The organism is Comamonas sp. Tr-654 (genome assembly GCF_011752915.1).
Lineage (GTDB): Bacteria > Pseudomonadota > Gammaproteobacteria > Burkholderiales > Burkholderiaceae_C > Comamonas.
The window spans coordinates 1-115343 of sequence record NZ_VWWQ01000007.1 but is presented as its reverse complement, the minus strand read 5'-3'; the positions used below and the strand labels follow the sequence as shown (position 1 = coordinate 115343).

The following is a 115343-nucleotide window of genomic DNA, read 5'->3' as shown; positions in this document are numbered from 1 at the left end:
GCCGTACTCCGGCCCTGCCTGTGCGTGTGGGCGGCTTTGGTGGCGTGCAGGGGGTGGTCGATTATTTGCGTACTCAGCGCATCACCCATGTGATTGATGCCACCCACCCCTTCGCGGCACAGATGAGTGCCAATGCCATTGCGGCCTGCGCCCAGCTGGATCTGCCCTTGCTGTCCATGGAGCGGCCAGCCTGGCAGGCGCAGCCCGGCGATCAATGGCAGCATGTGCCGGATATGGCGGCTGCCGCCAAGATCCTGAGCCCCATGCTCGAGCGGGTGTTTCTGGCCATAGGGCGCAAGCAGCTGGCGGCGTTTGCGGGCCTGGCCGGCGAGCACCAGTTTGTGCTGCGCGTCATCGACCAGGAGGGCGGCGCCTTGCCGTTGCCGGCATCCAGCTATGAGCTGATCGTGGCGCGCGGTCCGTTTCAGCTCGCCGATGAGCTGGCGCTGCTCAGGCAGTACCGCGTCGACTGCATCGTCAGCAAGAATGCCGGTGGCGCAGATACCTATGCCAAGGTCGAGGCCGCGCGGCAGCTGGGCATTCCGGTCATCATGGTCGACAGACCGGTGCTGGCGCCGCGTGCCCAGTGCCAAAGCCCGCAACAGGCCATGGAGTGGCTGCACCGGCGGCGCTGCTGAGCACTTTTGCCCGGCAGGACCTTGCGCGTACTCAGGCATGGTCTGTCACGGCAGAGGTAGCGCAGCTTCCGGCCTCATAGCTGCGCGGGGTGTAGACATGCTTGCCTACCTGGCGGGTCTGGCTGTTGCCCACGATCACCACAGTGCGCATATCGGCCATATCGGCCCGTGCATCCAGCAGCTTCACGACCTGCAGCGTCTCATCGGGGCGGCTGACGTTGCGGGCAAAGCAGATCAGGCGCTCGGGCTCGCATTCCTGCTGCAGCACCTGCAGGGCGCGCGAGAAGCCTTCGGGGCGCGAGCGCGAGCAGGGGTTGTAGAAGGCCATGGCGAAATCGGCCTGGGCGGCCAGACGGATGCGGCGCTCGATGATGCTGGCGGGTTTGAGGTTGTCGGACAGGTTGATGGTGCAGAAGTCATGTCCCAAGGGGGCGCCCAGGCGGGCTGCTGCTGCCAGCATGGCGGTGATACCCGGCTGCACCTGCACATCCACGCTCTGCCAGCGGGCATGCTCCTCAGGGCTGGCCTGCTCCAGTGTCTCGAACACGGCACTGGCCATGGCGAACACGCCCGGGTCGCCCGACGAGAGCATCAGCACCTTGCGGCCCTGGGCTGCAAGATTCAAGGCGTTGCGTGCGCGATCGAGTTCCTCGCGGTTGTCGCTGGCATGCAGTTGCAGGTGCTCCAGGCCCTGCAGCCGCGCCACATAGGGAAAGTAGCCGAATGCATCGCTGGCGCTGGCAATGCTGTCGCGTACCTGCTGCGTCAGCAAGGCATCATCGCCCGGGCCCAGGCCCAGCACCAGGAGTTGTGAAGGCATTGAGGTCTTGCTCATGGCGGCGCGATCACATGTCATTGGCCGGGCGGCGGCCCTGGCCGTGCACGACGATGATGGCGAAGTAAGGGCAGCGCTCGGGCGCATCGCGCAGCGGCATGACCTGCTGATCGCTCATGGTGCCGTTGATGACCAGCCAGGCACGGTCCAGCTTGCCTTGCTCGTCCAGCAGCCCACGGATGCGGCCCAGATGCCTTCCCACCTTCATGATGACCAGCGCGTCCGAGCGCGCCATATGCTCGCGCAGCGGCGTATCGGGCAGGGTTGCGGGCAGCACGCTCATCACATCGTCGCCCCAGGTCATTGGAATGCCGGTGGCATGCCAGCAGCCCACCATGCCCGGTATGCCGGGCAGCACTTCCACGGTCACCTGTTCCGCCTGGCGCAGACGCACATAGAGGTGCATGAAGGAGCCGTAGAAGAACGGATCGCCTTCGCAGAGCACGATCACATCCTCGCTGCGCGTGAGCTGCGTCAGCCGGGCCTGCCAGTCCTGATAGAAACTGGACAGCTGGGCGATGTAGCGCGGGTCGTCATGCGGAATTTCCGTGGTCAGCGGGTACTCCATCGGGTACTCCGTCACCTCGGCATGCAGCAGGCCGTTGACAAGTTGCCGTGCCTTGCCCGGGTGACCGCGCTTGCGGAAGTAGGCCACATGACGGGCATTTCTCAGCAGGCGGTCGGCCTTCACGCTCATCATGTCGGGATCGCCGGGACCCAGTCCCACGCAGAAGATTTTTCCGTGATTCATGGTGACTCTTCCTACTCCACCGTGGTTGCCAGCGCGTTGATGGCGGCAACCGTGATGGCGGAGCCGCCGAGGCGCCCTTGCACGATGGCAAACGGAATCTGTCCCCATTCGCGCAGCGCGTCCTTGGACTCAGCAGCTCCCACAAATCCGACCGGGCAGCCGACGATGGCGGCCGGGCGCGGGCAGTCCGGGTCCTGCAGCATATGGAGCAGATGAAACAGGGCCGTCGGCGCATTGCCGATGGCGACCACGGCGCCGTCCAGATGCTCGCGCCACAGCTCCAGTGCTGCGGCGCTGCGGGTGTTGCCCATGCCGGCGGCCAGCGCTGGCACACGCGGGTCCTGCAGGGTGCAGATGATGGGGTTCTGGGCCGACAGGCGCTTGCGCGTGATGCCCTCGCTGACCATGCGTGCATCGCAGAGCACCGGTGCTCCGCGCTGCAGCGCGGCTTCTGCGGCTTCGGCAAAGGTCGGGGAAAAATGGATATGCGAGGCCAGCTCCACCATGCCGGCTGCGTGAATCATGCGGCAGGCGACCCGCTCTTCCACGGGGTTGAAGCGCTTGAGATCGGCCTCGCGGCGGATGATGCTGAACGATTGCCGGTAAATCTCTTCACCGCACTTTTCATAGTTGTAGGTCATTGAGTTGTTGCTGTATATCGTGTGGACCGGAGTCCAGAGGCCGATAGGGAATGGAGGCCCGGGCCGATGGCTGTGCTTCGGCGGGGCTGGCGTGCAGCCATATCTGGCCCGCCGCGTCCTGGCTGGCAAACACCACATTTGTCGCATCGGCAGGCAGGGCGCAGAGCTTGGCGCAGCCGCTGATATGAAGATGCCGGTCCGCCGCCTGTGAGCTGGCGAACCGCAGGGCCATGGACTGGGCCGGGATATGGGCCTGAGGGCAGTTGGGGGCGCCGGTGCAGGCCGAGACCCGCAGGCGCACATCGGTGGACTGGCGGATCCAGTCCCAGGAGTCGAGCCGGGCAGGCAGTGAATCCAGATGCTTGTTCGGAAGCAGCAAGGATTTCCAGGGCGTGACCCGGATCTCCGCCTGTTCGGGCATTGGAGCCGCCAGCTTCTGTATGGCCCATGCGTCCAGGCGCCCCAGCGGGGCGCCCAGCAGCAGGCCGTGAGGGTTGAGTGCTCCGGGCCGCAACGGCTTGGCAGTGGTCTTGTCCTGAGTGCGGGGCTCAAGGTGATGACTGGCCCTGGCGAGTCCGCAGGCCTGAAGGTCGATGGGCTTTGCAAGGGCGCGCAACCGGCCTGCCGCCTGCGCGCTGCGCTCACTGGCAAACCACAGTGCAATCCGTATGGCGGCCTGGACGGTTGCCGGTGCGCTCTCAAAACCGTACCAGTCTGCCGACTGGCCCAGTGCAAGCCCATAGCGTCCATCGGCGCAGGCCCATAGCTGAAGGTCGGAGCTCAGGCTTTGGAGATGGCGCTGCGGATCGTCGACCAGCATGTCGAATTTGCCGGGCAGGGCCGGAATGTCCTGCTGTTGCAGGGCCAGGGGAGTCAGATCACGCGCCGCAGCCACGGAAAGCGCCAGAGCCAGCGCATGGGTGCGATCTCCTCTGGCATAGAACGGCGTGCAATGCACGGCAGGCGCCAGATCGGTCTGTTCATCGGCCGGTGCCAGTCTGGAGGCAACGAGCGCCGCGCGCAGGGCAGGCAGGGCCGATTCGCGCACGCCGCGCAATTGCAGATTGCCGAGGCGCGTCAGCTCGATCTGGCCCGAGGCATGGGTTCGTGCGAGCTCGGCCAGTACCAGCCACTGAGCGGCGCTCAGAGACGCGCAGCGAGGGCGCACGCGCACGATCCAGCCGTCCTGTGCCTGCATGGGCTTCCAGGTGCTGGGGCACCAGCCGCGAATCTGAACGGTCTCAGTGCTGGACAAGCGCTGCTCCAGGCGACGAGGCCAGGGCACGGCCGGCCCGCTGGGACAAATCTGACTGGAAAATTCCATGCAACATAGGTCATCCAAGGTCGGTTTGGCCGATACCCGGGCCAGACAAACAAAATGTGCAGAGGGAAATGAAGAGGTGATGAGCCGCACGCAGGCGCTGGCATATCACAAGCCACATGCAATCCCGCTGCGCTTTGTACACATCAGGCCGGTCTCCGGACTTACAGTGCCCACCTGAGGGTGGCATGTCGATGCGCCTTCCCGCTTTCGCAGTGGCGGCCATGGCCGTGGGCCAGAGCGTGCATCGCCATATCTCTGATTACCGTTGCGGGTGCAGTGCAGGATTGATGGAGATTCCATTGACCTGCTTCTCGTTTCACCTCCGCGCGCAGAGCACGCCTTGAGGCACCTGTGGTGGCGCGATCTTACGCGATAACCTGGTGCATACGGCCCAATTCATCGGCCCGGCAGCCGCTTTCCTGCCGCCTGTGCGGCGACCGGATATCGATAGGGCGAGCAGGGGGCAGTGTGATGCCCTGTTAGATGGTTATCAAAATAGATAGCTGCTAGCGCTTGCCTGTTAAGCGGTAGAGGCGATTTTTAGTCGAATTTCAGCGGCAGTCGCAGAGTATCCGGCCAGGCCTTTGTCAGCCGCTCGGCACCGCCAAACCGGCGCCTGCTCTGGCCCGCAGCGCTTTCACAGTCCACCAGAATCTGTGCCAAGGCAGGTACGGGGCCGCGCTCCAGCTGCAGCACATCGGGGCTGCGGAAGTCGCTGATCAGCCACAGGCAGGATGGTTGCAGGGAGTATCTGGCCGCCATCTGCCAACCTGACTCCAGGGCCTGGGCCAGCGGCGTGCCGCCACCGCCGCGCAGCGGCTCGATCAGGTCGGCATTCCAGCGTGGCGCCCGCGTGGGCTCCAGCATCCAGTGCAGGCGGCCTGCGCCGAAGCAGAGCAGGGCCACGACTTCGCGCTGCAGATAGGCCCGGCGCAGCCACTGCAGCAGCAGGCCCTTGGCCTGGGCGAACGCGCCGCTTTCGACCATCGAAGCCGAGCAGTCCAGCAGGAACAGGTGTTGCCTGCGCACCTCTCCCTCGGGCTGGTGCCAGCGCAGATGGGCGGGTGCCAGTGGCAGCCCCTGGCGCTGGCGCAGGGTGGCAATCCAGTCAATCGATGCCCCTGGCATCTTATGGACGCTGGATACGGCATGGCTGGCCGGAGCCAGACCTTGGTTGGCGGAGCCGACTTGCCCCCGGCCAGCGCTCAGCGCAGCAGACCGGAGGCCCTGGCTTTTTTTGCGGACAGGGCCTCCAGTGCTGCCTGCGCCATGGCGTCGGCCTGGCCAGCCTCGAAGGCGACGCTGCTCACGGCTTGAGCCTGACCCCAGCCGGCAGGCGGCTGTTCGAGGCCCGGGCCGGCGTCTTGAGGCAAGGAGCTGGTGGCGCCGGGCTCGCGGGAGGCCGTTGAAGGGGATGCTGATGCCTGGATATCAGGCACTGTGAGGTCTTTGCTGTCCTTGCCGGATTGCGCTGCGGGCGCGGCTGGAGGTGTGCTGGCCGGTGTCTGTCGGGGTTGACTGGCGCTGCCGGGGTCTGGCTTGGCCGCGCGATGCTGCAGTACCAGTGGCGCGACCTCGGACACATGGGCTGGCGTGATGCTGTGACTACCTTGCCAGGCTGCCAGGGCGCGTGCAGCGCGCAGCATGACCAGGTCGGCACGCAGTCCGTCCACCTGGGCGGCAATGCACTGCAGGGCCACGGCCTCGTGGACGGCATCGCTCCAGGCCAGCTCCGACGCATTGCGGCAACGGCTGCGGGCCTGCGCCAGCCTTTGGCGAATCTCCTGCTGCCCGGCTGCATGAGATAGGGCAAAGCCCTGGGGATCCTGATCAAAGCGCAGCCTGGCCTTGACGATGCTGCTGCGCAGCTGCGGGTCCTGCGCATTGTCCAATTGCACACAAAGGCCCAGGCGGTCCAGCAACTGCGGTCGCAGCATGCCTTCCTCGGGATTCATGGTGCCGACCAGCACAAAGCGCGCGGCATGGCTGTGCGAGATCCCGTCGCGCTCTATGCGATTGATGCCGGAGGCTGCCACATCAAGCAGCACATCGACGATGGCATCGGGCAGCAGATTGATCTCATCGACATAGAGAACCCCTTCGTGCGCCTTGGCGATCAGGCCTGGCGCAAAAGCCACTTCATGGCCCGCCAGAGCTTTGGACAGGTCCAGGCTGCCGGTCACATGCTCGATGGAGGCACCTAGCGGCAGGGTGACGAAAGGAGCAGGTGCCAGCAGATCCGCCAGCGCACGTGCTGCCGTGGACTTTGCCGTGCCACGCGGGCCCCGGATGAGCACGCCGCCCAGCTGCGGCTCGATTGCGGCCAGCAGCAGAGCCTGCACGAGGGCGGGCTGTCCCTGTATGGCAGAGAGAGGGAATACGGGTACCGGATCGTGGTTGGGGCTCATTGGGAAACCTGTCCTTCCATGAATTCTTCGTGCTCCAGCATCTGGGCCAGCAGGCTCTGGCGATGCTCGCCGGGCTGCTCCCACATGCCGCGGTCTATGGCTTCCAGCAGGCGCGAGACGATATCGCCCAGCGCCTGTGGATTGTGCTGGCGCAGAAACTGGCGCACGCTCTCGTTTTCGACATAGGCCTGAGTGACCATGGCGTAATGCTGGTCCGAGACCAGCGCGGTGGTGGCATCGAAGCCGAACAGATAGTCCACCGTGGCCGCCATCTCGAAGCCGCCCTTGTAGCCGTGGCGCATGGCGCCCGCAATCCATTTGGGATTGGTGACGCGGGCGCGCACCACGCGGCCGATCTCCTCGGCCAGGGAGCGAATCCTGGCAGACTGAGGATTGCCATGGTCGCCATGATAGACGGCAGGGTCGCTGCCGCCCAGGTGCCGCACGGCCGCCACCATGCCGCCCTGATGCTGGTAGTATTCGCTGGAGTCCAGCAGGTCATGCTCGCGGCTGTCCTGGTTCTGAAGCACCACGTCCAACGCCTGCAGACGCCGCTCCAGCGCGGCGCGGGCCGGCACGCCATCGGCCTGCTGGCCGTAGGCATAGGCACCCCAGTGCAGGTAGTGGCGTGCAAAGTCACCTGCGTCGGTCCACTGGCCGCTACGCAGCATCTCGTGCATGCTGGCGCCATAGCTGCCGGTGGGCGCACCGAAAACGCGCCACAGCGCTTGTTCGCGGGCCGCGTCGGCGCTCAGGCCCTGGTCCATTGCGGTTTGCGTGTCCCGCAGCATGCGGGCGCGGATAGGGTTGTCCTCGGCGTCCTCATCCAGCTCGGCCACGGCACGCACCGCGGCATCGAACATCTGCACGACGTTGGGAAAGGCATCGCGGAAGAAGCCGCTGATGCGCAGCGTCACGTCAACGCGCGGGCGACGCAGCCCGACGGCTGGAATGACTTCGAAGTCGGTCACGCGCTGGCTGCCGGCCGCCCATTTGGGGCGTACCCCGATCAGGGCAAAGGCCTGGGCGATATCGTCACCGCCGGTACGCATGGTGGCTGTTCCCCAGACGGAAAGACCGATGGCCTGTGGATATTCGCCATGCTCCTGCAGATATCGCTCCAGCAGGCGCTGCGCGGACTGCTGCCCCAGCGCCCAGGCGGTCTGGGTGGGGATGGCACGGGTGTCCACGGTGTAGAAGTTGCGACCTGTGGGCAAGGTGTCGCAGCGCCCGCGCGAGGGCGAGCCGCTGGGGCCCGGCGGAACAAAGCGTCCTTGCAGTGCGCGCGAGAACTGCAGTAGCTCCTGGGGGCCGCAGGCGTCCAGTGAAGGTGCAATCTGCTGCTCTATGCGCGTCAGCACTCGTAGTGTGTGCGGCCAGTCGCGAGCCAGCTCGGGCCGGGCAATGACCTGCAGGGCCAGCAGCTCGAGCCGCTCGCGCGTGTCGCCGCCATGGCGCCAGGCACCGGCATCCTGCTGCTGCAGCGCGGCCGGACGCGGGCCGTTCCAGGGCGCGGCTGCATCCATGTCCAGCGGGTTCCAGTCCATGGCCGGCAGCAGGTCGGCGGTCAGCGCGTTGAGCAGGCCCTGCTCGTTGCAGCCACTGCCCGGATAGCGCGCCAGAGAGAGCAGGGTGGATTCGCGCAGCTGGCCCTGGGGCGAGCGGCCGAAGATATGCAGTCCATCGCGGATCTGGGTTTCCTTGAGTTCGCACAGATAGGCATCGATGCGTTCCAGCAGTTGCTCGTCGGCATCGGGCTGCGCGTCCGCCGCTTCGAGGCCGAGTTCGCGCAGAAGATCCTGCTGCCTGGCGCAGTCCAGAATCTGCTTGCGCAGCATCCCGGAGCGGCGCAGATCGACCAGCAGGGCTTCGTAGTATTCGTCCACCAGGCGCTCCAGCTCCTGCATGGGGCCGTGGTTTTCGGCGCGCGTAAGCGGCGGCATCAGATGGTCGATGATGACGGCCTGGCTGCGGCGCTTGGCCTGAGCCCCTTCGCCCGGGTCGTTGACGATGAAGGGGTAGACATGAGGCAGCGGGCCGAGAATGGCATCGGGCCAGCATTGCTGCGACAGCGCCAGACTCTTGCCCGGCAGCCATTCCAGATTGCCATGCTTGCCCACATGGACCATGGCGTCCACACCGAACACATCGCGCAGCCAGAAGTAGAACGCCAGATAGTGATGAGGAGGAACCAGCTCGGCGTCGTGATAGCTTGCGTAGTCATTGCGTCCATCGAGAGCGCGCGCGGGCTGTATGCCGACAAAGACATGGCCCAGCTGCAGGCCTGCAATCATGAACCAGCCGTCGCGCAGCATGGGGTCTTGCTCGGGTGCACCCCAGCGCTCGGCTATGGCCTGGGCCATATCGCCGGGCAGCTTTGCCAGGCGCCGTTGATAGGCCTGCAGCGAATAGCCCTGGCTCGCGGGACGCAGAGGCCATTTTTTCGGGTCATTGGCGATGCCCTGCTGCAGCAGGGCCATCAGAGCCAGACCGGAGTCGGGCCGCGCAGCAGCATCGCCCAGCTGCCAGCCGTCACTTGCCAGCTGATCCAGCAGCGCAATCACGGATTCCGGCGTATCGAGGCCCACGCCACTGCCCATCCGTGCTTCGCTGCCCGGATAGTTGGCCAGTATCAGCGCGGCTTTCTTCTGCGCGTCAGGCTTGCTGCGCAGCTGGCACCAGCGCCAGGCCAGCTCGGCAATCCAGGCAATGCGGTCAGGCTCGGCCTGGTAGCTGATCACATCGGCTTGCGTCAGCTCGCAGCGATGGGCCAGACCCTTGAAGCTCATGGCGCGAGTCATGATGCGGCCGTCCATCTCGGGCAGCACCACCTGCATGGCAATGTCGCGCGGGCGCAGGCCTTGGCTGTCGGTCAGCCAGTCTTCGCGATTGCTGCCGCTGGCAATCACCTGCAGCACCGGGATGTCGCCCGCCAGCGCATCGGCCGCCTTGCCGGTGCGCGCATGTTCTCCAAGGGCCGCAAACGCCGTGGTGTTGAGAATGATCTGCACCTGGTGGGTGAGGCACAGGGAGCGCAGCGTCTGCAGGCATAGTCCGTCCTTGAGCGACTCCAGGGCCAGCGGCAGCGGGTTCAGGCCGCGTGCGAGCAGGGCGTCGGCCATGGCATCGAAGGCCTCGGTATTGGCCGCCAGCAGATGCGAGCGGTAGAACACCAGCATCGCCACGGGAGCGCCTGGGGTCCAGCGCGCCTGCAAGTCGTCCAGGCCCGGAAGATGCCCGGCATCGTCTGCCAGCCAGCTTTGTGGCACATGCACGGCCACCGGGGGCAGCACCCGCACGGGCGCGCCCTCGCGGCCCTGGTTCAGGCCCCAGGCTGCCGCCATGCGCAGGAACTCGCGCGCATTGCCAAGGCCGCCGGCGCGCAGATATTGCCACAGCGCACGGCTTTGCGCGGGCTCAAGCGTGCCCTTGGCCAGCAGCTCCGGATCCTCTTGGTTGTCACCAGAGAACATGGCCAGCTTCTGGCCCTTGCGGCGCGCCAGCTTTTGCAGCTGCTCGATGCCGTAGGGCCAGGTGGATTCGGCCCCCAGATGGTCGACGATGACCAGCTTGGCATGCTGCAGCACCTCGTCGATATACAGATCGAGCGAGGCGCTCTGGCGCAGATGCAGCAGATTGGCGAGCCGCAGCGTGGGGACATCGGTTTCGGCTTGCTGCCACATTCGGTAGGCATCGGCCAGCAGCGACAGCGTGGTGTCGGCAGAGCTCAGCACCACCATGTCGGCAGGCGTCTGGTCCAGACGGGTGATGATGCTGTCGTCTTCGACAAAGCCGCCGGGGCGGGAGCTGAGCAGGTGCATGATTCAAAAAGATAGCTTTATTCGCTTGCCAGTAAAGCGATTGAGGCTGATTTTGCTTGGATTTATGCCTGTGCACCCAGCAAGGCCTGGCGCAGCACGGCGGCGTCCAGCTGCTTGCCGATGAACACCAGGCGCGTGGCTGCAGCTTCGTCCTCGGCCCAGGCTCGGTCGAAATAGGCATCGAAGCGGCGGCCCACGCCCTGCACCAGCAGACGCATCTTCTTGCCCGGCAGCGCGGCAAAGCCCTTGACGCGCAGTACGCCATGCTGCTCCACGATGGACTGCAGGGCCTGCATCAGGCGCTCACGGTCCACGGCACCCAGGTCCAGGTGCAGGGAGTCGAAGGCATCGTGGTCATGGTCTTCGTCATGGTCGTGGTGGCTGTGCTTATCGTCGATCGACAGCTCGGCGGCGCGATGCTGGCCCAGAAGCACGTTCAGCGGCACCTGGCCCTGCACGGCTTCGATCATCTTCACGCTGGCCGGTACTTCTTCGGCCACCAGAGCACGCACCTGGCCGAGTTGCTCTGCCGTGACCAGATCGGCCTTGGACAGCACCACCAGGTCGGCGGCGGAAAGCTGGTCTTCGAACAGCTCATGCAGGCTGGCGTCATGGTCCAGATTGGGGTCGGCCTGGCGCTGCTCGTCGACGGCATGCGGGTCATGGGCAAACTGGCCGGCGGCCGCAGCGGGCGTGTCGACCACGGTGACCACGGAATCAACGGTGAAGACATTGGCAATATCGGGCCACTGGAAGGCCTGGACCAGGGGCTTGGGCAAGGCCAGGCCGCTGGTTTCGATCAGCAGCACATCGATATCTGCACGGCGCTCGGCCAGGGCCTTCATTACGGGGAAAAACTCTTCCTGCACGGTGCAGCACATGCAGCCGTTGGCCAGCTCGTAGATCTGGCCCGACTGCGTATCCGCGCCGCCTTCCTCCTGGCAGCCTATGGCACAGGTCTTGAGGATTTCGCCGTCAATGCCCAATTCGCCGAACTCGTTGACGATGACGGCCACGCGCAGCCCCTTGGCCTGTTCGAGGATATGGCGCATCAGCGTGGTCTTGCCGCTGCCGAGAAAGCCGGTGACGATGGTAGCGGGGATCTTGGTGGTTTGCATGGATCTATCTCCGGTGGAGGAAAGCAAGAGAAATCAGGAGCGTTCGAGGACAGCCGGTCCGTGGACATGGCATTGCGGGTTGACGTGCGCATCAAGCACATGGCCTGTGAGCGTGGACGCCAGATTGTCGGCATCCATGGGGCCGTACCAGACGCCGTCGGGGTAGACGATCATCAACGGGCCATGGTTGCAGGGGTACTGGCAGCCGGTCTGCAGCGGCTGCAGCCGGTTTTTCAGCCCCGGGGTTTCACGTATCGTTTGCGTCAGTGTGGGCCATAGCTGCAGCGCTCCCTTGGCCGCGCAGCGCGGGCCCACGCACCACAGCACATGCTGGCGGTGCTCGGGCACCAGCGACCAGCCCTTGGGGTCATGCTCCCATGGATCGTCGCCCAGCACCTCGGGCACATCGGGCTGGCGCAGTGCATCTTCCACGGACAGGGCCAGCAACTCGGTCAGTCCGGGTAGCTGCAGCAGTGGTTGACCAAATACCAGACGCGGAGAGGGCTGTGAGGAATCACGTGCTGCACGCCAGCGCATGATGAGCTTGTGCAGCCAGCGGCGTAGCGAGGCTTCGTCAGGCACCATCACGGGCAGGATCAGAATGCTGCGGGCCTCGGCACACAGGTCCAGCGCCTCGCCCAGCGTGGGCTGGGCGCGGTCCACGTAGGCCGTGGTCACCTGCTGCACAGGCTGGCCTGAGGCCCTCATGGCGGCCTCCAGCCGCGCTGCCAAATCGCTGAGCTCCGTCAGGCCTGCGGTATAGGCGCCGCCCCGGCTGAGCAGGATGACGGCCAGCGGAGGCGCTGCGGCCTGCTTGAGGTCGGCCGGCTGGGAGGTGGGGAGATGCTTGTTCACGGCAGTTCTCCGGCAGCGAATTCGACGGGCTGAACGCTGATCTTGCGCTCGGGGTGCAAGGCGGCTGCCAGGCGTTGTGCGGCTTCGATATTTCGCGGGCCGGGTGTGGCTTCGGCATAGCTCATCACGAAGAACCGGCGATTGCGAATGGCGGAAACCGCCTCAAGTTCCTTTTTTTGCAGCAGGAAGTCGATCTTGCCCTGAGCATCGGGCTGGCCGTAGTCAATGATCACGATCCACTCGGGGTCGCGCTCGATCACGTCTTCCCAGTTGCCGCGCTGCCAATTCTGGCTCAGGTCTGCAAAGATATTGCTGGCACCGGCTTCGTCCAGCATGGCCTGCGGCATGCCGAAGTGACCGACGGTGACGGGAATCTCCTGGCCGCTGTCGTATACAAAGACGCGCGGCAGCGTGCGATTGCTTTGCATCTGCTGGCGCAACTGGGCCTGGGAGGCCCGCAGTTTGTCTATGCGTGGCAGGGTCTGCGGGAGGACGCCAAAGATGCGGCTGATGTTCTCCATGTCCAGCAATGCATCGTCCAGTGCGATACGCTCGCGCTTTTGCACGCGGATGCAGGATTCGGACAGCACATAGGAGGCGATCCCATGGCTGGCCAGGCGCTCAGGTGTAATTCCGCCCGGGCGAAAGCCGTAGCCCCACCCGCCAAAGACAAAGTCAGCCTCGGTGCCAAGCAAGACTTCCAGATTCAGGCCCTGATTGGACAGGTCGGGCAGACGCTGCAGCCAGGGGCGCAGCTGCGGGCTGATTTCCTTGTGCGAAGGAATGCCCGAGTAGCCCACCAGGCGCGGTCCCAGACCCAGATAGAGAAACATCTCTGTGATGTTGACGTCATGGGTCACGGCATGCTGCGGCACCTTGTCATAGCGTTCGGTCTGGCCGCAGACAGACAGCTCCAGCGGCGGCTGGTGCTGCTGCATTGCCTGGGGCTTGGCCATGGTGACGGACGCATTGCGCTCATCACCGCAGCTAGCGACCAGGAATGTGGTCGCAAGCAGCCATACTGCACCGCCGCGTTTCAAGCTGAAGGCTTGCATGGCTGGGTGTGCCTTAGAAGCGCATTTGCGCGATCAGCTCCACGCTGCGGCGTGGACCCAGGAACCACTGGGTGTTGTAGGCCGAGCTGGCATACATGCGGTTGGTCAGATTGCGGCCAATCAGGCTCAGCGTGGTCTTGGGGTTCACATTCCAGCTCACCACGGCATCCATCACCGTGTAGCCAGGCATGCGTTCGGTATTGGTCTCATCCGTAAAGCGGTCGCCCACGTAACGAAGGCCCAGCGAGGCGCGCCAGTTATTGATGCTGTAGTGGCCCCAGACATTGGCTGTCACGCGTGGCACGTTGCCTGGACGGTTACCAGCGCGGTTTTCGGTGCCGCGCATCAGTTCGTCAAACTTGGCGTCGGTATAAGCGGCGTTGGCTTCAAGGCGGAAGGCCTTGTTGACATTGAATGCCCCAGTCAGCTCCAGGCCGCGCGACGACTGCTTGCCACCCTGAATGGTTTGCGATGGGTTTGCGGGGTCGCTGGTGATGATGTCTTTCTTGGCAATATGGAACAGCGCCGCCGTCCATTCGCCACGGCCATCGGGCAGTTGCTGCTTGAAGCCGACTTCCTCCTGGCGGCCCTTGCTCAGGCTGTAGTTGGAGCTGGACTTGTTCAGGGACAGCAGGCTGGTGACAGGGTCATGACCGGTGCTGACCTGTGCATAGACGCTGCTTAGTTCGGTGAGTTTGCGGGTCAGACCCAGGCGCCAGGAAGTGCCATTCAGGCTTTTATCAAGCGCTGCGCTGGTGCTATAGGTTAGACGCGAGAAGTCATACCAGTCGCGGCGAATACCGCCCATCAGCAGCCATTGCTCGTTGATCTTCCAGGCGTCCTCGATGAACAAGGCATTTTGTTTGACAGTAGATTGGTAGCTGGGCAGATATGGAACCGAGCTGCTCCAGTAGCCATTTTCTGGATTGACGGCGGAGACTTGAGTCTGGAGATCTCCATCGTAGCTGCTAGACGAGCGGAAATTGGCATGAGAGAAATCCCAGCCTACGGCGATTTTGTGATCGGCTGGCTTGAAGTCCATTGCCATGCGGTTGCCGTTTTGCTGCACGGCATGGCCGATTTCCAGATAGTCATAGCGGTTGATCGTGCCATCTTCTGGAGTGTAGTAATAGCCCTCGATATTCTTCCAGTGACGCTTGGAGCTCAGGTGGTAGAGCTCGTTGCGCAGCGTGATGGCTTCGTTGACGCGCCATTCGGCCTTAGCCTTGAAGCGTTGATCTCGATAGTGAATATCGGCGTCGTTGATGTTGTAGTTCTTGTCGCGCAGGGCGCTGACAACGCGGCCATCCACAGTTGGCGTACCGTAATAGCGCGAAGGCGCCTGATTGCTGATGTCGGCTGTCAGATCGAAGGTCAGATCGCCGCGCGGTGTCCAGCGCAGCGCGCTCATCAGCTTGCCGCTTCTGGCATCGTCCAGATGACGTTCGCCATCGGTGCGCTCACCGTAGGCATCGATACGATAGCTCAATGTGTCACTGATGGCACCAGTGCTGCCTACACCTGCGCGTACAGTGCCGTGGCTGCCTGCGCTGAGCAGCAATTCGGTGGATGACTCGCGGCTGGGCTGCTTGCGCACGGCGTTGATGGTGGCACCCATGGTGCCGCTGCCATACATCAGTGATGCTGGGCCGCGCATCACGTCCAGACGCTCATAGCCCCAACTGCTGTTGGGATAGTTAATGGTGCCTGCTGCAACGCCAAGCACGATGCCGTCTTCCGCGACACCGACAGAACTAAAGCCGCGGCTGGAGAAAGACAATCCTCCATTGCCGGGTTCGCTCGACGAACTCAGGCCCACGGAGCGGGTGACGGCTTCTACAACGCCATAGTCGGCGCGTTCTTGCATTTGTTCGGATGAGACGCCGCTGACGCTGGCGGGCAGATCCAGCGCACGCACGTCAACGTGCGAGGCTGAGGTGGCAAGGCGCTCTGTTTCAAGGCGGCTGTCTGCCTGACGAGTTTCCTGGACGGTGACCTCAGGCAGAGCTTGTTGGGCCATTGAAACAGCAGGCCAAAGCAGTGCCAGCTGTACTGCACGGAGTGCAAAAGGAGGGTTCTTGCGCGAAGCGTTGGATGCGAAGAAACGGTTTGTAGTGGTGCGCATTTCGACAAAAGGCTGGAACTGCCTGATGGGAAAGCTGCGCGCGCAAAGTTCAAAGGTCCGGTTCTGGAGAGCTGAAACCATTGCAGTCTGGCAGCCATCCGCACCCCGCAGACAGTTGTGGCTAAGCCCGCTGAATGGCGAGCGTGGTTATCGGCAGGCCGGTCTCCGGGCTCGCAGGCCATTCATGTCTGAATGCACATCTCGCCTTCCCGAAAAACTCGAAACATCGCGTAGCGAGGGCCGAATCATCTCCAGTGGCTGCAAGTGCTGCTGCGACTTGCGTGAGTGTGTTGACCTGCTTACCGTTGCGGGGGCAGCCAAGGCTTCCTGATCTTTGATCAGACCTTGTTCCCGTTTCACTCGCTCTTAAAGCAAGCACCTTCCGAAACGAAGCGCCATCAAGGCGCGCAGAGATTCTATCAGCCCCTGATGGGGCAATCGATTTCGGCTCAGAGCGTTTCATCCGGCATGAACTCGATCAGCGGTCTGCCGCTGCGCTCGCTCAGACGTACCTGGGCATGCACGCCGTAGACCTCGGCAATGGTCTGCGCGGTCAGCACCTGGGCCGGTGTGCCCTGCGCCACCAGTTCTCCTGCCTTGAGCAGGTACAGTCGGTCGCAGTAGTGGGCGGCCAGTGGCAGCTCGTGCAGCGCGGCCAGCGTGGTCAGACCCAGGCTGCGGATCAGGTTCATCAGCTCGAATTGGTGGCGTACGTCCAGGTGGTTGGTGGGCTCGTCCAGCACCAGCAGCCTGGTCTGCTGGGCCAGTGCCCTGGCCATGAGCACGCGCTGCTTCTCGCCCCCTGACAGGGTCGAAAACATGCGCTGCGCCAGCGACTGTGCACCGACCTGGGCCAGGGACTGGGCGACGATGCGGAAGTCCTGCTCGCTGTCCCGGGCGAAAGAGCTCTGGTGCGGCGTGCGACCCATGAGCACCACATCGCAGACGCGCAGATCGAACTCGCTGCCGTTTTCCTGGGTCAGTACCGCCATGGAGCGGGCATTGTCGCGAGCGCTGCGCTGCCAGACGTCCTGTCCATCTATGCAGACCGCACCGCTGGCAGGCCTGAGCATGCGGTAGATCATGCGCAGCAGGGTGGACTTGCCGCTGCCGTTGGGGCCGAGCAGGCCGACCAGTTCGCCATGCCGGATATGCAGGCTGATGTCCTTGACAATGGAGGCGGCCGCCGTCTGCCAATGCAGGCGGCTGGCCTCCAGCAGGCAGGAAGAGCTGGGTGCGGAACTCACGGATTGCCCTTTTCACGCACGCTCTTGCGGCACAGCATCCAGACAAAGAAGGGGCCGCCCAGCAGCGAGGTGATGACCCCCACGGGTACTTCGGCGGGGGCAAAGCTGATGCGCGAGAACACATCGACCCAGATCAGGAAGATGGCACCTGTGAGAGCAGCCACAGGCAGCACGCGCCGGTGCTCGGAGCCGACCAGCATGCGGGCGACATGGGGCACGATGAGACCGACAAAGCCGATCGGACCCGTCAGCGCCACCAGCACGCCCGTCACCATCGAGACCAGAACGAATAGCCAGCGCCTGGTGCGGGTGGTGTCCACCCCCAGCGTGGCGGCGGTCTCTTCGCCTGCCAGCAGCGCATTGAGTGAGCGGGCCTGTGCCAGCAGCAGGGCCACGCCCGCCGCCAGCAGGGCAGCCGGCAGGCCCAGCTCCTGCCAGCGGGTTCCTGCCAGGCTGCCCAGGGTCCAGGTGAGCACGGAATTGGCCAGCTCGCGCTGATCTGCCGTCAGCACAATCAGGCTGGTGACGCCGCCCAGGCAGTAGGCAATGGCCACGCCGCCCAGGAGGAGTCGCGATGCCTGCAATCGTCCATTGGCATGGGCCAGGAAGTACACGGCCACACAGGCCAGCAGCGCACCGCTGAAAGCGCCCAGCGGCAAGGCCAGCTCGCCAGCGAATGCCAGTGCACCGAAGGCCAGCACGCTTACCGCCCCGACCGACGCACCGGATGAAACGCCCAGCAGATAGGGGTCGGCCAGCGGATTGCGCACCGTGGCCTGCATGGCCACGCCCACCAGCGCAAGACCTGCGCCGGTCAGGGCTGCCAGCAATACGCGCGGCAGGCGCACGCGCCAGACAATCTGGTACTGGGCGCTGCTCCAGCTGCCTGAAGGCCAGTCCAGGCCCAGGCGCTGACCCAGCTCATAAGCCGTGATCTGCCAGGCTTGCCCGGGGGCAATCCGTACCGGACCCAAGGTGATGGCCAGAGTCAGAGACAGCAGCAGCACTGCCGCCAACATGACCAGCCATAGCTTTAGCTGATGGCGTTGCTGGACGAACATCTGTGTCAACGGCTGGGTCATGGCTGCAGCCGGGCGGTGGCCCGGGTGGGCATGACGCCAGGGGGCCCGAGGCGCGAGGCAAAAGCCTGTGCAAGGTGTCTCATTGTCATTAGCCAGGGCAGACGGTCTGCATGCTGGTGACGAGATCGGGCGGAGGGCGGGCCTCGCAGCCTGTAGCCGTCACGCTGCTCCCCGCAGACGTTCGTTGCACATGCCGACTGCCGGAACTGGGTCCGGATGGTCAGCGCTCAACAGGCCGGTATCCGGGCTGGCAGATTGCGCGAGGCATGTCACTTCGCCTTCCCGGCGTTGCCGCGCACCTCGTCGAAGAGGCCACGTAGAACACCAGTGACAGACTCCTGCAAGCGCAAAAGCCATGAAGTGGTTTGATCTGCTTACCGTTGCGGGGGCAGCCAAGGCTTTGAACCTTGTTCCCGTTTAACCCGATGAAGCACCGGGCACCTGTCGCATGGAAAAAAGCCTGCGGCACGGCCGTGCCGAGACTTGTTTCAACGAAAAATTATATAGCAGCGCATCCAGACATCGTCTTGGAGATCAGGGCGATTCCTTTGGGGCAGCGAGGCACGGCACAAGGTAGGCATCGCGTTCAGCGAGGCGCTGGTGCAAGTTCAGGCACTGTGGCGGCGCTGCCCGTGATCGATATCCGATGTCCAAACAGGCTGCAGTCGCCTGAAATGTCGGTGGCGGCCATTTTTGAGTGGCAGCAGTCAAAACTGAGCTGACATTTGTGCACAAAATAGAGGCTGAGAAAGCCCCCGATTCTGAGGACATCATGAAGAGCGGTGTTGAAAACGTTACTTGCTAGCCCGGGAGTCTTCTGGATGCGCCTGGTTGCCCTCGGTATTGGCTATATTTGTGAGCCCGCGACGACTGCTGGTAAAACTTTGCCTGGAACATAGTTGTCCCCTGATAACTCAGTCTGGTGGCGTTTCATGGGGAGTGTGCTGTCGCATGTCTCCGGGCTAAATCTGGATGTCCTTTCCCGTGAAGGTGTGCGCTTTTATTTATTTGCTACGTTATGGATGTATCTCGAGCTGATGCGGATGACTGGACGGAATTGCCTCGGTCTTGCTACAGACTTTGTGAAATTTGTCACCAACCCTGGCGGGCCATATCTGGTCCATTTTTTTGCGCATAAGACGCTGCTCATGCGCGCGTAGTCTGGTTTTACGTCGGACAAGGACTAAGCCGCTAAGGACATGACTGAGTCCGGTGAAAGTCAAACTAGATAGAGCGTATTACTCGGCTCTGAACTGGCCGCTTTCGATGGCGGTCCGGATCAGTTCTGTGTCTCGTGTGAGCATTTTCTGCAGATTGTCGCTTGTGCCGCCTACCGGGGTCAGGCCCAGTGATTCGAGCTTGCTGGCCACATCTTTGCTCTTGATTGCTGCATCGAAGTCGCGCACCAGCTTGGCCTGGATCGCAGGCGGTGTTCGCGCAGAAATGAAGAAGCCATTCCACTGCGAAGCAGAGAAGCCGCTGATGCCAAGTTCTTCAAAGGTGGGAGTTTCGGGAGCGAAAGAGGGTCTGGTCAGCCCTGTGGCGGCGAGGATGCGCATCCGTCCACTGCCCAGGTGCGCAGCGATTGCACTGTAAGGCAGAAATGACGAGGACACTTGTCCGTTAAGTAGCTGGATGATGACATCGCTGTTGCCTTTGAAAGGCACGTGCGTGATGTCCACAGAAGCGTTGCGCCTGAGAGCCAGCAGCAACAGGTGTCCTGTGGAGCCGTTGCCGAAAGAACCAAATGATGTCGTTCCAGGCTTTTGCTTGGCTCTCTGGAGGAACTGTGCCAAGTTCTTTGGCTGGAAATCTCCAGTCTGACTTGCCACGAAGAACATGGGAGTCTCGGTTGCAGCAATCAAGGGCTTGAGTTCCTTGAAAGTGTCGAAAGGCAGCTTTTTGGTAAACGTGTTCTGCACAATCAATGAGATGTTCGACAGAATCGTGTAGCCGTCCGGTGCTGCCCGGGCCACTTCGGAGGTGGCGATCACCGTATCGGCCCCAGGCTTGTTGTCAACGAGGACCGGATGTCCCCATGTCTGGGTCAGGCGATTCGCAATCGCTCGGGAGATGATGTCCGAGTTGCCACCTGCGGGGAAGGGCACCACGATGCGCACTGTCCTGTTGGGAAAGCCACCGAGTGCATCGGACTGGGCCATCAGGGGCGTGGCACCCAGTGATGCGGCCATGGGAAGGGCGGAGGCGCAAAAAAGTCGGCGGGAGATGGTCATGTTGGGCCTCAGCTTTCGTTTCCGGGGATCAATGGCAGGAGCAAGAAGGCGTCTTCGGGTGAGTCGAAATGCAGCGTGACCTGCGTATCAAAGATCGATGCGGGGCGATCGTCCGGGTCATCGTGGACAAACGGGCCGCAGCCACGCATTGGATTTTTCATATTGGAGAGCGAGGCGGCGGGGCCGTCATATTCGTAGTCCTTGCCGCGCACAGTCAGTCCCAGCGAGTAGCCGGCAGGAACAATGATGCTGGTTGGCCAGATTTCCACATCCACTGCAACGGGTTGGTTGGGGACCAGCGCCTGCTTTTCGTCGTGCGTGTGCCAAGGGCGCCAGGGCTGGCTGCGATCTGGGTCCAATTTACGATGAGATGCTCGCAGCCAGCCTTGTGCTAGAGGCGTGTGCGGGTCGAGCGCACCGTTGAAGACCACTTCCTTGCCTTGGGGGTCGAACAGGCGCAGAACGAGGAAGAGGTCGGCATCGCTGGTGGCGCTCGACAGTTTGAGCCGTGCTGCAGCGGGGCCGGTGATCTCGGTCTGGGATGCGAATGGCGCGGTCATGAATGTCAGACCGTCTCCCATGGAGGCATAGCGCAGCGTACCCGATGTGTCTGGAACGTCGGCTGACAGGGTCGATAGCGCACTCAGATAGAACTTGGTCCACTGCGTATCCTTCAGCGGCCAGCTCGACTCTGCACGTTGCTCGAAGGTGCCGTCTGCGCGGCGCACCTGGAGCTGCACGGCCGGTTGCCGGGACCAGCCGGTGTCCACGCCCTTGAGAAAGTAGTCGAAGAAGCGTCGTTGAAGCTCCACGCCGTAGTCGGTGTAGAAGCCGGCCCAGTGGGAGCCGCCATGCACTTCCAGCCACTTCTGCGGGCTGCCAGCGCGCATATAGCCTTCGAAGTTGCCTCGCGTGTGCAGCCCCTGTCCGCCCCAGTTGGCAGCCGACAGCAGTGGAACCTCAATGTTCTCGAGTTCAGGGGTACGCTCCAGGTAGTAGTCATCGACAAGTTCACGGCGCTGAAGCTCGCCCCACATATCGGTGCGCAGAGCGGCAAGCTCTTCGCCGGTCAGTGTCTCCGGACCGCAGACCAAGGCCCCGGTTACCGGGTTTCTTGGTCCTTGTTCGCCACGTCCATGCTGGACGGTCGCGACTTGCATCTGCTGCCAGTTGCGGCTGAAGGTGCAAAGAATGCCGCCATGCCGGGCGGACTCACGGTAACGATCGTTGTAGCCCTCCCAGACCGCGATTGCCGCCAACTTGGCAGGCTTGCGGGCAGCGACTCGCCACTGATTGCTGGCGTAGTAGGAAACACCGGCCAGACCAACCTTTGCGTTGGACCATGTTTGAGCACCCGCCCACTCTATGCACTCGTAGAGATCCTGTGTCTCGCGCGCGGAGTGGAGATTGAGCTCTCCGGGAGACCTTCCTGCCCCCCGGGAGTCGACGCGCACGCAGGCGTATCCATGCGGTACCCATTTCTCGGGGTCCACGACTTCCCAGTTTTGATAAAGGTTGCTGGTGCCGGCAGCGGTGTCCGGGTGGTCTCTCACCATGATCTCCCAGGCGGCAGGGTAGCCGTCCTGGAAGGCCAGCCCTTTCCCGTAAGGGCCATAGCTCAGGAGCACGGGTGAGCGGACATCCGGGCTGCCGGGTCTGAAGATGTCGGCACGCAGGACGGTGCCGTCGCTCATCGTGATGGGGACATCCCAATCGATGAGCATTGCGGCCGGGGTGACAGGGGGGGACTGGGTGGGCATTTTCAATGTCTCCGTGCTTGTAAAGAGGACCGGCGAATCGCTGTCACCGGCAGAGACATGAAGACTAGGATGTTCCTCGTTATAAGAAAAATATTAGATTAATATAGAATCAATCAAAGTTTGATATGGATGACTGCTTTGGACCTGGTTCAACTCCGATACTTCCTGCGCGTGGCCGAGCTGAGCAGCTTCACCAAGGCGGCGGCAGCTCTTCATATTGCGCAGCCTGCCGTGACTCGGCAGGTACGCCTATTGGAGGAAGAGCTGGGCGTGCAGTTGTTGCTTCGTCATAGCCGTGGTGCGGAATTGACCGCAGCCGGACATCGGATGGTGTCCGGAGCCCAGACGCTTTTTCGAGACCTCGCGCAAGTGCGATCAGAAGTCATTGCTACGAGCGAGGCGGTGGTGGGACATTTGCGCATCGGGTTTCCTCCGTCAGTAGGCAGCTTGCTGATTGGCAATGTGGTGGCTACCTTCCGTCAGCGATATCCTCAAGTCGCACTCAGTTTCAGGGAGGGCTATAGCCAAAGCTTGCGCGACGACCTCCTCGGGGATCGGCTTGATGCTGCACTACTCACCGGTGAGGAGAGCAATCCGCTGCTTTCCGTGCAAGCCCTGTTCGAGGAGCAGTTGTGGTTGCTGGAGGCTTCGGCGGGAGAAAACGCGCCGGCTCCGGCGCACTTTTCGCTCAGCGATGTGGCGCTGCGACCTCTCGTGCAACCCGATCGTTCCAACACCATGCGCTTGCTATTGGAGGAGCGGGCCCGCGATGCAGGGTTGACGCTCAATGTCGTGGTGGAGGCCGAGGCGTTGCAACTGATCAAAGCGCTGGTCAGTCGCGGAGTGGGGGCGCATGTATCTCCTTATTCCGCTGTCAGTCAGGATGCGGATCTGCTCGGCTGCATCGCTGGGCCCATCGACAATCTCACGATATGGCGCCAATGGGTTCGTCGCGTGGACCGGCCCGTCAGCGCCGCGCTTATGCATTTCCACGCCATCCTTGTCGAGGAACTCGCGCAGGTACAGAAGGCATCGAACGGCGCGATAAGAACCATCTGAGCATGCCAGGCCCGAACCTGCCGGCCGGGTGTGTGAGCACCATCCCTGGCGCGCGAAGAGCGGTTTAGGAGCTTCGGCTTTGCAGACGGCAGCAGCAGCTGTCGCTGCCAGTGTGCTCAGCCCGGCTGAAAAGCGACCGTGCGTCCGACGGATCGATGCGCACAGTCGCTGCTTCAGAGTCAGCAGCGCATGCCGAGGATGCGCCTTCTCAGTTCGCCGTGTACCCACCGTCGACGATGAGTTCGGAGCCATGCACGAACGAGGCCTCGTCCGAGACCAGGAAAAGCACCGCCTGGGAGACCTCCATCGGCTGGGCCGCACGACCCAGCAGCGTGGGGCCCAGAAGCGCACGTGCGCTCTGTGGGTCGTCCAAGATCTGCTGCGTCATGGGGGTCGCGATCACCCCCGGGTGGACCGAGTTGACCCGAATATTGAACGGTGCCAGGTCCACCGCGCAAGCCTTGGTAAACAAACGCACCGCGCCTTTGGAGGCCTCGTAGGCCGCAGCTCCCGGCGCACCCACCAGGCCGTAGATGGACGACACATTGACGATGCAGCCTTGATGGGCTTGTCGCATGGGCTCGATCACTGCGCGCGTGCCCAGGAACACGCTGCGGACATTGATTTCAAAGATGCGATCCCATTCCTCGTTGCTGGTGTCCTGAACGGGCTTGAGGGTCAGAATGCCGGCGTTGTTGACCAGCGCGTCCAGCCGGTCGGACTCGGCGAGGATGGTGTCCACGGCACCTGTCCAGTGATTCTCGTTGGTCACGTCCAGGTGCAGGAAGTGGGCCTTGCCACCTTGCCGACGGATGTCCGCTACGGCTTGGTGGCCCAGTTCCTCATTCATGTCGCTGAGGTAGACGGTGGCCCCCTCGCGGGCCAGCAAGGTGCAATGGGTCAGGCCCATTCCCATGGCGCCGCCAGTGACGAGAACCACTTTGTCATTTACACGTCCCATATGCTTGTCTCCAGGAGTTGCACAACAGAGTCTTAGCTGGCCAGCGAGAAGCCTGCATATCCTTTTTCAGCGCTTTCGTTGAATTTGGATATATAGGTTGGCAGCCCCAGCGGGAAGTTCAGGCTCTCGACTTTCTTGCCTGGGATGTTGGAGCCTTGGTACCAGGACTTTGCGCGGGGGAACAGCGAGCTGTCCCAGAAGTCTGCGATCAGCTTGCTCCATTCTTCCTGTGCCTCGGACTGGGCTTCGATGCGCGAGATATTGTTGACGCGCAGGTAGTTCATCAGCTGGATCAGCAGATCGCCCTGGTATTCGGCACTCGACGGACCGTTGCAGAAGCCAGCAGGCGATTGAGGTCCGTAGCCGAAGAGCAAGTTGGGAAAGCCTGCCGTGGCCACTCCCAGCTGGGTGCGGATTCCGTCAGACCACACATCCTTGAAGCTCTGGCCCTGGTTGTTGCGGAAGTCGATGCTGGTGAGTCCCCCGGTCACTGCGTCGAAGCCAGTCGCGAACACGATCAGGTCGAATTCGGTTTCGCCCTCAGCAGTCACGATGCCTTTCTCGGTGATGCGAAGCACTGGCGTTTCGTTGACATCCACCAGCTTGACGTTGTTCTGATTGAAGATCTCGTAGTACCACTGCTCCAGCGAAGGGCGCTTGGCTCCGTAAGGATGCGGCTTCTTCATGGGGGCGAGCTTCTCGGCCACTTTCGGGTCCTTGATGCGGGCGCGGACCTTGTCGCGCCAGAACTCGTAGACGTAATCGTTGGCCTTGTCATCGAACAGATAGTCCTGGAAATTGGCCAGCCAGTAGCGGAAGCCGCCGGCGTTCCACAGCTCTTCCAGGATCTCTGTGCGCTCCGTAGCGGACAGCTCGGTCGCGTTCTTGGCGATGAAGTCGAAGTCGAAGCCGGCGAAGCACTTGCCGCGCCTGTCGAACGCTGCGGGCAGCTCGGGCTTCATGCGCAGATTATCCTCGGCGCTGAGCTGCTTCTGATGCATGGGCAAGGCCAGGTTGGGCGTGCGCTGGTAGACCGTCACCTGTTTCGCATCAAGGGCTGCCTCCTGGGCCACCTGAACCCCGCTGGAGCCGGTGCCAATGATGGCCACGCGCTTGCCGGCCATGTCCACGCCTTCCTGGGGCCACAGGGCTGTGTGATACCACTGGCCCTTGAATGTCTCGATGCCATCGACATTGGGCGTGCTGGGGCTGGCACCGAAGCCAAGGTTGGCGATGACGAACCTGGCCTGTATGGGCTGGTGTCCGATCGAGCGTACCGTCCATTCGCGTGTGCCTTCGTCAAAGACGGCCGACTGCACACGGGTGTTGAAGCTGATGTCCTTGCTCAGGTCGAGCTTCTTGTCGGCAAAGTGGAAATACTCGCGCATTTGCGCCCAGTTAGGGAACAGCTCTTTCCAGTTGAACTCCTGCCACAACTCGGGAATGGAGTACTGGTAGATCTGGCAGTGGGTATCCACACGCGCTCCGGGGTAGCAGTTCCAATGCCAGATCCCGCCAATATCGGCACCGGCGTCGACGAGATGAACCTTATAGCCCAGCTTGCGCAGGTGATAGAGCTGGTAGAGACCGGTGAAGCCGGCGCCGATGAGCAAAACGTCAAGCTTGTCATTGACAGAGTTGTTCATGCCGAGTTGTTCGGTGGTCATGGTAGTCATATGGGTCTCCTAAATAATTGAAGTTCAGGAGCGAGTCGTCCACGCTCCCGGACTGAGATGCGTTGCATCAGTCACTCAGGAGTTATCAAGACTTGTGCCAGGTCTCTGGCTCGGGAAAACCGAGGGTTTCCATGTGCCCAAAGCATGCAACGTGCGCTGCAAAGGCCGCTGCGTGCCACGCGCCGGACACTTGTGTCTCGTGGTGTAGCGCAGCACTGTCCGATATACGAGAGCCTGCCTATCGCTGTCTGCGCAGCGATCGGTGGCCCAGGCCGACCCTGTGGAACTGGGTTTGAGCGGGACGGGACGACGATGCTCCCGACAGGAAAGAGCTCAGATCGCGCGCATGGTGGACAAGACCAGGTGGCTCAGGCAGGCTGTCCGTCACCAGCGACGTCCTGGGGCAGGGCGCTTGTTTTGAAGCACCAGCCCAGCTGGCCCTCATTGCAAGAAGTCCCGCGCCACTGCAACAGCGCGCTGCGAAAGCATTGCAAGGAGATCCTGGAACCTGGATTGGACTGGACTGGACTGGACGGGCTGGTGCTGCAGGCGCTTGCAGCCGACCAACAACACCGAGCGGCAGCCGATGTCGAGGATGGCTGCCTCTGGCGTTGCCCGCGTTCCGACGATGCTGCGCTGCCTCAAGCGCAGGGCGCAGCAGTGTCAATCGGACAGATCGTTGACATACTCGCGTTGGTCAATGCCCAAGTCCGCGAATTTCCGATAGAGGGTGGAGCGCGCGAGGCCCAGGGCCCGCGCAACATGATTGACCTTTCGGTACTTGCGCAGCAAACCCACGATGAGTTGCCGTTCATAGTCGTTGCCGGTGTCTGGAGGCATCTCGCTATTCGCTTCGGGCTCCCGGCTTTGCAGAGGATCTGTGGGGCTCTCAGATACTTCGGGGGGCAGGCTGGCGAGCGTGATTTCGCCATCGGAGCAGATCAGTGCAGCTTCCATCACATTGCGGATTTCGCGCGCATTGCCTGGCCACTGGTAGCGCTCCATGACTGCCATGGCCTCGGGGTGGATTTGCACGTTCGGGATCTGATGCTTTTGCGCCAGCGCAGACTTGAATTGCTCTGCCAGCAAGGCGATGTCACAGGTGCGTTCCCGTATCGGCTTGAGCCTTTTCTGAACGATCTTGAGACGGTAGTAGAGATCCTGGCGAAACTGGCCCTGTGCGATGAGTTCCTCCAGGTTGCGGTGCGTGGCCGCGATAATGCGGCACGAGGCGCGCTGCGGGGTCGATGAGCCCACACGCAGAAAGCTTCCGTCTTCCAGCACCCGCAACAATGCCGCTTGCATGGCCAAGGGCAGCTCGCCGATCTCGTCCAGAAACAAGGTGCCTTCGCCCACCGATTCAAAGTAGCCGGCGCGGCCCTTGGGATCGGCCCCGGAGAATGCTCCGCGCACATAGCCAAAAAAAGTGCTCTCCAGCAACTCCGAGCTGATTGCACCGCAGTTGATGGCAAGGTAGGGCGCATCGCGCCGGCGGCTCGCGACATGAATGTGGCGGGCAATCAGCTCTTTGCCCGTGCCCGTCTCTCCATGCAGCAAGACATTGACGTCGGCGCGCGCAATCCGCTCCAATGTCTCCAGGGTGTTGATGGTCTCTGGATCACAGGACAGGAACTGTCCGAAACGCATCATCCTGGGGGTGTGCTGGGCCGAGTCCGCCAGGCCGGACTGAAAAATTCTCTCGTAGCCCTGCGGCTTCAGCGGCGAAAAGCGCAGGATCTTGCCAATGTTCTCGCCGGTGACCGGCGATGTGATGTCGGTGGAGCGAGAGACGCGTTCGTGGCCGCGCTCGCCCGCCCACCAGCGTGCCGCTATCGCATGCCCGGCCTCGGTTTGCGAGTGACTGATGGGACGGCCTGCATGGTCCACGACCAGCATCTTTTCGTGTGGGCTGCGCCTGCTTTCCTCCTCGAAGATCGCCAGCAGACGATTGCGATCCTGCTCGCGCTGAAGCGCCAGACGTCCGCGCAGAGAATGTGCCAGGGAGACGGGCAACATCAAGGCATCACCCTTGAAGGTGGATTCTTCCGTCGTGAAATTGATGGTGCCGATGATGGTCTGGCCATCCACATCGAACACGGGGGCAGCAGAGCAGGACCAGCGCTGCAGGCCTTCGCAAAAATGCTCGGTGGCAAACACATGCACCGGCTGGCGCTTGGCCAGCACCGAGCCCATGCCATTGTTGCCCGCCTGTGACTCTTCCCAGCGGGACCCGATCACGATGCCCGAGTGAGCTGCAGCTTGGTCCAGAGCCTGCTCGGTGCCGGCCATGTGCAGGATGCACCCCGAGGCATCTGTCAGCATCATCATGCTGGAGTGCCCATCGAGAAACGGGTTGAGGCTCTCAATCAGGGGCAGATAGGTCTCCAGCATCAACTGGCTGGCACGCAGACGCTCCTGAACCTCATCGTCGCTGAGCCTGCGAGCCATGGTCATGGCCAGGTCGACCCCTAGGGCGGTGCAGCGTCGCCATTCCTGCAGCAGCATCCGGTAGTAGGGGCTGGAGGCCTCTTCGGGGCTCACCAGTCCTGCCTGAAACCGTTCCCACAGATTGCCGACACCGCGCACATCCTTGTCGTAACCCACATATGGATTGCTTGCACTCATCGCTGTCTCCATCCTCGTGAGCTGGCGCTGCTCGCCGCCAAAGCACGTGTATTTTTTCTTGATTATGGGTCAAGACTTGTGATCGGACAGGAGCTGTTTGGCCTGTGGACAGCCTGCCAGCGGGGCATAAAACACTTGTGTCCGACGATGGGACTGATCTGACTTCCCGTTGCTTCAAATCCGTGTTTTTTCACGGGGAAACCCTTTCGTTTTCTGTCTTGCAGAACTGGCATGGCTCTTGAAGGTAGGTGCTGGCCGAGGTTCTCGAGGCTGCTGCAGAGACCCCTCTGGCATCAAGTGAATTTCAACGAAGAAGGCGCCTCATCGATGCGCTATCCAAAGGAGACGAGAAAATGAAACAACGCGAAGTGGTTACCGTGGTCGACGGATTCACCTACCTGGAAGGCCCCCGCTGGTATCAGGGGGCACTGTGGTTCGTGGACTTCTATACCTGCGGCGTTTACCGGGTCACGCCGGGTGGCGGCGCCGAGAAGATCGTGCATGTCGAGCATCAGCCTTCGGGTCTGGGCTGGTTGCCTGATGGTCGCATGCTGGTGGTGTCCATGAAGGACCGCAAGGTGCTGCGCCAGGAGGCGGACGGGCGCCTGGTGGTTCATGCAGATCTATGGGATCTCTGCGAAGGCCACGCCAACGACATGGTGGTAGCGCCCAATGGCAACGCCTATGTCGGCAACTTCGGATTCGATCTGATGGGCGGTGCTCCCCATCGGAAAACCGGACTGGTTCTGGTCAGCCCCGATGGCAGTGCCAAGGTGGTCGCACAGGGCCTGCACTTTCCCAATGGCATGGTTGTCACGCCCGACGGCAGAACCCTGATCGTCAATGAACTCTTCGGTAATCGCATTTCCCAGTTCGACATCCTGGCCGATGGAGCCCTGGGTCCGCGCCGCGATTTCGCCAGCTTCGGCGACCTGGGCGATGAACCCGACCTGGGAATGCGCTTGGAGAAGGCCCGGATCTATCCCGATGGACTGACCCTGGATGCCAGTGGCGCAGTCTGGTTTGCGGACACGCTGAACAAGCGCGCCGTTCGCATCGCGGAGGGTGGCGAGATCCTGGATACCGTGGAAACAACTCCAGAGGGGGTGTTTGCCGTGGCCCTGGGTGGCGATGACGGCAAGACGCTGTTCATGTGTGCCGCCCCCGACTGGGATGAGGCGCAGCGCAAGGCAGCGCTCGAAGCCCGGATGCTTGCCACGCGCGTGAGCATCGGTCATGCCGGCACGCCCTGAGGTGGAGCCCCGCTGACAAGCGCTAGCCTGGGCGGTACTGCCTGGAGCGCGCCCCGGCCATTGAGCAAGTGCAGCCAGTCGATGTTGGCCAGCGGATGAGTCGCAAAGCTTTGTTGTCCCTGCGCCAGGCCATAAGCCATGAGAAGACGCGCCGAGCGAATGCTCCGCGGCATCGGCCGATCCGCATTGCAATTTCCAAGAACTTTCGCCCCCCCAGATGTCTGCAGGCGCTGCGACTGCACTGGTTCGCAGGCCGCTGCACACCTCAAACAATAGCCCTAGTTGGGAGACAAACAGTGAAAAAGTCCAAGACCCTGGCCGCAGCCATGGCCTGCGTGCTCTGCACGCCCGCTGCACACGCCATCGATATCGATGCAGGAGACTTCGAGGTCGCGCCTGCCGGCACCAATCTGATGTTGGTTTATTACCAGCATGCCGTGCGCAAAGATGCCTATGCCCATGGCGAGCGGGTGCCAGGCGAGCCGCGGCTGAGGTCGGATATCGGTATTCTGCGCGCCGTTCACTATATGAAGCTCGGTCCTTACATTGTGGCGCCCCAGGTCTTGCTGCCCTTTGGCAAACTCGATGCCGGTGCAGACATTGCCGCCCTGGGCAGCCAGAGCGGAGTGGGGGACCTGATTCTGGCCGCACCTGTCTGGTTCAATCAGCCAGGCGCCAAAGGCCAGTTCAGCATTGCGCCTTACCTGATCGCTCCCACGGGCCAGTATGGCAACAGCAAGCCGCTGAGTCTCGGCGAGAACCGCTGGAAATTCGTGCTCCAGGCCGGCTACGTCCAGAGTCTCACAGACAAGCTCAGCCTGGATCTGGTCGCCGATGTGCAGTGGAACGGAAGAAACGACGATTACGGGGTTGCGAGCCAGGTGCGCAAGCAAAGCGCGCTCTACAACCTGCAATCCCTGCTTCGCTACAAGTTTGCCCCTGGCGCTGACCTGAGGATCGGCTTGCAGCGCATCAGCGGCGGAGAGAACCGAGTCGACGGCAGCCGCCAACTGGATCGCCAATCCACGACCAGGCTGCAACTGGGCGGCTCGTACTTCTTCAGCCCGACACAGCAAGTCACCGTGACTTACGGCAGAGATCTGTCGGTCGAGAACGGCTTCAAGGAGGCCCATCGCGTGAACCTGCGCTTTCTTCAAGTGTTCTGACTGCCGAACGGCGTCGATTTTTCACCTCTGTGCACAGGCAGAGGCATTGTCTTGAGCCGGCCCGGCCGGCCACCTCATCCGGAGTTCCATCATGAATCCTTTCCATTTCGAAACCACGCCGCGCATCATCTGTCACACCGGTGCCATTACCAAGCTGGGGGAAGTGGCGCGCAATCTGGGCATTCGCCATGCCTTCTTCGTGACCGATAAAGGCCTGCACCAGGCAGGTTTGACAAGCGCTGCCATGGACTCGCTCAAGGCTGCGGATATTGCCGTGACGGTATTCAGCGAAGTGCAGGCTGATCCGCCCGAGTCCGTCATCGTGCAAGCTGCCGCTGCAGCAAGCGAGGCCGGTGCAGACGGAGTCATCGGATTCGGCGGCGGCAGTTCAATGGACACCGCCAAGCTGGTCGCACTGCTGGTCAGATCTCCGCAGGAGCTGTCCGCTATCTACGGCGCAGGCTTGGCGCGAGGTCCGCGCTTGCCACTGATCCAGATCCCCACGACGGCGGGCACCGGCTCCGAGGTCACGCCCATTTCCGTCGTCACCACGCCGACCGAAGAGAAAAAGGCCGTTTTCTCCTCCTTGCTCTTACCCGACATCGCATTGCTGGATGCGCAGTTGACGATTGCATTGCCGCCAGCCGTCACCGGCGCAACCGGAGTCGATGCCTTGGTGCATGCCATCGAATCCTTGTCCACCCGTCTCAAACGCAATCCCTTGTCCGATTTGCTAGCTATCAAGGCAGTGCAGATGATCTGCGATAACCTTCCAAAGGCGGTCAAGGAGGGCGGCAATCTGGAAGTGCGTGAGCAGATGCTGCTGGCCTCGCTGTTTGCCGGCATGGCATTCGCCAATGCCTCGGTGGGGGCGGTCCACGCATTCGCCTACCCGCTTGGCGTGCGCTTTCACGTCCCGCATGGTCTATCGAATTCATTGATGCTGCCGCATATCCTGCGATTCAACCTGCGGGCTGCAGAGTCTACCTACGCCATGCTCGGTCGCAGCATTCGTCCTGAACTGGAGACTGCCTCCGACGCCGCAGCCTCCGAGGCATTCGTCGATGCAATGTCGGAGTTGGTGGCCCAGATGCCGTATGCCCAGAGTTTGCGTGAACTCGGTGTCGCCCGGGATGATCTGGCGCTGCTGGCCCAGGAGGTCATGGGAATTCAACGGCTGTTGGTCCACAACCCGCGTCCCATTACACACGAGGATGCGATGAACCTTTACGCCCAAGCCTTCTGAGCGAACCATCACCTTTGCGCGAGCTTTCCATGAATTCCTCTCTTCATTACAACTACGTCGGCGGTGACTGGGTCAACGGTGTCACCGAAAGGCACAACCTCAACCCCTCCGATCTGTCCGATTCGATCGGTATCTACGTGGGTGCCAACGAAGCACAGACACAAGCTGCAATCGATGCCGCCTTCGATGCCCGTACCGCATGGGCCGGCTGGACTGCGGAACAACGGGCAGATGCCCTGGATCGCATAGGCTCCTCCATTTTGGCGAGCGCCAAGGAGCTCGGTCACTTGCTGTCACGCGAGGAGGGCAAGACGCTGGCCGAAGGCATCGGCGAAGCGACCCGGGCCGGGCGCATCTTCAAGTACTTTGCGGCCGAAGCCCTTCGCTGCGGCGGCGATCTACTCCCCGCCATCCGTCCGGGTGTGTCGGTGGAGGTGACACGCGAGCCAGAGGGCGTGGTCGGGATCATTACGCCGTGGAATTTTCCGCTGGCCATTCCGGCCTGGAAGATTGCTCCTGCGCTGGCCTACGGTAACACCGTGGTGTTCAAGCCTGCAGACCTGGTGCCCGGCAGTGCCTGGGCTCTCACTGAAATCATTGACCGCGTGGGAGGCTTGCCGCCTGGCGTATTCAATCTGGTCATGGGGCCTGGCTCCAAGGTGGGCAACACGCTGGCGAACGCCCCCAAGGTTCGGGCTCTAAGCTTTACCGGCTCGGCGACGACCGGCAGACAGGTCGGACTTGCCTGTATGGAGCGCGGTGCCAAGGTGCAGATGGAAATGGGAGGCAAGAACCCGTTGGTGGTGCTCGACGATGCAGACCTGCAAACGGCAGTCTCGGTGGCCATCCAAGGCTCGTTTTATTCGACGGGGCAGCGCTGCACCGGCTCCAGTCGCCTGATTGTGGAGGCGGGTATTCACGATGCCTTTGTGGAGGCCATGCGGCAGCAGATGTCTGCCCTGAGCATAGGCCATGCCTTGAAGCAAGGCACGGACATCGGCCCTGTGGCCAGCGAGGATCAGCTGCAGCAGGACCTGGAGTACATCCGAATCGGCGTGGCGGAAGGTGGCCGTCTCTACTGCGGCGGCAGCTTGCTGGAGCGTGACACGCGGGGTTTCTATCTCAGCCCGGCATTGCTGACGGAGACAGATAGCTCGATGCGGATCAACCGCGATGAGATTTTCGGTCCCGTGGCGTCTGTCATCCGAGTGGAAAACTACGAGGAGGCGCTTCACACTGCCAACGACACCGTGTTCGGATTGTCCTCCGGGATCTGCACCACATCGCTGAAGTACGCCAGCGACTTCAAGCGCCGATCCGCTGCCGGCATGGTGATGGTCAATGTGCCGACTGCCGGCGTGGACTATCACGCACCATTCGGCGGCCGCAAGGGTTCCAGCTACGGTGCGCGCGAGCAGGGCTCCTATGCGCGTGAGTTCTATACCGCCATCAAGACGGCCTATACGGCGGCCGGTTGAGGCCGGCTGGGCGCGCTGGCGCGGCGAGGCCAGCGGCTCACACATCAAGGCCTCACGGGTTGATGCTCGGAAACAGAGGCAGAACATGCTCAGCCAGCTCTTGCAGCACCTCTCGGGCGGGTCGGCGGCTGGCCTTGAGGTTCATTGCGACATGATTGACGCCCAGAGCCTGGGCATGGCGCAGGAACGCAATGTAAGAGTTTCGTCCGCCGCGCAGCAAGGGACCCATGCTCATCAAGGGCTCATTGGGGTTGGCTGTCAGGTCGAAGAAGAATCCTTGGGCATAGGGTTTGAACGCCTCGGCACCCGCAGCTAGCTGCACTGCACCGTTCCACTCCTTGAGCAGGTCTCCCAGGTGTTCGAGGCGCACGTTGTAGAACAGCCAGCCATCGGCATTTTCGGCGATCCAGGGCAGATCCTGTCGACTGCGGCCGGTGACCAGCATGGGAAGCCTGCCATGGACTGGTTTGGGAAGCATGTCCACATGGCCGCTCATGCTGCCAAAGCGGCTGCTGGCATGTTCAACGAAACTGCCCTCCGTGACAGCGCGGATGGTAGAGAAGGCTTCGCGGAAGCGCTCGCCACGGCACTCGAACTCGTGTTCCAGGCCGAAGGCCGGGTATTCCACCGGTCGGTCGCCGGATGCGACGCCCAGCACCACACGGCCGTTGGACAGAAAGTCTACCGATGACGCTTCCTTGGCGGTATGGATAGGATGGCGCAAGGTGAGCACCGTGCTGGCCGTACCGAGAGCGATCTTGCGCGTCTGGCCCGCCAGGTAGCCCAGGTAGACATAGGGGTCGAGCATCTGGCCAGCATCGCCGAAGCTGGGGTCGAGCAGAGGCACATCGCGTGCCCACAAAGCCGCAAAGCCCAGCTCTTCGGCAAGACGAGTCATCTCCAGATGGTCGGCCAGTGTCGGCGTGGCAGCGTTCGGGTAGCCTTCAACAGGCAGGATGAATCCCATGGTCAATCGGTTCTTGCCGAATACCCGGCTGAATCCTGGGTGGTTCGCCAGGGCGCTATGCATACCGTCGGTCATTGCAGTCTTTCAAGTAGTTGGGAGGGGAGGCTGGGCGGTTCAAGGAGCAGGGGTTTCGGTGACCCAGCCTTCGTGGTAGTCCATGTCGTGCAAAAGCCAGTCGCCGCTGGCGGATTGCACCAATTCGAGTTGGTAGTGCGCGCCATAGAGTCGGCGGCCATCCTCCAGGCGCATGCGACCAGGAATCAGACGGCCAAGCACCATACGTGCGTGAGCACTTCCTGGCGTGTGCTCGATTTCGATGGGGGTGCCTGCATGCAGCATCCATGGCCAGGGCATGCGGAAGGCCTTGAGTGTGGACACCAGCATGCGCCGGCCTTTCAAGGTCCCCATGGGGGGGAGGACGGCTCTCGCGTCCTGCGTGAAACTGCGGGCCAGCAAGCCATGGTCGGCCTGGTCCAGGCCCCATGCATAACGGAACCAGGCTTGGGCCATCTGCTCTTCGTCGCTGAGCACCAGGGTGTTGTCGGGGACGCGGTGCCAGGGGGCATCGAGTTCGCTGGACACCACGGCCGGCGCGTCGCCCGGTTTCCACTGACGATAGGCCACGGGCAGTGTCCAGTCGGCCAGCGTTCCTGCCGCGCCTTCCACCGAGTTCAGCTGAAGCCGCAGTTCGGTGACGAGCGCGCTGCCGTCTATGGCGGCCAGATGGAGCACCAAGACGCCCACGAACTGCATTGGATGGCCGTCGTTGATGGAGCTACCCACGATATAGGCGCTGGCGCTAGCTTGATGGGCGTCACCCAGCGTGACCATATTCGTCACCTCTATGTCGAAGGTCGGCAGCAGGCTTCCGCGCAAAGCCAGGTGTGCGTCGCGTCGGCCTTGGTGGGTGCCGCGATGGCTGGTGGAGAGCTGCAGTTCGTCGGCGAAGAGTCCTGCGGGCAGGTCCTGTGCTTCACCTTTAAAGATGGCTGCGACCGAATCAATGGCACGCAGCAGTTGATCGCGTGTGGCGATAGATGTTCTTGGCATGGGCTTGCTTTCTCAGGCCGGCGCGTCTGCGCTGGAGTTGTCTGCCTCTTGGGCAGGCTTGTAGAACGGGTAGTCGGTGTAGCCGGCCGAGCCGCCGCCATACACGGTGGTGTCGGATGCAAGACTCAGGGGCCAGCGGTGGCGCATGCGCTCGACCAGGTCGGGATTGGAAATAAAGGGGCGGCCCATCACGACGAGATCGGCCAGGCCTTGCTCCAACATGGCATTGGCGGCGGCTGCATCCGGGTGGCAGGGCCGCATCAAGGTCCCGCGCAAGGCCTGTCTGAATTGCAGGGCAAACGAGGCATCTACGTCACCAAAAGCCGCGTGCACATAGGCGAGGCTGCCCAACAAGGGCTCGTTCGCAAACGCCAGCCAAGTCTGCGTCTCTCCCTCATAGGAGGGCATGTCGGCCAGGCGACTGAATGGAGTGACCTTGACGCCCACGTGATCAGGTCCGATGGCAGAGGCCACGGCGTCCAGTGTTTCGAGCAGAAAGCGCAGGCGATGCGCTGCCGGGGCGCCACCATAAAGGCCCTGCCGGTCATTGAGTGCACCGTTGATGAATTGCTCGAACAGAAAGCCGTTGCCTGCGTGGATTTCGACTCCGTCAAAGCCTGCCTGCATGGCCAGCCTGGCGGCGCGCACAAAGTCCGAGCGAATGCCCGCCAGCTCTTGTTCGGTCAGGCATTGCGGCATCGAGGTTTGCAGCGGGGCTGTGTGTCCTGCAGCGTTGATGCCGAAAACGGTCGTGTTCAGTGCGTGCTTGGACGTGCTGCTGACCGGCGCAGCGCCTTCGGGCTGGAGCGAGATGTGCGACACCCTGCCCGCATGAGCGAGCTGGAGAAAGATGCGTCCACCGGCTGTGTGCACGGCTTGCGTGGTCAGGCGCCAGCCCGCCACATGCTCGGGCAGGTAAATGCCTGCCGTTCCCATGGTTCCGCAGGCCTGGGGCGACACGTTCGCGCCCTCCGCAATGATGAGACCCGCGCCCGCCCGCTGGCCGTAGTACAGGGCCGTACCGGCATCAGGTGTCGAGTCCACGATGCGCGCCCGCGACATCGGCGCCATCACGACTCGGTTCTTGAGTTCCAGTCCCTTCAGCTCGAAGGGATCGAACACCTTTTCCATAAGAAATCCTCCATCGATGCGGCACATCAGCACCGCGATGACGAAGTGTCATTGATTCCAATCAATGGAAAAAGTAGATTTAAAGAACATGCTTGGTTCCTTGTGGGAACCAATTGAATGGGGTTTAGGAGCTGCTTGGGGTCAGTTCGCGAAGGCCGGCCATTGTTGGCGGCCATTCCGCCTGCTGCGACCGGTCACGCTTGAGCGGGCTAGCGGCCGCAGGCTGCTGTAATTGCTTTGTCCGGTGATGTCTGCTTTGCAGCGTGAGCGGTCTATCGCAAGATGGCAGACTTGATGGGGCAGCGCGACAAACCTGAAGCACCCATCAGCAGTCGTTCGCTTCAGCCTGCAATCGACCCGTAGCTGTCGTTCGCCCCTCGCTGCCCAATGACTGCTGCCAACGGTTGCAGCCAGTGGTCAGTACATCCATGCCGGTCATCTCATATCGGATGGTGGTTGGATAACACAAGCGCACGCAGCTTGAAAGCAGACGTCAGCAGTTCAATGCCAAGAATGAGATAGCCAGCAACCTATACGCATAGAGGGCCCGGAAATACCAAGCGGAAGCAAGCGCCCTTGGGCTTCCGGGGCGCCAGCTCTACCCGACCGCCATGCAAATGCATCACCTTTTGCACTAGGTCCAACCCCAGTCCCACACCTCTACCGTCCTGCTTGAGCCGATGGAAGGCCTCGAAGACCTGCTCCCGGTCAGCCTCCGGTATCCCGGGGCCTTCGTCACAGACCTCGACCCAGCCCATGGATGCCACCCGCACCAGAATCGTCCCTTCGCGGCCTCCGTAGTTGATGGCGTTCTGGACAATGTTGGTTATCGCGCGCTCGATGGCGACCGCATCCCCAAGGACGAAGACCAATTCTGCCTCTGGCTCAAACGACAGCTCGTATCCCGCTCCGAAAGCTAGTGGCGCAAGATCCATGACAACCCGCTCTGCCAGTTCCACAAGATCGACATCCTGGAATGCCACTTTTTGCTGCTCCATACGCTGCAGATCAAGCAACTGCCCTGCGATGGCGGTAAGGCGCGTAGAGTCCTCCAGCAATCGACTTTTAAGTGGGCTCTGCGGAAGCGCAGCCAGTCGGGTCGTGAGGATAGCAATGGGGGTACGCATTTCATGGGCTGCATCGGCCAGGAAGCGTTTATGGCCTTCGTAGCCCTTGTCCAGGCGCACCAGCGCGTCATTCACTGCTTTCACGAAAGGTGTGATCTCTAGGGGCACGTCCCGCGTGCTCAATCGCGTTCCCATCTGCTCGATGTCAATCTGCTCGGTTTGCTCCGCAATAGAGTCCAGCCCCCGAAATGCGCGTCGTACGACAAAAGGAGTAGCCAATAGCACGGCGATCACGGCAATGAACCCCAGGTATAGGGTTAACGCCACAATCGAGCTACTGGAGCGAAGAATTTGCTCGACGGTCACTCGCCCGCCCGCAGCACTCATCACCTTGATCTTGCCTAAACGTGAGTCCGCCCACTGGACGGTGGCTAAGGCTGGTGCCGACTTTTCGCCGTCTTGCCCAAGGTCGGCATATGCGATCAGGTCCATCAACGGAACAGCATCCGCCACCAGTGCAGGAGGTTGCCCTTCGGACAACTGGCGTCCTTCCATGTCCCTCGCCACAAACCAGAAGCCGGGCGTCGATGCCCGCAACGCCCGTAGCTCTTCTGTCTCCTCGAGACGAAGGTTACCGTCCTCATTCCTGTGAATGGCATTTGCGATGGCCTGGGGATGTGCCCAGTCGTACATCCCATTGTTCAGATAGCCTAGGTACCAGCCAATGCCATATGCAGCAAAGAAAAGCAGTTGTACTGCTACCAGAATCGCGGCCTGTGTAACGGTCAGTCGTAGGGTCAACTGCCAGCGCAATGATCTCGGATTGAGCATCGTCATGGCTCTTCACGCAGCAGATGTCCCACACCTCTGACGCTGTTGATGGTGAGCCCGGCACTGGCATCCGCCAGCTTCCTCCTCAAACGGGAAATATGTGTGTCTAGCGCGTTGGGCAACACCTCGTCGTCCATGGAGAACACTGACTCCATGAGGCTTGAGCGGGGCACCATACGGCCAAACCGACGCAACAACGCCTCCAGCACAAGGACTTCTCTTCGGGTTAAGTCCAATAGCACGGTGTTCACGCTGGCTTCGTGGTTCAGGAAGTCATATCGCAGGCGCCCAGCCTCGACAGACTCTTCCATCACGTTGGCAGGCCGGCGCATGAGAGCACGAAGGCGAGCGAGCAGTTCCTCGGCCGCGAATGGTTTCCCGAGGTAGTCGTCGGCCCCGTTGTTAAGGCCTTCTACACGGTCTGGCATATCACCTTTGGCTGTCAGCACCAAAATTGGAAGCGCGTTCCCCTGCGCACGCAGCTTTGGAATTAAGCCCAACCCCTCACCGTCCGGTAACTGGCGGTCCAAGATCATTACGTCGTAAGTCAGATCAGCTGCCATCGCCTCGGCGGCCGCCAGATTCTTTGCATGGTCCAGCAGAATGTTGTGCGCAGTCAGAGCATCACGCAGAGCAGAAGCCATCTCCGGCTCATCTTCGACCAAAAGCACTCGCATACCGAACCTCTTACTCTAAAAACTCTTCCAAATTTCACGCATTCATTCCTGAAATGCCGAGACTCATTCAGCGTGGCGAACGCCTGCGCCAGTTGCACTTCAGCGACGCTGTGCGGTATTCGATGAGGCTGCTTTCGCTTTGACGAAGAGTTTCACATCACACAGCTTCGCATGCAGGACCTGACGTTGGTGGCGACACCTCCGCGAGGGACTACAAGAGACGTCGTTTGCATTTCATCGAGGAGCTGTAGCTCCGCTTCAGACGGTATCTCCTGAGCGGCGACTTGTCCGTGGTGCACATCGATCCAGCATCCCCCTTACAGCTTGCAGGCAATGCCTGTCGTCTACATGTCGTCCCTCGGCCGGCCTTGCCTTCCATTGCAGGATCTGCTTCTGAGTGGTGAACTTATGTGGGTGGCGGAGCTTCCGACCGTTCCGTTTGGAGCGGTGCTTCGTCCACCGATTCACAGGAGTTCTAGATGAAAAAATTGTTTGCCCTCGCCCTCATTGCTGCTGCCGTCACGGGTTGTGCCTCCAACGCCCCCAGTGCCTCTATCAAGGATTCGTACTCTGTCTATCTCGCGCCGACCAACTCAAGCTTCGGTGCACCGAACGGCACGTTGAACAGGGGTGGCGTGTTCAACGTCATGTTCAACGGCGAGCGCTTCACAGGTCAGAACGCCAACAATGAGATCCTTGCAAAAGGGAACAAAGGCAGCACCATGACTTGCCGCTACACCATGCCTGATGCGATGGCGTCCGGTAGCTGCGCCATGTCGGGCGGCTCGACATTGAACATGAAGTTCGACTGACCGTCGACTGCCACGATCGTATTGGATGATGCATATCGCTGACGGCGGCGATATGCACCGCGCAAGGATGGCGGCAGTGCCCCGCGAAGTCCCGACCTTTAGTCTTGAGCGTTTGCTATGGGGCGGTTGACGGCCTTGGTGAATGACCGCTGATAAGCATCCCCGACCCAGCGCACATGTCGCGACGATGTTTTCGAGTACCGACCGACGGCTCCAAGCCTGAAGCGGGCGCTGGGTTCGAGACACTGAAGTTCCGCTTCTGGCCGAAAGTACCAGTTTGGCCCAGCGCCGCATTGCAGCCGTTGAAGACGGCCACCCGGCCGCAGTTTCCGGTGTGGCCGTCAGCGGCAACTTCAAATCTCCGTCTGTTCAGAGATCTCGAGGGCATCGTCGACCTCAATGCCCAAGTACCTCACTGTCGACTCCAGCTTAGAGTGGCCGAGCAGCAACTGCACAGCGCGCAGGTTCTTGGTGCGGCGGTAGATCAGTGTCGCCTTTGTCCTGCGCATCGAGTGTGTCCCGTACTCCATGCGGTCCAGGCCTAGCTCGTCAACCCAGTGACCGAGGATTCGGGCGTACTGCCGTGTCCCTAGATGTGGAGATTTGTGTAGTCTGCTCGGAAACAAGAAGTCCTCTGATTTCAGCCCAGCAAGCTTGATCCAGGCTTGCAAGGCGTCACGGGCAGCCTGCGTGATCTCGAACTGCACTGGACGCTGAGTCTTGCGCTGCATGACGACCGCGCGCGATGCCACCTGGTCGCCGTGGCATACATCCCGAACCTTAAGGGCGACGAGGTCGCATCCTCGCAGCTTGCTATCGATGCCTAAGTTGAAGAGAGCAAGCTCGCGCACCCGGCCTTCCATCTGGAGCCTTACGCGCAGCGCCCAGATGTCCTTGAGCTTGAACGGAACCTTCTGCCCGACGATCTTGCCCTTGTTCCACGGCTCGCGATAAGCGGTATTACCTGTAGATCCCATGATGGTCTCCCATCGAGTTGAGGGGTACACAGGATGCGTGGGCTTCGACTCGCCTGAGCGACTAGTGATGTTCGGCTGCCATAGCCTTATGACTGTCAGCTTCCTGGCATAGCCATGAACTCAACATCTCGGCCAGAAGCGGATAGTCCCTGCGAACCTCTCCACGGCAGCCTCTTGCTGGTTTGACTCGCTCACATTCAAAGTCTGAGCGGCAACAACCGTCAAAACTGGCCTTTGAGCGCAACCTGTCTTTAACAGCTTCGTCATCCTCGAAATCGGTCGCACGGCTACTGGATCAGGTGCGCACCACCCCATCGATTGCTACTGCGCGCAGTGACCGCTTCAAGTTGATCCATTGCAGCCCTTGCCGCCTCGACGAGAGCACATCGATTGCTATCGGTTGGCCCTTTTTTAGCATCTCGGACGTCATAGATCACAAAAGGGTAGTGATGGAAGTGCGAGTGTCGTGACGCGCTTGTCCAGACAGTGCCAAACATCGTCCTCACCTGCTTATTCGGGCTTACTCCCATGACTTGTCGACCGTCCACGAGTTTTTCAATATTCCAGTCCTCGGGCCTGCGCTTGCTGAGCCGGCTTGTGGCCGCCGTGTTGGGAGGGTATTTGCTGACCAGTGCCTGGGTTGTGTGGTGTGGCGCGTTAGGGCCAATGCTGGATATTTCCAGGGCTGAAGCCGTTTTAGCCGGCATTCAGCGGGGCTTTGTGCTGTACCCGGGGATCATCGTCGGAGTGTTTTCGCCAGTCTCTCTCCGAAACGCTTGGCTGGGAGTGCTCCTAGCAGCGTCGCTGTTCGCCGCTGGATCGGTGTTGCTTTTTGCTTGGGTAGGTTGAAATGACTCAACAGAAGGTGAACTTAGGTGCAGCACAAGGCAGTTTTCGGCAAGCGCAGGCCTGGCTACACACCTGGTGTGGGCTATGGGTGTCGTGGCTGTTATTTGCAATTTTGCTGACGGGAACGTTAGCAGTGTTCAAGGAGCCGATTACCCACTGGATGACACCTGAGCACCATGCTGAAGAAGCTGCCGAGGAGGAAAAGACTCCGCATATCCCCGCAGAGGGCGATAGGGCTCGGCGACTGGCATTTGGCCTGGCTTATATGGAGAAGCATCATCCTGGTGCCGAGATGTGGGAGCTGTGGCCGTCCAACGCGGAAGGTGCAGGTCATTTGATTGCCTATTGGTTCGATAGCAAGCGCGAGTACGCAGCAGCCCGTCTGGACCCATTAACAGGCGAGGTCGTTGCGCCGGTCAAACCAAGGGCACGCAGTACGCAAGGCGGGCACCATTTTGTGGAGTTTCATCACAACCTGCATGCAGGACAGCCGGGCTTGTGGGTCGTGGGTATGGCTGCTCTCGCCATGCTGGTGGCATTGGTTAGCGGTGTCATCACGCATCGGCGAATCTTCAAGGACTTTTTCACGCTCCGCATAGGAAAAGGTCAGCGCAGTTGGCTGGATGCGCACAACATCGCGGGGGTACTGACACTGCCCTTTCAGCTGATGATCGCCTATACCGGCATCATGATTTCGGCCGCGATTTTCATGCCCAGCGGGGTACTGACGTTCTTCGGGAAGGGATCTACAGGCGCCGTGGCTTTCGAGACCGCCGTGGATGATGCGGGAAAGCCTGCGCGCTCTGGTGTGTCGATGGCCGTCCCAGAGCTGGAGGCATTCGCTTCAAGAGGCCAACAGCTCATACGCCAACCCGTACGTGCCGTAGTGATTGATCATCCCGGGGATGCGGCAGCGCGCATTGGTGTGTATGGCTGGAATGCAGATGACGAATTGCTCGATCGGCTGAGTGCCACCACTGGCAGGGTCTTGTTTTCGGCGGCCACTGGCGAGGTTCTCAGTGTGCGACAACCTGGAGCCGTTGGAGGCGGCAGCGTAGCCCTTGCGCAGTCGGCCATGATCGGACTCCACAAGGTGAAGTTTGGCGGATTGATGCTGAAGTGGCTTTACTTCTTTTGCGGCCTGGCTGGCAGCGCGATGGTTGCAACCGGTGCCATATTGTTCACAGTCAAGCGTCGTACAAGGCACCTTGGAGAATTTGGTTCGGCCTCGACACGTCTGTACAGCTTGATTGAAGGCTTGAATACAACTGCTATTGCAGGCGTGCCTTTGGCTTGTGTGGGCTATCTATGGGGTAATCGTCTCATTCCCGTCGAGATAGCTCATCGTCGTGACTGGGAGCTGGCCATGTTCTTTGGCCTGTGGCTACTATCATTGATACATGCCGTGAGCAGAGATTCAAGCGCGGTTTGGAAAGAGCAGTTGGCCGCTCTGGCGACTCTGTGTTTTCTGCTGCCGCTATTGAACTGGCTCACTGTGGGCGACCATTTAGTGGCACAGATTCAGCGAGGAGATTGGGAAAGCGCCGGGGTGGAGCTATTCGTAATCCTCTTTGGAGTGGCCTCCACGATGGCCTGCCGAAGCTTATGCCGTCGTGCGTCAGGTGCAGCGAGGACCTCCGTGGCGGAGGCCAGCGTATGAGCATGTTGCACACGACCTTCTTGGCATTGGCACTAGCCTGGGCCGGTATGACAGCGCTGGCCTTGGCGATGGAGCGTCATTACGAACAACTCACAGGAGCTTTGGAGCTGCCACAACTCCATCGCCGCTTGTTGCGCGGTGCAGCAGTGCTGCTACTACCGACATCGCTTCTTCTTTGCCTTGCTTCCTGGGGATGTTCGGTAGGCGTAACGTCTTGGATTGGCCTGCTTTCAGTTGGGGCGTCAGGTACCGCCACCTTGCTCTGTATTCAGCCGCGTTGGGCCGGATGGATGGCCATTTCCTTGATTCTGGGGGCTGGGATGGTTTGTCTTATTTTTGAAATGGGCTAAGCGTGGCGTGCACGAACTATCTCGTGAGTCTGCCTAGAGGGTTGCCGAAACGGTCATGGCCGACGAATCATTTGCATGGCGCTGCGCAATCACTGTAGATCGATGTCAGCCAGTCCACTTCGAGGATGACTGCTACCTCAATGGCCGATCACTTGGGTTCACAAAAGCAGGCCGCAAAGAAATCATGTAAATGAGAATTGATCTCATAATAGCGCTCTTTGCCGATCCTTTGCCTGCTCTTGCATCATGCCCGCCTCGTCTACTCCCGTGTACCCAGAAGTCGCCGCTCTCTACACTGACCACCACGGCTGGTTACAGGGCTGGCTGCGTCGACGGTTGGGAAATGCTTGGGAGGCGGCAGATCTGGCGCAGGATACCTTCTTGCGGCTCATGGCTACGCCCGCAGGGCAGTCCGGGGTTACGGCAGAGCCGCTAAATGCGCCGCGCGCCTACCTCGTCACGGTGGCGCGGCGGCTGTTGATCAATCACCTGCGTCGTCAGTCACTGGAGCAGGCCTATCTGCTTGCCTTGGCCGCTTTACCAGAACCCCAGGCACCTTCGCCTGAACAGCAACTTGTCATCTTGCAAAGCCTGCAGGAGCTGGATGCCATGCTCGACGGTCTGTCACCCAAAGTGAGGGCAGTGTTTGTGCTGTCCCAAGTAGAGGGGCTGACCTATGCTGCTATTGCCGAGGAGTTAGGCATAGGTCTGCGCTCCGTCAAACGTTATATGGCTCAGGCGATGGCCGAATGCATTTTGCTGACACCATGAATAGCACCGCAGCTTCCGCTGCAGCCCCTCTATCACGCGAGGTCGCTTTGCAGGCTGCGGAATGGTTTGTGCAGTTGCAAGAGAAGGACGCCACGGCAGCCGAGCATCAGGCTTGCGCAGCCTGGCGTGCCCAAGCTCCTGCGCACGAGCAAGCTTGGCAGCGTGCCCTGGCGGTGAGTCAGCGCGCAGCTGGTGTTCCCTCTCCGTTGGGTACTAGCCTACGCCGGGACCAGCGCCTGGCACGTCGCGATGCTGCACGCGCCTTGGCGGTGTTGATGGTGGCGGCCCCTGCCGGCTGGTTGGCATGGCACACCGAACCCTGGCAGCGCTGGTCGGCCAGTCACGCCACAGCCACGGGCGAATGGCGCAGTTGGACGCTGGACGATGGCAGTCGCATGACGCTGGACACCGCAACAGTGGTGCAAATTGAATTTGATAGCAGTCAACGAAAAGTACACCTTCGTTCAGGTGCTGTATTTCTGGAAACGGCCCCCGACCCTAACCCCGTATATCGGCCACTGGTGGTGCTGACTGCGCAGGGCCAGGTTCGCGCCATCGGTACCCGTTTTACCGTTAGCACTGATAGTGATCGCAGCCAGGTGGCGGTGCTGCAAGGGGCTGTGGAGGTGCAGCCACGAGATGCTGCAACTGGGCTGCGCCTGCGGGCGGGCGAGCAGACAGCATTCGACCGTAACCAGGTCGCGCCTATAGAGCTTGTCGATAGCGGCGCAGGCCAATGGGCGCGTGGTGTGCTGGCCGTCGATGATGTACGACTGGGTGACTTTGTGGCTGAGCTGGGCCGTTACCGCCACGGGTTGCTGCGCTGCGATCCGGCCGTGGCCGAGTTGCGGCTCACAGGGGTGTTTCAGTTGGCCGACACCGATGCCGTGCTGCAGAACCTGGTGCACCTGCTGCCCGTACAAGTGCTCTACCGCACGCGTTACTGGGTCACCCTGTTGCCTGCAAGCTGAGTTTTTCAGTGGATTGCGTCCAATCTGGCACCTTTTGAAACACCGGTGTGTCCTGTTCGATGGAGCAGCTTTTCTGCATTGCACTTTCCATCGCACTTTCCCCAAGGAACACTTATGGTTTCACTGTCTTGCGCCCATGCGGCTTGCGTAACGAAGCCGGTTTCGGCTACTTTTCCGATACTGCGTCGCACTACTGTCGCCCATGCTGCGCTCGTTACCCTCGCCTTAGCAGCTGGCAGCTTTATGCCTCAAGACGTTCTGGCTCAGGCCACTGCCGCCACAGCACCTACACCAGAAGCAGCCAATGTCAGATATTTCCAGATACCTGCGGGACCGCTGAGTGCTGCTCTGACCTCATTCGCGACAGACGTTGGTGTCAGCATTAGCGCACCACCCGCACTAGTTCAGAACCGATCCACGTCAGGTCTTAATGGTCGCTACTCCGTGAGCGAAGCGCTGGGACAACTGCTGGCCGATGCCAATCTGCAGGCCCTGCCTGCCGGACCGGGCAGCTATGTGCTGCGTGCCATGCCCGTCGTGATACCAGGCGCTGCTGCAGGACAAGATGCCACATTGGGCGAAGTACGGGTGACGGCGCAGGTCGAGCGGGAAACTGCCACCAGCCCTGTAGTTGGCTGGACTGCCAGGCGGACTGCTACCAGCACCAAGACTGACACGGACCTGCGCGAGACTCCGCAGGCTGTGTCCATAGTCACTCGTGATCAAATGGACGAGCAAGGTATTCAGACCCTCTCCGAGGCCTTGCGCTACACCTCGGGTGTGCGTTCGGACGCAGGCGGTGCTCAGACAAGCGCCAATACTCTGTTCATGCGAGGCTTCCTCGCGGAAGGTAAAACTTACCTGGATGGTTTGCGCATTCGTCCAGACGGCTATTTTGGCTACTTCGCGGAAGAACCTTTTGCGTTGGAACGTGTCGAGGTGCTGAAAGGCCCGGCGTCGGTGCTCTATGGCCAGGCCTCCATACCCGGCGGCATCGTGTCCCTGGTCTCCAAACGTCCAACGGAAGACAAGCGTGGTGAGCTGGAACTGTCCACAGGCACAAACAATCGTCTTCAGGGAGCCGTCGATGTCAGTGGTCCCTTGAATGCAGATGCCAGCGTACTGTACCGACTCGTGGCGCTGGCGCGCGATGCCGACGCGACCATTGACCACCTCAAAGACAAGCGTGTCTACATCGCCCCCAGCCTGACCTGGAAGGCCGGCCCCCGCACGCGGCTGACCATACTTCCTTCCTACCAGAAGAACTGGGCCATGTACACGACCAACATCCCGTATGCGGCCGTAGACGGCTCCAGCCCATATGGACGGGTGCCAATGAGTCGTCTGGTAGGCGAGCCCAGCTTCGACAGAGAGACCACCGAAGTCACCTCATTGGGCTACGAGTTTTCGCACGAGTTCAGCGATAACTGGCGCTTCCAGCAGAACTTCCGCAGCTCGTACATCGACAACCGCGAGCAATATCTGGCCCGCGCCAGCGGACTGCTCAACGGCAACATGCTGAATCGCAGCTATTCGATGCGCCACGCCTACGGCAACAACACCGTAGTGGACACCCGTGTGGAAGGTCGATTTGGCACAGGGCCGGTCTCGCACACAGTCTTGCTGGGCTTGGACCATGCTCGCAGCAGCGCCAAGCGTGTCGAACAAACCGGGGTGGCATCGCCCATCAACATCTTTAACCCCGTGTATGGCGCACCCATCGATACCTCGATCTACACCGCCTCTTTCAACACTAACCAGGAAAGCCGTCAGACTGGCCTGTACGTGCAGGACCAGCTACGCTGGAAACAATGGGTGGCCACCGTCGGTGCACGTCATGACCGTGTGTCTTCGCGCATCGAAAACCGCCTCAATGGAGCAGTGACCTCGGACCGCGACTGGTCCGCCTCCACCAAACGCGTCGGCTTGAACTACCTGTTCGACAACGGTTTCACGCCGTATGTGAGCTACTCAGAGTCCTTCAACCCGGTCACCGGCTTCAGCTCTCCTGCACGCGGCTCCACACCCTTCGATCCGGAGCGTGGTACGCAAAAAGAAGTCGGTCTGAAATACCAGTCACTGGATGGCAAGCTTTTGTCCACCCTTTCGCTCTTTGATCTGCGCCGCGAAAACGTCAGCACCGTCGATCCCGACAACATTGCCTACAACGTGCAAACCGGGGAGGTCCGCTCACGCGGTGCCGAGCTGGAAGTAATAGGCCAGGTAACTCGAAACCTCAAGGTATCGGCAGCCTACAGCTACACCGATATTGAAACGACCAAGGACAACACGGCTGCAAACGTGGGCAAACGGCCCAGCCGCGCCCCCACTCACATGGCTTCAGCCTGGGTGGACTACCAATTCCGGGAAGGCGTGTTCGATGGCCTGGGCATCGGCCTGGGAGCCCGTTACACGGGCGCTGCATGGGGAGACTTCGCCAATACCTTCCGTGTGCCTTCGTACACCTTGCTGGATCTGGCCATGCGCTACGACCTGGCAAAGCTATCGCCAAGTTGGAAAGGCTGGAGTGCCAGCGTCCACGTCCGTAACCTGACTGACAAGTACTACGTGGCCTCTTGCTTCGCCACGGTCGCCTGCAACCTGGGCGAAGGGCGCACTGGCATCGTCAAGCTGAACTACAAGTGGTAATCCCCAGAGCATCGCTGTATCAACAGAAATGAAGGATACCAGAAGCTTCGCCCATATGGGCGCTCCTGGCTCCTCCATGCAAGGGCGATTCAGTGCAATGACTACTTTGGGTAGCCGCGGTCATTGACCTAGTCGAGTTGACCCGCAGCAATCAGCCTGAAGCCGCCTGCCGACAGGCTACTCAAAGTCGAGCTCGGACGCCCGCCTGCAGCCTACTAAGCCTTCAACGGCACTGGCTTGAATTCAAGCGCAACCAGGACTGGCTTCCCAAGGTGCGTGTTCGCCCCAGCGTTCGGCCAACAGGTCGATGAAAGAGCGCACCCGTGGCGAAAGGTGGCGTCGACTCGGGTACATCAGGCGAATGGGGTCTGGCGTGGCACGCCAGTCCCGTAGTACTTCCACCAGATGACCTTGTTGCAGGTCTTCACCCAGGATATAGGTCGGCAGGTTCACCAGACCAAATCCTGCGAGCGCTGCAGAGCGCATGGCCTCGGAGCTGTCGAGGTTCAGGCGTCCCGGGGCAGGGATGAGCAGGGGCGCGCCGCTGCCTTGAAATTGCCAGGGACGGGGCTTGTCGGCCGACAGGAACACGATGGCGTCGTGCTCCGCAATCTCTGCAGGCGTGTGTGGAGTGCCTCTGCGCTCCAGATAGGCTGGTGCCGCGCAGGTGACGAACTGCTGACAGGCGATGGTGCGTCCCATGAGCAGCGAGTTCTCGTCAGGTTCGCCAATGCGCACGGCAATGTCGTAGCCTTCTTCGATCAGATCCACAAACCGGTCAGAGAACGACACATGGGCCCGCACCTCTGGCCATTGCCGAAGATAGTCGTCCAGCACCGGCAGTATGTAGCGCTGACCAAAGGACAGTGGTGCAGTCAGTTTGAGCAGGCCTGTGGGTCGTCCCTTGCGCTGCGCCATGGTGGCATCGACTTCTTCCAGATCGTCGAGGATCTGCTGCCAGCGCTCGAAGGCAATGGCTCCTTCATCGGTGAGACTGAGCGTGCGTGTCGAGCGATTGAGCAAGCGCACATCGTGCCGTGCTTCAAGCCGCGCTACACTTTTGCTGACCGCCGAGCGCGTCGATCCCAGTTGGTCGGCGGCGGCCGTGAAGCTACCGGTACGCACTGCCAGAACAAATGCAGCGATGTCTGTGAGCCGATTGGTTTCCATGGATGCCAAAGATAGTCTGCCCGATTATGACGGGCAGTGAGTGCCTGAGCTCATTCCCTTGGCCAGCATGCATAAAGCACTGACAGTACGATTCGACAGTTTCGGTGTGAGGGCTTAGCTAAGCGACGCCTTCTTCAGAGCGCTATTCGTTCTTTCGCAGCAATCGGCCCATTGCATACGTGCTGATACATCACAACATACGCAAAAAATCAGATGGACAAGCTCTTGGCCCTTAAAGCCTTTGTTGATGTTGCGGAGACCCAGGGTTTCTCCAAGGCCGCCCGGCGAATGGGGGTGGCGACATCCTCTGTGACGCGCTTGATCGATGCACTGGAGGAGTCACTGGGGAGTGCCTTGCTCACGCGATCAACGCGGCTGGTTTCGCTCACCGATACCGGTGCCGTCTATCTGGAGCAGGTGCGCCGTGTGCTGTCCGAGCTTGAAGAAGCGGATGGCAGCATTGCAGATTCGGGTGCCGAAGCCGTAGGGCCGCTGCGTATTTCAATGCCTGTCACCTATGGTCGCCTGTATCTTGGGCCGCACATCGCAGCCTTCCTGAATGCAAATCCTCGTGTGTCCGTGGAGCTCGTGCTCTCGGATGCCTATGTCGATCTGCTCTCCGAGCGTATCGATGTCGCCATCCGCATCGGAACGCCGGCGAGTTCGCCCCAGCTGGTTGTTAAAAAGCTCGCCGAGCACCACCGGTTTGTGGTTGCTAGCCAGGAATACCTTGCATCGGCAGCGCCCATCGAATCTCCTGCCGACCTGACCCAGCACGAATGCCTGCGCTTTGCCTACCAGGCCGGCGTGCAGCGCTGGTCTTTCACCAAGCAAGATGTAACGCAGCATGTGGAGGTCGGAGGACGCCTCACGGCCAACAACTCCGAGGTGTTGCGTGAGGCGGTGCTCAGTGGATTCGGCGTCGCGCTATTGCCTGAATGGCTGGTCCATGACGACGTCCGTTCCGGTCGTGTGCGGCGCCTGTTCGAGGACTATGCGGTCAACCCCAGAGAACAGTCGGTCAGCGTTTACGCCGCCTACCTGCCTAACCGCCGCTTTTCGCGCAAGGTCCAGGCTCTCCTGAGTTTTTTGCAGGATCACGTCGCTCTGACGCCCTTGACCGGAGCCTAGAGCATATTCAATAGCGTCAGGCTCCGTCCCGGTTATGAGCCTTGGACAAGCTCGGCCAAGGTGTCTCGAAACAGCTCGGGCTTGCCAAGGAATTGCCCGAGGGGAAACAGCGTGAACTTGCCGTTCTGTTCCAGGGCCAGGGTAGGGTAGCCGCGTCCGCCCAGCATCTGAAGCAACTCGCCGCTTTGCTGGAAGTGCTTGCCGATGTCAGCCATTGCTTGCTCAAAGGCGGGATCGAAAGCCGCCAGATCCAAACCCAGCTCCTGGGCGATGCGCTGAATTACCTTGGTATCTGCAATCGCCTGCCCTTGCACATAGTAAGCCGTTTGAAGTCGTTTGAGCATGCTCAAGCCCTTTCCTGCCACTGCCTGTGCCGCCAGCATGGCTGCGGTCGGTGGAGCCGAGTCGAGCACGATGCTGTAGTCGAACTGTGCTTTCTCCTGGTAGGCCGAGCCGAACTTCTGCCCGCTCAATGCCGTGATGCGTTGCTCGTGCGGAATGACGAATTCGCGCCATTCTTCAGACATGAGCTTGGCTTCGGAGCCGGTCAGCATGCCACCGCTATGCAGCTTGATATCGAGCTTGTCCAATGTCGCTGCCGCAGAAATGAGAGGGGCTGCGCCGTAGCACCAGCCGCAAAAAGGGTCGTAGACGTAGTGCAGGGTGGTTTCAGTTGTCATGGTTCACTCCTTGAGGGTTGGCTTCGGTGGTGGTGTCAGGGCTGCCTGGGGAAGATTGCTGCGGTCGTTCTGGGAATGCCCATGATCCGATCGCCTGCGCGCATTCCCCATTCGGTCATTTGTCGTGCTGCCAAAAGCTGATCAAACTCCCAAGCCTGAAGGGCGGCATCGATGTCGTTCTCGCCCTGCGACAGTGCGTGTGCCAGAGACAAGGCGTTGGCGGCGGCTTTTGCAGTGCTGCCTGCGGTGTGAGGGCGAGGAATGGATGCTGCATCACCCACCACAAGGGCGCGCCCAAACACCATCTGGGGCACGCGCATGTCCAGGATCGCCTGTACAAACGGCTCTGCTGTAGCTTCCACCAAATCCTGAAAAGTCGGCGCAAGCAATTTCGACGCATGTCGCATCTCGGATAGATAGGCGTCCTGCACTGCACCTGGATAGAGTGAGGTCGTCTTTGCCTTGCCGTTGCGATCGGTCAGCAGGGATTGGAGATCTGCGCCGGGTGAGACCTTTCGGTACCACACCCAATTCCAGCGACGTTTGCCGACCTCGATGGATCCGTCTTCGCCGGGAACCATGTACTCGAGCATCATGGTTTCGCCATCGTGCTGAAATGCAAACGTGCCCTGCAGCATCTCTACAGCACGGGTGGACAGAGAGGTTTCGGGCACCAGTCCGCGCCACGCGACATACCCGGCATAGGTCGGCATGACGCCTGGCAACACCTGTGCTCGCAGAGAAGACTTGGGCCCATCTGCGCCAATCAGAAGGTCTGCCCGCTCGACTCTTCCGCTCTCGAAATAGGCGACAACCTCGTCGCCATGCTGCTCATAACGCATGAAACGTTCTGCGCGGCTGGTCAGCTCGGGCGGCAAGCTGCGGTTCATGGCGCTGTACAAGCTGTTCCAGGAGGTCTGGGTTTGCGGCATGTGCTGGCGGCTGAGGACAGCATCACCTGCGCCGAGATAGATGCGGTCGCCGGAAGGCACGCCATGGCTCTCGTCATAGTCGATTCCAGCGAAGCGAAAAGCAGCCAGAACATCAGCTTGCAGTACGACTCCGCCTCCGCGGCTGTCCAGATCATGGGCCGAGCGTTCGAAGATGTGCACGTCCCAGCCAATCGCTCGCAAGGTCGTGGCAGTGAATAGTCCGCCCAGCGAGCCTCCGATGATGAGTGCGCGGCGTTGTTTGGTCTGTGTCATAGGTTTCTCAAAATAATCAAGAGGTTTGCAGGGCGGGCAGTACGTCCCGGCCAATTTCTTCCACGATCTGCAGCGTGCTGCGATGCGTTGCGCCGAGGTTCAACAGCACATGTGCGACGCCCAGGGATTCAAGTCGCAGCAAATGGCTCACAAGCGCCTTGCGTCCCACTCGCAGCCCCAGCTCGATGGGCGTCGGCGGTACGTCCGGGTCGTCGGTCAGCTCCAGGTGCAAGGATTGGATGAAGGGTTTTGGCATCTCTGAGCGCTGTGCAAGCGCAGAACTCCACAAGCCAATGCGCCCCTGCTGTCTTGCGTCTTCTCTGTGATAGGTGGCCCATCCGTCGGAATTCGCTGCTATCCATTGCAAAGACTGCCGAGCCGTGCCAACCGCCAGCATGGGAATCCGGTGCGAGGGAGGGGTCACGATGTCAAACCCGCCGGTTGCTTGCAACAGCTCGGTGCGGGCATCGGCAGCTGGCGATAGTGCCGACCGCAGCAAGGCCCAGTGGTCTTGGAATACGAGATTTCGGCGCGCGGGATCCACACCGAAAGCCGCAAACTCGGCTTCCCTGTCGCCGGATCCCAACCCGAACAGAAAGCGCCCTCCAGAAAGGCGATCCAGGGAGAGTGCGGACTTGGCCAAATGCAGGGGATTGCGCAGCGGCAAGACCACCGCAGCAGTACCCAGGGCAATTTTGGTAGTCAGTGCGGACAGGTAGCCCAGCCACACGAGCGGGTCGTCAAGAGCGACGGCTTCTGACGCCGAGCCCTGGGGAACCATCAGCGGAACATCCCTGGCCCATAACGCAGCAAACCCCAGTGCGTCGGCACATTTGGCTGCTGCGGCTTCTGTGGCAATGTCTGCCATGTGGCCTGCAGAGCGTGCGAGCGGGCTCATCAGTCCCACGGTCATGCGCGGGGCCCGGAGTACGCGTTCATAAGCGAGGTTGTAGGCGAGCATGACGATGGCGCTTTCCTCATATTGATTGGCTGTCTAACTGTTTCTATGCACTCAGAACTGCGGCGAGTACATGGGCTGGCTGTGCCCCGCTGACTTGCGTGCCGTTGATGCGAAAAGTGGGTACCGAAGCGATCCCCTCGCTGTGGGCCTGCAGCTCACGCGCAATCAGCGCGTCCAATTCCTCTTCAGATTCCAGGAAGCTCCTTGCCACAGAGGAATCCAGGCCTGCCTGATGTGCCAAGCGAGTCAGTGTTTCGATCTGCCCGATGTCTTCACCCAGCGAGAAATATGCAAAGAAAATGGACTCGTAGAGCACATCCACCTGCTGCGCATCGCCGTGCTTCTGGGCGAATTGCATGAGGCGGTGTGCCTGACGGGTATTGGGGGTGATCAGGACGCGCTCATAGTGAAAATCGGCCCCCACGCTTTGCCCGACCTGGGCGACTTCGGCATCCATGGCTTGCGAGCGAGCCCAGCTACCAAACTTGGCAGTACGGTAGGCCTTGCGATCCAGACCTCCCTGGGGCATCTGCGGGTTGAGCTCGTATGGCTGGTAGACCAGGCGCGGTTGAACAGACAATTCAGAGTCCCTGATGGCCTGCTGCAGCTTGCGGTGCCCAATCCAGCACCATGGGCAGATAAAGTCTGAAGTCACCTGGACATCGATGGGTTTCATGCGTAGCTCCTACCGTGGTTGATGGGAGTACTTTATTCTTTGCAATTAATTTAATGAATACGGTAAATTTGCAATCTGTGGTTGCGATATTTGCAAAGATTGGTTTGCAAAAAGCGCCGCAAGCTGGGGCAACTTGCGGCGCTTGCCAGGGGAGTGCCAGGCTCAGTGCGGGGCCATAAAGGGCACGGCGGTTTCCTTCATCACCGCCTCGACGGTTCGGTATCGCTCCGCCATTTCCCTTTCTTTCGGGGTCAGGATTTGCGCTTGCATATAAGCCCCCAGATCGCGCGCATGGCCGACGACCTGACTTCCCAGTTGCATGCGAGCGCCTTCGTAGATGCGCAAGGCTGAGGCAATGTCGTCATTGGTGGCCAGAGCATCCGCGAGAGCGACGGCATCACCGGCGGCCTTGGTGACACCCATGCCGCAATGAGGTCGAGCGACAAAGGCCGCATCTCCCAAGAGCGCCACTCGACCGAAGGCAAGCTGTTCGCTTTCCAGATCAAAAATGGGCTGGAAGAACAGGCCCTCGGTTTTTTCCACAACCTCCGCAAACTGCGGTGCGAGCACTTTGCGGGCCGCTGCTTTCGCATCCGCGAGCACCTCGGGGCGAACCAAAGGAGGGGGGATACCGTCTGCCCATACCTTGCCAGAGGCGTCTGTGAGCATGGCTGTGAGGGTGGTCGCTTCATCGGCGGGCCGGTACCAGACGAAGTTGAAGCGTCGCTGACCAGGTCCCACCGAGTTGTTCTTGCCTGCGACAGGGTAGGCAATCATCTGCTCATGCGCAGGAAGGCCGAAAGCGAAGTAGGGAAAGAGGTCCTTCAGGACGGCGTCTGAAAGCGCAGATTCGTCCACAAGTCCGCGCCAGGCAATATAGCCTGCATATTGAGGCTTGGCCTGGGGCAGCAGGGCTTGGCGCACGCAGGAGCGCAGACCATCTGCGGCCACAAGCAGGTCGGCGGTCACGCGACTTCCATCTGCAAAGCACGCGGTGACAGTTTCAGGCTCCTGCTCAATGGATGTCAGCACCATTGCATTGTGGTAGCGCTCGCTGGGGAAGGCGCTGCGCAACACATGGAAGAGCCGCCCCCATGCTGTCAAGGTCTGAGAGCGTTCCTGCGTTGCAATGCATTGTCCGTTCGAGTCCAAAGTCACGCGTGTCGAAACCTGAACCCCGATGGAGTCATCGACGGCGATCCCCGCGGCCTCCAAGGCCTGCAGCAACTCGGGATGCGTGACGATGCCTGCTCCACGTCCTTCGAGCTCCTCAGCGACGCGTTCATACACATGGACGTCGAAGCCTTTTCGCAGCAACAGGTTCGCGGCGAAGAGACCGCCCAGCGAGCCGCCGATGACCAACACCTTTTTGCTTGTGCTCATGCTATGTCTCCTTTGCGGACTTTATTGACCAAGCTGCAGCGCCACAGCTTCTTGCGCAGGGAAGTTGAGCTCGATCGTGACACCAGATGGGTCTTCGACGAAGACCTGGTGCAGGCCGAGGCTGGGAACCGTGCGCTCGCGGAATTCCAGGTTCCTGGCACGCAGTCGCCGATGCATGTCCGGCAGGTCTGTAGCCAGGAAGGCCAGGTGATCCACGGCCGCGCTGCCATGTAGGGCCTGCTCCTCCTTGGCGCCCAGGTACTCATTGAGCCCTTCGGGGTCATCTTTGTCGATGCCGATGAGATGCACGACTCCGAAGTCGGCCTCGTCCCCGCCGCGATAAAGCCATAGGCCAGGAAACTTGAACGGTGGACGAAATCCTTCCTTGAAGCCCAGCACTTCACAGTAAAAGCGGCGGGATTCGTCCAAAGAGGGGGTGCGCACCGAAAAATGCGCAAGCTTGTTTATCGGCATGTATGTACTCCATCGATGTATAAATTATCGATAGATAAATACTAGGGCAAGAAAAAAGCCAGCGCAAGAGGCGGCGTTTCCGGCGTTGCCCTCGTTAACCCCGATAAGCCCTGAGAACCGGTGGAACGCCGGCGATGAATGCATCCACGCGCATGTCGATAGCGCGGTCCAGGTCTTTTGGCGTGGGCAGGTCGTAGATCCATTTGCGCACTCCCATGTAGAAAACGCTGGAATGCATGGCCCATATGAGTTCCACTTCGTCTTCCTCCGTGCTGTCGGCGGTCGGCTCCGGTATCTGATACTCGGAGCGCAGCTCTCGGGCGATCACGAGGAAATGCCGTTCGCGAAGCCGGCTCAGGTACTTGCGATTGATACCGGCTTTGCTTAGGCCCGCAAAGATGAAGATGCGAACCCACTCGCTGCGCAACACGAATCGCGCATAGTCCTTGAAGTACCGCTTCAGGCGCTCGGCCAGCGGGATTGACCGGTCTGCGAGCCATTCTTCCCACTCGGGATTCCAGCGCCGGACAAAAACCTCGTCATAGACCCTGTCCACCAGCGCTTCCTTGGTCGGAAAGTAGCGGTACAGCAGGGGCTGGGTGACGCCCATCGCGGCCGCGAGGTCTCGGGTGCTGGCGTCGAACCCCAGTCTTGAAAACACGGCGATAGCCGATTGAACGATTTGATGCTCGCGCTCTTCGGGCGCAAGACGCCGCTGGCGCGTCTTTTCCTGGGGATCGGTGCCTGGATCCATGAGCTTGTTCATAGGGTCTCCTCTAGGGGTATGTCCTAGCTAATTTATCAATTGACAAATTACTTGTGCAAGGACAAAGTTATCGAACGATAAACAGCATAGCACCCACTCAAGGGTGTGAGAACGGAGACTTCCATGACCTACCACCCCACGATTCGCCACGTCCTGGCGATGGCGTTCGCTGCGACCGCAGCCTTCACTGCGCAGGCACAGCCCATCAAGATTGGTCTGCCTGTTCCCTTGACCGGACCCTACGGTGCGGAGGCCAAGGACCAGGTGAAAAATGCCGAGCTCGCAGTCAAGGAGTTCAACGATGCAGGAGGCCTTGCCGGTCGCAAAGCCGAGCTGCTGGTGCGAGATGACAAATTGAACCCCGGCGAGGCGGCGACCCGAACCCTGGAACTTCTGGAAAAGGATCAGGCCAATTTCATCGTTGGCGGGCTTTCTGCGGCCACCCAGCTATCGATCAACAACGTGACCAAGCAGCGCAAGGTCATCTATGTATCGATCAGTCAATCGGATGCGATCAACGAGGCCACCGACGCCAGCCCCTATACCTTCCATGAAGCACTGAATCCCCATATGACCACCCAGGCGGTAGGTCGCTATGTATTCAAGAAGGGCATGCGTGTGGCGTTCCTGACCGCCGACTACGCCTATGGGCATGAGATGACCCGAGGCTTCACCCGGGTGGCCAAAGAGGTCGGCGCCGAAGTCGTAGGGGAAGTCAAGCATCCGCTGGGCCATCAGGACTATTCGACATTTCTGCCCCGTCTGCGGGCAATGAAGCCGGATGTGCTGATCTTCAACAATTTCGGCAACGACAACCGTATTGCCATCAAGCAAGCGACCGATTTCGGCATGAAGAAAGGCATTCAGTTTGTCACGCCGATCCTGACCTATACAGCCAGGGTTGCCGGTGGTGCGAGTGCTTACGAGGGCGTCATAGGCGGCACCCAGTACTTCTGGGAGATCCAAGATAGCACCCCTTCTGCGAAGACTTTCAACGCGGCGTTCCGAGCGGCCAATGACAACCGCTATCCCTCGGACTATGGGGCGATGGCGTATTCGGCTGTGAAGTCACTGCTGCTGGCCGTCAAAGCAGCAGGCTCGACCGACAGCGACAAGGTCGCCAAATCAATGCGCGCTCTGAAGTACGACACCTACAAGGGGCTGCAGTACTTCCGTGCTTGTGACAACCAATCTGTGCAGTCGGTATTCATCATCGAGTCCAACTCGAAGGACGCCAAGGATCCTGCGGATGTGTTCAAGGTGCTGCACACCGAAAAAGGCAACGAGGCCTTGCTCAGATCGTGCCAGGAGCTGGGCTTCAAGGGTTGAGCAGGGCACAGGTTTCGAGTGCTCTGTGGAGATGAATCATGGAAATTACCTTTGATCTACTTGCGTTGCAACTCTTCACCGGAGTTGCGCTAGGCGCGATTTATGTGCTGCTGGCGGTGGGGCTGTCGCTGATTTTCGGGATGCTCACGGTCGTCAACTTTGCCCATGGCGCCTTCTTCATGCTCGGCGCATACGTCGGGTTGTTTGCCGCCGAAAAGTTCGGCAGTTTCTGGGCCGCAATTCTTGTCGCTCCCGTGGTTGTCGGCGCTCTGGGCATGTTGTGCGAGAGATGGTTGATCCGGCCTCTTTACGGGCGCGGCATCGACTATCCGCTGCTACTGACTTTTGGACTCGCATACATGATGGTCGAAGGGGTGCGAATTCTCTGGGGCAAGGCTGGCATCCCGTTCGACACACCTGAGGCACTCCAGGGAGCAACCAACCTCGGATTTGCAGAGTTTCCCACCTATCGCCTGTTTGTGATTGGCGTTGTGGGGGCACTCCTGGCGGCGCTGTGGCTGCTGATCGAGAAGACCTCCTTTGGCCTCATTGTCCGCGCCGGTGCCCGCGATCCGGTCATTGTTCGTGTGCTTGGCATTGATGTCTCACGTGTTTGGCTGGTTGTCTTCGGTGTGGGGACGGGCATTGCGGCGCTTGCAGGTGTGCTCTCAGCCCCGCTGCAGGGGGTATCGCCGGAAATGGGCACTTCGGTGCTGACGGTGGCCTTTGTGGTCACCGTTGTGGGTGGCATGGGATCACTCATGGGGGCTGTTGTAGCAGGCCTGCTGGTGGGAGTCGTCGAGAGCATGGCCGTGCTCTTCTTTCCAGAGGCCGCCAAAGTGTCCATGTTTCTCATCATGGCCGGTGTGTTGCTGGTCCGGCCGCAAGGCTTGTTTGGTCGAGCCGGGCTGATGTCATGAAAGAACTCAATATGTCTATTTCCGCCCAACCGGCCAAGCCTGCCGACGGCCTCAAGTTGCCGTCTGCAATGAAAGCCCTGTCTGCGCACAGAGTCGCGGCATCACTGATCTTCTTCTTGATTTTTCCGTGGCTGATGCCTTATCAGTCGGTGGCAATCAATATCCTGATCTATGGCCTTTTTGCTGTCGGGTTCAACCTGCTTTTCGGCTATACCGGATTGCTCTCGTTTGGACATGCTGCATTTCTTGGAGTCGGTGCCTACACTGCCGGTATTCTGATTGCGCAGCACCAGTTTGCCTGGTGGCTTGCGATTCCGGCTGCGGTTGTTCTGAGCTGCGTTGTGGCTCTTGTCATGGGGCTGCTGGCGATCCGTACGCGTGGCATCTACTTCGCCATGGTGACGCTCGCACTATCGCAGTGCGTCTACTTTCTGGTCTACCAGTTGCCAGCATCAGGAGGCGAAAACGGACTGCGTGGCGTGAACGTGGCGGACATCAGCCTGTTCGGCCTGAAGGTGAATCTGCTCGATCCCACGCAAAAGTACTATTTCGTTCTTGGCTTTGTGGCGTTGGCGCTGTGGCTGCTTTCCCGGATTCTGGCGTCGCCATTTGGAGGCGTGATTGAGGCCATTCGTGAGAACGAAGCGCGTGCCCGTGCCTGTGGTTTCAACATTGAACGAACCAAGCTGCTGGCATTCGTCCTGTCCGCGGCGTTTTGCGGCCTGGCTGGCGCGCTCAACGCCATCCACCTCTCCAGCGTGCCTATCGAGACGCTTCATTACGCCACCTCCGGGATGGTTGTGATGCTGTGCTTGCTAGGAGGCATGGGCACCTACTTCGGCCCGTTCGTGGGCGCCGCCTTGTTTCTGCTGATTCAGGACCAAGCATCCGCCTGGACAGAGCATTGGCAACTGATTGTGGGCGCAGTGTTTGTGTTTTTTGTCCTCTTCTTCCCGAAGGGTGTCTGGGGAACATTTTTGGAAAGGGCTTCTCGTGAACGCTGAATCTATCATCGAGACCCGATCGGTCTGCAAGAACTTCGGCGGCTTCAAGGCGCTCACGGATGTGAGCGTGAAGATTCGCCCGGGTGTTCTGACGTCCATCATCGGACCCAACGGCGCGGGCAAAAGCACCTATTTCAACCTGCTATCTGGAGCGTTCTCGCCCAGTTCCGGACAGATCTTCTTCATGGGCAGGGACATCACCGAGCTCAAGCCACACGAGTTCGCTCGCGTCGGTATCGCGAAGTCATTTCAGATCACCAATCTGTTTCCCCATTTCACTGCGCTGGAAAATGTGCGCATCGCCCTGCAGGCCCATGTTTCACGCTACGGGCTTTGGCGCCCGCGATGCGACCTGGAGGGGCTGTCCGAGCGCGCTCTGGATCTGCTTGGGGTCGTGGGGCTCAGAGACCGTGCAGCCCGGCCCGCGCGCGAGCTCGCCCACGGTCAACAGAGGGCGCTGGAGATTGCCGTGGCACTTGCCGCTGATCCAAAGATCCTGCTGATGGATGAACCAACGGCAGGCATGAGTCCAGAGGAAACCAAGGTCATGATGGACCTTATTCGCAAGCTCGTGGAGCAGCGAACGGTGGTGCTGGTCGAGCACAAAATGAAGATGGTGATGGGAATCAGCGAGCGGCTCATCGTGCTGCACCACGGGGAGCTGATTGCGGAGGGAACACCCGATGACATTCGCGCTAACGATCTGGTGAAGCGCGTCTATCTGGGTCATGGAAACCATTGAGGTACCTATGCTTGAAATAAAAAGTCTCAATGCCTGGTATGGAAGCAGCCATATCCTCCAGGGTGTAGATCTTTCTGTCAGCCAAGGTGAGCTGGTCTGCTTGATTGGCCGCAATGGCGCAGGAAAAACGACCACGGTGAAGAGCATCGCTGGCCTGATCCCGAAGGTCACAGGCTCTGTCAAGTTCAACGGCAAGGAGGTTCTGGGTACGCCTGCACATGCACGCTATTCCATGGGGCTGGCGTATGTGCCTGAAGAGCGGCGCATCGTGCCGGGGCTGACTGTGCGGGAGAACATCCGCTTGGGCCTGCTGGCTTCCCCCTTGCGCAAGAAAGAATCGGAGGTCATCGATGAGATCGCCGAGACTTTCCCTCGCTTGAAGGAGCGCCTCGATCAGAACGCAATCACGATGTCCGGAGGGGAGCAGCAGATGCTCGCAATCGCTCGCGCGGCGGCATCCCAGCCGAAGATGATTTTGCTGGACGAGCCTTCGGAGGGAATCATGCCGGTGCTGGTGGATGAAATGTTCGAGTATTTCACGTCCCTCAAGAAAGCAGGGGTGACCATCTTGCTGATTGAGCAGAACGTGAGCTTGGCACTGAAGATCGCCGACCGCGCATACATCCTGGATCAGGGCGAAGTGGTCTACTCGGGGACAGCTGCAGAGATGCTCGACGATGTGGCGATTCAGGAACGCTACTGCGCGGTATAGCGCTTAGGACGCGTTCGATCTCAAAGGTAAAGGGGGCACAGCTGAGTTTCAACGATTCATGCTGTGCCCTCAGCGCTCGATGTGACCAGGCCGATGGCAGAGCGGCCTTTGTGACGTTGCGAATTTTGCAACGCGGGATTGCAAAAAATGGCCATTGTTGCCTCAGTAGTGGCCGCTTAGGATCTTGCGAATGGCTGGCAGAAACAGGTCGCGGCATGCTCAAAGCCTGCGACGAAACCTGTGATGCCACAGCAGCAATGAATCGATCCTGAAGATTTCCACTTGGCCGGTTTGAAGCAAGACATCGCAATCTGCTGGCTCCGCTAACCCAAAGCAATCTTAAATCCTATGCAACGAACAACTGACCCGTCTCTCGGCAATGTCGCGCCCCCCGTTGGGCAATCGAAACTGTTCCAACCCTTGTCTCTGGGCCATCTTACGTTGGCAAACCGAATCCTGATTGCCCCGATGTGCCAGTACTCGGCGCAGGATGGAAACGCCAATGACTGGCATCTGATGCATTATGGAAGCTTGGCTGCATCAGGAGCAGGTCTGTTGGTGCTGGAGGCTACAGCGGTATCAGCCATCGGGCGCATCAGCGATGCTGATCTTGGACTTTATTCGGATGAAAACCAGTTGGCCCTGGGGCGGCTGCTGAGCTCTGTGCGTCGGTTCTCTTCCATGCCTGTGGCGATTCAGATTGCGCACGCTGGCCGCAAGGCTTCGAGTGATGTCCCATGGCGCGGCGCAGCGCAGATTGCACCCGACGCGTCAAGGGGGTGGATGGCCGAAGCACCCTCGGCAATTCCGCATGCTCCCGGAGATGTCGCTCCTGCATCCATGTCCCAGGAGGACCTGGCCAGGGTTCGGGAGGAATTCGTGGCCACAGCCCAGAGGGCAGACGCTCTGGGTTTTGACGGCATCGAAATTCATATGGCTCATGGCTATTTGCTGCATGAGTTCCTTTCTCCACTGTCCAACGGCCGCGATGATGAGTACGGCGGTGCTCTGGAAAACCGTCTTCGGTTCCCACTGGAGGTATTCGCCGCTGTCCGCAAGGCCGTCAGTGCGGACAAGCCGGTATGGGTGCGGATATCCGCAACGGATTGGGCTGAAGGCGGATGGGACATTGAGGGGTCTGTGGAGCTCGTGAGTCGGCTCGGAGAACTCGGCTGCGCGGCTGCGCATGTGTCTTCTGGCGGACTTTCCACAGCCCAACAGATTCCGGTCCAGCCAGGCTATCAGGTCGGCTTTGCTGAAACTATCAAACAAGCCACCGGCATTCCTACGATTGCGGTTGGCTTGATCACTGAGCCCAACCAGGCAGAGCATATCGTTGCATCCGGCCAGGCCGATGCGGTTGCCATCGGTCGAGCTGCATTGTTCAATCCTCGCTGGCCTTGGCATGCAGCAGCAAGTCTGGGCGCCCAGGTCGATGCTCCAAAGCAATACTGGAGGAGCCAGCCGCGAGAGTATCGCGATCTGTTTCGCACAGAGGCATAGTGGCTGCGCTAGACAGGCAGGGCTGACGTCAATTTGACCCTTTGCATAGGTATATCGGTCTTGACGCTTTGTACACCTGCAATTCGTGTGAGATGTTTGCCCAGAAATTGCCTGTACTCTTCCAGGTCAGCCACGACCACACGCAATAAGAAGTCGCAGTCACCTGCCATCAAGTGGCACTCCACCACTTCCGGCAACTGCTGAATCGCCGCTGTGAAGCGATCTACCGTCGTCGCATCTTGTCCTTTGAGCCATATGCGGGCAAACACTGAAAGTCCCTTTCCGATCTTGGTCGGATTGAGGACTGCCACGTAGCGCTCGATCACTCCCGCGTCTTCTAGCGCTCGCACTCTTCGCAGACAAGGGGAAGGGGACAAGCCTACGACTTTGGCCAGGTCGACATTTTGCAGGCGTCCATCATGCTGCAGTGCATGCAGGATTTTTCGGTCAATGGCATCAAATTCCATAAATTGCCGCTTTGATGATATTGGGTTCCAAGGATCTAGGAGTTTAGAGCCATAACGCTACCAAATTTCAGTCCGTAATCAGCAGAATTCAAGGTTTCAATGATGCGAAATCTTTATGGAAGCCACACATCCGACCGCAGCAAGTGCCTGTGATTTTGAGCAGCTCTCGACAAGGCGGGAGCTATGCCGTGGACTTTGGGCCTCGGTGCCCGTGCTGCTGGGGTTTATTCCCTTTGCACTGGTGCTGGGTGCACAGGCGGCGCAAAAAGGGATGAGCGCAGCGGCAGTGCCATTGATGACGGGGCTGAACTTCGGAGGCGGCTCTGAGTTCACTGCCATTCGGCTGTGGAGTTCACCGCCTCACCTTTTGCTGATTGCCTCGATGTCCCTGTTGGTGAACAGTCGCCACCTGCTGATGGGCGCAGCATTGGAGCCTTACTTGAGACATGTCCCTACTGGGAGGGCGTTGGCCTCGCTGTTTTTCATGTGCGACGAAAGCTGGGCCATGGCGCTGGCCGACGCCAAGCGGCGAGCGTCGATCGAGCTCAGCATGGCTTATTTCATAGGGGTGTCCATCGGTCTCTATCTCACATGGGTTGTTTTCACCGCCATGGGGGCCGTGGTGAGTCCATTGATCGGTGATCTGGAGCGCTACGGTTTTGACATGGCATTCATTGCCGTGTTTGTGGTGCTGTTGCGCGGCATGTGGCGTGGCGCTATGGCTTGTCGACCCTGGCTTGTCAGCCTTGTCGTTGCGGCGCTTACCTACCGCTTAATGCCTGAGGGGGCCTGGTATGTGGCCGCAGGCGCGGTGGCCGGCCTTGGCAGCGCTGCGCTCATGGCTCCCAAGGAGGAAAAGTGATGCTGGATGTCGCCACTCTCGGCACCATAGCGCTGATGGCCTCGGGGACCTACCTGACGCGCATTCTTGGCTACTTGGCGCTTCGCAATCGTGCATTAAGCCCACGAATGCGGCATGTGCTGGATAGCGTGCCTGGGTGCGTGCTGATTTCGGTTATCGCTCCGTCTTTCGTTTCAGAACGCCCCGCCGATCTTGTCGGCCTGGGCATTACCGTTCTTGCAGCTACGCGTCTGTCCATCTTCCCCACGGTTGTCATCGGCATTGTTACGACCGGGCTGCTTCGGCACTTCCTTGGCGGGTGACGTTTTGGGAACTAAGACTACCTCCATTGCAGTAGACACTTCCTAGCTTCAAGCCCTTACGCGTTCAAATACTTAGAGCGGATAACACCACGGACCCACGAAGCGTGCATAGATAATCGCAGCGGCCAGTTTCAGCAACGCTTCGTGGATGTCCTGCCGCCTTTCAAAGCGAATGCGCAGCTTGAAATAGCCCGCAAAGCATCCATGTGTTCTCTCCACGACCCAGCGATGTTTGCCTAGCTTACGCTGCTCTTGACTTCTCGCATGGCAATCCTGCTGGCGATACCGCGCTGCCTCAAGTAAGCACGGCAGCTCTTGTAGTCGTAGCCTTTATCCACGTGCAGCTTCGCCAGTCGTTTGCGTACCCGCCCCAGTAGGCCTGCAACGGCTGGAATCGCATTCATGCACTTCTCGAACATCATGGAGTCGTGCCTGTTGGCGCCGCTGACCAGGATCACCAGCGGGATGCTTCTGCCATCTACAACGAGGTGCCGTTTGGAGTCGAGCTTGTCTCTATCGGTGGGGTTGTGGCCCGTTTCTTGGCCCCCGGGGGCTTGGCACCGAGGAGCCATCCATACTGGCCCGGCTCCAATTAATCTGGTCATGTTCGCGCAGTCGCACCAGCATCGCCAGATGCAACTTCTGCCAGACGCCGTTGGCATTCCAATCACCTAAGCGCCGTCAGCAAGTCATACCGCTGCCGTAGCCCAGGGCCTGGGGGAGATCTTCCCAAGGAATGCCTGTTTACAGCACAAACAGGATGCCGTTGAGAGCTGCCTCATAGCTCACGGAGAGCTTGTGTGCGCCACCTTTGACCGAAGGTGTGAAGGCGGGGATCAGGGGCTGCAGCTTTCGCCACAGCTCTTTGCTAACGGGTTGCCTTGCTATGAGGACATAAAGCATAAATACTTCATGCCGGTCTTAAAGGAAAGTAGTGTTAGCGGCGCTAAGAATGCGGTCGAAGCTTGCAGGCAGAACGTACGCGGCTGCCCGACGTAAATGCCGTTGTTGTTGTCGTCGAATGACTGCCGACTCAGGTCCTGAAGGTCTTCATCGACAAGCATTGCGATGCCTTCGAGGTCGAGCTGCTCTGCAAGGTCTTGCAGGTCGCTGCGTCGGCATATCGAAGACATGTGGAGCTGCTGCGCGAGCCACATAAGCGCTGTGCCCGCGCTCATTGCGACGATATGCGGATGCCACAGATTGAACGTGTCTGGGTAAGCCAACAGCAGGTCTATGGCTGCGAATTCCGGTTGAATTGACCGCTTGTGCCGGTCGCGACTGACCAGCCTGCTGGTCGTGACCGACTGAGTTCGGCCAACTCCTGTCATTTAACACTTAACCAATGGACACTGAAATCTGCCATCTCTACTCCCAAGAGCGCACACGCCGGCTCGCCATCTTTAGGCGCGCAGACGGCACGTACGGCTGGGAAGAGCAGTACCACTACGAGAATGCCTTGGCCAATATCGAGGGCTGGGCACAACTGCCTGCAGAAGCCTCTCGCTTCCATGATCTGGAGGCGGCAAAAAGGGAGGCCGCTGTTGGCTTACCTTGGGTCGCTGATGGCCGAGGTTTCATCGACGTCGCCGAGCCACGCTAACCCTAGCAGAGCGTCACGTTTCGGAGTTTCGCTGCTTCCGCTTTGGGTCGATTGCTGCCGGCGGTCAGTACAAGCAGGCCGGTCACCTTGCATCGGAATGATGGTCAATTAGCACCAGCTCCCGTACTATGGCGTCGACAAGGTGTGGCGGCAACTGGCACGCGAAGGGGTTGTCGTGGCCCGTTGCACAGTCGAGCCGATGCGAACGGAATTCGTGCTCGATGCGCTGGAACAAGATCTATACGCGCGGCAGCCAGAGCGCGATAGCCTGGTTTGCCACTCCGACAGAGGCACGCAGTGCGTCAGCATCCGGGACACCGATCGGCTGGCCGAAGCTGGTATCGAGCCTTCTGGGGGCAGTAAAGGCGAAAGCTATGACAATGCCTTGACCGAGTCCATCAACGGGCTCTACAAGGCCGAGCTGATTCACCACCGAGCGCCATGGAAGACAAAGGAGGCCGTGGAGTTCGCGACGCTCAAATTTCAACTATGTTGATAGCGAAGACGAAAAAGACGGAAGTAGGCATATCGGATCGGTTGCTTGCGTACCCACCTGCAGTTCTGTGACACTGTCAACTGATCAGTATAAGCAGTGCGATTGATGTTAGGTGCACTGACTTATGTTGCCTTCTAGCGATTCGTAGAACACTTCGAAGGAAGTTGCTATGAGGTTTGTTCTGGCCGACAAGAACCTTGTCGTTGGGGGGCGCTGTTATGAAGGTTTCCCTCTGCTCATCAACGATGATGGAGATGCCATACAGCCTGCACAAACATGGCTTTGGGATTTGCTCGCTACAACAGGTCGCATTTCTAGTAAGAAGTCTTGGGAAAACTATGGCAGAGCTGTCTATGACTTTTTCGCCTTTGCATTGAGCAACGGCTATGACTGGAGGGCTCCTCCCGAGTTCGGGCTACCATGTGCCATTGTGGCTTGGCGCGACTGGTCGCGAGGCACACTGAAGCTTCAAGCCAGCACTATCAACCACCGGCTGCGGATTGTGGTGCGCTTCTATGAATGGACGATCAAAGAGAAGCTCATTGGGCAACTTCCTTTTGACTACGTCACCATTCAGACCCACCGGCCACCTAGCTTCCTAGAGCATGTGAATGCCACTGGCGGGATCATGCGGACTCCTCAGGTCTTGTTGCAGGAGAAGCAGCAGAACATCCGCTTTCTTTCCAAGGAACAAATCGTTGTTTGCCACGAAGCTCTGAGCAATGTCACACATCGTTTGATGTTCGAGATCATGGTTCGCACGGGTCTTAGGCAGATCGAGTGCCGCACTTTTCCTGATGCCGCTGGCTACGTGTTTGACCCTTCACGACGCAAAGACCTCCCACCTGGGCAAAAAATAAGTCTGCGTTTGGATCCGAAAGACATGGAGATCAAGAACAGCAAGCCGCGCAACATTGATATGCCCTTTGATCTGATGGAGAAACTCTGGGTGTATTCGGTGCGGCGCAGGCAGGGCCGTGCCAATGCCAATCGCAAGGGTGAAGAGCACTCACCTTTGTTCCTCACTGAGGCTGGCGTACCGTATCCGAAGGATGCTATCACCGCCATCATGCGTGCCTTGGCCAAGCGGGTCGGATTTCCCGTTACCGCCCACATGCTTCGCCATACCTACGCCACCTATTTGCTGTGGAGCCTGCGCAAGAGCAAAACGTTCGAGGGCGAGCCGCTACTTTACGTCCGTGATCGTCTGGGGCACAGCGATGTCTCCACCACCATGATTTACCTCCACCTCATCAATGCGCTGGAGGGTCAGTTGGTATCGGCCCACGAGGATGAGGTTGACCGGTTGTTCATGCCTGAAGGGGAGGCAGTAGCATGAAAGTCAAGAAGACATTCGGTGCACCGGCGCCTATCAAGGGTGCCATTGCCGCGCCGGCTTCCGGCGATGCTGTCAATCTACTCATCACGCTCCCGGAGAACCCCTCGACTATCCGAACCATCAACCTCATTCCGTGGCTCGGGCGAGGCATTGATGCGTGGGTGTGGGCCTGTGCCAACCAGTTGCGTACTTTTTTGACAAGTGAGTCGGTTACGGCCTGCACCATAATTGGCTACTGGAACGGAGGCATGAGATATTTTTTCGAATTCTTGGTGTCGACGGGCACAGGAGTCGAGCCGCAGAACCTAATGCCTTCGCACATTCGGCAGTACATCGACTGGATCAAGGACCGGGACCAAGCTTACAGCTCCAAGAAATCCTACTATGGTCACGCGAAATCTGTACTCACGGCTCTGGTTCAACGCGGGATTGTGCGTTACCAGCAAGACCTTTTTCCACCTAATCCCTTCCCTGGCAGCAACAGCCGGATAAAAGGTGCAACGCCGCTATCGCCGACCGAGCGCCAGCGCCTTGCGCAGGCTCTGCGCGATGACATCGTGGCCATCCACAATGAACAGTTCAAGGGGGCTGGTCGCGATGCGATGGTGGTCTATCTGCTGGCGGTGGCTATTCGCACGGGAGCCAATCTTTCGCCACTGCTGGAGGCTGCGCGCGACTGCCTGCGCCCGCATCCTTTCATGCCCAACATGATGCTGCTGGAGCTCTTCAAACGGCGCGGCAACGCCACCAAACTAGTGAATCTCCGTTACTCCCGTGTGCATCAAGGTTCGCAAGCGATTCCCATGGATGGCGTAGCTTTGATGCGTAAGGCCCTGCAGATGTCAGAGTCACTGCTTGGCGAAGCGAGGCCAGATTGTCGGGGGCGAGTGTGGCTATATCGGGCTAGTAAAAATTTTGGTGGAGCTGGCGAGGTCATGGCGTTGACGTCCACTGCTTTGGGAGCAGGCATCGCCAAGCTGATTGAGCGACACGACTTGCGCGATGACGATGGGAATCGTTTGGTACTGAACCTCTCGCGCCTGCGCAAGACTGTCGAACACCGCCTCTGGTCATTATCCGGTGGCGATCTGATTGCAACGGCTGCCCTGATGGGGCACACCCCCAAGGTGGCCGACACCCACTACCTTGCTTGCACCCGTCAAATGAGGGAGAACGCGACCTTTGTCGGCGAGGCATTACCGGATATCTATCGCTCCGGTGAACGAGTAGCAGAAGTCGTCCCTATCTTGCCAAGCAAATCGCCCACGGGGCGCTGCAAGGACCCTTACTACGGCGATAAGGCTCCCAGGAATGGGGCGCCATGTGACGACTTCTTTGCTTGCTTCACGTGCACCAGCTATGCCATCGTTGGTTCTCAGGAGGACCTGCATCGTCTCTTTAGCTTCTATTGGTTTCTTGAGCGAGAGATGAGCAACACCCGTTCCAATGAGTGGCGCGAGGAGTTTCGCAACACCATGAGCCTGATCGACCGCTTCACAGCGGACAGGTTTGATGCCGGTTTGTTGACCAGCGCAAAGGAGCGCGCCCGTATGGAGCCGCTAAAGTTCTGGGCGGCCTACACTTTGAGCAGCCTGGAGGGACATGGCTAAGACCAAGATCACTCAAACGCAGTTAGCTGAACCGGTGAAGATTGCAGGCACAGGACAGGAGAGGGGGGCAAAAACGCGTTTGAGCAAAGCCTACGAGTTACTGGCCGACCAGCCAGCGAGTCTGGCGGGGCTCTCGGTGGAAGAGCGTAGCAACGTGGTAGTTAGCGCCGTGCTGGACGAGGCTGGCAACACTGTGGTGATTTCCCGTGTAGGGGATCCGGTGTGGGAAATGTGGCCGTACTTCAGCAGAGCTAACGCCCCGAATTCTGTGAAGCGCCTGAACTGGTCGACCATTCCAGAGGCGTTCCGCGAGGCTTGCCAAAATGTGCTGTATCACTACTGGAAGGTGGGGCGACCGGGGGTGGGGCAGCCAGCGGAGTCGACACTTCTTAAAACTCTGCATACCATGAGTGTGTTCTGCCGTTTTGTTGCTTCGCTCGGGTTGCAGTCGCTCGCTGATGTGCAACCTCTGCACATTGCGAACTACGTTCACAGGCAGAAGAGCGCAGGGATGGTAGCTAGCAGCATGGTAAATCAATTCGCTGCGCTTGAGTTGCTGTATCACTTTCGCGATCAGCACAAGGCATCCTTGCGGGTGCACCCTTGGCCGGAATCGAGTGCAGTGGAGGTCGCGGGGCGGGTTGGGCAGAATGGCGTGGATGCTCGTAAGGTTAGTTTGACACCGCTGATCCCGGTTGAAGTGGCACGGCGTTTATTCCTTTACGCCGAGGAGATCTTGGCTGGTGCAGAAGAGCAGCTTGACGAGCGTGATCGTGAAGAGCGTTCCGCGCTCAGCGCTCCTGGCCATACGACGATACGCGATGCCTGCTTTTACTTGCTCGGCGTGCTTACCGGCATGCGATCCTCAGAACTATCAAGCATAGAAGTCAGCGCAGGGCGTACCGAAGTCAAGAACGGCTTCGTCTTCCACTGGGTCGCCGCTGTCGAGTACAAAACCAAGAAGGGGTGCGTGGAGTACCTGATGCCTGCGATGGGTCACCGCATCCTGCGCATTCTCGAGCGCTGGTCCCTGCCTTACCGCGCGCGGCTGGCTAAGCAGATTTCGATGATGGAGCGAAAGTCTCAGTCGCTCACGCCAAAGCAATTGCAATGGCTGATCACAGCCAGAAGCAATGTCAAGCGGCTCTTTCTGGGAAATTCAAGATATGGCCTTGTAGCTTTGTCTGATGTCGGCTGGGACATGGTTTGTGCGAGTTTTTCACGTGCTGCAGGCGTTGACTGGAAGCTCGCACCCCACCAGATGAGGCGGCTCTACGCATATACCTTCGTACGCCACCGCCTGGGAGACATGCTGTTTCTCAAGGAGCAGTTCAAACATTCCAGCATCGATATGACGCAACTGTATGGTTCAAACCCATTGCAGGACGCGGCACTGTACGACGACATCCTCAGCGAGTTGATAGCTTATAAGGCCGGCGTGGTGGCGCAGTGGTTGGAGAAAGATGAGCCACTGGCTGGAGGTGCTGCTCCCAGGCTTATGGAAATGCGGGCCCATGAATTTGGCAACCGAAAGGAGCTCCTCATTGAAACGTCGCGGCGTGTCAATATGCGCTCCACAGGACATTCGTGGTGCCTAGCACAAGACGAGGGCTGTGGTGGCTCGGGGATCTATGCCAAAGGAACCTGCGGCGATTGCCGTAACGGCGTGATCGATCGTAGGTTTATCCCAATCTGGCAGGAGGCCTATCGCCACCACAAGGAGTTGCGCATGGATGCCCAGGACCTGGGGCCTGGGGCGGTGATGCGGGTAGAGAGGGATCTGAAACAGGCGGCAAAAATCCTCAAAGACTTGGGAGTTGAGGTAGACGCAGAGGAAGGCGATGGCCAAATCGCTCCCCGCTAGGTCGAAAGTTGCTGGCATTGTCAACGATGCGCCCAGGAAACGGGATCGCGAGCGTACGCTGCAAGAACTGAGTCTGGCTCTGGTTCGCGTGCAACAGAGCGGCAAGAAGGTCACCCTCAAGGCAGTGGCGGATGAAGCGAAAGTGTCCCCGCCGTTGATTCACAATCGCTACCCCGACTTCGCCGAGCAGGTTCGGGCGGTCATGGGCAAGGCCGTTCGACGGCAGCGCGACGAGATGGCAGATCTCCTGATCAAGGAGAGGGAGAAAAACCGCAAGCTGCGGGAGTTGGTGAGCAGTCAGTTGGTGGAGATCTTCAGGCTGGCATCAGTGAATGAAGCCCTACGCATAGAGCAGTCTCTAGAGAAGGCTATCGGCGAAGGAAAGATCGTCAGAGGGACGTTTAAAAAATAAGTCTGGTCTCTGACGGCTAAAAATTATTTACTTATAAAAATCCATTAATTTTCAAATACTTAAATGATTAGTAAATTTACAAGGAATCTTAATCTATGAGCATCTGGTCCATCGACGCACAGACCGTCACCCACAGCATTCAGCTCGCTGTCGCGCCGGTTTTTTTTCTGACTGCCGTGGCCGGCATGATTGGCTCCGTAGCGGGGCGGCTGGCCCGCATCATTGACCGGGCCCGCAAGCTGGAGGAGAGCCTGCGCACGCTGGAGGATCACGACCTGATCGCGCGCCACCTCAAGGAGCTGCATTTTCTGCGCGAGCGCGGGCGGCTGGCCAACGTCTCCATTGCACTGCTGACACTGTGCGGCATGTGCATAGGGCTGACCATCGTGCTGCTGTTCGTGGGCCAGGCCTACGGCGTCAGCGGCCACGGCTATGCCGTTTTCAGCTTTTTGCTGGGGGTGCTGGCCTTTGTGCTGGCGCTGTGCTGCTTTCTCTGGGAGACCATCATGGCGACACGCATTCTGGACTTTCATATGCTCAGCCAGGCCAGGGCGGCCGTGCGCCATGTGGCAGAGTCCGAGCGCCGTCCCTGAGGGATCTGCGAGACATGTTTTTTCTGCCTCTGATCCTGGTGCCCATCGTCTTCCTGATGGCACTTGCTCGCCTCTATCAGATCCCCGTGGAGCTGCGCTCGGGGCGGTTGCGGCTGGTCGAGCGCGGCAGGCCGGGCTTGCGCCTTGCCGCCTTACTGGCCTATGCCGGTCTGCTGACGGGGAGTGGGGCATTGCTCGCGGCCTTGGTGTATGCGAGCTTTTTCGCGCCGCAGCGCTGGCCCGCTTATCTGCACCTGGCTCCTTATCTGGCGCTTTATCCCTTGGTGTATCTGGCTACCGCATGGGTGTTCTATTACGGCCTGAAAAAGTCTGCTGCCGCCTGAGCTAGTCCTGCATGGGCTCCAGCCAGGCGGCCGCGGCATGGATGATGCAGTCGGTCAGTCGCTGCAGGCTGGTTTGAGCATTGCGGGTGTGGGCCCAGTACATGGGGATGTGGAGATCTCTTCCCGGGAGCAGTTCCATCAAGTCGCCACTGGCCAACTGCGGAGTGATCAGCTGGGCCGGGTGCATGCCCCAGCCCATGCCCAGTTCCACGGCACGGGTGTAGCCCTGGTTGGAGGGCAGAAAGTGGCGCGCATTGTTGCGCCGCCCGTCCAGTCCCAGACCATGCAGCCATTGGTCCTGCAGGCTGTCCTTGCGCCCGTAGTACATCATGGGCGCCTTGGCCAGCATCTGTGCCAGTTCCCGGTCCGAATCGGCTTGGGCCAGGTGACGCTGCACAAACGCCGGGCTGGCCACGGCGATATAGCGCATGCGGCCCAGCGGCCAGGTGTTGCAGCCAGCAATCGCCGAGCCTGTGGCCGTGACGGCGGCCATGACTTCACCTTCCTTGATGCGTTTAGCCGTGTGGTCCTGGTCGTCAATGCTGATGTCCAGCAACTCGTTGCCGTCCTGCGTGAAGGCCGCCATGGCATCCATGAACCAGGTCGAAAGGGAGTCGGCATTGACTGCCAGCTTCAGCGTGGGCAGGGCGGTCTGCCCTTCCGGGACCAGCTCGGGGTTCTTGCGGCGCAAATCGTTTTCCAGCAGCGCCACCTGCTCCACATGCAGGCACAGGCGCCGACCAGCCTCCGTGCCGCTGCAAGGCGTACCTCGCAGCACCAGCACCTGTCCCACGCGTTCTTCAAGCAACTTGATGCGCTGGGAGATGGCCGAGGGGGTGACATGCAGCTTGCGCGCCGCACGCTCGAAGCTTCCCTCACGCAATACCGCGGCAAGTGCTTCCAGTCCTGCGTAGTCAAACATTAGAAATTCTTCATCAGATTGAGTAAATGTAATTTTACTTAATTGCTGCGCAGAGCAAGAATCCAGGCCGGTTTGGAGGAGTCAACGGCTCATGGATATGACAACTAATTTTTATTCCGCCTGGATTGCAGGCTTCACGGTGTGCGCTACGCTCATTGTTTCCATTGGTGCCCAGAACCTGTATGTGCTGCGCCAGGCAGTGCAGGGCGAACATGTGAAGGCCTGCGTGGCTTTGTGTGTGCTCAGCGATGGGTTGCTGGTAGCGCTGGGGGTGGCCGGCATGGCCCAGATGCTGGCCAGCTATCCGGCGTTGGCTCAGTATCTGACGTTGGGCGGAGCCGCATTCTTGCTGGCCTATGGTCTTTTCGCTTTGCGGCGTATGTGGCTGGCTCCAGATGCAGCCATGGAGGCCGGCGAGCGCAGGGCGGCACCGCGCGGGATGATGAGCGTGCTGGCTGCCCTGGCGGCCATCACCTTGCTCAATCCCCATGTGTACCTGGATACGGTGTTGCTGATGGGCTCGATTGGCGCCCAGCAGGAAGGCGCAGGCCGCTGGTCTTATGTGATGGGGGCCGCCTCGGCCAGCTGTCTCTGGTTTGTGCTGCTGGCGATGGCCGGACGCCGTCTCAGGCACCTGTTTGCCAACCCTGGCGCCTGGCGCGTCATGGATGGTATCACTGGCGTGATGATGCTGGGTCTGGCCTGGTGGGTGGCAAGCAGCGCATTTGGAATGGACGTCTGAGTCTCAGATCGAGCCAGCGCTTCGCACTGCGGATTGCTGCGCAGGCACTGGCCGCGGTTCAAACAGCTGCAGCTTGCTCCCACAGACCCACGGCTTCGATGAGATTCCAGCTATTGCATTCGATACGGTAGTGGCCTGTGGCTCCGGTTTTCTGGCTCTGGCCCTCGATCACCACAATATGCTTGCCATGACGCTGGGCTTCCGAGATCGGGCGGATCTTGTCGTAGTTGTGCTTCTCTGCAATATCGCCACGAAAGGCAATCGTCACCTGCTCGCGCCGGGGGAAGTAGTCCTTGGCATATTTGTCCAGCGTGCGATCGGCAACCAGCGTGGCCATATCGGGCGAGGTGGCGGAAGAAGTGGTCATCGTGTCTCCTCAAGAGTGGACTCTTGTTGTGTGCAGAATCTGAGCCGGTTTATGATGTGATTGTTGCATTTTGTTTCAGATGGCGCCAGTGCGAATCTCCATGGCAGATGGCTGCCCTCGTTCTGCGCCAACTCGGGCCACAGGGCAAACTGCCTTATGGCTCAGACAGCGGCAGCTGTAGACCAGTCTTGATGCGCTCCAGCGCGATCGAGGTGCTGTAGCGGCGAATGTTCTCGTCACCCTCGAACAGGCGTTTGCAGATGGCTTGGTAATCATCCATGTCGGTTGCAGTGACGACCAGGATGTAGTCGGTTTCGCCCGTCACATAAAAGCATTGCTGCACGGCCGCTTCGTTGGCGATTCTGGCCCTGAAGCCGCGCGACAGGTCCGGCCTGTCGTTGACCAGCTGCACGGTGATGATCGCGGTCAGCGTACGGCCCACCTTGACGGGCTCCAGCACGGCCACGTTGGCGGCAATCACCCCGGTTTCCTGCAATCGCTTGATGCGCCGCTGCACGGCCGGGGCCGAGAGGTTGATCTGCTCCGCAATCAGACGCTGTGGCATGAGGTTGTCACGCTGGAGCAGGGCAAGAATCGCGTGGTCAAAGGAGTCCAGGTCGGCAGCAGGCATGGTGTGGGATGGGTTGAGAGCGAAACTTGCAGATTCAGGGCTGAAAACGAGCAAATTTCGCGGGTGACATGCAATATCGTACCCACCTATGTCAAAAAACAGCTGGAATCATTGGTGGCCCGTGTTGGCCGTATTGGGCTCGGTCACTGCACTCGGGTTGGGGACTTCGCTGGCCAAGCAGCTGTTTCCCCTGGTCGGAGCCCAGGGAACCTCGGCATTGCGGGTGGGCTTTGCCGCGCTGATTCTGGTTTGCGTCTGGCGGCCCTGGCGCTGGTCGCTAAATCGTCAGCAGGCACAGGCTCTGCTGGTTTTCGGCATGGCGCTGGGCGGCATGAACCTGATGTTCTACATGGCGTTGCGCGATATACCGTTTGGCCTGGCCGTGGCCATAGAGTTTTCAGGGCCGCTGGCCGTGGCCATCTACTACTCACGCCGTGCCCTGGACTTTGTCTGGCTGGCGCTGGCGGTTGCCGGGCTGGCCATGATTCTTCCTTTGGGCGGCAATGCTTCGGGCCTGAACCTGTCGCCGGTGGGTATTGCCTGCGCGCTTGGAGCGGCCATCTGCTGGGCCTCCTACATCGTGCTGGGGCGCAGGCTGGGCCATATTCCCAGCGGCCAGGCAGTCTCCCTGGGCTTGCTGTGCGCGGCTTTGGTGGTGGTGCCATTTGGCGTGGCCGAGGCCGGGCTCAAGCTGCTGACGCCGTCGATCCTGCTGTTCGGTCTGATGGTGGCGGCCATCTCCAGTGCGTTGCCCTACACCCTGGAAATGCTGGCGCTGCGCCGCCTGCCGCCCGCGACTTTTGGCATTGCACTGGCGACCGAGCCGGCCATTGCGGCGCTGATGGGTATGCTGCTGCTCAGCGAGCATCTGAGCGCCACGCAGTGGACTGCGATTGCCTGCATCATGGCCGCAGCCATGGGTAGTGCCGTTACGCGGCCAGGTAGCAAACCTCCCGCCGTGGATGCATCGGCAGCCACTTCCGGATGAATACCCATGCTATGAAAAGAGGTGCTGTAAGCGCTTGCTAATCAATGCTTTGCAGAATTTTTTCTAGTGAATAACCCTAGAAATTTGCGCAGCAAGCTCTTTTTTCTGTAGCTGGATGGATCTGACGCGCTGCCTGTGCAGCGCTTTTTTTTGCACGTCGGCCTGGCTGCCGGCAGCCGTTTTCTACGATTCCGGAGTCGCTGAAATCCTGAATGCTGGCACACAGATAGCGTGTTTCATGACACCGGCGAAGCGAGTCCTCTATGCTCATTTTGAGTCCTGTTTTTTGACCGGTTTTTGCGCTATCCGGTTTGCGGTTTTGGCTGTCGTGGCTACTGCGTATTTGTAGGACTCTCGGTCTATTCAAATCAGGAGCGAGGTGCTACAACGGATGCACACGGTAACGAATGCCTTGCAACATTGCGGCACTGATTCGAACCCTGGTGCCGCCACGGGAGGTCATATGGATGTCATCAGCAATTCCGCAGCACGCTATGTCCGCCTGCGTGAAGAAGAAATGTCGCTGGACGAGTACCTGAGCCTTTGCCTGCGTGACCCTATGGCCTACGCGGGTGCCGCACAGCGCATGTTGGCGGTCATCGGCGAACCCGAGATGGTGGATACCCGCAACGACCCCGTGCTGTCGCGCCTGTTCGCCAACAAGGTCATCCGCCGCTACCCCGCGTTCTCCGAGTTCTACGGCATGGAAGATGCCATCGAGCAGGTGGTGAGCTTCTTCCGCCATGCGGCCCAGGGACTGGAGGAGCGCAAGCAGATTCTCTATCTGCTGGGACCGGTGGGCGGCGGCAAAAGCTCGATCGCCGAGCGCCTCAAATACCTGATGCAGAAAGCCCCGTTCTATGCGCTCAAGGGATCGCCGGTGAACGAGTCGCCGCTGGGTCTGTTCGACCCCGTGGAAGACGGTCCGATCCTGGAAGAAGAGTTCGGCATTCCGCGCCGCAATCTGCAACATGTGCTCTCGCCCTGGGCCGTGAAGCGGCTGGAGGAGTTTGGCGGAGACATTCGCCAGTTCCGCGTGGTCAAGCGCTACCCCAGCATTCTCAAGCAGATCGGCATTGCCAAGACCGAGCCCGGCGACGAGAACAACCAGGATATCTCCAGCCTGGTGGGCAAGGTGGACATCCGCAAGCTGGAAAACTTCTCGCAGGATGACACCGACGCCTACAGCTACTCGGGCGGCCTGTGCCTGGCCAATCAGGGTCTGCTGGAATTCGTCGAAATGTTCAAGGCACCCATCAAGGTGCTGCACCCCTTGCTGACCGCCACCCAGGAAGGCAATTACAAGGGCACCGAGGGGTTTGGAGCCATTCCGTTTGACGGCGTGGTGCTGGCCCACAGCAATGAAAGCGAGTGGAAGGCCTTCCGAAACAACCGCAACAATGAGGCTTTCCTGGACCGTATCTACATCGTCAAGGTGCCTTACTGCCTGCGCGTGAGCGAGGAGGTTCGCATCTATGAAAAGCTGATCCGGGAGTCTTCGCTGGCCAACGCCATCTGCGCGCCCGGCACGCTCAAGATGATGGCGCAGTTCTCCGTGCTCACGCGGCTCAAGGAGCCGGAGAACTCCAGCATCTTCAGCAAGATGCAGGTCTATGACGGTGAAAGCCTCAAGGACACGGACCCCCGTGCCAAGAGCTACCAGGAATACCGCGACTATGCGGGCGTGGATGAGGGCATGGAGGGCATCTCCACCCGCTTTGCCTTCAAGATCCTGGCCAAGGTCTTCAACTACGACAGCACCGAAGTGGCGGCCAACCCCGTGCACCTGATGTATGTGCTGGAGCGGCAGATCGAGCGGGAGCAGTTCCCCGCCGAGCTGGAGACCAAGTACATAGGCTTCATCAAGGAATATCTGTCGCAGCGCTATGCCGAATTCATCGGCAAGGAAATCCAGACCGCCTATCTGGAGAGCTACAGCGAGTACGGCCAGAACATCTTTGACCGCTACGTCACCTACGCCGACTACTGGATTCAGGACAGCGAGTACCGCGACACCGATACCGGCGAGGTGTTTGATCGCAATGCGCTCAATGCCGAACTGGAGAAGGTGGAAAAGCCTGCTGGAATAGCCAATCCCAAGGATTTCCGCAACGAGATCGTCAACTTTGTGCTGCGGGCCAGGGCCAACAACCAGGGCAAGAACCCGAGCTGGACCAGCTACGAGAAGCTGCGCGTGGTGATCGAGAAGAAGATGTTCTCCAACACCGAGGAGCTGCTGCCCGTCATCAGCTTCAACGCCAAGGCCAGCGCCGAGGACGCGCGCAAGCACGAGGACTTTGTCACCCGCATGGAGGCCAAGGGCTATACGCCCAAGCAGGTGCGCCTGCTCTGCGAGTGGTATCTGCGCGTGCGCAAGAGCAGCTGACCGAGGGACCGGTGGTCGTCCTGGGCGGCCACCGGCGCGATGATTGAGAACGGTCCCTGGAGATGGGAGCACAGATGGCACTGCATATCATCGACCGCAGGCTTGCAGGCAAGAACAAATCGGTGGGCAACCGCGAGCGGTTTGTGCGGCGTTTCAAGGAACAGATCGCGGAAGCGGTACGCAAGGCCGTGTCTGCGCGCGACATCCGCCATATCGACCAGGCGGAAACCGTCACCATCCCGAAAAAGGACATTCAGGAGCCGGTCTTCAGGCATGGGCAGGGCGGTATCCGCGATGTAGTCCTGCCCGGCAACCAGGAACATGTGCGCGGCGATCGCATTGCGCGTCCGCCCAGCGGGGGCGGCGGCTCGGGATCGCAGGCCAGCGACAGCGGCGAGGGGCAGGACGACTTCACCTTCACGCTGACCAAGGAAGAGTTCATGGATCTCTTCTTTGAAGACCTGGCCCTGCCGCGCCTGCTGCGCAACCATATCGGCAATACGCTGCAATACAAGACCAGGCGCGCGGGCTACAGCCATGACGGCACGCCCAGCAATCTGGCATTGGTGCGAACCATGCGCGGTGCCTTGGGGCGACGCATTGCACTGACCAAGGCCACGCATCGCGAGCTCAAGGAGCTGGAAGAGCAGCTCGAAGCCCTGCTGGCACAGGATGACGGCACCAGCGAGGCGGTAGCCGAGTTGCAGCGTCAGATCGACGCCCTGCGCGAGCGCATAGGCGGGGTGCCATTTCTCGAACAGCTGGATCTGCGGTTTCGCAACCGCAGCAAGGTGCCCGTGCCCAGCAGCCAGGCCGTGATGTTCTGCGTGATGGACGTGTCAGGCTCCATGGATCAGGAGCGCAAGGAGCTGGCCAAGCGCTTCTTCATTCTGCTGTACCTGTTTCTCACCAGGCATTACGACAAGATCGAGATCGTCTTCATTCGCCATCACACCCAGGCGGCGGAGGTCAGTGAAGACGAGTTCTTCCACTCCACCGAGAGCGGCGGAACGGTGGTCAGCAGCGCGCTGGTCCTGCTCGAGCAGATCATCAGGGCCCGCTACCCGGTCAATGACTGGAATATCTATGTGGCCCAGGCCAGCGACGGCGACAACTTCAGCGACGACGGAGGCAAATGCCACAGCATCCTCGCCGAAAGAATATTGCCGCTGGTGCGCTACTATGCTTATCTGCAGGTAGTGCTCGAGGAGCAGAGCCTTTGGGATGAGTACAACCGTCTGCTGCCGTTGTTTCCCCATTTCGCCATGCGCAAGGTATCGGCCGCCAACGAGATCTATCCGGTGTTCCGTGATCTCTTCAAAAAGGATGGGGTATCGATATGAACCTCAATCTTTATCCCGTGCTGGATCTCAGGGCCAGCAAAAGAGCCGGCAATTCGCACGCGCAAGGGGAGTCGCGTTACCGCGATGTGCCGCAGGCGCCGCTGGTGGCGTCTCAGCGGCCGTCGTCTCCGCTGCCCGATCCCAGCGACTGGACCTTCGAGCTCATCGAGCAGTATCACGCGGCGATTGCTGCCACGGCCGAGCGCTATGGCCTGGACACCTATCCGAACCAGCTGGAGATCATTACGGCCGAGCAGATGATGGATGCCTATTCCAGCGTCGGCATGCCCGTGAACTATAGGCACTGGAGCTATGGCAAGGAGTTTCTGGCCACGGAGCGCCGCTACCGGCGTGGCCATATGGGGCTGGCCTACGAGATCGTCATCAACGCCAACCCCTGCATCAGCTATCTGATGGAGGAAAACAGCACGGCCATGCAGGCCCTGGTGATTGCGCATGCGGCCTATGGGCACAACAGCTTCTTCAAGAACAACTATCTGTTTCGCATGTGGTCCGATGCCGGCAGCATCATCGACTATCTCGTCTACGCGCGCGACTATGTGGCGCAATGCGAGGAGCGCTACGGCCTCGACAGCGTGGAGCAGCTGCTGGACTCCTGCCATGCGCTTTCGAACTTCGGCGTGGATCGCTATTGCCGGCCCTCGCACAAAAGCCTGTCACGCGAGCGCGCCGAACGCGAGGAGCGCGAGGCCTATGTGCAGCAGCAGGTCAACGTGCTATGGCGCACCCTGCCTGCCCGAAGGGACAAAGACAAGGACAGCACGGTCCCGGGCAGCGAACGCTTTCCCCGAGAGCCCGAAGAGAACATCCTGTATTTCATCGAGAAAAACGCTCCCTTGCTCGAGCCCTGGCAGCGTGAGATCGTGCGGATCGTGCGCAAGATCGCCCAGTATTTCTACCCGCAGCGTCAGACCCAGGTGATGAACGAAGGCTGGGCTACGTTCTGGCATTACACCTTGCTCAATACCTTGTACGACGAAGGCTGGCTGACCGATGGCGTGATGCTGGAGTGGCTGTCATCGCACACCAATGTGATCTACCAGCCGCCCGCAGGCCACAGGGCCTTCAGCGGCATCAACCCCTATGCGCTGGGCTTTGCCATGTACCGCGATATACGGCGCATCTGCGAAAAGCCGACCGAGGAGGACCGCCGCTGGTTCCCGGACATTGCCGGCACGCCCTGGTTGCCGGTGCTGCACCATGCCATGCGCAACTACAAGGACGAGAGCTTTGTCGGCCAGTTCCTGAGCCCGCAACTGATGCGTGACATGCGCTTGTTCTCCCTGCATGACGACCCCGAAGAGCGTGATGTCCTGGTCAGCGCCATCCACGACGAAGACGGCTATCGCACGCTGCGCCAACTGCTGTCGCAGCAATACGACCTGGGAGCGCGTGAGCCCAATATTCAGGCCTGGAGCGTGAATCTGCGTGGCGACCGCAGTCTGACGCTGCGGCATACCCAGTACCAGGGCAGGCCGCTGGCCGAGGATGCGCAGGAAGTGCTCAAGCATGTCGCCAGGCTATGGGGATTTGGCGTGCACCTGGAAAGCGTCAACGGCGACGGCGAGACACCGGTGCTGCTGCATTCGGTGCCAGCTCCCTCGCATTGAGATAGTGCAAGTGAAAATGGCTTAAAACGCTTTTCTGTAAAGCGCTATGAGCTATCAAAATGAAAGCAAAAGGCGCTGCCGTAGCAGCGCCTTATTTTGGCTCAGGCCGCCAAGTGCAGTCGGCGGCCGGGTGTGTCCGGCCTCGGAGCTGCGCAGCGCGGTCGCAACACCCTGTCGAGTAGAGGCGCAGCCTTTGCGTATCAGAACGCAGGAACCACGGCGCCCTTGTACTTTTCCTGGATGAACTTCTTGGTGTCCGCCGAGTGCAGAGCACTCATCAGCTTGGCAATGTCGGCGCCATTGGCGCGGTCCTTGCGGGCCACCACGATATTGGTGTAGGGCGAGTCGGCACCTTCGATGAACAGAGCATCCTTGGTGGGGTTGAGCTTGGCTTCGATGGCGTAGTTGGTGTTGATCAGAGCCAGGTCGACATCAGCCAGTGCGCGGGGCAGCAAGGGCGCTTCCAGTTCCTTGAACTTCAGCTTCTTGGGGTTCTTGACGACGTCCAGAGCCGTGGGGGTCAGGCTCTTGGGGTCCTTGAGCTCGATCAGGCCATGCTTGGCCAGCAGAATCAGCGCGCGGCCACCGTTGGAGGGGTCGTTGGGAATGGCCACGGTAGCGCCATTCTTCAGATCCTTGATGTTCTTGATCTTGCTGGAATAGGCGCCGAAGGGCTCCACATGCACCTTGCCGTTGGGCACGGCCACCAGCGAGGTCTTGCGGTCCTTGTTGTAGCTGTCCAGATAGGGCTGATGCTGGAAGAAGTTGGCATCCAGTTGCTTGTCTTCCACTGCGGCATTGGGCTGGACGTAGTCGCTGAACTCCTTGATTTCCAGATCGATGCCCTGAGCCTTCAGTGCGGGCTTGATGTGGTTGAGGATTTCGGCGTGAGGCACGGCCGTGGCGCCCACCTTGAGCACGTCAGCGGCCTGGGCCGACAGCGCCAGAGTGGCAATAGCGATAGCAGAAAGAGCTTTCTTCAACATTGGTTCTGACTTTCTTCAGCAAGTTGCAATAAATTCCGGGCCCTGTCTGGGCCGCAGTGAACTAAGGTGCATAGTCTAGTGCCCTGTACCAAGGCCTGCAGGACATTTTTCTTATTTGGTTATAAGAGCGTCGTTTTTTATACAAAATTTCCCTGTCATGAATCCCGAAATGCTGGAGCGCCTGGTGCGCGTGTCTATGCCCTATGGCAAGTACAAGGGGCGCCTGATTGCCGATCTGCCCGGCAACTACCTCAACTGGTTTGCCCGCGAGGGCTTTCCCAAGGGGGAGATCGGCCAGTTGCTGGCCTTGATGCAGGAGCTTGACCACAACGGACTCAGTGCCTTGCTGGAGCCGATTCGCAGGGCCCAAGGCCTGCCGCCCAGGGCACAGGAATAGGGGTTCTCGGCCAGGCAAGGGCTGCACAGACCAGGAGGCGAAATCGGTGGGCCGGGCTGCGGACGGGCGGCGCGAGGCTTCAGCTCCCAGGGCCTTGTGCCAGATCCGCATGCTGGACAATGCGCCCCTTGCCCGCATGCTTGGCTGCATACATGGCTTCGTCCGCAGTCTGCAGCAGGTTTGCTGTGGAGCTGCCTGCCACGCTGATGGAGATGCCGATGCTGCTGCCGACCTGAACCATCACGCCGTCATGCAGCACAATGGGTTGGCGCACGGCCTCCATGCAGCGCTTCATGACAGGCAGGGCCTCTTCGGTAGTGCGCAGGCCGGACAGCAGCACCACGAATTCATCGCCGCCCAGGCGGGCAACGCAGTCGCCGGTGCGGGCCTGGGCCATCAGTCTGGCGGCAACCACACGCAAAACCTCGTCGCCGGCATCATGGCCCTGGGTATCGTTGACCTGCTTGAAGCCATCCAGGTCCATGAAGCACACGGCAACCATATGACCGTCGGCCAGTTCCTGGTTCAAGGTTTCCTCGAGCGCCCGGCGATTGGCCAGGCCCGTCAGCGCGTCGTGGTTGGCCAGGTGATTGGCGGCTTGTTCGCCGCGCTTGAGGGCATCGATGTCCACCAGGATCCAGAGCGACTCCTCGGCGTTGAGCAATGTGCCCGATGCATCGACCCACAAAAGCTTGCCTTCGGCATTGCGCATCTGGAACTGCGCGTGAAACTTGCCCCGGGCCAGCAAGGAGGCATAGGCTTTTTCGCCGACGCGCTGGTAGGACGCCTCGTCGGGGTAAAGCGTTCGCGTGGATGCCCCCTGCAGCCCTGCGGTCGACTGCTTGAGCAGCCGGCGCATGGCTGGGTTGGTCCACACGATCTTGCGCTCTCGCAGGCGGGCCATGCCGATCAGGTCATTGTCGATGACCAGCTCCTGCTCTTTGCGGATGCGGTGTTCACGTTGCTGCAGGCGGTACAGTGCGACCGAGCCCAGGGCGATGAGGACAATGCACAGGCCGGCGAGACCCCATGCCCGCCAGGCGGAGGCGCGCCACATGGCCATATAGGTTTCCGTGCCCAGGCCGGTGAAGACCGTCAGCGGATATCCGGGCAGCCGATGGTAGGCCGTGATGCGCTCCACGCCATCGCTCAGGGTCGGTGTGATGTACCAGCCTTCCTCGCGGCTGCGGCTGATGGCCCCGTGGTATTCGGGCGAGACGGTGGCCTGGCCTATGCCCGCTTCCGCATCCTGGCTTGCCGCAGGATAGCGCGCAACCAGCAGAGCCCGATCGGTGCGCAGCGCCATGGCGCTGTCCGTGCCGAACGACTGGCGCTGGAACAGCTGGTGAAAATGCTCTGCCGCGACGATGGCATAGACAATGCCCTGGAACTGATGGTCCTCGGACTGCAGACGCCGCGCCAGCACGATGGACCATTTTCCGAAGGAGTGACTGATCAGGGGCTCGGACACCACCATCCGGTCTGTTTCGCGAGCCTGGGCGAAATAGTCGCGGTCCGCCACCGAAAACGGCACATCGGTTTCGCTGGGGGTGATGAGCACCTGGCCTGCGCTGTCCGTGGTGCGCAGTGCTGTGACAAAGGGAATCAGGGCACGTTGCTCGTGCAGCATTTCATACAAGGCGGAGTTGGCTGCAGGCAGACCGTCGGAACTGCGTGAACGATAACGGCTGGCAATGGATGACAGCGCGTTCTCGACCAGGCGCACCTCGGCAGCCAGCTCCAGGCTCAGGCTGCGTGCCTGGTGTCTGGTGACGGCGACTCCCAGGTCCATGTCCGCACGGTAATTGGCATGCACGCCCAGCCAGGCCGCAAAGCACAGCAGTGCCGCCACCAGCAGGTTGCCGAGCACGATGCGATGCAAAAGCTTGTGAGGGTGAAAGCTTGTCATCTTGATTCTTGAGTTTCCTGATTGGCAGCCCGGGCCGCAAGCGACGCGGTCACCGGCCCAGTAAAACATCGCCGATCTCGGCAGTGCAATAGCCATCGGAAAGTCTATCGGAGGCTGCGGCTCGCAACCGTGGGCCGCCGCCGCGCCCGATCATTGTTTGCCTTTTGCCACACCATCCGGTTGCCGCGATCTATGGGCAGGCTCGGTAGAGGGCAGGGCTTGCGCACAGATCTCTGCGCGGCACTTGCGATCCTTATGCTTCCAGCCGTCCGGTCTCAGCGCGCCGGGCAGGATGACAGAGCCCGACCCCTTTGAAAATAGTGACGCCTTTGCTTACATTGAAAATGAGAATTGATATCATTTGAGTTTTGCCAGAGCTTTATCTCCATCGCATCATGTCCGCCGCCGAATCCGTCATCCACCGCGAAGTCACCGCGCTTTACATCGACCATCACGGCTGGTTGCAAGGCTGGTTGCGTAAAAAGGTCGGCAATGCCTTCGATGCGGCCGATCTGGCGCAGGATACTTTCGTGCGCATACTCGGTGTGCGCGAGCCGCAGCAGATAGAGTCGCCGCGTGCCTATCTGACCACGGTGGCCAAGGGCGTGCTGGTCAACTGGTGCCGGCGCCAGGCGCTGGAGCGCGCCTATCTGGATGCACTTGCTCTGTTGCCCGAGCCCGAAGCGCCGTCGCCCGAGCACCGGGCCCTGGTGCTGGAGGCCTTGCACGAGATAGATGCCATGCTCGATGCCTTGCCGCCTCTGGTGCGGCGCACCTTTCTGCTGTCGCAACTGGAAGACATGAAGTACGACGCCATCGCGCTGCAACTGGGCGTGTCGTTGAGCAGCGTCAAGCGATACATGGCTCAGGCCTTCAGGCAATGTCTGGCGCTGATGGATTGAAGCGCCATGGATGCACGCCTGCTTGACGAAGCTGCGGACTGGCTGGTCCGCCTCAATGACGAAGGCCTGACCGCGGCCGAGCATGCCGCCTTCGAGCGCTGGCGCCATACCAGCGCCGACCATGAAGGCGCATGGATGCGGGCCGAGTTGTTGATGGGCAAGCTCGGTGGCCTGCCGACGGCGCTGGCTATGCCTTCGCTGGACCGATCGCAGCGCCGCAGCCGAAGAGCCGCCGTGGCCAGGCTGGCGGTGCTGCTGGCCGCCGTGCCTGGTGGCTGGATGAGCTGGCGCATGGTGCAGCAGCAGGGCTGGACGGCTGATCTGCGCACTGCTACGGGAGAGCAGCGCAGCGTGACGCTGGCCGATGGCAGCCGTTTGCTGCTGGATACGGCAAGCGCCGTGGATATCCGCTTCGATGCTCACCAGCGCCTGATTCATCTGCGTCGAGGCTCCATCCTGCTGGAAACTGCCGCCGATCCCAGCGGCGTGGACCGGCCCTTGCTGGTGGCGACGGCCGTGGGGCGTCTGCGGGCACTGGGTACACGCTTTTCGGTGCAGCAGGACAGCGAGAACCGGTTCGTGGACCTGGCCGTGACGCAAGGTGCGGTCGAAGTCACGCTGCACGGGGCCTCCCGGCCTTCGCTGGTGGTGCCTGCTGGTAGCTGGGTGCGTTTGACTGAGCGGGGTGCCGGAGCGCTGGAGACGGCGAGTGCGCAGCAACTGGCCTGGGCGCAGGGCATGCTGGTTGCGGATGCCATGCCTATGGCCGAAGTCTGCGCACGGTTGGCACGCTACCGCTCGGGTCTGCTGCATTGCTCCCCCGAGGTGATGGCCATCAAGGTCTCGGGAGCCTATCCCCTGGCCGATACCGACCGGGCATTGGTCATGCTGGCCGAGACCTATGCCGTGAGCGTGCACCAGCGCTGGCGCGGCTATTGGGTAACGGTGGCGGCGCGCTGAGTCCGCTGGCCCGGCCGCAAAAAAAAGATGCGGGCAGCTGAGACTTTTTCGCAAGTTGTTTGGCAAGCAAGGTGAACCACTCATTTTTTGCTTCCAAAGGACTGCTTTTCATGCCTGCTTCCATGGCTTCCCGTTCCCTGCCGAATCCTGTATTTAGACCTGTTGCGCGCGCCGCCCAACTTGCCCTGCTGGGCTGGGCGCTGGCGGCAAGTGCCGTACAGGCTGCCGAGCCGCCGGTCGCCGGCCAGGCCCAGCCCTACCGGATAGAGGCAGGCCCGCTGGGCCGGGTGCTGTCCGAGGTGGCGGCCACGGCCGGCATGGCGCTGTCCTTCGACCCTGCGCTCACACAAGGTCGGCAAAGCCCGGTTCTGGCCGGCAGCTACACACCGCGCGAGGCATTGCAGCGTCTGCTGGCCGGCAGCGGTCTGGAGCTGGTCTCGCGTCCCGGCGGCAGCTACACCCTGCAAAGGCAGGCCGTGGCTCCCGTCTCGGGTGAGGAGGGCAGCACGCTGTCCGAGGTGCGCGTGACGGCCCAGGCCGAGCGCAGTGGCACCACGGAAGGCACGGGAAGCTACACCCAGACGGGGCCAAGCCGTACGGCCACGGGCCTGAGCCTGACGCTACGCGAGACGCCGCAGTCGGTCAGCGTGATGACGCGCCAGCGCATGGATGACTTCAAGCTGGAGACGCTGGCCGATGTGCTGGAGCAGACGCCGGGCATTGGCGTCTACCGCCAGAATAACGCGACGGACTTCCAGGCCCGCGGCTCGGAAGTGAATCTGCAGGTCGACGGCATGTCCCAGCTCAGCAACGGCTGGTACTTCGTCACCAGCACCATGTATGCGCTGGACGATATGGCCGAGATGGACCGTGTCGAAGTGCTCAAGGGCTCGTCGGGACTGGTTGTTGGCAAGGGCGGCTATGGCGCCACCGTCAACCTGATCCGCAAGCGTCCCACGCGCGAGTTCCAGGCCAGCGTGCGCGCCAATGCCGGCAGCTGGGATACCTACCGTGCGCAGGCCGATATTGGCGGCTCGCTCAACGAGGCCGGGACGCTGCGTGGTCGCGTCGTGGCCTCCATGACGGATGCGGGCAGCTTCCGCGACAACGAAAAGAGCAACAGCAAGATGCTGTTCGGTACGCTGGAGGCCGATCTCACGCCCGATACCCTGCTGAATCTGGGCATCACGTTGCGTCAGCGCGAGGCTCGCGGCTTCGGCACCACCCGGCCCATACAGCGATACACCGCGGCAGGAGCCGAAGTGGGGCTGATGCCACGCTCCTTCAACAACGGTGCGCCCTGGTCGGGCTATGAACAGGAAAGCACCGAGCTGTTCGGCAGCGTGGAGCAGCGTCTGGCCCATGACTGGACGGCAACCCTGAAGTTCTTCCATCAGAGCGTGAAGATGGACGACATGACGCTGGGCTACCTCTGGAACAGCACAACCGCTGCCTATCTGCCCTGGAAGGATGTGGAAAACCGCAACTGGTCGGTCAATCTCGATGTCAAAGGCCCTTTCACCCTGCTGGGCCGCACGCACGAGCTGCTGGCCGGCGTGGGTGTGTCGCGCTACCACAGCGGCTTGCTCTACGGCAGCTCCAAGAACGTACCTCTGGCCAACCTGGGCCTGAGCTATGCCGAGGGCGGTGGAGCGCTGGCGCAGCCTGATTTACGCAACTGGAACTATGACCGCCATGTCTTCAACCAGCGTCAGCAGTATGCCTATACGGCAGGGCGCTTCCGCCTGGCAGATCCGCTGCAGCTGATTGCGGGCATGCGAGTGACGCAGTACCGCCAGCATGACGTGACGCCCTCCTGGTGGAACTACGATATGCGCGAGACCGTCACCACGCCTTATGCCGGCCTGGTCTACGAAGTGCATCCCCAGGTCTCGCTGTACGGTAGCTACGCCACCATCTTCAAGCCGCAAAGCGCCCAGGATGAGCAGGGACGTACCCTGGATCCCGAGCAAGGCAAGACCTTTGAAGTCGGAGCCAAGGGCGAATTCCTGGACAAGCGACTCAACGCCAGCATCGCTCACTTCTGGATGAAGACCGACAACTCGGCCCAGGAATCCGGTGGTTTCACCCCCGGCGGCGATATGGCCTACCGTGCCGTCAACGGCGCCACGCGCCGCGGCTGGGAGCTGGAACTGTCGGGCGAGCTGGCGCGTGGCTGGCAGGTCCAGGGTAGCCTGGTGCAGCAAAACAGCTCGCTGACCAGCTCCAGCCAGTATCCCAAGTACCAGCTCAAGCTCGGCAGCACCTACCGTTTCGAAGGCGGCGCGCTGCGCGGCCTGACGCTGGGGGCGGCCACTCGCTGGCAAAGCAAGACCTCGACCAGCGACAGCCACAACACTCTGGCACAGCAGTCCTATGCCGTGCTGGATCTGATGGCCCGCTACCAGGTCGACAAGCATCTGTCGCTGAGCCTGAACGTGAACAATCTGCTGGACAAGAAATACTTTGCCGGCGTCAGCAGTCTGGGCGGCCTGTACTACACCTGGGGTGCGCCGCGCAGCGTGAACGTGGGCATGCGCTACGACTTCTGAGGGCTGGCAGCACTCGGGTCCTCGAGTCCGCAGGCCACTTCTGCCTGAGTGCGGCGGCGCGCCAGGCGGGCTATTGCTGGCCCGCCCTGCAATGGTTCAGCCAAAGCCCGGTGCGGGCTGGCGGCGGCAAGCACGCGTCGCTGCGGCACTGCTGCTCGGGCCGGCCTGTGCCAGGGCGCGGCGCGGATGACCCTTTTTGGGTTTTCGTTTGTCATACATAGAGAAAGGGCCTTGCGGCCTGCTTCGCCCCGGGCTGTCCGGGGCCTCCATCTCTTTCCTTATGTCATGACTCCATTCTTTCTACGCTTTGTGGGCAGCAGCGTCCTGTCCCGGCTGCTGGCCGCCGTCCTGGGCGGTTATCTGCTGGCCAGCGCCCTGGCCGTATTCCTGGCGACGGTCCTCTCCGAGCCGCGTGCCGAGTCGGTGCTGGCTGGTATGTTGTGGAGTTTTCCCGTGTATCTGCTGGCCGTGATCTGGGCCTTCTCGCCGGTGTCGCCGGGCCGCGTCTGGCTGGGTCTGCTGCTGCCCACCTTCGTGTTGGCGGGCGCCTCGGCCTGGCTGGCTGGAGGAGCTTGAGCATGGCCGAGCGTAAAAATGCGGGCGGAGCAGGCCAGGGCGGTTTTCGCCAGGCCCAGGCCTGGCTGCACACCTGGTGCGGCCTGTGGTTTTCCTGGTTGCTGTTCGCGGTCTTTTTCACGGGGACGCTGGCGGTCTTCGAGGAGCCCATCTCCCACTGGATGACACCCGAGCATCACGCCCAGGAGCAGGCGCAGGCGGCCGCCCGTGCTTCCGGCCAGCGTGGGGGTGATCTGGGTCAACGCCTGGCCTGGGGCCTGGCCTATATGGAAAAACACCATCCGGGGGCCGAGATGTGGGAGCTGTGGCCTTCGGATGCCGAGGGCGCTGGCGACCTGCGTGTCTACTGGTTCGATGAAAAGCGCCAGTACGCTGCGGCTGAACTGGATTCCGCCACCGGGCAGCCGCTGGGCAAGGATCAGACTCATGGCGCCGTGCGCGCCACCAAGGGTGGCCACCATTTCGTGGACTTCCACTATCGGCTGCATGCAGGGCAGGCAGGACTCTGGGTGGTCGGCATTGCGGGCATGGCCATGCTGGTGGCGCTGCTCAGCGGGGTCATCACGCACAGGCGCATCTTCAAGGACTTCTTCACCTTTCGTGCTCGCAAGGGGCAGCGCAGTTGGCTGGATGCCCACAATGCGGTGGCGGTGCTGACGCTGCCGTTTCAGATCATGATCGCCTATACGGGGATTGCCATCTCCGCCTCGACCTTGATGCCGGCCGGCATTGCGGCCTATTTCGGCACGGGCAGCCAGGGACTGCGCGACTATGTGGTGGCGCTCAACGAGTCGGACAGACCGGCGCCTTTGAGCCGGTCCATGGCGGTTCCGCAGCTGGAGCCGTTTGTGCAACGCGCCCAGGCACTAATGGGCCAGCCAGTGCGGGCGGTGGTCGTGGACAACCCCGGCGATGCGGCGGCACGCATCGGCGTCTACGGCTGGAACAGCGAAGAGGAAATGCAGCAGCGCCTGAACCCGACGACCGGCATGGTGATGTTTTCGGCGGCGACAGCCGAGGTGCTGAGGCTGCGCCAGCCTGGTGAGGTGGACGGTGGTGACGCCTCCATGGCCAAGTCGGTGATAGGCAGTCTGCACCAGGTGGAGTTCGGCGGTCAGGCGCTCAAGTGGCTGTATTTCCTCTGCGGGCTGGCGGGCAGCGCCATGATGGCCAGCGGCGCCATCCTGTTCATGGTCAAGCGCCGCGGCAAGCACCTGGGCCGGCAGGCCGGCGAGTTCGGCAGCGCCACGGCGCGCGTGTACCGGCTCGTCGAAGGACTCAATGTTGCGGCCATCGCCGGTCTGGGCCTGGGTTGCATTGGCTATCTGTGGGCCAACCGCCTGGTTCCTGTCGGGCTGTCCCATAGAGCGAGTTGGGAGCTGGCGGTGTTTTTCGGGCTCTGGAGTCTGGCGCTGCTGCATGCTCTGGTGCGTGCGCCCGCAGCGGCATGGCGGGAGCAACTGGGCCTGCTGGCCGCTTTGTGCCTGCTGCTGCCGCTACTGAACTGGATCACGGTCGGTGACAGTCTGCCTGCGCAGATCGCTCGCGGCGATTGGGAGAGCGCAGGGGTGGAGCTGAGCGCCATGGCTATGGGATTGCTTGCAGCCTGGGCCTGGCGCTATCTGCGGCGCCGCAGCGCCCGTTCGGAAAGCCCGGTTTCAGCGGGCAAGATAGAGGTGGGAGCATGAATGTCTTGCAAGCATCGTGGCTGGCGTTTGCACTGAGCTTTGCGGGCATGGCGGCGCTGGCGTTTGCCATGGAACGCCACCACGAGCAGCTCACGGCTGCCATGGAGATCTCTGCGGCGCGAGCAGGTCTGCTGCGCGCAGTGGGAGCGGGGCTGCTGGCTGCGGCGGTCATGCCCTGCGTACAGGCCTGGGGCTGGTCCGTAGGCGTCGTGGCCTGGCTGGGCTGGCTATCGGCGGGCGCATTGCTCGTCGTTGCCCTGATCAGCATCGCTGCCCGCGGGGCGGCTGTGGCTGCCTGCATTCTGGCTGCGGCTGCAGCGATCATGGCCGTTGTCTGGAGCGCCTGAGATCGCGGTGGAGGCCGGCATCGGCGGCCACGGCCAGCTCATGGTGCATGGCTGTGGCCCTGCATCTTGCGTGTGCCGGGTGGCACAAAATCATGCAGAGCGTGACGAAAAGGATGCAAAAAAGGGATGCAGGTGCATCCCTTTTTTGACAGTGGCCGCAGGCCCGGTGTGCCGGGCGCCAACAAGGCCTGTTGATTACTTGACAGCTGCGCGAGCGGCTTCTGCCTTGGCCTTGGCCTCGTCCAGCTGCTTTTGCAGGGCTGCGGCCTCGGCTTCGGCCTTCTTGGCCTCTTCTTCCTTGGCCTTCTTGGCTTCGGCTTCCTTGTCGCCACCGCCCATGGCGCCGGCAATGGCGTTGCCGGCCATGGTGCCGGCAACGGCACCGACGGCAGCGCCGGCCATGGTGCCCATCATGCCGGAGCCACGAGCGGCAGGTGCCGCTGCAGCTGCGGGTGCGGCGGCAGGAGCCACGGGTGCGGGCTGAGCCGGCGCCTTGTTGCCGATGCTGGCAGGGCGCACGGACTTGCTGCTGCCCATGCGCTTGGCCTGTGCCAGCGAAGGCACGGTCAGGGAGGCGATGGCGATGGCAATCACGGATGCGGCAGCACGGTACGAAGTCTTCACGAAATGGTTTCCAGTCATGGTTGTCATAGACGGCCGCCTGCACTCTGACGAGCGAAGACAACCAGCATGCCTTGCAACGGTTGTTGCAAAAGGCTTGCTTGCTATGGTATTTAAAGTCGAGAGGTGGATTTTCAAGGTGCCGAGCTGAAACTGTCCGTAAAAGGACAGGGCTCGAATCCTGGCGGCCGGATGTTGTGTGATGTATGAGGCAGCACGCTATTGTAGGAACAGTCTGCGTGCGCAAAAGTTCCAGCAGTCTTCAATGCAGGGAAATAGTCATGAAAAAGCCCCACAGCGCTTGATGCGTAAGCGGGGCATGCTATCGAATCAGAGGAAGATTGCTTTAGCGCTTCTGGTGCAACTGCACCCAGTCCAGAAAGCGTGTCATGTACTTGACGAGGAAGTCATGGCTGCTCTGGCCGATCTTGCCGTCGGCGTCGAGCAGCGTGTCGGACCAGCGCACAAAGCCTTCGGGCTGGGGCAGGGTGGGCATGTCCAGCGACACCAGTACATTGCGCAGGTGCTGCTGGGCCATGGCCGTGGCGGCCGCGCCGGGCGAGCTGCCGATCACGGCGGCCGGCAGTCCTGCCCAGACGGATTGGCCATAGGGACGGCTCAGGCCGTCGAGCACGTTCTTGAGCGATGCGGGGATGGAGCGGTTGTATTCGGGCGTCACAAACAGAACGCCGTGACAGCCGCGAATCTGGGGCTTGAGGTCGTCGAAGGGCTTGAAATCGGGGGTGTTGTCGAAGTCGCGGTTGTAGACCGGCAGGCGGTTGATATCGATGAATTCGAAATCGGCCTTGTCCTGCATGAGTGCGGCCAGGCCCTGGGCGAGCTGGCGGTTGATGGACTGCTTGCTGAGGCTGCCCACGATGACGGCGATTCTGAGTTGGCTCATGCTCTGACCTTTCGACTGGGTTGAGGGAGATGCATGGCACTGTAGCAAAGCTGTCGGGGATGGCTGTGCCGCAGCGGGCGCAAAAAAGCCGCTGACCCTGGACGACAGGGCCGCGGCTGATGGGCGGGTACTTGTGCCAGCCTATCGGAGCACTTCCAGCAGGCGATCCAGGCCGCCCTCGTTGATGGCGACCTTGGCCTCGTTGCGCACGCGTGGCTTGGCATGGTAGGCCACGGACAGGCCGGCTGCTTGCATCATGGGAATGTCGTTGCTGCCGTCGCCCACGGCAATGCACTGGCTGGCATCGATGCCGATCAGCGAGGCCACTTCCAGCAGGGTACGGCGCTTTTCTGCACCGTCGCAGATGTCGCCCCAGGCCTGCTCGACCAGACCGCCGGTCAGTGCTCCGCCCTTGATCTCCAGCACATTGGCGCGCACAAAGTCGATATCCAGCAGGCCGCGCACATGCTCGGCAAAGTAGGTGAAACCGCCCGAAACCAGCAGCACCTTCAGGCCCGCGGCCTTGGCGGCCTTGACCAGGGTTTCGGCACCCGGCGAGAGTTTCAGGCGTTCGGCCAGAACGCGGGCCATGTCGGCCTCGGTCACTCCGACCAGCTTGCCTACGCGCTGGCGCAGGCTGTCCTTGAAGTCGGTGATTTCGCCGCGCATGGTGGCTTCGGTAATCGCCGCCACTTCGGCCTTCTTGCCCGTGGCGTCGGCAATCTCGTCGATGCACTCGATGGTGATCAGCGTCGAGTCCATATCAAAGGCGATGAGCTTGTAGTCCGCCAGCTTCTGGGGAGCGGTAAAGCCGCGGATCATCAGGCCGGGAGCGAATTCGGTGGCGTCGGTCATTGCGAATCGTGCGAATGAGGGGGTAGCAGAAAGGGGAATGGCGGAGATCGGGTCTGCGCCATTCCTCAAGATGGCCGCCATTATCCGCTGTTGTGGCGGGCTTCGGCTTGCCATTCACCCCTGAGTCTGCCCCCTGGTGCTGTTCGAGGCGGTGCCTGCTTACTGCGGTTGAATGCCTGCAGCCTTGACCAGCTCGGCATGCAGCTTGATGTCCTGGGCCACGGTCTGCCTGAGCTGCTCGGGAGTCGATGGCGCGACCTCCATGCCGTTTTCACCCAGTTTGGTCTTGATCTCGCTGTCCAGTGCAACGCGCACGGCGCGGTTGAGCTTGTCGATCACGGGCTGCGGCGTCTTGGCCGGTGCGAACAGGCCGACCCAGGCCGAGAGGTTGAGGTCGGCAAAACCGCCTTCCGCCATGGTGGGGGTGTTGGGCAGCATGGCCGCGCGCCTAGGCGCCATCAGCGCAAGAGCATGCAGCTTGCCGGCCTGGATATGGGGCAGGGCTTCGGGCAGCACGGCAAACAGCATGTCCACATTGCCCGCCAGCGTATCGTTGACGGCTGGTGCGCCGCCCTTGTAGGGCACGTGCAGCATCTTGGCCTGGGTACGCGTCTCGAACATCAGCGCGGCCAGGTGCTGGGGGCTGCCGTCGCCGGATGAGGCAAAGGTCAGCTTGCCCGGGGCGGCCTTGGCGGCAGCCACCACGGCAGCCACATTGGGGAATTTCTGTCTGTCCTTGACCACCAGCACCATGGGCTGATTCACAAGCTTGCTGATGGGCGCGAAGTCGGCCTCGGGGTCATAGGGCAGGGATTTGAAGATGCTCTTGTTGGTGGTCAGGAATGAGGCAGGCGAGACCATCAGCGTATAGCCGTCTGGGGCGGAACGTGCCACGGCCGGCGTGCCGATCTGGCCCGAGGCACCGGCGCGGTTGTCCACGACAAAAGGCTGCTTGAGTTCGCTGGCCAGCTTTTGCCCCACGACTCGGGCAATCATGTCGGCGCTGCCTCCTGCGGGCAGCGCGACTATGACCTTGACTGCGCGCTCGGGATAGGCGTCCTGTGCCTGGGCCGTGGCTGCAAAGCCTGTCACCAGCGCGCAGGCCAGTGCGGGGCGGGTCATGGCGTGAGCGGCATGGCGAATTTTGCAGTGAGCAATATTGCGGACGGGTTGGAGCAGCATGCGATCCCTCTCTCTCTCTCAAGATATGCACCAGCTTGGTGATTGCCGCGGTGCGATAGCCCGATGATGAGCAAACCCTGTGCCAAATGCCTTGGCGTTTTGCCGGATGGGAAAGATGCGGTTTGCGCAGTGGCCGGGAAAGTGGCAGAGCTCAAGGCGCTTCGACGGCCTCAGCTTTCAGGATTGCCAGGCGGCTGCAGATACAGGGCATCGGACCAGGTGGCCACCCAGTGCGGGCGAAACACCACGAATACCGCTGTCAGCATACCGGTGGTCACGCCGTCGCTCCAGGCCATGAGCCAGCGTGCCATGTGCGAGAGCTCGTCGTTGACATTGGGCAGCACATGCCCGGCCCATTGGCCGAGCAAGGACGCAATGAACACGCACACAACCGTGCCCAGGAAGCCGCGCAAGAAAATAAAGACAAAGATGTTGTGCCAGCACCAGCGGCGCACTGCTGCCCCCCAGAGCATGGCCAGCGTGGCCGGCACCAGCCCCTGCCAGACCGCCAGGCCCAGAGCGTCCTGCAGTCCGAGTGCGGGAGCCAGCGCAAAGGCAACGGCGCTTGTCGCAATCAGTACCGGCACCGCAAGCGGCCAGCCGATCAGAAGCAGCACCAGCGGTGCACCAGACCAGTGCAGTTGCAAAGGCATTTTGTGCAGCTCTGGCAGCGCCCAGACCCAGGGTAGCAGCACCAGAATGGCCAGCAGCGGTGTGATCAGCGGCGACAGCACCGGGTCATGCATGCCGCCGGGGCCGGTCCGGCTGCCCAGCATGCGCCAGGGGCGGCAGAGCAGGGCCAGAAACAAGGCCAGCAGGGCAATGGCGGCTTCAAGAAACATGGCGGCTCGGAAAGTCAGGTTCCGTCGCCATCTTGCGCCGTCTGCATTGGACTGGGCTCAATAGCCCTGCTGGCTTTGTCAGCAGCCTTGTCAGGCATGAACAGCTGTTTCGCTCTTGAGCGGCTGACCCAGGCTGCGCAGCACATCGCGCACCATCTGGGCACGATCCTTGGGGTTCTCCAGCTCTTTTTCGATGCGCAGCTTCTCGTTGCCCGCCAGCTTGATGTGCTTGTTCTTCTGGATCAGGTGAATAATGTTCATGGGATCGATCGGCGGCTGGGGCTTGAAGCTGATGTTGATCACGCCGGGGGCAGCATCGACCTTGACCACGCCATAGGGCTGGCTCAGCACGCGCAGGCGGTGCACGTCGATCAGGGTCTGCGCCTGGGGCGGCAGCTTGCCGAAACGGTCCACGATTTCCTCGAGCAGGGTATCGATCTGATCGGCCGTCTTGGCCGTGGCCAGCTTCTTGTAGAAGGACAGGCGCAGATGCACGTCGCCGCAGTAGTCGTTGGGCAACAGGGCCGGGGCGTGCAGATTGATATCGGTGGAGGCCGACAGCGGAGAGAGCAGATCGGGTTCCTTGCCGGCCTTGAGGCTGCGCACGGCCTCGGACAGCATCTCGTTATAGAGCTGAAAGCCCACTTCCATCATGTTGCCGCTCTGGTTTTCGCCCAGCACCTCGCCGGCGCCACGGATTTCCAGGTCGTGCATGGCCAGATAGAAGCCCGAGCCCAGCTCCTCCATCTGCTGGATGGCCTCCAGCCGTTGCTGGGCCTGCTTGGTCAGGCCGTCCAGATCCGGCACCATCAGATAAGCATAGGCCTGATGGTGGCTGCGTCCCACGCGCCCGCGCAGCTGATGCAGCTGGGCCAGACCGAACTTGTCGGCGCGGCTGATGAGAATGGTGTTGGCCGATGGCACGTCGATGCCGGTCTCGATGATGGTCGAGCACAGCAATATGTTGTAGCGCTGGGCCACGAAATCGCGCATCACGCGCTCCAGTTCGCGCTCGGGCATCTGGCCGTGGGCCACGGCGATGCGTGCCTCGGGCAGGATTTCCTCCAGCTTCTGCTTGCGGTTCTCTATGGTCTCGACCTCGTTGTGCAGGAAGTAGATCTGACCGCCGCGCTTGAGCTCGCGCAGCACGGCTTCGCGAATCACGCCCGTGCCCTCGTTGCGCACAAAGGTCTTGATGGCCAGGCGCCGCTGCGGCGCCGTGGCGATCACCGACAGATCGCGCAGCCCCTCCAGCGCCATGCCCATGGTGCGCGGAATCGGGGTGGCCGTCAGCGTCAGCACATCGACCTCGGCACGCATGGCCTTCATGGCCTCCTTGTGGCGCACGCCAAAGCGGTGTTCCTCGTCGATGATGAGCAGGCCCAGGTTCTTGAACTGCGTGGACTCGGACAGCAGCTTGTGCGTGCCGACCACGATATCCACCGTGCCGTCCGAGATGCCCTTGATGGCAGCAGTGATCTCCTTGCCCGAGCGAAAGCGCGACACTTCGGCCACCTTGATCGGCCATTTGGAGAAGCGGTCCACCAGGGTCTGGTAATGCTGCTCGGCCAGCAGCGTGGTGGGGGCCAGGAAGGCGACCTGCTTGCCGCCCATGGCCGCCACAAACGCCGCGCGCAGTGCGACCTCGGTCTTGCCGAAGCCCACATCGCCACAGACCAGGCGGTCCATGGGCTGGGGGCTGATCATGTCCTGCACCACGGCATGGATGGCGGCGCGCTGGTCGGCTGTTTCCTCGAAGCCGAAGTCGGCCACAAACTGCTCGTAGTCGGCCGTGGGGAAGCGGAAGGCATGGCCCTGGCGCGCGGCGCGGCGGGCGTAGATATTGAGCAGTTCGGCGGCCGAGTCGCGCACCTGTTCGGCTGCCTTGCGTTTGGCTTTTTCCCATTGTGTGCCGCCCAGCTTGTGCAGCGGCGCATCGTCGGGCGAGACGCCGGTGTAGCGGCTGATCAGGTGCAACTGGCTGACAGGCACATAAAGCACGGCATCGGCCGCATATTCCAGGTGCAGAAATTCCTGCAGCGCGGGCGTGCCGTCCGGGTTCTTCTGGCCCATGTCCATGTTGATCAGCCCGCGATAGCGGCCGATACCGTGGTCGGAATGGACGATGGGGTCTCCTACCTTGAGCTCGGACAGGTCCTTGATCAGGGCCTCCACATCGCTGACCTGCTCCTGGCGGCGGCGACGGCGCCCCGTGGGGCTGCTGGCAAACAGCTCGGTTTCGGTGACGAAGTCCAGGCCTTCTTCGATCCAGGCAAAGCCCGTCATCAGGCTGGAGGTGGCGATGCCGACCTTTTCGGTGGCATCGGCCTGGAACTCGGCCAGAGAATCGAACACGGGCGGGTTGACGCCCGAGGCGCGGAAAAAGTCGAGCAGACTCTCGCGCCTGCCATCGGATTCGGCCAGAAGCAAGACCCGGCTTGCGCTGGTTGCTATATGTTTTTGCAGCTTGGCCAGCGGGTCATCGGCTCCGCGCAGCACGGAAAGGTCTTCGAGCTTCTGGAAGATGGCACTGTCGGCCACATCTTCGGTGCCCGGGCGCAAGGCCAGCTGGGCATGCTCCTTACTGCGGGTATAGAACTGGTCGGCACTAAGAAACAGGGTCTCGGGCGGTAGCGCAGGGTGGTCGGGGTCGCCTTGCACCAGGCGGTAGCGGTCCTTGGTGTCCTGCCAGAAGCGCTGGAAGGCAGGCTCCAGATCGCCGTGCAGCACCACGGTGGCCTCGTCACCCAGATAGTCAAAGACGGTGGCCGTCTCGTCAAAGAACAGCGGCAGGTAGTACTCGATGCCGGCCGTGGCAATGCCCACACCCATATCCTTGTAGATGCGGCTGCGCGTGGGGTCGCCCTCGAGCAGCTCGCGCCAGCGGCTGCGGAACTTGGCGCGTGCCTCCTCGTCCATCGGGAATTCGCGGCCGGGCAGCAGGCGCACCTCGGGCACGGGGTAGAGGCTGCGCTGCGTGTCGGGGTCGAAGGTACGGATGGAGTCGATCTCGTCGTCGAACAGGTCCACGCGGTAGGGCTGGAGCGAGCCCATGGGGAACAGATCGATCAGGCCGCCGCGCACCGCGTATTCGCCATGGCTGACCACCTGGGACACATGCTGGTAGCCCGCCAGCGTGAGCTGGGCCTTGAGCTTTGCCTCATCCAGTTTCTGTCCCTGCTTGAATTCAAAGGTGTAGCCGGCCAGAAACGAGGGCGGGGCCAGGCGATAGAGAGCCGTGGTGGCGGGCACGATGACCACATCGGCGCCATGCTGCTTGTCGCGCTGGTTGATGCGCCACAGCGTGGCCAGGCGCTCACTGATCAGATCCTGATGTGGCGAGAAGCTGTCGTAGGGCAGGGTTTCCCAGTCGGGAAACAATGCGCAGCGCAGCTCGGGGGCGAAGAAGGCCATCTCCTCCATGAGGCGATGGGCATCGGCGGCATCGGCCGTGACGATGGCGGTGACCCGGCCGTCTTGCTTTTCACGCTCGCCCAGCCTGGCCAGCAGCAGCGCGTCGGCGCTGCCGACAGGGCGGGGCAGGTGAAAGCGTTTACCGGGGGTGAGCTTGGGCAGTTGCATGGTTTTTCACAGACGAGCGCAGGCAGCGGCACACAGGTGCGGGCTGGATGCGAAAAAACGGGGGACAGATTGAATGCGGGCGAGCCCGGCCATCAAAGGCAGGGCTCACAGCCCAATCAGCGCGGAGCTGATGGTTGGCGGCGCATTCACTCAAAATGGGGACACCTCAAGGCGATGCAAGTCGAAAGCAGGTCTTCGATGGATCTCAGGGGCTTTCGGACGAAATGCTGATTTTAAAATACTGTGCATGACAGATCGGTTTTTCTCGCCTGAGTCCATGACGGACGATAAGGCAAACGCTGCAGCGGCGTCGTCGCCGGCATCTGCGCCCCGCTGCTGGGGGCTGATTCCCTGCGCGGGCGTCGGTCTGCGCGCCATTGCCGCTGATTCCCCGGCCCCCGAGCTGCCCAAGCAATACCAGAGTGTTGCGGGCCAGCCCATGGTCATGCACACGCTGGCCGCCATGTTGGCGGTGGAGCGCATGCACAAGGTGCTGCTGGTGGTCTCTGCTGCCGATGGTTTCTGGCAGGGGCGCGCCACGGACGATCGGCTCGGCATCGCTGCCTGTGGCGGAGCCACCCGTGCAGAGACCGTGAGCAACGGCCTGCAGGAGTTGCTGCGCATGGGGGCCAGCGGCGAGGACTGGGTGCTGGTGCATGACGCGGCGCGCTGCCTGGTCGCATCGGCGCAGGTCAATGCCTTGATCGATGCCTGCCTGCCGGATGCGGTGGGCGGGTTGCTGGCGCTGAAGCTGCCCGACACGCTCAAGCAGCAGGCCGCCGGCGCGGGCCCGGCGCGTGTGGCGCAGACGGTGGAGCGCAGCGACAAATGGCTGGCTCAGACGCCGCAGATGTTCCGTATCGCAGCCTTGCGGGCTGCGCTGCAGGCGGCGGGCGCTGCCGTGACCGACGAAGCCAGCGCCATGGAGCTGGCCGGTCACTCACCCAGGTTGGTGCCGGGTGGTGCGCAGAATTTTAAGGTGACCTATCCCGACGACTTCGCGCTGGCCGAGGCTGTGCTGCTGCAGCGCAAGGCGCGTGGCTAGACGGATTCGCCATCGACTGAGTTTGGCGACGGGCAAGGCCATGTCCGAGCCGGATTGGCACAGATAGTATTTAATTTGATAGCTGCTTGCGCTTTCTGAGCAAGGGTTTGACAAGGATTTTTATGAATTTTCGTATTGGTGAAGGCTGGGATGTCCATGCCCTGGTTCCTGGGCGCAAGCTGATTCTGGGCGGTGTCGAAGTACCTCATACGCTGGGGCTGCTCGGCCATTCTGATGCCGACGTGCTGCTGCACGCGATCACCGATGCGCTGTTCGGCGCTGCGGCGCTGGGCGATATCGGCCGCCATTTCTCGGATACCGACGCGCAGTTCAAGGGGGCTGACTCCGCTGTGCTGCTGGCCGAAGCTGCCAGGCGCGTGCGCGCCAAGGGCTTCGAGATCGGCAATATCGACAGCACCATCGTGGCCCAGGCGCCCAAGCTGGCACCCCATATCGAGAAGATGCGCGAGCGTATTGCCCAGGTGCTGGAGCTGGATATTGAGCAGGTCAACGTCAAGGCCAAGACGGCCGAGAAGCTCGGGCCTGTGGGTCAGCAGCAGGCCATGGAAGCTCGTGCAGTGGCCTTGCTGGTGTGGGCTGCCTGACCCTGTTTCACGCAATGCTCGCGGTGAAAGCTGCTCACGAATCGCCGTAGAGGGCTTGCACTTCGGCCCCGGTCAGGGTCGGGGTGTCATTGGCCAGCGCGTAATAGTCGGGCTTCTCGTCGATATAGATCTGCTGTGCCAGTGTCAGCCCCTGTGCATCCTGGAACAGCCCGGCAGACAGAAAATGCTCGTTGCTTGCCAGCAGGCGATAGAAGAGGTGGGTGCCGCAGCTGCTGCAGAAGACACGCTCGGCCCAGGGCGAGGATGCATAGCGCGTGATCGGGCCGCTGGTCTGCACCGCCGTGCCGCCATGCAGGGTGAAGGCGGGGCCTTCTCCCCAGCGCCGGCACATGCTGCAGTGGCAGACATGAACTTCGTGGGTGTCGGGTGCGGTGACGAGAACGGCTTGGCACAGGCATCGGGCTTGCATCGGGACTCTCCGGCAGATGGTTGAAAGACCCTGCCGATTGTGCCCCCGAGGCATGCCGATTCAGTCTTCCACGGCCTCGTCATCCTTCTTGTCGCGCGGCAGATTGCGCTTGACCTGGGGGCGCTGCAGGCGCTGCTCGGGCGCCGCACCGGCCGTCACGCCCATGGCGCGCTGCAGCTGCAGATGGGCGACCAGGCCGCCTGTCGATGAGTTGGAAAGGGCAAACATGCCGCCCATGCGCTGCACTGTCTTGTCCACGATGGACAGGCCCAGGCCCGCGCCAGCGGCTGCCGTGCGCGCCGTGTCGCCGCGGAAGAAGGGCTGGGTCAGGTTGGCCAGTTGCTCGGCAGGCACTCCCTTGCCATGGTCGCGGATGCGGATGACCACCCATTTCTCGCTTTCCTTGGCGACCACGTCCACCTCGGTGGTGTCGGTGGACGGGGTCTTGCCGTAGCGGCGTGCATTCTCGAAGAGGTTGGAGATTACGCGTGCCAGCTCCACCTCATCGGCCATGACATAGAGGTCTTCCGGCACGTTCATGGTGATCTGCAGCTCGCGGTGGTCCTGCACGGCATAGACGCAGGAGGCAACCACGGCGTGCAGATCCACGGGGCTGAGCATGACGCGATGATCGGGGCGGGCGTAGTCCAGGAATTTGTCGATGGTGGCGTCCAGCTGCACGATGTCGGCCACCATGTGCTCGCGCGCCACATCGTCATAGACGCTCATCTCGGTCTCCAGGCGCAGCCGCGCCAGCGGCGTGCGCAGGTCGTGGGAGATGCCGGCCAGCATCACGGCACGGTCCTGCTCCAGCTTGGCCAGCTTCTGCGCCATGCGGTTGAAGCCGATGTTGACCTCGCGGATTTCGCTGGTCACGGCTTCCTCGTCAAGCTGGCTGGCGTCGAAGTCGCCCTCGCGCACGCGGTTGGCCGCATAAGACAGCTGCTTGAGCGGGCGGTTGATCAGACGGGCAATGGCGGCCGCGCCGATGAGCGAGAGCAGGGCGGCCGTGATCAGCCAGATCAGCCAGGTTTGGCCGCTGGCGGGAGTGAAGCGCGACTGATCCATCAGCATCCAGTTGCGGTCGCCATTGATGGTGAAGCCCACCCACAGGCCAGGCTCCCCGTTGACGCTGCGCGCCACCACGGTTCCGTAGCCCAGGCGGGTGGTCAGCTCCTCAGTCAGCTTCTGGCCCAGGGCGTTCTGCTCCAGCAGCTCGAATGAGTCGCCGGGCTCGCGGGGCAGAATGCGCACGCCTTCCTGGTCGGCCATGGTCTTGATCAGGGAGACGCGGTTGATCGCATCCGAATGCTCGAGTGCGGCGCGGCTCAGGTTGACCAGTGAGGCCACCTGTTTAGCCGTCTGCAGTGTGCGGGGCTCGAAATCCAGTGCCCGTAATGTCTGCAGCCAGGCCAGGATGCTGCCCACCAGCAGCAGTGCCAGCAGGCAGAAGGTGCGCCAGAACAGGTTCAGCCCCACAGGGGAGCGCGCTGTGCTGCGCCGCTCGTACTCCAGGGGTACGGGGCTGGTGGCGTCGGGCGGCGTATGGTGAAAAGCGCTCATGAACAGCAATGCGGAAATAACTGGACCCGAGGGTACGCCCAATATGGGCGACTCGGGTTACGGTTTGTCCAAAAAGTGTCTATCTACAGGTGGTTGTTGAAAGAGCTTGACTTACGGGTCGGTACCCAAGCGCAACAAGCCGCGCAGCGGGCGGCTTGTTGCAGTGGAGGAAGGGGGTATCAGTTCATGCCATCGGGTACGAACACATAGCCCACACCCCAGACGGTCTGGATATAGCGCGGTGCGGCAGCGTCCTCCTCGATCAGCTTGCGCAGGCGCGAAACTTGCACGTCCAGGCTGCGGTCGAAGGGCTCGAACTCGCGGCCGCGGGCCAGCAGGGCCAGCTTTTCACGCGACAGCGGCTGGCGCGGGTGGCGCACCAGGGCCTTGAGCATGGCGAACTCGCCCGTGGTCAGCGGCAGCTCTTCGCCATTCTTTTGCAGCACGCGGGTGCCCAGGTCGAAGGTGAAGGGGCCGAAGGTGACCACCTCGTTGTCCCCGGAGGGGGCGCCCGGTGCTTCCTGGGGCGGGCGGCGGCGCAGCACGGCATGGATGCGGGCCAGCAGCTCGCGCGGGTTGAAGGGCTTGCCCAGATAGTCGTCGGCGCCCACTTCCAGGCCCACGATACGGTCCACGTCCTCGCCCTTGGCGGTCAGCATGATGATGGGGGTGCGGTCGTTGGCCGAGCGCAGGCGGCGGCAGATGGACAGACCATCCTCGCCGGGCATCATCAGATCAAGCACGATCAGATCGACAGTCTCGCGCAGCAGGATGCGGTTGAGTGCCTTGCCGTCCTCGGCAATCATGATCTCGAAGCCTTCCTGCGTCAGATAGCGGCGCAGCAGGTCGCGGATGCGTGCATCGTCATCCACCACGAGGATCTTGTCAGTACGGTTGTTCGTCGTTGCCATGATCGTCCTTATCGATTTATTTGTAACTGGCCCATTGTTATCGCTAGATCCAAAAAATCCAGCAAAACAAGCCCAAGTCTTGCCACTTGTTACGATTGTTGCGTTTGTAAATAGAACAATAAATGTTTCTTGAGGAACTTTTTAAGAGTATTTTGCCCTATTGTTTCAATGTTTGTTCTGATGGTGTGTCTAATGTCGGCTATTCGTACATAAAGTCACACTCTGGGCTGACATGCTGCACAGCAGCGGCTTTGCGCAATGGTGAAATGCATGTGTATCTGCATGGCCTGATTTACTTACAAGGTGAACCGCATGAATCAATTTTCCAAGTCTTCCTCTTCTTCTCGCGCCGCGGCTGCCGCCCTCGCGCTGGCTGCGGCATGTGCCGGCGGCAATGTCTGGGCGCAGGCCGCAGCGCGTGACGCGCAAAGGCCCGCCAATGTGGTGCAGCTGTCGGCCCAGGGCACGGTGGAGGTCAAACAGGACTGGATGACGGCAACGCTGTCGGCCAGCAAGGACGGCCGCGATGCCGCTTCGGTGCAGTCCCAGTTGCAGAAGATCGTGGAGTCCGCCATGACCACGCTGCGTAACGATGCGCAAGGTCGGCAGATGGAGTTGAGCACCGGCAATTTCTCCATCTCGCCGCGTTATGGCAACAACGGCAAGATCGAAGGCTGGCAGGGCCAGGCCGAAATCGTGCTGCAGGGGCGTGACTTCGTGCGCATCACCCAGGCGGCGGCCAAGGTGCAGGAGATGACATTGGGCAGCATGAGCTTCGGCCTCTCGCGCGAGGCTCGGGAAAAGGTGGAAGGCGAAGCCCAGGCCAAGGCGATCGAGAACTTCCGCCAGCGTGCTGCGGCCATCTCCAAGAGCTTCGGCTTTGCAGGCTACAGCCTGCGCGAGGTCAATGTGAGCAGCAGCGGCGGCGGCGGGCATCCCATGCCGCGCCCGCGCATGATGAGCATGGCCAAGGCCAGCTATGCGGATGCCGCGCCCGTGCCGGTGGAGGCGGACCGCGCCGAGGTGACGGTCACCGTCGGCGGCTCGATTCAGATGCAGTGATCGAATCTGCATCAGGTTTGTATGAAAAAAGGAGCAGCTTGCGCTGCTCCTTTTTGATTTTCATCATGATTTAATGAGGAATATGTCTTCTGTCAAGCGCTAGATGCTATCTAATTGATAAAAGCTTTCGCGCAAGCTCTGCGGTGGCTACTGTGCAGCCCAGCCGCCGTCCATATTCCATGCCACGCCGCGCACATTGTTGGCCGCGGCCGAGCAGAAGAAGACGGCCAGCTCGCCGAGCTCGTCGGGCGTGGTGAACTGCATGGAAGGCTCTTTTTCGCCCAGCAGCTGTCTGGTTGCATCCTCATTGCTGATGTGCTGGGCGGCAGCCTTGGCATCCACCTGTTTTTGCACCAGCGGCGTCAGCACCCAGCCGGGGCAGATGGCGTTGCAGGTCACGCCGGTGGTGGCGTTTTCCAGCGCCGTCACCTTGGTCAGGCCGACGATGCCGTGCTTGGCGGCGACATAGGCCGATTTTTCGGCCGAGCCGACCAGGCCGTGCACCGAAGCCACGTTGATGATGCGGCCCCAGTTGGCCTGCTGCATGGCGGGCAGGGCCAGACGCGTGGTGTGAAAGGCGCTGCTCAGGTTGATGGCGAGGATGGCATCCCACTTCTCCACGGGGAAGTCCTGCACCTTGGCCACATGCTGAATGCCGGCGTTGTTGACCAGGATGTCGACGCGGCCGAACTCGGCAGCGGCGTACTTCATCATGGCCTCGATGTCGGCTGTCTTGCTCATGTCCGCACCGTGGTAGCCGACCTTGATGTCGGCCGACTTGCCGGCATCCAGTACCTGGGCGCGTGGTGCTTCGACATCGCCAAAGCCGTTGAGCACGATATTGGCGCCCTGGCGTGCGAGAGCGATTGCGATACCTAGGCCGATTCCGCTGGTCGATCCCGTCACGAGAGCGGTTTTGCCTTTCAACATGGACATACAAGGTCTCCGAATGAATTACGATGCGACACAGCCATTATCGGCCCCGGTCCTGAAAACACGCTCTCCATGAATCAACCTACGCTGAATTACGTATCGTGTCCCGGAGCCTCTGCAATGGCTCCCACCTGGGCCAGCGCTCAGCGCCGGGAGCAGCTTGGGGCTCAACCCGAGGGCACCCACCGCATGGCGTACTGGGAATGGAACCGTACCGGCAATCCAAGACATCCTCATGTCATCATCTGCGTGCATGGCCTTTCGCGCCAGGGGCGGGACTTTGATGTGCTGGCCACCGAGCTCAGCCGCTTTGCCCGGGTGATCTGCCCCGATGTGGTGGGGCGCGGCGAAAGCGACTGGTTGGCCGACCCCTTGGGCTATCAGCTGCCGCTGTACGCGGCCGATATGTTGGCGTTGCTGGCCCAGCTGCATGCTCAGGCGCCGATTGAAACCCTGGATTGGGTCGGCACCAGCATGGGCGGCCTGATCGCCATGGGCATCGTGGGCCAGCACGGTCTTCCGTTGCCGGTGCCTGTGCAACGGCTGGTGCTCAACGACGTCGGCCCGACCATTGAGTGGGAGTCGCTGGAACGCATCGGTTCCTATGTCGGCAAAAGCTTGCAGTTTCCCAACTTCGAGAGCGCAGCCGCCGCCATGCGCTTGATTTCCGAAGGATTCGGCCCACATAGCGATGAGCAGTGGCGCCGGCTCTCGCAGGCCATGATCAAGCCAGATCCCCAAGGGGGCGTGGTGCTGCATTACGACCCCCGTATTGCAGTGCCCATGGCCCAGATGACGCGCGAGACCGCTCAGGCCGGTGAGGCCTTGCTCTGGCAGCTTTACGACCAGATTACGGCACAGGTTTTGCTTATCAGAGGGGCCGAGTCCGATCTGCTTTCGAGCCGTACCGCCCAAGCCATGTCCGAACGTGGCCCCAGGGCGCATTGCACGGAACTGGAAGGCGTGGGACATGCTCCAACACTGGTAGTGCCGGGACAAGTGGCTTTGATACAAAAGTTTTTACAAGGGGATAAGGGTCTGCCTGCGAGCATCAGTCTTGCGCAGCAGGCCCAAGAGGAAGCTGCATGAAGACCAGCGATACCGTAACCACCGTCTCTGACGCCGCACCCAAGCTCACGGAGCCTACGCCGCATCTGATTACCGCCACATCCGAGGTTTTGCCCGATCAAGTCAATGCGCTGGCGCGCGCCCGCGCCTTTGCAGAACCGCTGATTGCCGGCGAAGTCATGGAGACCGGTGAAAACACCCTGACCCACGCCGACGCCGTTGCCGCCATCCTCAAGAAAATCGGCGGCTCTGAAACCATGCAGGCGGCCATTTATCTGGTGCATGCCAGCGTGCACCTGAACAAGCCGCAGGAAGTGATTGCCAAGGCGTTTGGCGATAATTTTGCGACCCTGGCGGTCGAGACCATCAAGCTCATCCGCGTGCAGCAGCAGGCGCGAGACGCGGAGCTGAGCAGCCAGCATGTCGATGGCGTGGCCACGCAGACCGAGAACGTGCGCAAGATGCTACTGGGCTTCTCGCGCGATCTGCGCGTGGTGCTGCTGCGCCTGGCGTCGCGCCTGCAGACGCTGCGCTACTACGCGGCCGAGAAGAGCCCGGTCTCGCCCAGCATCGCGCGCGAAGCGCTGTATGTCTTTGCGCCGCTGGCCAACCGCCTGGGCATCTGGCAGATCAAATGGGAGCTCGAAGATCTGGCCTTCCGATTTCTGGAGCCCGATACCTACCGCCAGATTGCGCGTCTGCTCGACGAAAAGCGCGTCGAGCGCGAGGCCTATATGGAGCAGATGCGTGCGCGCCTCGAAGGCGACTTGCGCGCCCACAGCATCAGCGCCTCGGTTCAAGGGCGTCCCAAGCATATCTACAGCATTGTCAAGAAGATGCGCGGCAAGTCGCTGAGCTTTGACCAGCTGTTCGATATCCGTGCCATGCGCGTCATCGTGCCTACGGTCAAGGACTGCTATGCAGCCCTGTCCTGGGTGCATGAGCAGTTCACACCGCTGGAAAAGGAGTTTGACGACTACATCGCCAAACCCAAGCCCAATGGCTATCAGTCGCTGCACACGGTGGTGCGCGATGAAACCGGCCGCACCATAGAGATCCAGATCCGTACCCAGGCCATGCACGACCATGCCGAACACGGTGTGGCCGCGCACTGGGCCTACAAGGAAGCTGGCACCAAGGGCTATGCGGGCGTGTCAGCGTCCAGCGAATATGACGCCAAGATCGCCGTGCTGCGCCAGTTGCTGGCCTGGGGCAGCGATCTGACGGGTTCGGCCCAGCGTGGTCTGTTCGAAGATCGCATCTATGTGCTGACTCCCGATGCGGCCGTGATCGAGCTGCCGCAAGGAGCCACGCCGGTGGACTTTGCCTACTCGGTGCACACCAGTCTGGGTCATCGTTGCCGCGGCGCGCGTGTGGACGGAGCCATGGTGCCGCTGAACACCGCTCTGGAAAGCGGTCAGACCGTGGAGATCAACACGGCCAAGGAAGACCGGCCTTCCCGCGACTGGCTCAATGCCGACCTGGGATATCTGGTCAGCAACCGGGCCAAGGCCAAGGTGCGTGCCTGGTTCAATGCCCAGGCCACGCACGAAACCGTGTCGCGCGGTCGGGAGGCGGTTGAGAAGCTGCTGCAGCGCGAGGGCAAGACGGCGATCAAGCTCGAAGAGCTGGCGGCGCAACTGGGCTTCAAGTCTGCCGATGCGTTGTTTGAAGTCGTGGGCAAGGACGAGTATTCACTGCGCAATATCGAAGTAGTGCTGCGTCCCAGTGAAGAAACGCCAGAGGAAGACGCATTCACGCCGGTGCGCAAGGCGCGCGGCCATGACTCTTCGCGCGGCGGGGTGCTGGTGGTGGGCGTCGATTCGCTCATGACGCAGCTGGCCAAATGCTGCAAGCCCGCTCCTCCGGACGAGATCGGCGGCTTTGTGACCCGTGGCAAGGGGGTGAGCGTGCACCGCTGCGATTGCTCCAATTTCCGCGAGATGATGGCCAAGAGCCCCGAGCGTGTCATCGAGGTCGACTGGGGCACACCCAAGCATGTGGACAAGGGTGGGCCGGTTTATCCCGTGGACGTCGCAGTCGAGGCAGCCGATCGTCAAGGTCTGCTGCGCGACATCTCGGACGTGTTTGCACGCGAGAAGACCAATGTCATCGGAGTGCAGACCCAGTCCGTCAAAGGGACGGCGTGGATGACCTTCACGGTGGAAGTGGCAGACTCGGGACGCCTCAACAAGGTACTTGGCATCGTGGCTAGTGTTTCCGGCGTTCGCTCGGCCAGAAGGCGCTGATGTAAGTCCCAATTGCAGCTGGCAGCGCTCGATGACAAGAAAATGTTAGCTCTCAAAAAATGAGTGAAAAACCCGTGCTACAATTGCTTCATCGAACAGAACAACAGGCGCGTAGCTCAGCTGGTTAGAGCACCACCTTGACATGGTGGGGGTCGTTGGTTCGAGTCCAATCGCGCCTACCAAACGTGCAGACGAAACCAGAGTCTGCAACAAAAAGCCCGCTGTAAGCGGGCTTTTTTGTTTCCGGAATACGGAGCAAGTGCAGGAGTATGACCCTGCGGTCGGCACTTTGGAGCACACTTCCCGAGCGACACTTAGAACACGAGGCGCATAGATTGCGCCCGTCCATTGAAAAGAAGGCATGCCGCTAAGCATCTGCACTTGACTGTACGCCAAGCGTCTCAGGGTAGGGCCAGCTTATCCCGACCAGAGCTCAGCAGCAAGACATAATTTGTCTCTACAAGGAGGAGAAATGGCCGCTGCAGACACAAACAACCCTGGTCTTGCCGACTGCACCGTTCTTGGTGCAAACGGCTTCCATTTGCTATCGGCAGCAAGATCAAGCTCAGTTTTGGTAAAAATAATGTTCACTGTATCAATGCAGACCGCACTGCAACCTTCAGCCTTGCCGAACCCGCGGAGCTGAATATTTCCGGTCCAGGCTCCGTCACCACTGGCGGTGGCTTTATTGGCGGAGGCTTCGGTGTTGACGGAGCATTGGAAGGCATGGCTGTAGCCACGGTCCTGAACCTTCTCACGTCAAAGACGAAGGTTCATACCTTTCTCACACTGATTGCCAACTTCGGCGAACTCCATTTGCACTACGCGGGGATGGAGCCTTCAGCACTGCGTATAGCTCTGGCTCCTGTCTACGTGCATCTACGGCGTCTTGACCCGGTTTGGCAAGAATCACGGCTGAAGTTACTTCACGCCCAACAAGCAGCAGGCCGATTGTCTGCAAACGACTTTGCTGCCGCAAAAAGGCGTTTGGAAGTTACTTCCGACTGGAAGGACCCAGTTTGGGAAGCAGAAGAATTGAAGCGACTGCAGCAAACGGCACTGCAGAACGGGCCCGAGGGGCAATGTCCCAATTGTGATTCTGTGATTCTGCTAGCCTCGGAGTCCTGTGCTAGATGTAAGGCCAGCTTTGGTCTTGGCTCTGTATGGAAGGTTCTGCCGGTTTAGCTGCCAGCAAGTTTCGCATGCGAAAAAGTGTGGACCCCAAGTAGGCAACTGCTGTACAGGTACGTGTGAGTAGAGCAAATAAAGCTTGCCGGACCCGAAAAAGCTTGTCGAGCAGAGTACGCCACTCGTTACTTGATTCAGAGCACCAAGACAATCGCTCCTCCAATGATTGTTTTCAGGTGAGCAGCAGCCCTTCGCTAACAGGCCGCCATCGGAGATGCTGGAATTCCGCTATATCGAATCACGATGGGTGCTGCCAAACCCATTGGGACATTCCCAATTTTTAGAGCAGTCCTTGGCGACATCCCAGCAATATAAGAATCAAGCCACAGGTTCGCTCTATAGCAGACTTCCCCTGTCGGTATAAATTTGCCATCCGCTTTACTGATAGTGCAAGCGCTACGCTGCCGTACCAGATGACAGCGATCGTTCCAACCATTGCCACCAACATGATTAGCGTCTCTGTCGATGCCTGAGCAGGTATGGTCCCGGAGAACATCGACGCATAGAACGCCATTGATTTTGGATTTGCCAAGTTCGTGGTTATTCCGGCACGCAGGGCCGCGCTAAAAGTTGTCTTGGTTTTCGATGTATTACCTATCCCGAGGGGCTGCGCTGATCGTATGAGGAGTTGAATGCCGAACCAGATCAGATAGCCGGCCCCCATCAACTTGATGGTCCAGAACATCCACGGCAGCGATGTGACCAGCAGACCTACACCGAATACGGCAGCCGCAGCCCACAGCATGTTGATCAGGGCAATCCCGAAAACCATGGCAATTGCCTCAAACCTCGATGACGAAACTGCTCTGTGCGTTACAGCCACGAAGTTAGGGCCGGGACTGATGACCCCCGCCACACAAACAATGGCGGCGGACATTACGGCGGAAAAGTCGAGCATAAAAAACCTTGCCTGTTGAAAGGGTCTCATGCTGTGGGGTGACGCTTGATATGTCTAATACCCAATAGGGAATGCTACGATAGCCTCAACATATCAGGATGGCATGATCAACTTCCGCCTTGTACGACATTTGTGGCTGTTTCTCGTCGTCGCCGAGGAACTGCATTTCGGCCGCGCTGCCAAGCGGCTGAACATGTCCCAGCCGCCGCTCACGGAGCAAATCCAAATCCTGGAGCAGTCTCTCAAGGTCAAACTGTTTGAGCGCTCGCGACGTGGCACCAGGCTCACGCATGCGGGAGCAGCCATTCTTCCCGCAGTTCGAAAATTTGCCGATCAACTGGAGCGTCTTGAATTCGCAGTTCGCGAAGCGGTAGCAGGACAGCGCAGCATGTTGACCATCGGTGCAATCAGTACCGCCATGGTGGAGGTTTTGCCATCGCTGATCGTAAAAATGAAAGCTACCCATCCCGATGTGACCATCTCAATGCGAGAGATTGACAGCGTGGAAGCGGTTCCACTGCTTCATGCAGGCGATATTGACATTGCATTCGCCAGGCTGGAGGGCGAGCTTGGAAGCGGAATCCAAACCATCCCGCTACGTGAGGACCGCTTGGCCGTGGCCTTGCCAAAAAAACATCCACTGGCGGGAAGAACGCGAATTCCACTGGCTTTGTTGGCGCAAGAGGATTTCGTAATGTTCTACCGACACGTAAGTCCCAGCTATTTCGATAGCCTGGTGTCTGCTTGTCGCAATGCAGGCTTCTCGCCACGCGTTGTTCATGAGGTCAGTTCTGTTGCTTCGCAAATTGCGTTTGTGGGGTGCGGGCAAGGTGTGGCTCTGATTCCCTCTGGGATGAAGAAAGTGGCACATGAGACATGTGTAGTACGTCCTCTGGCTAAAAAGCTGAGTGTCATAACTACGGCGGTCGCATGGAATCAAGCCACAGGCAACCCGTTGGTCGAAGCAGCAATAGCCGCGATAAAGGATTCCTGAGCTACCGAATCTGTGGGAAATGCTAGCGTTCTCAATAGCAGGCACTGGTTGACAGCACAACTTCGTACTCGCCACCGGTGGCCGCCTTTGAGCAATTCAAGCGCTGCGCTGAACACTGCCATGCGGCTATCTCAGGACAAGAGCGGCAAGGAGACCGAGTGGACAGCAATGCTCGGAGTCAACATTTGGATGTCTTGGCTCATCGTGCAGTCGCCCGAGCGAAAAGCGGCGTTCCGCGATTGCAAACAAGGTCTCAGCAGCCAGTACGGCCATTGCCGTCTCGAACAGGCTTGTCCGACCGTGGTTGCAGGCGAGGGAATGCAGGTGGTGTGTGTTTGGCGAGCCTTCAACAGGCTCGCGCTCTTCAAACAGGCGTGCGAAATAGATGACGCTGAAGCGTTTTCCGCCTCGGCCGGCGTGGTCTACAAACTCCTGCAGGTAGTCGAGTGCTTTGGTGCCAGGTTTGGGAATGGCGGAAACAAGTTCAAACGCGAGGTCTTCGGTCGTTTCCGTGTTCTGTTTTGTGCAGTTGTCCAGAACTTGGTGAAGGACATCTGGCCGGCCTTGTACCAATGCAGCAAGCACGCTAGCGACTTGCCGTGCGTCGATGGCCCCGAACGACGAACCATCCAGCTTCAGCAGCCTTGCCGGTCCGTGTTGGTCATTCACCAATGCCTGAATGGCCCCCTCGATTCTTTTAAAGACCCCGTTCTGGGTCAGTCGGCTCAGTTGGGTTATCGCTGCTGGGGTGTCAATCTCCCGTAGTTTGCGAAGAATCACATAGCTCCGGGCCTTGTCGGCCCACTGGTCGACCGTGGCATCAAGCGCATGCGGCGACAGCTTGGTTTCCGAGGCGAAGACGTGCAACGCCGCCAAGTCTTCCATGCTGGTGCTAAACCACGCCGTTGATGCAATCCGCTCGGCAAACTGAGATTGAAGTGTGGCCACGACTGCCTCGTCGTCGAGGGTCTCGTCCTGCGAGACAAGCGCGTTCATCAGCACCATCTCGCTGTGGGACCGAAAAATCTAAGTAGCCGGGAAATTGATTATTAACCATGCGGCACGTTTTATTCGAGGAATGAAAGACTGCAGCTGTACCTGATTTGACGTTTATTTAAAGGTTTTTCTGAAACGCAAAAGCGATCTCCGATTTTAAACAAATGGCGTCGCAGGGCATATGAGCGTCATCAGAAAAATTGACACTTTTTCTAATATTTGTCTGGAAGGACGATGGAATGTCCGCTTTTGCAAAAGCGGTCCAAGTTGCTAACTCTTAGTATTCGTGAGCTTTTGGCATGGTGTACCACCTAATAGATAGCTAGGATTTTTGCCAAAGTCAGTAGTCAAGGAGAATTTCATGGAGGTCGTTAAGAATTTGGCAAGGCCGTCAATCCTTTGCAGTAGGGTCTGGTCTTGGAAATCCTTCTGCGGTCATCTCCAAATTTTCACAGGAACAGATCACCAAATGAGTACGTGTCGGTAGTGAACTGGTCGTGCCTAACTCCGCTTGTAGATGTGTAGTCTGTTTCCACGTTTCAAGCACCTTGATCGCCTTGGCATTCAGGTCAGACAAAAGTTACTGATCAGCGCTTGCGTTGATGGGCAGTTCCTGTAGCGCGGAAATGCTGTTTCAGGCGAATTTTAAAAGCTGAGAGTTATTAAGTATTCACTAGAGAGGGAGCGGGAAGGCCGTGAAAACAAAAACATTCAATGGGGGATGGCGAGAATAAGCCGCTTCAGGATTTTGACACGACTTGCCATTTCATTTCTGGTGATGGTGCTGCTGTTGATGGCGTTGGGTGGCATCACGCTGTTTCTGTCGTCTGCCCAGCGTGAAGTGATGAACGATATCGTTCATCGCTATAACCCGATTACCAAGGCTCTGGGGGTCGTAGCAGAAGGGAGCAGCAACCAGGCCATCGAGTTCCGCAACCTGGCGCTCTTTCCTGCACCGGATATTCAAAAGTCGGCACGCGAGCAAATCGATGTATCTCGCACCGAGGTCACGGGGCAGCTGGAAGCCTTGGCAAAGCTCGTGCAGTCCGAAAAAGGTACGGCCTTGCTGGCGCGCATCCAGCAACTGCGCGAGACCTATTTCAAGCTGAGCAGCGAGTTTCTTGACTTGCACGATAAGGGGCGCATTGACGACGCGCTGGAGGTCCTGGTTAACAAGCAAATCCCGGTTCAGCTGGAATATCAGCGTGTCATTCAGGAACTGCTTGAGTATCAGGCGCAGAACATGGCCAAGGCGAGCCAGAATGCCGAAAGTGCCGTCAATGACTTGCAGCAGGACGTTGTGCTGGCCGCAGCCGTAGCCGTTGCCCTGGCCTTGTTTCTGGCCATTTCCATCATCCGTTCCATCACACGCCCGCTGGCGCAAGCCGTGGCTGTGGCTGATCGCGTGGCTGCAGGTGAT

General features: G+C 60.5%; 100 protein-coding genes, 1 tRNA gene, 1 pseudogene and 3 riboswitches (1 of these 105 running past the window's edge). Of the genes and pseudogenes, 49 read left to right on the top strand and 53 right to left on the bottom strand.

The window, feature by feature from the left end; all coding sequences use genetic code 11:
• On the top strand, positions 1–638 hold the 3' portion of the coding sequence (locus F3J24_RS20385) for a cobalt-precorrin-6A reductase (protein WP_167010154.1). 118 nt of this gene lie to the left of the window's left edge; 638 of the gene's 756 nt are visible here — the last part of the coding sequence; the start codon falls outside the window, past its left edge; its stop codon occupies positions 636–638.
• A gap of 31 nt (positions 639–669) precedes the next feature.
• Here F3J24_RS20385 and cobJ read toward each other — a convergent pair whose 3' ends face one another.
• The 15 genes from cobJ to F3J24_RS20310 all read right to left on the bottom strand — a co-directional run bounded on the left by cobJ (position 670) and on the right by F3J24_RS20310 (position 21894).
• Complete coding sequence (gene cobJ, locus F3J24_RS20380) at positions 670–1458, bottom strand: precorrin-3B C(17)-methyltransferase (protein ID WP_167010152.1); 789 nt, start codon at positions 1456–1458, stop codon at positions 670–672.
• 25 nt (positions 1459–1483) lie between these two features.
• Complete coding sequence (gene cobI, locus F3J24_RS20375; RefSeq protein ID WP_167010150.1) at positions 1484–2224, bottom strand: precorrin-2 C(20)-methyltransferase; 741 nt, start codon at positions 2222–2224, stop codon at positions 1484–1486.
• Between the two features lie 11 nt (positions 2225–2235).
• Complete coding sequence (locus F3J24_RS20370; RefSeq protein ID WP_167010148.1) at positions 2236–2865, bottom strand: precorrin-8X methylmutase; 630 nt, start codon at positions 2863–2865, stop codon at positions 2236–2238.
• A complete protein-coding gene (locus tag F3J24_RS20365; RefSeq protein WP_240154407.1) occupies positions 2849–4120 on the bottom strand; it encodes a nitrite reductase in 1272 nt (423 codons plus the stop codon). The genes F3J24_RS20370 and F3J24_RS20365 overlap by 17 nt, the downstream gene beginning before the upstream one ends.
• 197 nt (positions 4121–4317) lie before the next feature.
• A riboswitch (cobalamin riboswitch) is annotated at positions 4318–4557 on the bottom strand.
• Positions 4558–4729: 172 nt separating this feature from the next.
• Complete coding sequence (locus F3J24_RS20360) at positions 4730–5317, bottom strand: VWA domain-containing protein (RefSeq protein ID WP_167010144.1); 588 nt, start codon at positions 5315–5317, stop codon at positions 4730–4732.
• A 77-nt stretch (positions 5318–5394) separates the two neighbouring features.
• Positions 5395–6597, bottom strand: a complete 1203-nt coding sequence (locus tag F3J24_RS20355; RefSeq protein WP_167010142.1) for an ATP-binding protein — start codon at positions 6595–6597, stop codon at positions 5395–5397.
• Complete coding sequence (cobN, locus tag F3J24_RS20350; RefSeq protein ID WP_167010139.1) at positions 6594–10418, bottom strand: cobaltochelatase subunit CobN; 3825 nt, start codon at positions 10416–10418, stop codon at positions 6594–6596. Before cobN ends, F3J24_RS20355 begins: the two co-directional genes overlap by 4 nt.
• 62 nt (positions 10419–10480) lie before the next feature.
• The gene (gene cobW, locus F3J24_RS20345; protein WP_167010137.1) at positions 10481–11536 is read right to left on the bottom strand and encodes a cobalamin biosynthesis protein CobW; all 1056 of its coding nucleotides are present in this window, start codon (positions 11534–11536) and stop codon (positions 10481–10483) included.
• Positions 11537–11569: 33 nt separating this feature from the next.
• Entirely contained in the window at positions 11570–12391 is an 822-nt protein-coding gene (locus tag F3J24_RS20340) for a (2Fe-2S) ferredoxin domain-containing protein (RefSeq protein ID WP_167010135.1), read from the bottom strand.
• Complete coding sequence (locus tag F3J24_RS20335) at positions 12388–13446, bottom strand: ABC transporter substrate-binding protein (RefSeq protein WP_167010133.1); 1059 nt, start codon at positions 13444–13446, stop codon at positions 12388–12390. The genes F3J24_RS20340 and F3J24_RS20335 overlap by 4 nt, the downstream gene beginning before the upstream one ends.
• A gap of 13 nt (positions 13447–13459) precedes the next feature.
• Positions 13460–15466, bottom strand: coding sequence for a TonB-dependent siderophore receptor (locus tag F3J24_RS20330; protein WP_240154406.1), 2007 nt, complete (start codon positions 15464–15466; stop codon positions 13460–13462).
• A 243-nt stretch (positions 15467–15709) separates the two neighbouring features.
• A riboswitch (cobalamin riboswitch) is annotated at positions 15710–15969 on the bottom strand.
• A gap of 51 nt (positions 15970–16020) precedes the next feature.
• Positions 16021–16818, bottom strand: coding sequence for an ABC transporter ATP-binding protein (locus F3J24_RS20325; RefSeq protein WP_167010130.1), 798 nt, complete (start codon positions 16816–16818; stop codon positions 16021–16023).
• Entirely contained in the window at positions 16815–17879 is a 1065-nt protein-coding gene (locus tag F3J24_RS20320; RefSeq protein ID WP_167010478.1) for an iron ABC transporter permease, read from the bottom strand. Before F3J24_RS20320 ends, F3J24_RS20325 begins: the two co-directional genes overlap by 4 nt.
• Before the next feature lie 236 nt (positions 17880–18115).
• A riboswitch (cobalamin riboswitch) is annotated at positions 18116–18360 on the bottom strand.
• Between the two features lie 778 nt (positions 18361–19138).
• Entirely contained in the window at positions 19139–20062 is a 924-nt protein-coding gene (locus tag F3J24_RS20315; protein WP_167010128.1) for a tripartite tricarboxylate transporter substrate binding protein, read from the bottom strand.
• An 80-nt stretch (positions 20063–20142) separates the two neighbouring features.
• Positions 20143–21894, bottom strand: a complete 1752-nt coding sequence (locus tag F3J24_RS20310; protein ID WP_240154404.1) for a CocE/NonD family hydrolase — start codon at positions 21892–21894, stop codon at positions 20143–20145.
• A 138-nt stretch (positions 21895–22032) separates the two neighbouring features.
• Between F3J24_RS20310 and F3J24_RS20305 the strand changes: the two genes are divergently transcribed.
• The gene (locus F3J24_RS20305) at positions 22033–22953 is read left to right on the top strand and encodes a LysR family transcriptional regulator (RefSeq protein WP_167010126.1); all 921 of its coding nucleotides are present in this window, start codon (positions 22033–22035) and stop codon (positions 22951–22953) included.
• 208 nt (positions 22954–23161) lie between these two features.
• Here F3J24_RS20305 and F3J24_RS20300 read toward each other — a convergent pair whose 3' ends face one another.
• The 3 genes from F3J24_RS20300 to F3J24_RS20290 all read right to left on the bottom strand — a co-directional run bounded on the left by F3J24_RS20300 (position 23162) and on the right by F3J24_RS20290 (position 28215).
• Positions 23162–23914, bottom strand: a complete 753-nt coding sequence (locus F3J24_RS20300) for an SDR family oxidoreductase (RefSeq protein ID WP_167010124.1) — start codon at positions 23912–23914, stop codon at positions 23162–23164.
• Between the two features lie 32 nt (positions 23915–23946).
• Positions 23947–25590, bottom strand: a complete 1644-nt coding sequence (locus F3J24_RS20295) for an NAD(P)/FAD-dependent oxidoreductase (protein ID WP_167010122.1) — start codon at positions 25588–25590, stop codon at positions 23947–23949.
• A gap of 663 nt (positions 25591–26253) precedes the next feature.
• Positions 26254–28215 (bottom strand): sigma-54-dependent Fis family transcriptional regulator, encoded by a 1962-nt coding sequence (locus tag F3J24_RS20290; RefSeq protein WP_167010120.1) that lies wholly within the window; start codon positions 28213–28215, stop codon positions 26254–26256.
• 353 nt (positions 28216–28568) lie between these two features.
• Here F3J24_RS20290 and F3J24_RS20285 point away from each other — a divergent pair, with 353 nt between their 5' ends.
• The 4 genes from F3J24_RS20285 (at position 28569) to F3J24_RS20270 (ending at position 33358) form a co-directional block, all read left to right on the top strand.
• Entirely contained in the window at positions 28569–29468 is a 900-nt protein-coding gene (locus F3J24_RS20285) for an SMP-30/gluconolactonase/LRE family protein (protein ID WP_167010118.1), read from the top strand.
• Between the two features lie 296 nt (positions 29469–29764).
• Positions 29765–30634, top strand: coding sequence for a transporter (locus tag F3J24_RS20280; protein ID WP_205244878.1), 870 nt, complete (start codon positions 29765–29767; stop codon positions 30632–30634).
• 91 nt (positions 30635–30725) lie between these two features.
• Complete coding sequence (locus F3J24_RS20275) at positions 30726–31880, top strand: iron-containing alcohol dehydrogenase (protein ID WP_167010115.1); 1155 nt, start codon at positions 30726–30728, stop codon at positions 31878–31880.
• Between the two features lie 29 nt (positions 31881–31909).
• Positions 31910–33358 carry an aldehyde dehydrogenase family protein gene (locus F3J24_RS20270; RefSeq protein WP_167010113.1) on the top strand — a complete coding sequence of 483 codons (1449 nt, stop codon included), beginning with the start codon at positions 31910–31912 and terminating at the stop codon, positions 33356–33358.
• A 52-nt stretch (positions 33359–33410) separates the two neighbouring features.
• On the opposite strand, the gene F3J24_RS20265 is transcribed toward F3J24_RS20270, so the two are convergent.
• The 5 genes from F3J24_RS20265 to F3J24_RS20245 form a co-directional block, all read right to left on the bottom strand.
• Entirely contained in the window at positions 33411–34400 is a 990-nt protein-coding gene (locus F3J24_RS20265; protein WP_205244877.1) for an LLM class oxidoreductase, read from the bottom strand.
• A gap of 39 nt (positions 34401–34439) precedes the next feature.
• Entirely contained in the window at positions 34440–35375 is a 936-nt protein-coding gene (locus F3J24_RS20260; RefSeq protein WP_167010111.1) for a nuclear transport factor 2 family protein, read from the bottom strand.
• Positions 35376–35387: 12 nt separating this feature from the next.
• Positions 35388–36506 carry an alkene reductase gene (locus F3J24_RS20255; protein ID WP_167010109.1) on the bottom strand — a complete coding sequence of 373 codons (1119 nt, stop codon included), beginning with the start codon at positions 36504–36506 and terminating at the stop codon, positions 35388–35390.
• Between the two features lie 530 nt (positions 36507–37036).
• Complete coding sequence (locus tag F3J24_RS20250) at positions 37037–38410, bottom strand: HAMP domain-containing sensor histidine kinase (protein WP_205244876.1); 1374 nt, start codon at positions 38408–38410, stop codon at positions 37037–37039.
• Positions 38407–39081 (bottom strand): response regulator transcription factor, encoded by a 675-nt coding sequence (locus tag F3J24_RS20245; RefSeq protein ID WP_167010107.1) that lies wholly within the window; start codon positions 39079–39081, stop codon positions 38407–38409. The genes F3J24_RS20250 and F3J24_RS20245 overlap by 4 nt, the downstream gene beginning before the upstream one ends.
• A gap of 479 nt (positions 39082–39560) precedes the next feature.
• Between F3J24_RS20245 and F3J24_RS20240 the strand changes: the two genes are divergently transcribed.
• A complete protein-coding gene (locus tag F3J24_RS20240; protein WP_167010106.1) occupies positions 39561–39893 on the top strand; it encodes a hypothetical protein in 333 nt (110 codons plus the stop codon).
• A gap of 353 nt (positions 39894–40246) precedes the next feature.
• Here the strand turns inward: F3J24_RS20240 and F3J24_RS20235 are convergent, their stop codons facing one another.
• Positions 40247–40870 (bottom strand): tyrosine-type recombinase/integrase, encoded by a 624-nt coding sequence (locus tag F3J24_RS20235; RefSeq protein WP_167010104.1) that lies wholly within the window; start codon positions 40868–40870, stop codon positions 40247–40249.
• 850 nt (positions 40871–41720) lie between these two features.
• On the opposite strand from F3J24_RS20235, the gene F3J24_RS20230 reads away from it, so the two are divergent.
• The 5 genes from F3J24_RS20230 (at position 41721) to F3J24_RS20210 (ending at position 48120) form a co-directional block, all read left to right on the top strand.
• Positions 41721–43379 (top strand): PepSY domain-containing protein, encoded by a 1659-nt coding sequence (locus F3J24_RS20230; protein WP_167010103.1) that lies wholly within the window; start codon positions 41721–41723, stop codon positions 43377–43379.
• Positions 43376–43729, top strand: a complete 354-nt coding sequence (locus tag F3J24_RS20225; protein WP_167010102.1) for a DUF3325 domain-containing protein — start codon at positions 43376–43378, stop codon at positions 43727–43729. The genes F3J24_RS20230 and F3J24_RS20225 overlap by 4 nt, the downstream gene beginning before the upstream one ends.
• Positions 43730–43975: 246 nt before the next feature.
• On the top strand, positions 43976–44500 hold the full coding sequence (locus F3J24_RS20220; RefSeq protein WP_167010101.1) for a sigma-70 family RNA polymerase sigma factor: 525 nt from the start codon (positions 43976–43978) through the stop codon (positions 44498–44500).
• Positions 44497–45471, top strand: a complete 975-nt coding sequence (locus tag F3J24_RS20215; RefSeq protein ID WP_167010100.1) for a FecR domain-containing protein — start codon at positions 44497–44499, stop codon at positions 45469–45471. Before F3J24_RS20220 ends, F3J24_RS20215 begins: the two co-directional genes overlap by 4 nt.
• A gap of 114 nt (positions 45472–45585) precedes the next feature.
• On the top strand, positions 45586–48120 hold the full coding sequence (locus F3J24_RS20210) for a TonB-dependent siderophore receptor (RefSeq protein WP_370527751.1): 2535 nt from the start codon (positions 45586–45588) through the stop codon (positions 48118–48120).
• A gap of 243 nt (positions 48121–48363) precedes the next feature.
• Here F3J24_RS20210 and F3J24_RS20205 read toward each other — a convergent pair whose 3' ends face one another.
• Positions 48364–49290: a LysR family transcriptional regulator gene (locus tag F3J24_RS20205; RefSeq protein WP_167010095.1), complete on the bottom strand. Its 927-nt coding sequence runs from the start codon at positions 49288–49290 to the stop codon at positions 48364–48366.
• A gap of 213 nt (positions 49291–49503) precedes the next feature.
• Between F3J24_RS20205 and F3J24_RS20200 the strand changes: the two genes are divergently transcribed.
• Entirely contained in the window at positions 49504–50421 is a 918-nt protein-coding gene (locus F3J24_RS20200) for a LysR family transcriptional regulator (protein WP_167010093.1), read from the top strand.
• Positions 50422–50453: 32 nt separating this feature from the next.
• Here the strand turns inward: F3J24_RS20200 and F3J24_RS20195 are convergent, their stop codons facing one another.
• The 7 genes from F3J24_RS20195 to F3J24_RS20165 form a co-directional block, all read right to left on the bottom strand.
• The gene (locus F3J24_RS20195) at positions 50454–51101 is read right to left on the bottom strand and encodes a DsbA family protein (protein ID WP_167010091.1); all 648 of its coding nucleotides are present in this window, start codon (positions 51099–51101) and stop codon (positions 50454–50456) included.
• A gap of 35 nt (positions 51102–51136) precedes the next feature.
• Positions 51137–52306: an FAD binding domain-containing protein gene (locus F3J24_RS20190; protein WP_167010089.1), complete on the bottom strand. Its 1170-nt coding sequence runs from the start codon at positions 52304–52306 to the stop codon at positions 51137–51139.
• Positions 52307–52322: 16 nt separating this feature from the next.
• Positions 52323–53267 (bottom strand): TIGR03571 family LLM class oxidoreductase, encoded by a 945-nt coding sequence (locus F3J24_RS20185; RefSeq protein WP_167010087.1) that lies wholly within the window; start codon positions 53265–53267, stop codon positions 52323–52325.
• Between the two features lie 43 nt (positions 53268–53310).
• Positions 53311–53943 (bottom strand): DsbA family oxidoreductase, encoded by a 633-nt coding sequence (locus F3J24_RS20180; RefSeq protein ID WP_167010085.1) that lies wholly within the window; start codon positions 53941–53943, stop codon positions 53311–53313.
• Positions 53944–54105: 162 nt separating this feature from the next.
• Positions 54106–55326, bottom strand: coding sequence for an FAD binding domain-containing protein (locus F3J24_RS20175; protein WP_167010084.1), 1221 nt, complete (start codon positions 55324–55326; stop codon positions 54106–54108).
• Between the two features lie 21 nt (positions 55327–55347).
• Positions 55348–55800, bottom strand: a complete 453-nt coding sequence (locus F3J24_RS20170; protein WP_167010081.1) for a VOC family protein — start codon at positions 55798–55800, stop codon at positions 55348–55350.
• A 94-nt stretch (positions 55801–55894) separates the two neighbouring features.
• On the bottom strand, positions 55895–56566 hold the full coding sequence (locus F3J24_RS20165) for a TetR/AcrR family transcriptional regulator (protein WP_167010079.1): 672 nt from the start codon (positions 56564–56566) through the stop codon (positions 55895–55897).
• Positions 56567–56689: 123 nt separating this feature from the next.
• Between F3J24_RS20165 and F3J24_RS20160 the strand changes: the two genes are divergently transcribed.
• The 6 genes from F3J24_RS20160 to F3J24_RS20135 all read left to right on the top strand — a co-directional run bounded on the left by F3J24_RS20160 (position 56690) and on the right by F3J24_RS20135 (position 62776).
• The gene (locus F3J24_RS20160; RefSeq protein ID WP_167010077.1) at positions 56690–57895 is read left to right on the top strand and encodes an ABC transporter substrate-binding protein; all 1206 of its coding nucleotides are present in this window, start codon (positions 56690–56692) and stop codon (positions 57893–57895) included.
• A 44-nt stretch (positions 57896–57939) separates the two neighbouring features.
• Positions 57940–58815, top strand: a complete 876-nt coding sequence (locus F3J24_RS20155) for a branched-chain amino acid ABC transporter permease (RefSeq protein WP_370527758.1) — start codon at positions 57940–57942, stop codon at positions 58813–58815.
• Complete coding sequence (locus F3J24_RS20150) at positions 58812–59819, top strand: branched-chain amino acid ABC transporter permease (RefSeq protein WP_167010073.1); 1008 nt, start codon at positions 58812–58814, stop codon at positions 59817–59819. The genes F3J24_RS20155 and F3J24_RS20150 overlap by 4 nt, the downstream gene beginning before the upstream one ends.
• Complete coding sequence (locus F3J24_RS20145) at positions 59809–60561, top strand: ABC transporter ATP-binding protein (protein ID WP_167010071.1); 753 nt, start codon at positions 59809–59811, stop codon at positions 60559–60561. The genes F3J24_RS20150 and F3J24_RS20145 overlap by 11 nt, the downstream gene beginning before the upstream one ends.
• A complete protein-coding gene (locus F3J24_RS20140) occupies positions 60548–61273 on the top strand; it encodes an ABC transporter ATP-binding protein (protein WP_240154403.1) in 726 nt (241 codons plus the stop codon). Before F3J24_RS20145 ends, F3J24_RS20140 begins: the two co-directional genes overlap by 14 nt.
• A 348-nt stretch (positions 61274–61621) precedes the next feature.
• Positions 61622–62776 carry an NADH:flavin oxidoreductase/NADH oxidase gene (locus tag F3J24_RS20135; RefSeq protein ID WP_167010069.1) on the top strand — a complete coding sequence of 385 codons (1155 nt, stop codon included), beginning with the start codon at positions 61622–61624 and terminating at the stop codon, positions 62774–62776.
• Positions 62777–62784: 8 nt separating this feature from the next.
• Here the strand turns inward: F3J24_RS20135 and F3J24_RS20130 are convergent, their stop codons facing one another.
• Complete coding sequence (locus F3J24_RS20130; RefSeq protein WP_167010067.1) at positions 62785–63243, bottom strand: Lrp/AsnC family transcriptional regulator; 459 nt, start codon at positions 63241–63243, stop codon at positions 62785–62787.
• 115 nt (positions 63244–63358) lie between these two features.
• Between F3J24_RS20130 and F3J24_RS20125 the strand changes: the two genes are divergently transcribed.
• Together F3J24_RS20125 and F3J24_RS20120 are read left to right on the top strand one after the other, a co-directional pair.
• A complete protein-coding gene (locus tag F3J24_RS20125; protein ID WP_167010065.1) occupies positions 63359–64105 on the top strand; it encodes an AzlC family ABC transporter permease in 747 nt (248 codons plus the stop codon).
• The gene (locus F3J24_RS20120) at positions 64105–64407 is read left to right on the top strand and encodes an AzlD family protein (protein WP_167010063.1); all 303 of its coding nucleotides are present in this window, start codon (positions 64105–64107) and stop codon (positions 64405–64407) included. The genes F3J24_RS20125 and F3J24_RS20120 overlap by 1 nt, the downstream gene beginning before the upstream one ends.
• A gap of 72 nt (positions 64408–64479) precedes the next feature.
• On the opposite strand, the gene F3J24_RS25210 is transcribed toward F3J24_RS20120, so the two are convergent.
• From F3J24_RS25210 to F3J24_RS25200, 3 genes are all read right to left on the bottom strand, one after another.
• Positions 64480–64719: a transposase gene (locus tag F3J24_RS25210; protein ID WP_370527757.1), complete on the bottom strand. Its 240-nt coding sequence runs from the start codon at positions 64717–64719 to the stop codon at positions 64480–64482.
• Entirely contained in the window at positions 64644–64979 is a 336-nt protein-coding gene (locus tag F3J24_RS25205; protein WP_370527756.1) for a transposase, read from the bottom strand. The genes F3J24_RS25210 and F3J24_RS25205 overlap by 76 nt, the downstream gene beginning before the upstream one ends.
• Positions 64980–65291: 312 nt before the next feature.
• Positions 65292–65738: a hypothetical protein gene (locus tag F3J24_RS25200; protein ID WP_167010061.1), complete on the bottom strand. Its 447-nt coding sequence runs from the start codon at positions 65736–65738 to the stop codon at positions 65292–65294.
• A 14-nt stretch (positions 65739–65752) separates the two neighbouring features.
• Between F3J24_RS25200 and F3J24_RS20105 the strand changes: the two genes are divergently transcribed.
• The 8 genes and pseudogenes from F3J24_RS20105 (at position 65753) to F3J24_RS20070 (ending at position 72668) form a co-directional block, all read left to right on the top strand.
• Entirely contained in the window at positions 65753–66010 is a 258-nt protein-coding gene (locus tag F3J24_RS20105; RefSeq protein WP_167010059.1) for a hypothetical protein, read from the top strand.
• A 127-nt stretch (positions 66011–66137) separates the two neighbouring features.
• A pseudogene (locus tag F3J24_RS20100) lies at positions 66138–66506 on the top strand (IS3 family transposase); the annotation flags it as partial.
• 169 nt (positions 66507–66675) lie between these two features.
• On the top strand, positions 66676–67845 hold the full coding sequence (locus F3J24_RS20095; protein ID WP_167010057.1) for a site-specific integrase: 1170 nt from the start codon (positions 66676–66678) through the stop codon (positions 67843–67845).
• Positions 67842–69455 carry a hypothetical protein gene (locus tag F3J24_RS20090; RefSeq protein WP_167010055.1) on the top strand — a complete coding sequence of 538 codons (1614 nt, stop codon included), beginning with the start codon at positions 67842–67844 and terminating at the stop codon, positions 69453–69455. The genes F3J24_RS20095 and F3J24_RS20090 overlap by 4 nt, the downstream gene beginning before the upstream one ends.
• Complete coding sequence (locus F3J24_RS20085; protein ID WP_167010053.1) at positions 69448–71319, top strand: tyrosine-type recombinase/integrase; 1872 nt, start codon at positions 69448–69450, stop codon at positions 71317–71319. The genes F3J24_RS20090 and F3J24_RS20085 overlap by 8 nt, the downstream gene beginning before the upstream one ends.
• A complete protein-coding gene (locus F3J24_RS20080; RefSeq protein WP_167010050.1) occupies positions 71297–71731 on the top strand; it encodes a TetR family transcriptional regulator in 435 nt (144 codons plus the stop codon). Before F3J24_RS20085 ends, F3J24_RS20080 begins: the two co-directional genes overlap by 23 nt.
• 95 nt (positions 71732–71826) lie before the next feature.
• A complete protein-coding gene (locus tag F3J24_RS20075; protein WP_043004273.1) occupies positions 71827–72324 on the top strand; it encodes a DUF2721 domain-containing protein in 498 nt (165 codons plus the stop codon).
• A gap of 14 nt (positions 72325–72338) precedes the next feature.
• Entirely contained in the window at positions 72339–72668 is a 330-nt protein-coding gene (locus F3J24_RS20070) for a hypothetical protein (protein WP_167010048.1), read from the top strand.
• A 1-nt stretch (position 72669) separates the two neighbouring features.
• On the opposite strand, the gene F3J24_RS20065 is transcribed toward F3J24_RS20070, so the two are convergent.
• Positions 72670–73590 (bottom strand): HTH-type transcriptional regulator ArgP, encoded by a 921-nt coding sequence (locus F3J24_RS20065; RefSeq protein ID WP_167010046.1) that lies wholly within the window; start codon positions 73588–73590, stop codon positions 72670–72672.
• A 91-nt stretch (positions 73591–73681) separates the two neighbouring features.
• Here F3J24_RS20065 and F3J24_RS20060 point away from each other — a divergent pair, with 91 nt between their 5' ends.
• Positions 73682–74332 carry a LysE/ArgO family amino acid transporter gene (locus F3J24_RS20060; protein WP_167010044.1) on the top strand — a complete coding sequence of 217 codons (651 nt, stop codon included), beginning with the start codon at positions 73682–73684 and terminating at the stop codon, positions 74330–74332.
• Positions 74333–74390: 58 nt separating this feature from the next.
• On the opposite strand, the gene F3J24_RS20055 is transcribed toward F3J24_RS20060, so the two are convergent.
• Together F3J24_RS20055 and F3J24_RS20050 are read right to left on the bottom strand one after the other, a co-directional pair.
• On the bottom strand, positions 74391–74699 hold the full coding sequence (locus tag F3J24_RS20055) for a hypothetical protein (RefSeq protein ID WP_167010042.1): 309 nt from the start codon (positions 74697–74699) through the stop codon (positions 74391–74393).
• A 154-nt stretch (positions 74700–74853) separates the two neighbouring features.
• Positions 74854–75330 (bottom strand): Lrp/AsnC family transcriptional regulator, encoded by a 477-nt coding sequence (locus F3J24_RS20050; RefSeq protein ID WP_167010040.1) that lies wholly within the window; start codon positions 75328–75330, stop codon positions 74854–74856.
• Between the two features lie 88 nt (positions 75331–75418).
• On the opposite strand from F3J24_RS20050, the gene F3J24_RS20045 reads away from it, so the two are divergent.
• From F3J24_RS20045 to F3J24_RS20030, 4 genes are all read left to right on the top strand, one after another.
• The gene (locus F3J24_RS20045) at positions 75419–76318 is read left to right on the top strand and encodes an EamA family transporter (RefSeq protein ID WP_167010038.1); all 900 of its coding nucleotides are present in this window, start codon (positions 75419–75421) and stop codon (positions 76316–76318) included.
• Positions 76319–76781: 463 nt separating this feature from the next.
• Complete coding sequence (locus F3J24_RS20040) at positions 76782–78704, top strand: PrkA family serine protein kinase (protein ID WP_167010036.1); 1923 nt, start codon at positions 76782–76784, stop codon at positions 78702–78704.
• A 74-nt stretch (positions 78705–78778) separates the two neighbouring features.
• Complete coding sequence (locus tag F3J24_RS20035; RefSeq protein ID WP_167010034.1) at positions 78779–80047, top strand: YeaH/YhbH family protein; 1269 nt, start codon at positions 78779–78781, stop codon at positions 80045–80047.
• Positions 80044–81678, top strand: a complete 1635-nt coding sequence (locus tag F3J24_RS20030; RefSeq protein WP_167010032.1) for a SpoVR family protein — start codon at positions 80044–80046, stop codon at positions 81676–81678. The genes F3J24_RS20035 and F3J24_RS20030 overlap by 4 nt, the downstream gene beginning before the upstream one ends.
• A gap of 200 nt (positions 81679–81878) precedes the next feature.
• On the opposite strand, the gene F3J24_RS20025 is transcribed toward F3J24_RS20030, so the two are convergent.
• On the bottom strand, positions 81879–82664 hold the full coding sequence (locus F3J24_RS20025; RefSeq protein ID WP_003055852.1) for a MetQ/NlpA family ABC transporter substrate-binding protein: 786 nt from the start codon (positions 82662–82664) through the stop codon (positions 81879–81881).
• 157 nt (positions 82665–82821) lie between these two features.
• Here F3J24_RS20025 and F3J24_RS20020 point away from each other — a divergent pair, with 157 nt between their 5' ends.
• Complete coding sequence (locus F3J24_RS20020) at positions 82822–83061, top strand: DUF3820 family protein (RefSeq protein ID WP_167010030.1); 240 nt, start codon at positions 82822–82824, stop codon at positions 83059–83061.
• A gap of 79 nt (positions 83062–83140) precedes the next feature.
• Here the strand turns inward: F3J24_RS20020 and F3J24_RS20015 are convergent, their stop codons facing one another.
• Positions 83141–84970: a sensor domain-containing diguanylate cyclase gene (locus F3J24_RS20015; protein WP_167010028.1), complete on the bottom strand. Its 1830-nt coding sequence runs from the start codon at positions 84968–84970 to the stop codon at positions 83141–83143.
• A gap of 395 nt (positions 84971–85365) precedes the next feature.
• On the opposite strand from F3J24_RS20015, the gene F3J24_RS20010 reads away from it, so the two are divergent.
• The 6 genes from F3J24_RS20010 (at position 85366) to F3J24_RS19985 (ending at position 91995) form a co-directional block, all read left to right on the top strand.
• Positions 85366–85872, top strand: a complete 507-nt coding sequence (locus F3J24_RS20010; protein WP_167010026.1) for a sigma-70 family RNA polymerase sigma factor — start codon at positions 85366–85368, stop codon at positions 85870–85872.
• A gap of 6 nt (positions 85873–85878) precedes the next feature.
• Positions 85879–86832, top strand: coding sequence for a FecR domain-containing protein (locus F3J24_RS20005; RefSeq protein ID WP_167010024.1), 954 nt, complete (start codon positions 85879–85881; stop codon positions 86830–86832).
• 110 nt (positions 86833–86942) lie between these two features.
• Complete coding sequence (locus tag F3J24_RS20000) at positions 86943–89384, top strand: TonB-dependent siderophore receptor (protein WP_167010021.1); 2442 nt, start codon at positions 86943–86945, stop codon at positions 89382–89384.
• Between the two features lie 285 nt (positions 89385–89669).
• Positions 89670–89960, top strand: a complete 291-nt coding sequence (locus tag F3J24_RS19995) for a DUF3649 domain-containing protein (protein WP_167010020.1) — start codon at positions 89670–89672, stop codon at positions 89958–89960.
• 2 nt (positions 89961–89962) lie between these two features.
• Entirely contained in the window at positions 89963–91648 is a 1686-nt protein-coding gene (locus F3J24_RS19990) for a PepSY domain-containing protein (protein ID WP_167010018.1), read from the top strand.
• Positions 91645–91995, top strand: a complete 351-nt coding sequence (locus F3J24_RS19985) for a DUF3325 domain-containing protein (protein ID WP_167010016.1) — start codon at positions 91645–91647, stop codon at positions 91993–91995. Before F3J24_RS19990 ends, F3J24_RS19985 begins: the two co-directional genes overlap by 4 nt.
• Positions 91996–92190: 195 nt before the next feature.
• Here F3J24_RS19985 and F3J24_RS19980 read toward each other — a convergent pair whose 3' ends face one another.
• The 6 genes from F3J24_RS19980 to mfd all read right to left on the bottom strand — a co-directional run bounded on the left by F3J24_RS19980 (position 92191) and on the right by mfd (position 99981).
• Positions 92191–92646, bottom strand: coding sequence for an ABC transporter substrate-binding protein (locus F3J24_RS19980; RefSeq protein WP_167010014.1), 456 nt, complete (start codon positions 92644–92646; stop codon positions 92191–92193).
• A 316-nt stretch (positions 92647–92962) separates the two neighbouring features.
• Positions 92963–93520 (bottom strand): NADPH-dependent FMN reductase, encoded by a 558-nt coding sequence (locus F3J24_RS19975; protein ID WP_167010012.1) that lies wholly within the window; start codon positions 93518–93520, stop codon positions 92963–92965.
• Between the two features lie 141 nt (positions 93521–93661).
• The gene (serB, locus tag F3J24_RS19970) at positions 93662–94375 is read right to left on the bottom strand and encodes a phosphoserine phosphatase SerB (RefSeq protein WP_019044125.1); all 714 of its coding nucleotides are present in this window, start codon (positions 94373–94375) and stop codon (positions 93662–93664) included.
• Between the two features lie 159 nt (positions 94376–94534).
• Positions 94535–95557 carry a tripartite tricarboxylate transporter substrate binding protein gene (locus F3J24_RS19965; RefSeq protein WP_167010010.1) on the bottom strand — a complete coding sequence of 341 codons (1023 nt, stop codon included), beginning with the start codon at positions 95555–95557 and terminating at the stop codon, positions 94535–94537.
• A 170-nt stretch (positions 95558–95727) separates the two neighbouring features.
• Positions 95728–96399, bottom strand: a complete 672-nt coding sequence (locus F3J24_RS19960; RefSeq protein WP_167010008.1) for a hypothetical protein — start codon at positions 96397–96399, stop codon at positions 95728–95730.
• Between the two features lie 90 nt (positions 96400–96489).
• A complete protein-coding gene (gene mfd / locus F3J24_RS19955; protein WP_167010006.1) occupies positions 96490–99981 on the bottom strand; it encodes a transcription-repair coupling factor in 3492 nt (1163 codons plus the stop codon).
• 277 nt (positions 99982–100258) lie between these two features.
• Between mfd and ispD the strand changes: the two genes are divergently transcribed.
• On the top strand, positions 100259–101026 hold the full coding sequence (gene ispD, locus F3J24_RS19950; protein WP_167010465.1) for a 2-C-methyl-D-erythritol 4-phosphate cytidylyltransferase: 768 nt from the start codon (positions 100259–100261) through the stop codon (positions 101024–101026).
• Positions 101027–101148: 122 nt separating this feature from the next.
• On the top strand, positions 101149–101631 hold the full coding sequence (gene ispF / locus F3J24_RS19945; RefSeq protein ID WP_167010004.1) for a 2-C-methyl-D-erythritol 2,4-cyclodiphosphate synthase: 483 nt from the start codon (positions 101149–101151) through the stop codon (positions 101629–101631).
• Between the two features lie 34 nt (positions 101632–101665).
• Here the strand turns inward: ispF and F3J24_RS19940 are convergent, their stop codons facing one another.
• From F3J24_RS19940 to ompR, 3 genes are all read right to left on the bottom strand, one after another.
• Positions 101666–102061, bottom strand: a complete 396-nt coding sequence (locus F3J24_RS19940) for a GFA family protein (RefSeq protein WP_167010002.1) — start codon at positions 102059–102061, stop codon at positions 101666–101668.
• A gap of 60 nt (positions 102062–102121) precedes the next feature.
• The gene (locus tag F3J24_RS19935; protein ID WP_167010000.1) at positions 102122–103624 is read right to left on the bottom strand and encodes a sensor histidine kinase; all 1503 of its coding nucleotides are present in this window, start codon (positions 103622–103624) and stop codon (positions 102122–102124) included.
• 179 nt (positions 103625–103803) lie between these two features.
• Positions 103804–104535, bottom strand: a complete 732-nt coding sequence (gene ompR, locus F3J24_RS19930) for a two-component system response regulator OmpR (RefSeq protein WP_003055820.1) — start codon at positions 104533–104535, stop codon at positions 103804–103806.
• Between the two features lie 312 nt (positions 104536–104847).
• Here ompR and F3J24_RS19925 point away from each other — a divergent pair, with 312 nt between their 5' ends.
• Complete coding sequence (locus F3J24_RS19925; protein ID WP_167009997.1) at positions 104848–105597, top strand: SIMPL domain-containing protein; 750 nt, start codon at positions 104848–104850, stop codon at positions 105595–105597.
• A gap of 147 nt (positions 105598–105744) precedes the next feature.
• Here the strand turns inward: F3J24_RS19925 and F3J24_RS19920 are convergent, their stop codons facing one another.
• Positions 105745–106527, bottom strand: coding sequence for a 3-hydroxybutyrate dehydrogenase (locus F3J24_RS19920; RefSeq protein ID WP_167010463.1), 783 nt, complete (start codon positions 106525–106527; stop codon positions 105745–105747).
• Between the two features lie 75 nt (positions 106528–106602).
• Here F3J24_RS19920 and F3J24_RS19915 point away from each other — a divergent pair, with 75 nt between their 5' ends.
• From F3J24_RS19915 to F3J24_RS19905, 3 genes are all read left to right on the top strand, one after another.
• The gene (locus F3J24_RS19915) at positions 106603–107619 is read left to right on the top strand and encodes an alpha/beta fold hydrolase (protein ID WP_205244874.1); all 1017 of its coding nucleotides are present in this window, start codon (positions 106603–106605) and stop codon (positions 107617–107619) included.
• Positions 107616–109847, top strand: coding sequence for a bifunctional (p)ppGpp synthetase/guanosine-3',5'-bis(diphosphate) 3'-pyrophosphohydrolase (locus F3J24_RS19910; protein ID WP_167009995.1), 2232 nt, complete (start codon positions 107616–107618; stop codon positions 109845–109847). Before F3J24_RS19915 ends, F3J24_RS19910 begins: the two co-directional genes overlap by 4 nt.
• Positions 109848–109952: 105 nt before the next feature.
• Positions 109953–110029: transfer RNA gene (locus F3J24_RS19905), tRNA-Val, on the top strand.
• Between the two features lie 1286 nt (positions 110030–111315).
• Here F3J24_RS19905 and F3J24_RS19900 read toward each other — a convergent pair.
• Positions 111316–111933: a LysE family translocator gene (locus F3J24_RS19900; protein WP_167009993.1), complete on the bottom strand. Its 618-nt coding sequence runs from the start codon at positions 111931–111933 to the stop codon at positions 111316–111318.
• Between the two features lie 103 nt (positions 111934–112036).
• On the opposite strand from F3J24_RS19900, the gene F3J24_RS19895 reads away from it, so the two are divergent.
• Positions 112037–112927 carry a LysR substrate-binding domain-containing protein gene (locus F3J24_RS19895; protein ID WP_167009991.1) on the top strand — a complete coding sequence of 297 codons (891 nt, stop codon included), beginning with the start codon at positions 112037–112039 and terminating at the stop codon, positions 112925–112927.
• A 126-nt stretch (positions 112928–113053) separates the two neighbouring features.
• Here the strand turns inward: F3J24_RS19895 and F3J24_RS19890 are convergent, their stop codons facing one another.
• The gene (locus F3J24_RS19890; protein WP_167009989.1) at positions 113054–113932 is read right to left on the bottom strand and encodes a hypothetical protein; all 879 of its coding nucleotides are present in this window, start codon (positions 113930–113932) and stop codon (positions 113054–113056) included.
• Positions 113933–114644: 712 nt separating this feature from the next.
• Here F3J24_RS19890 and F3J24_RS19885 point away from each other — a divergent pair.
• On the top strand, positions 114645–115343 hold a 699-nt coding region (locus F3J24_RS19885; protein WP_255498938.1), incomplete at its 3' end, for an MCP four helix bundle domain-containing protein.

Bases quoted from the DNA above. Each gene is read 5' to 3' on its own strand.
- F3J24_RS20025 (WP_003055852.1), bottom strand. From the start codon at position 82,664: ATGTTGAAGAAAGCTCTTTCTGCTATCGCTATTGCCACTCTGGCGCTG.
- F3J24_RS20015 (WP_167010028.1), bottom strand. From the start codon at position 84,970: ATGACAAGCTTTCACCCTCACAAGCTTTTGCATCGCATCGTGCTCGGC.
- F3J24_RS20175 (WP_167010084.1), bottom strand. From the start codon at position 55,326: ATGAGCACAAGCAAAAAGGTGTTGGTCATCGGCGGCTCGCTGGGCGGT.
- serB (WP_019044125.1), bottom strand. From the start codon at position 94,375: ATGACCGACGCCACCGAATTCGCTCCCGGCCTGATGATCCGCGGCTTT.
- ompR (WP_003055820.1), bottom strand. From the start codon at position 104,535: ATGGCAACGACGAACAACCGTACTGACAAGATCCTCGTGGTGGATGAC.
- F3J24_RS20140 (WP_240154403.1), top strand. From the start codon at position 60,548: ATGGAAACCATTGAGGTACCTATGCTTGAAATAAAAAGTCTCAATGCC.
- F3J24_RS20225 (WP_167010102.1), top strand. From the start codon at position 43,376: ATGAGCATGTTGCACACGACCTTCTTGGCATTGGCACTAGCCTGGGCC.
- F3J24_RS19935 (WP_167010000.1), bottom strand. From the start codon at position 103,624: ATGAGCGCTTTTCACCATACGCCGCCCGACGCCACCAGCCCCGTACCC.
- F3J24_RS20045 (WP_167010038.1), top strand. From the start codon at position 75,419: ATGTCAAAAAACAGCTGGAATCATTGGTGGCCCGTGTTGGCCGTATTG.
- F3J24_RS25200 (WP_167010061.1), bottom strand. From the start codon at position 65,738: ATGACAGGAGTTGGCCGAACTCAGTCGGTCACGACCAGCAGGCTGGTC.
- F3J24_RS20080 (WP_167010050.1), top strand. From the start codon at position 71,297: ATGGCCAAATCGCTCCCCGCTAGGTCGAAAGTTGCTGGCATTGTCAAC.
- F3J24_RS20000 (WP_167010021.1), top strand. From the start codon at position 86,943: ATGCCTGCTTCCATGGCTTCCCGTTCCCTGCCGAATCCTGTATTTAGA.
- F3J24_RS20335 (WP_167010133.1), bottom strand. From the start codon at position 13,446: ATGCAAGCCTTCAGCTTGAAACGCGGCGGTGCAGTATGGCTGCTTGCG.
- F3J24_RS19940 (WP_167010002.1), bottom strand. From the start codon at position 102,061: ATGCAAGCCCGATGCCTGTGCCAAGCCGTTCTCGTCACCGCACCCGAC.
- cobW (WP_167010137.1), bottom strand. From the start codon at position 11,536: ATGCAAACCACCAAGATCCCCGCTACCATCGTCACCGGCTTTCTCGGC.
- F3J24_RS19900 (WP_167009993.1), bottom strand. From the start codon at position 111,933: ATGCTCGACTTTTCCGCCGTAATGTCCGCCGCCATTGTTTGTGTGGCG.
- F3J24_RS20300 (WP_167010124.1), bottom strand. From the start codon at position 23,914: ATGGGACGTGTAAATGACAAAGTGGTTCTCGTCACTGGCGGCGCCATG.
- F3J24_RS20295 (WP_167010122.1), bottom strand. From the start codon at position 25,590: ATGACTACCATGACCACCGAACAACTCGGCATGAACAACTCTGTCAAT.
- F3J24_RS20230 (WP_167010103.1), top strand. From the start codon at position 41,721: ATGACTCAACAGAAGGTGAACTTAGGTGCAGCACAAGGCAGTTTTCGG.
- F3J24_RS19965 (WP_167010010.1), bottom strand. From the start codon at position 95,557: ATGCTGCTCCAACCCGTCCGCAATATTGCTCACTGCAAAATTCGCCAT.
- F3J24_RS20255 (WP_167010109.1), bottom strand. From the start codon at position 36,506: ATGGAAAAGGTGTTCGATCCCTTCGAGCTGAAGGGACTGGAACTCAAG.
- F3J24_RS20150 (WP_167010073.1), top strand. From the start codon at position 58,812: ATGAAAGAACTCAATATGTCTATTTCCGCCCAACCGGCCAAGCCTGCC.
- F3J24_RS20130 (WP_167010067.1), bottom strand. From the start codon at position 63,243: ATGGAATTTGATGCCATTGACCGAAAAATCCTGCATGCACTGCAGCAT.
- F3J24_RS20135 (WP_167010069.1), top strand. From the start codon at position 61,622: ATGCAACGAACAACTGACCCGTCTCTCGGCAATGTCGCGCCCCCCGTT.
- F3J24_RS20095 (WP_167010057.1), top strand. From the start codon at position 66,676: ATGAGGTTTGTTCTGGCCGACAAGAACCTTGTCGTTGGGGGGCGCTGT.
- F3J24_RS20290 (WP_167010120.1), bottom strand. From the start codon at position 28,215: ATGAGTGCAAGCAATCCATATGTGGGTTACGACAAGGATGTGCGCGGT.
- F3J24_RS19895 (WP_167009991.1), top strand. From the start codon at position 112,037: ATGATCAACTTCCGCCTTGTACGACATTTGTGGCTGTTTCTCGTCGTC.
- F3J24_RS20105 (WP_167010059.1), top strand. From the start codon at position 65,753: ATGGACACTGAAATCTGCCATCTCTACTCCCAAGAGCGCACACGCCGG.
- F3J24_RS20035 (WP_167010034.1), top strand. From the start codon at position 78,779: ATGGCACTGCATATCATCGACCGCAGGCTTGCAGGCAAGAACAAATCG.
- F3J24_RS19960 (WP_167010008.1), bottom strand. From the start codon at position 96,399: ATGTTTCTTGAAGCCGCCATTGCCCTGCTGGCCTTGTTTCTGGCCCTG.
- F3J24_RS20010 (WP_167010026.1), top strand. From the start codon at position 85,366: ATGTCCGCCGCCGAATCCGTCATCCACCGCGAAGTCACCGCGCTTTAC.
- F3J24_RS19975 (WP_167010012.1), bottom strand. From the start codon at position 93,520: ATGAGCCAACTCAGAATCGCCGTCATCGTGGGCAGCCTCAGCAAGCAG.
- F3J24_RS20270 (WP_167010113.1), top strand. From the start codon at position 31,910: ATGAATTCCTCTCTTCATTACAACTACGTCGGCGGTGACTGGGTCAAC.
- F3J24_RS20040 (WP_167010036.1), top strand. From the start codon at position 76,782: ATGGATGTCATCAGCAATTCCGCAGCACGCTATGTCCGCCTGCGTGAA.
- F3J24_RS19925 (WP_167009997.1), top strand. From the start codon at position 104,848: ATGAATCAATTTTCCAAGTCTTCCTCTTCTTCTCGCGCCGCGGCTGCC.
- ispF (WP_167010004.1), top strand. From the start codon at position 101,149: ATGAATTTTCGTATTGGTGAAGGCTGGGATGTCCATGCCCTGGTTCCT.
- F3J24_RS20240 (WP_167010106.1), top strand. From the start codon at position 39,561: ATGAAAAAATTGTTTGCCCTCGCCCTCATTGCTGCTGCCGTCACGGGT.
- F3J24_RS19920 (WP_167010463.1), bottom strand. From the start codon at position 106,527: ATGTTGAAAGGCAAAACCGCTCTCGTGACGGGATCGACCAGCGGAATC.
- F3J24_RS20370 (WP_167010148.1), bottom strand. From the start codon at position 2,865: ATGACCTACAACTATGAAAAGTGCGGTGAAGAGATTTACCGGCAATCG.
- F3J24_RS19990 (WP_167010018.1), top strand. From the start codon at position 89,963: ATGGCCGAGCGTAAAAATGCGGGCGGAGCAGGCCAGGGCGGTTTTCGC.
- F3J24_RS19890 (WP_167009989.1), bottom strand. From the start codon at position 113,932: ATGGTGCTGATGAACGCGCTTGTCTCGCAGGACGAGACCCTCGACGAC.
- F3J24_RS20070 (WP_167010048.1), top strand. From the start codon at position 72,339: ATGTTTTTTCTGCCTCTGATCCTGGTGCCCATCGTCTTCCTGATGGCA.
- F3J24_RS20195 (WP_167010091.1), bottom strand. From the start codon at position 51,101: ATGACAACTGAAACCACCCTGCACTACGTCTACGACCCTTTTTGCGGC.
- cobI (WP_167010150.1), bottom strand. From the start codon at position 2,224: ATGAATCACGGAAAAATCTTCTGCGTGGGACTGGGTCCCGGCGATCCC.
- F3J24_RS20355 (WP_167010142.1), bottom strand. From the start codon at position 6,597: ATGAGCCCCAACCACGATCCGGTACCCGTATTCCCTCTCTCTGCCATA.
- F3J24_RS20215 (WP_167010100.1), top strand. From the start codon at position 44,497: ATGAATAGCACCGCAGCTTCCGCTGCAGCCCCTCTATCACGCGAGGTC.
- F3J24_RS20065 (WP_167010046.1), bottom strand. From the start codon at position 73,590: ATGTTTGACTACGCAGGACTGGAAGCACTTGCCGCGGTATTGCGTGAG.
- mfd (WP_167010006.1), bottom strand. From the start codon at position 99,981: ATGCAACTGCCCAAGCTCACCCCCGGTAAACGCTTTCACCTGCCCCGC.
- F3J24_RS25205 (WP_370527756.1), bottom strand. From the start codon at position 64,979: ATGGCTCCTCGGTGCCAAGCCCCCGGGGGCCAAGAAACGGGCCACAAC.
- F3J24_RS20320 (WP_167010478.1), bottom strand. From the start codon at position 17,879: ATGTTCGTCCAGCAACGCCATCAGCTAAAGCTATGGCTGGTCATGTTG.
- F3J24_RS20120 (WP_167010063.1), top strand. From the start codon at position 64,105: ATGCTGGATGTCGCCACTCTCGGCACCATAGCGCTGATGGCCTCGGGG.
- cobN (WP_167010139.1), bottom strand. From the start codon at position 10,418: ATGCACCTGCTCAGCTCCCGCCCCGGCGGCTTTGTCGAAGACGACAGC.
- F3J24_RS20245 (WP_167010107.1), bottom strand. From the start codon at position 39,081: ATGCGAGTGCTTTTGGTCGAAGATGAGCCGGAGATGGCTTCTGCTCTG.
- F3J24_RS20165 (WP_167010079.1), bottom strand. From the start codon at position 56,566: ATGAACAAGCTCATGGATCCAGGCACCGATCCCCAGGAAAAGACGCGC.
- cobJ (WP_167010152.1), bottom strand. From the start codon at position 1,458: ATGCCTTCACAACTCCTGGTGCTGGGCCTGGGCCCGGGCGATGATGCC.
- F3J24_RS20205 (WP_167010095.1), bottom strand. From the start codon at position 49,290: ATGGAAACCAATCGGCTCACAGACATCGCTGCATTTGTTCTGGCAGTG.
- F3J24_RS20235 (WP_167010104.1), bottom strand. From the start codon at position 40,870: ATGGGATCTACAGGTAATACCGCTTATCGCGAGCCGTGGAACAAGGGC.
- F3J24_RS20060 (WP_167010044.1), top strand. From the start codon at position 73,682: ATGGATATGACAACTAATTTTTATTCCGCCTGGATTGCAGGCTTCACG.
- F3J24_RS20090 (WP_167010055.1), top strand. From the start codon at position 67,842: ATGAAAGTCAAGAAGACATTCGGTGCACCGGCGCCTATCAAGGGTGCC.
- F3J24_RS20265 (WP_205244877.1), bottom strand. From the start codon at position 34,400: ATGACCGACGGTATGCATAGCGCCCTGGCGAACCACCCAGGATTCAGC.
- F3J24_RS20075 (WP_043004273.1), top strand. From the start codon at position 71,827: ATGAGCATCTGGTCCATCGACGCACAGACCGTCACCCACAGCATTCAG.
- F3J24_RS19915 (WP_205244874.1), top strand. From the start codon at position 106,603: ATGAATCAACCTACGCTGAATTACGTATCGTGTCCCGGAGCCTCTGCA.
- F3J24_RS20360 (WP_167010144.1), bottom strand. From the start codon at position 5,317: ATGCCAGGGGCATCGATTGACTGGATTGCCACCCTGCGCCAGCGCCAG.
- F3J24_RS20200 (WP_167010093.1), top strand. From the start codon at position 49,504: ATGGACAAGCTCTTGGCCCTTAAAGCCTTTGTTGATGTTGCGGAGACC.
- F3J24_RS19995 (WP_167010020.1), top strand. From the start codon at position 89,670: ATGACTCCATTCTTTCTACGCTTTGTGGGCAGCAGCGTCCTGTCCCGG.
- F3J24_RS20310 (WP_240154404.1), bottom strand. From the start codon at position 21,894: ATGCCCACCCAGTCCCCCCCTGTCACCCCGGCCGCAATGCTCATCGAT.
- F3J24_RS20055 (WP_167010042.1), bottom strand. From the start codon at position 74,699: ATGACCACTTCTTCCGCCACCTCGCCCGATATGGCCACGCTGGTTGCC.
- F3J24_RS20330 (WP_240154406.1), bottom strand. From the start codon at position 15,466: ATGGCCCAACAAGCTCTGCCTGAGGTCACCGTCCAGGAAACTCGTCAG.
- F3J24_RS20050 (WP_167010040.1), bottom strand. From the start codon at position 75,330: ATGCCTGCTGCCGACCTGGACTCCTTTGACCACGCGATTCTTGCCCTG.
- F3J24_RS20210 (WP_370527751.1), top strand. From the start codon at position 45,586: ATGGTTTCACTGTCTTGCGCCCATGCGGCTTGCGTAACGAAGCCGGTT.
- F3J24_RS20250 (WP_205244876.1), bottom strand. From the start codon at position 38,410: ATGACGATGCTCAATCCGAGATCATTGCGCTGGCAGTTGACCCTACGA.
- F3J24_RS20220 (WP_167010101.1), top strand. From the start codon at position 43,976: ATGCCCGCCTCGTCTACTCCCGTGTACCCAGAAGTCGCCGCTCTCTAC.
- F3J24_RS20085 (WP_167010053.1), top strand. From the start codon at position 69,448: ATGGCTAAGACCAAGATCACTCAAACGCAGTTAGCTGAACCGGTGAAG.
- F3J24_RS20285 (WP_167010118.1), top strand. From the start codon at position 28,569: ATGAAACAACGCGAAGTGGTTACCGTGGTCGACGGATTCACCTACCTG.
- F3J24_RS20315 (WP_167010128.1), bottom strand. From the start codon at position 20,062: ATGGCCCAGTCCGATGCACTCGGTGGCTTTCCCAACAGGACAGTGCGC.
- F3J24_RS20020 (WP_167010030.1), top strand. From the start codon at position 82,822: ATGAATCCCGAAATGCTGGAGCGCCTGGTGCGCGTGTCTATGCCCTAT.
- F3J24_RS20005 (WP_167010024.1), top strand. From the start codon at position 85,879: ATGGATGCACGCCTGCTTGACGAAGCTGCGGACTGGCTGGTCCGCCTC.
- ispD (WP_167010465.1), top strand. From the start codon at position 100,259: ATGACGGACGATAAGGCAAACGCTGCAGCGGCGTCGTCGCCGGCATCT.
- F3J24_RS20160 (WP_167010077.1), top strand. From the start codon at position 56,690: ATGACCTACCACCCCACGATTCGCCACGTCCTGGCGATGGCGTTCGCT.
- F3J24_RS20190 (WP_167010089.1), bottom strand. From the start codon at position 52,306: ATGACACAGACCAAACAACGCCGCGCACTCATCATCGGAGGCTCGCTG.
- F3J24_RS20185 (WP_167010087.1), bottom strand. From the start codon at position 53,267: ATGCTCGCCTACAACCTCGCTTATGAACGCGTACTCCGGGCCCCGCGC.
- F3J24_RS19980 (WP_167010014.1), bottom strand. From the start codon at position 92,646: ATGACAACCATGACTGGAAACCATTTCGTGAAGACTTCGTACCGTGCT.
- F3J24_RS20275 (WP_167010115.1), top strand. From the start codon at position 30,726: ATGAATCCTTTCCATTTCGAAACCACGCCGCGCATCATCTGTCACACC.
- F3J24_RS19985 (WP_167010016.1), top strand. From the start codon at position 91,645: ATGAATGTCTTGCAAGCATCGTGGCTGGCGTTTGCACTGAGCTTTGCG.
- F3J24_RS20170 (WP_167010081.1), bottom strand. From the start codon at position 55,800: ATGCCGATAAACAAGCTTGCGCATTTTTCGGTGCGCACCCCCTCTTTG.
- F3J24_RS20180 (WP_167010085.1), bottom strand. From the start codon at position 53,943: ATGAAACCCATCGATGTCCAGGTGACTTCAGACTTTATCTGCCCATGG.
- F3J24_RS20030 (WP_167010032.1), top strand. From the start codon at position 80,044: ATGAACCTCAATCTTTATCCCGTGCTGGATCTCAGGGCCAGCAAAAGA.
- F3J24_RS20260 (WP_167010111.1), bottom strand. From the start codon at position 35,375: ATGCCAAGAACATCTATCGCCACACGCGATCAACTGCTGCGTGCCATT.
- F3J24_RS20125 (WP_167010065.1), top strand. From the start codon at position 63,359: ATGGAAGCCACACATCCGACCGCAGCAAGTGCCTGTGATTTTGAGCAG.
- F3J24_RS19910 (WP_167009995.1), top strand. From the start codon at position 107,616: ATGAAGACCAGCGATACCGTAACCACCGTCTCTGACGCCGCACCCAAG.